Origin of the sequence: Geodermatophilus sp. TF02-6 (assembly GCF_003319115.1) — a bacterium.
Lineage (GTDB): Bacteria > Actinomycetota > Actinomycetes > Mycobacteriales > Geodermatophilaceae > Geodermatophilus.
This window is the reverse complement of the sequence record NZ_QOHF01000005.1, coordinates 111,728-223,587: the sequence shown is the minus strand read 5'-3', so window position 1 is coordinate 223,587 and position 111,860 is coordinate 111,728. Positions and strand designations below refer to the sequence as shown.

Annotated in this window: 92 protein-coding genes, 5 tRNA genes and 2 pseudogenes (1 of these 99 cut by a window edge); 40 read left to right on the top strand and 59 right to left on the bottom strand. The window is 73.5% G+C overall.

Translation table 11 applies throughout. The features are described from left to right. Positions 1 to 93: 93 nt before the first annotated feature. The gene (locus DQ238_RS07075; RefSeq protein WP_233495778.1) at positions 94 to 732 is read right to left on the bottom strand and encodes an IS630 family transposase; all 639 of its coding nucleotides are present in this window, start codon (positions 730 to 732) and stop codon (positions 94 to 96) included. A gap of 81 nt (positions 733 to 813) precedes the next feature. Between DQ238_RS07075 and xerC the strand changes: the two genes are divergently transcribed. The 3 genes from xerC to DQ238_RS07060 all read left to right on the top strand — a co-directional run bounded on the left by xerC (position 814) and on the right by DQ238_RS07060 (position 2,515). After that, a complete protein-coding gene (gene xerC, locus DQ238_RS07070; RefSeq protein ID WP_233495777.1) occupies positions 814 to 1,797 on the top strand; it encodes a tyrosine recombinase XerC in 984 nt (327 codons plus the stop codon). A 126-nt stretch (positions 1,798 to 1,923) separates the two neighbouring features. Then, entirely contained in the window at positions 1,924 to 2,208 is a 285-nt protein-coding gene (locus tag DQ238_RS07065) for a hypothetical protein (RefSeq protein ID WP_113780577.1), read from the top strand. Further along, a complete protein-coding gene (locus tag DQ238_RS07060; RefSeq protein WP_158550726.1) occupies positions 2,198 to 2,515 on the top strand; it encodes a ribbon-helix-helix protein, CopG family in 318 nt (105 codons plus the stop codon). Before DQ238_RS07065 ends, DQ238_RS07060 begins: the two co-directional genes overlap by 11 nt. Positions 2,516 to 2,838: 323 nt before the next feature. On the opposite strand, the gene DQ238_RS07055 is transcribed toward DQ238_RS07060, so the two are convergent. Then, positions 2,839 to 3,291, bottom strand: coding sequence for a hypothetical protein (locus tag DQ238_RS07055; RefSeq protein ID WP_147263023.1), 453 nt, complete (start codon positions 3,289 to 3,291; stop codon positions 2,839 to 2,841). Between the two features lie 642 nt (positions 3,292 to 3,933). On the opposite strand from DQ238_RS07055, the gene DQ238_RS23625 reads away from it, so the two are divergent. After that, positions 3,934 to 4,422 carry a hypothetical protein gene (locus tag DQ238_RS23625; protein WP_233495776.1) on the top strand — a complete coding sequence of 163 codons (489 nt, stop codon included), beginning with the start codon at positions 3,934 to 3,936 and terminating at the stop codon, positions 4,420 to 4,422. 657 nt (positions 4,423 to 5,079) lie between these two features. Here DQ238_RS23625 and DQ238_RS07040 read toward each other — a convergent pair. From DQ238_RS07040 to DQ238_RS07025, 4 genes are all read right to left on the bottom strand, one after another. Further along, positions 5,080 to 5,152 (bottom strand) — tRNA-Lys (locus DQ238_RS07040). A gap of 250 nt (positions 5,153 to 5,402) precedes the next feature. Then, on the bottom strand, positions 5,403 to 6,065 hold the full coding sequence (locus tag DQ238_RS07035; protein ID WP_158550725.1) for a rhomboid family intramembrane serine protease: 663 nt from the start codon (positions 6,063 to 6,065) through the stop codon (positions 5,403 to 5,405). Positions 6,066 to 6,377: 312 nt separating this feature from the next. After that, positions 6,378 to 7,244, bottom strand: a complete 867-nt coding sequence (locus DQ238_RS07030; protein ID WP_147263022.1) for a hypothetical protein — start codon at positions 7,242 to 7,244, stop codon at positions 6,378 to 6,380. 39 nt (positions 7,245 to 7,283) lie between these two features. After that, on the bottom strand, positions 7,284 to 8,165 hold the full coding sequence (locus DQ238_RS07025) for a Rieske (2Fe-2S) protein (protein ID WP_113780572.1): 882 nt from the start codon (positions 8,163 to 8,165) through the stop codon (positions 7,284 to 7,286). A 146-nt stretch (positions 8,166 to 8,311) separates the two neighbouring features. On the opposite strand from DQ238_RS07025, the gene DQ238_RS07020 reads away from it, so the two are divergent. After that, positions 8,312 to 9,772 (top strand): metallophosphoesterase, encoded by a 1,461-nt coding sequence (locus DQ238_RS07020; RefSeq protein ID WP_113780571.1) that lies wholly within the window; start codon positions 8,312 to 8,314, stop codon positions 9,770 to 9,772. A gap of 17 nt (positions 9,773 to 9,789) precedes the next feature. Here the strand turns inward: DQ238_RS07020 and DQ238_RS07015 are convergent, their stop codons facing one another. Genes DQ238_RS07015 through DQ238_RS07000 form a run of 4 tightly spaced genes read right to left on the bottom strand, consistent with a single transcriptional unit; the run spans position 9,790 to position 14,613 of the window. After that, positions 9,790 to 10,944 (bottom strand): acyl-CoA dehydrogenase family protein, encoded by a 1,155-nt coding sequence (locus tag DQ238_RS07015; protein WP_113780570.1) that lies wholly within the window; start codon positions 10,942 to 10,944, stop codon positions 9,790 to 9,792. A gap of 10 nt (positions 10,945 to 10,954) precedes the next feature. Then, positions 10,955 to 11,731 (bottom strand): enoyl-CoA hydratase/isomerase family protein, encoded by a 777-nt coding sequence (locus DQ238_RS07010; RefSeq protein ID WP_113780598.1) that lies wholly within the window; start codon positions 11,729 to 11,731, stop codon positions 10,955 to 10,957. Beyond that, a complete protein-coding gene (locus DQ238_RS07005; RefSeq protein WP_113780569.1) occupies positions 11,724 to 13,412 on the bottom strand; it encodes a long-chain-fatty-acid--CoA ligase in 1,689 nt (562 codons plus the stop codon). The genes DQ238_RS07010 and DQ238_RS07005 overlap by 8 nt, the downstream gene beginning before the upstream one ends. A 25-nt stretch (positions 13,413 to 13,437) precedes the next feature. Then, a complete protein-coding gene (locus DQ238_RS07000; RefSeq protein WP_113780568.1) occupies positions 13,438 to 14,613 on the bottom strand; it encodes a thiolase family protein in 1,176 nt (391 codons plus the stop codon). Positions 14,614 to 14,952: 339 nt separating this feature from the next. On the opposite strand from DQ238_RS07000, the gene DQ238_RS06995 reads away from it, so the two are divergent. Continuing rightward, positions 14,953 to 15,558 (top strand): TetR/AcrR family transcriptional regulator, encoded by a 606-nt coding sequence (locus DQ238_RS06995; RefSeq protein WP_113780567.1) that lies wholly within the window; start codon positions 14,953 to 14,955, stop codon positions 15,556 to 15,558. A 96-nt stretch (positions 15,559 to 15,654) separates the two neighbouring features. On the opposite strand, the gene DQ238_RS06990 is transcribed toward DQ238_RS06995, so the two are convergent. Continuing rightward, positions 15,655 to 16,308, bottom strand: a complete 654-nt coding sequence (locus tag DQ238_RS06990; protein ID WP_113780566.1) for a hypothetical protein — start codon at positions 16,306 to 16,308, stop codon at positions 15,655 to 15,657. A 160-nt stretch (positions 16,309 to 16,468) separates the two neighbouring features. Here DQ238_RS06990 and DQ238_RS06985 point away from each other — a divergent pair. The 5 genes from DQ238_RS06985 to DQ238_RS06965 all read left to right on the top strand — a co-directional run bounded on the left by DQ238_RS06985 (position 16,469) and on the right by DQ238_RS06965 (position 18,013). After that, positions 16,469 to 16,541 (top strand) — tRNA-Glu (locus DQ238_RS06985). 27 nt (positions 16,542 to 16,568) lie between these two features. Beyond that, positions 16,569 to 16,642, top strand: a tRNA-Asp gene (locus tag DQ238_RS06980). A gap of 24 nt (positions 16,643 to 16,666) precedes the next feature. Further along, positions 16,667 to 16,740, top strand: a tRNA-Phe gene (locus DQ238_RS06975). A gap of 89 nt (positions 16,741 to 16,829) precedes the next feature. Beyond that, positions 16,830 to 17,534, top strand: a complete 705-nt coding sequence (locus DQ238_RS06970) for a MerR family transcriptional regulator (RefSeq protein WP_113780565.1) — start codon at positions 16,830 to 16,832, stop codon at positions 17,532 to 17,534. Further along, positions 17,531 to 18,013 carry a GNAT family N-acetyltransferase gene (locus tag DQ238_RS06965; RefSeq protein WP_233495775.1) on the top strand — a complete coding sequence of 161 codons (483 nt, stop codon included), beginning with the start codon at positions 17,531 to 17,533 and terminating at the stop codon, positions 18,011 to 18,013. The genes DQ238_RS06970 and DQ238_RS06965 overlap by 4 nt, the downstream gene beginning before the upstream one ends. 33 nt (positions 18,014 to 18,046) lie before the next feature. Here DQ238_RS06965 and DQ238_RS06960 read toward each other — a convergent pair whose 3' ends face one another. Both DQ238_RS06960 and DQ238_RS06955 read right to left on the bottom strand, forming a co-directional pair. Then, positions 18,047 to 19,738, bottom strand: coding sequence for an FAD-dependent oxidoreductase (locus tag DQ238_RS06960; RefSeq protein WP_113780564.1), 1,692 nt, complete (start codon positions 19,736 to 19,738; stop codon positions 18,047 to 18,049). After that, entirely contained in the window at positions 19,731 to 20,615 is an 885-nt protein-coding gene (locus DQ238_RS06955; protein ID WP_113780563.1) for a hypothetical protein, read from the bottom strand. The genes DQ238_RS06960 and DQ238_RS06955 overlap by 8 nt, the downstream gene beginning before the upstream one ends. 173 nt (positions 20,616 to 20,788) lie before the next feature. Here DQ238_RS06955 and DQ238_RS06950 point away from each other — a divergent pair, with 173 nt between their 5' ends. The 3 genes from DQ238_RS06950 to DQ238_RS06940 all read left to right on the top strand — a co-directional run bounded on the left by DQ238_RS06950 (position 20,789) and on the right by DQ238_RS06940 (position 26,035). Further along, positions 20,789 to 23,374, top strand: a complete 2,586-nt coding sequence (locus DQ238_RS06950) for a DUF4062 domain-containing protein (RefSeq protein ID WP_113780562.1) — start codon at positions 20,789 to 20,791, stop codon at positions 23,372 to 23,374. 292 nt (positions 23,375 to 23,666) lie between these two features. Beyond that, entirely contained in the window at positions 23,667 to 23,861 is a 195-nt protein-coding gene (locus DQ238_RS06945) for a hypothetical protein (protein ID WP_113780561.1), read from the top strand. A 128-nt stretch (positions 23,862 to 23,989) separates the two neighbouring features. Beyond that, entirely contained in the window at positions 23,990 to 26,035 is a 2,046-nt protein-coding gene (locus DQ238_RS06940) for a transglycosylase domain-containing protein (protein WP_113780596.1), read from the top strand. Between the two features lie 2 nt (positions 26,036 to 26,037). Here DQ238_RS06940 and mftG read toward each other — a convergent pair whose 3' ends face one another. From mftG to DQ238_RS06920, 4 genes are all read right to left on the bottom strand, one after another. Next, complete coding sequence (gene mftG / locus DQ238_RS06935; protein WP_113780560.1) at positions 26,038 to 27,633, bottom strand: mycofactocin system GMC family oxidoreductase MftG; 1,596 nt, start codon at positions 27,631 to 27,633, stop codon at positions 26,038 to 26,040. Next, positions 27,626 to 29,011, bottom strand: coding sequence for a class I adenylate-forming enzyme family protein (locus DQ238_RS06930; protein ID WP_113780559.1), 1,386 nt, complete (start codon positions 29,009 to 29,011; stop codon positions 27,626 to 27,628). Before DQ238_RS06930 ends, mftG begins: the two co-directional genes overlap by 8 nt. Continuing rightward, the gene (locus DQ238_RS06925) at positions 29,008 to 29,877 is read right to left on the bottom strand and encodes an MBL fold metallo-hydrolase (protein WP_113780558.1); all 870 of its coding nucleotides are present in this window, start codon (positions 29,875 to 29,877) and stop codon (positions 29,008 to 29,010) included. The genes DQ238_RS06930 and DQ238_RS06925 overlap by 4 nt, the downstream gene beginning before the upstream one ends. Positions 29,878 to 30,082: 205 nt before the next feature. Beyond that, entirely contained in the window at positions 30,083 to 31,465 is a 1,383-nt protein-coding gene (locus tag DQ238_RS06920; RefSeq protein ID WP_113780557.1) for a M23 family metallopeptidase, read from the bottom strand. 255 nt (positions 31,466 to 31,720) lie between these two features. Between DQ238_RS06920 and DQ238_RS06915 the strand changes: the two genes are divergently transcribed. Continuing rightward, entirely contained in the window at positions 31,721 to 32,785 is a 1,065-nt protein-coding gene (locus DQ238_RS06915) for a Glu/Leu/Phe/Val dehydrogenase (protein WP_113780556.1), read from the top strand. Between the two features lie 369 nt (positions 32,786 to 33,154). Continuing rightward, positions 33,155 to 33,376 carry a DUF3073 domain-containing protein gene (locus DQ238_RS06910; protein ID WP_113780555.1) on the top strand — a complete coding sequence of 74 codons (222 nt, stop codon included), beginning with the start codon at positions 33,155 to 33,157 and terminating at the stop codon, positions 33,374 to 33,376. A gap of 147 nt (positions 33,377 to 33,523) precedes the next feature. Here DQ238_RS06910 and purM read toward each other — a convergent pair whose 3' ends face one another. Continuing rightward, a complete protein-coding gene (purM, locus tag DQ238_RS06905) occupies positions 33,524 to 34,582 on the bottom strand; it encodes a phosphoribosylformylglycinamidine cyclo-ligase (RefSeq protein ID WP_113780554.1) in 1,059 nt (352 codons plus the stop codon). Then, the gene (purF, locus tag DQ238_RS06900) at positions 34,579 to 36,129 is read right to left on the bottom strand and encodes an amidophosphoribosyltransferase (protein WP_113780595.1); all 1,551 of its coding nucleotides are present in this window, start codon (positions 36,127 to 36,129) and stop codon (positions 34,579 to 34,581) included. The genes purM and purF overlap by 4 nt, the downstream gene beginning before the upstream one ends. A gap of 150 nt (positions 36,130 to 36,279) precedes the next feature. Between purF and DQ238_RS06895 the strand changes: the two genes are divergently transcribed. After that, entirely contained in the window at positions 36,280 to 36,921 is a 642-nt protein-coding gene (locus tag DQ238_RS06895) for a DUF5701 family protein (protein WP_113780553.1), read from the top strand. A gap of 160 nt (positions 36,922 to 37,081) precedes the next feature. On the opposite strand, the gene DQ238_RS06890 is transcribed toward DQ238_RS06895, so the two are convergent. The 8 genes from DQ238_RS06890 to purB form a co-directional block, all read right to left on the bottom strand. Then, entirely contained in the window at positions 37,082 to 37,702 is a 621-nt protein-coding gene (locus DQ238_RS06890) for an MBL fold metallo-hydrolase (RefSeq protein ID WP_113780552.1), read from the bottom strand. Next, positions 37,699 to 38,790 (bottom strand): S-(hydroxymethyl)mycothiol dehydrogenase, encoded by a 1,092-nt coding sequence (locus DQ238_RS06885; RefSeq protein ID WP_113780551.1) that lies wholly within the window; start codon positions 38,788 to 38,790, stop codon positions 37,699 to 37,701. Before DQ238_RS06885 ends, DQ238_RS06890 begins: the two co-directional genes overlap by 4 nt. A 149-nt stretch (positions 38,791 to 38,939) precedes the next feature. Further along, positions 38,940 to 39,323 carry a sterol carrier family protein gene (locus DQ238_RS06880; RefSeq protein WP_113780550.1) on the bottom strand — a complete coding sequence of 128 codons (384 nt, stop codon included), beginning with the start codon at positions 39,321 to 39,323 and terminating at the stop codon, positions 38,940 to 38,942. A 17-nt stretch (positions 39,324 to 39,340) separates the two neighbouring features. After that, positions 39,341 to 41,641, bottom strand: a complete 2,301-nt coding sequence (gene purL, locus DQ238_RS06875; protein WP_113780549.1) for a phosphoribosylformylglycinamidine synthase subunit PurL — start codon at positions 41,639 to 41,641, stop codon at positions 39,341 to 39,343. A gap of 67 nt (positions 41,642 to 41,708) precedes the next feature. Then, complete coding sequence (purQ, locus tag DQ238_RS06870; RefSeq protein WP_113780594.1) at positions 41,709 to 42,386, bottom strand: phosphoribosylformylglycinamidine synthase subunit PurQ; 678 nt, start codon at positions 42,384 to 42,386, stop codon at positions 41,709 to 41,711. Then, the gene (purS, locus tag DQ238_RS06865) at positions 42,383 to 42,622 is read right to left on the bottom strand and encodes a phosphoribosylformylglycinamidine synthase subunit PurS (protein WP_113780548.1); all 240 of its coding nucleotides are present in this window, start codon (positions 42,620 to 42,622) and stop codon (positions 42,383 to 42,385) included. Before purS ends, purQ begins: the two co-directional genes overlap by 4 nt. Positions 42,623 to 42,796: 174 nt before the next feature. Further along, positions 42,797 to 43,660: a phosphoribosylaminoimidazolesuccinocarboxamide synthase gene (locus tag DQ238_RS06860; protein WP_113780547.1), complete on the bottom strand. Its 864-nt coding sequence runs from the start codon at positions 43,658 to 43,660 to the stop codon at positions 42,797 to 42,799. Then, positions 43,657 to 44,964, bottom strand: a complete 1,308-nt coding sequence (purB, locus tag DQ238_RS06855; RefSeq protein WP_113780546.1) for an adenylosuccinate lyase — start codon at positions 44,962 to 44,964, stop codon at positions 43,657 to 43,659. Before purB ends, DQ238_RS06860 begins: the two co-directional genes overlap by 4 nt. A 99-nt stretch (positions 44,965 to 45,063) precedes the next feature. Here purB and DQ238_RS06850 point away from each other — a divergent pair, with 99 nt between their 5' ends. Then, a complete protein-coding gene (locus DQ238_RS06850) occupies positions 45,064 to 46,458 on the top strand; it encodes an AI-2E family transporter (RefSeq protein WP_113780545.1) in 1,395 nt (464 codons plus the stop codon). Here DQ238_RS06850 and purD read toward each other — a convergent pair. Further along, positions 46,445 to 47,794 carry a phosphoribosylamine--glycine ligase gene (gene purD / locus DQ238_RS06845; RefSeq protein WP_233495773.1) on the bottom strand — a complete coding sequence of 450 codons (1,350 nt, stop codon included), beginning with the start codon at positions 47,792 to 47,794 and terminating at the stop codon, positions 46,445 to 46,447. The two genes, DQ238_RS06850 and purD, sit on opposite strands and share 14 nt — an antisense overlap. A gap of 132 nt (positions 47,795 to 47,926) precedes the next feature. Between purD and DQ238_RS06840 the strand changes: the two genes are divergently transcribed. Next, a complete protein-coding gene (locus DQ238_RS06840; RefSeq protein ID WP_147263021.1) occupies positions 47,927 to 48,616 on the top strand; it encodes a hypothetical protein in 690 nt (229 codons plus the stop codon). A gap of 68 nt (positions 48,617 to 48,684) precedes the next feature. On the opposite strand, the gene rsgA is transcribed toward DQ238_RS06840, so the two are convergent. After that, positions 48,685 to 49,704 carry a ribosome small subunit-dependent GTPase A gene (rsgA, locus tag DQ238_RS06835; RefSeq protein ID WP_113780543.1) on the bottom strand — a complete coding sequence of 340 codons (1,020 nt, stop codon included), beginning with the start codon at positions 49,702 to 49,704 and terminating at the stop codon, positions 48,685 to 48,687. A 103-nt stretch (positions 49,705 to 49,807) separates the two neighbouring features. On the opposite strand from rsgA, the gene DQ238_RS06830 reads away from it, so the two are divergent. Then, positions 49,808 to 50,830, top strand: coding sequence for a glycerophosphodiester phosphodiesterase family protein (locus tag DQ238_RS06830; protein WP_113780542.1), 1,023 nt, complete (start codon positions 49,808 to 49,810; stop codon positions 50,828 to 50,830). Between the two features lie 69 nt (positions 50,831 to 50,899). Here the strand turns inward: DQ238_RS06830 and DQ238_RS06825 are convergent, their stop codons facing one another. Continuing rightward, positions 50,900 to 52,189 carry an adenylosuccinate synthase gene (locus DQ238_RS06825; RefSeq protein ID WP_113780541.1) on the bottom strand — a complete coding sequence of 430 codons (1,290 nt, stop codon included), beginning with the start codon at positions 52,187 to 52,189 and terminating at the stop codon, positions 50,900 to 50,902. Between the two features lie 66 nt (positions 52,190 to 52,255). Between DQ238_RS06825 and DQ238_RS06820 the strand changes: the two genes are divergently transcribed. Next, positions 52,256 to 52,876 carry a hypothetical protein gene (locus DQ238_RS06820; protein ID WP_113780540.1) on the top strand — a complete coding sequence of 207 codons (621 nt, stop codon included), beginning with the start codon at positions 52,256 to 52,258 and terminating at the stop codon, positions 52,874 to 52,876. Positions 52,877 to 52,983: 107 nt separating this feature from the next. On the opposite strand, the gene DQ238_RS23070 is transcribed toward DQ238_RS06820, so the two are convergent. The 9 genes from DQ238_RS23070 to clpB form a co-directional block, all read right to left on the bottom strand. After that, positions 52,984 to 53,127, bottom strand: a complete 144-nt coding sequence (locus DQ238_RS23070) for a GPGG-motif small membrane protein (RefSeq protein WP_199506176.1) — start codon at positions 53,125 to 53,127, stop codon at positions 52,984 to 52,986. 93 nt (positions 53,128 to 53,220) lie between these two features. After that, positions 53,221 to 53,889: a hypothetical protein gene (locus DQ238_RS06815; protein WP_113780539.1), complete on the bottom strand. Its 669-nt coding sequence runs from the start codon at positions 53,887 to 53,889 to the stop codon at positions 53,221 to 53,223. 96 nt (positions 53,890 to 53,985) lie between these two features. Further along, positions 53,986 to 54,408, bottom strand: a complete 423-nt coding sequence (locus DQ238_RS06810) for a DUF3151 domain-containing protein (RefSeq protein ID WP_113780538.1) — start codon at positions 54,406 to 54,408, stop codon at positions 53,986 to 53,988. Next, positions 54,408 to 55,442, bottom strand: coding sequence for a class II fructose-bisphosphate aldolase (fbaA, locus tag DQ238_RS06805; protein WP_113780537.1), 1,035 nt, complete (start codon positions 55,440 to 55,442; stop codon positions 54,408 to 54,410). Before fbaA ends, DQ238_RS06810 begins: the two co-directional genes overlap by 1 nt. Before the next feature lie 179 nt (positions 55,443 to 55,621). Then, positions 55,622 to 56,974 carry an FAD-dependent oxidoreductase gene (locus DQ238_RS06800; RefSeq protein WP_113780536.1) on the bottom strand — a complete coding sequence of 451 codons (1,353 nt, stop codon included), beginning with the start codon at positions 56,972 to 56,974 and terminating at the stop codon, positions 55,622 to 55,624. Between the two features lie 88 nt (positions 56,975 to 57,062). Further along, a complete protein-coding gene (gene pyrE / locus DQ238_RS06795) occupies positions 57,063 to 57,617 on the bottom strand; it encodes an orotate phosphoribosyltransferase (protein WP_199506175.1) in 555 nt (184 codons plus the stop codon). Then, entirely contained in the window at positions 57,614 to 58,300 is a 687-nt protein-coding gene (locus tag DQ238_RS06790) for a fasciclin domain-containing protein (RefSeq protein WP_113780535.1), read from the bottom strand. Before DQ238_RS06790 ends, pyrE begins: the two co-directional genes overlap by 4 nt. 138 nt (positions 58,301 to 58,438) lie before the next feature. Continuing rightward, on the bottom strand, positions 58,439 to 59,071 hold the full coding sequence (locus DQ238_RS06785; protein ID WP_147263020.1) for a hypothetical protein: 633 nt from the start codon (positions 59,069 to 59,071) through the stop codon (positions 58,439 to 58,441). 331 nt (positions 59,072 to 59,402) lie between these two features. Continuing rightward, entirely contained in the window at positions 59,403 to 61,988 is a 2,586-nt protein-coding gene (clpB, locus tag DQ238_RS06780; RefSeq protein WP_113780533.1) for an ATP-dependent chaperone ClpB, read from the bottom strand. A gap of 193 nt (positions 61,989 to 62,181) precedes the next feature. Here clpB and DQ238_RS06775 point away from each other — a divergent pair, with 193 nt between their 5' ends. Together DQ238_RS06775 and DQ238_RS06770 are read left to right on the top strand one after the other, a co-directional pair. Continuing rightward, on the top strand, positions 62,182 to 62,625 hold the full coding sequence (locus DQ238_RS06775; protein ID WP_113780532.1) for a MarR family winged helix-turn-helix transcriptional regulator: 444 nt from the start codon (positions 62,182 to 62,184) through the stop codon (positions 62,623 to 62,625). Positions 62,626 to 62,691: 66 nt separating this feature from the next. Beyond that, a complete protein-coding gene (locus DQ238_RS06770) occupies positions 62,692 to 63,132 on the top strand; it encodes an OsmC family peroxiredoxin (protein ID WP_113780531.1) in 441 nt (146 codons plus the stop codon). Between the two features lie 176 nt (positions 63,133 to 63,308). Here DQ238_RS06770 and DQ238_RS06765 read toward each other — a convergent pair whose 3' ends face one another. The 3 genes from DQ238_RS06765 to DQ238_RS06755 all read right to left on the bottom strand — a co-directional run bounded on the left by DQ238_RS06765 (position 63,309) and on the right by DQ238_RS06755 (position 66,321). Next, positions 63,309 to 64,919: an MDR family MFS transporter gene (locus DQ238_RS06765; RefSeq protein ID WP_233495772.1), complete on the bottom strand. Its 1,611-nt coding sequence runs from the start codon at positions 64,917 to 64,919 to the stop codon at positions 63,309 to 63,311. 38 nt (positions 64,920 to 64,957) lie between these two features. After that, complete coding sequence (locus tag DQ238_RS06760; protein WP_113780530.1) at positions 64,958 to 65,455, bottom strand: MarR family winged helix-turn-helix transcriptional regulator; 498 nt, start codon at positions 65,453 to 65,455, stop codon at positions 64,958 to 64,960. A gap of 89 nt (positions 65,456 to 65,544) precedes the next feature. Further along, positions 65,545 to 66,321 carry an IclR family transcriptional regulator gene (locus tag DQ238_RS06755; RefSeq protein WP_113780591.1) on the bottom strand — a complete coding sequence of 259 codons (777 nt, stop codon included), beginning with the start codon at positions 66,319 to 66,321 and terminating at the stop codon, positions 65,545 to 65,547. Positions 66,322 to 66,509: 188 nt separating this feature from the next. Here DQ238_RS06755 and aceB point away from each other — a divergent pair, with 188 nt between their 5' ends. The 5 genes from aceB to DQ238_RS06730 all read left to right on the top strand — a co-directional run bounded on the left by aceB (position 66,510) and on the right by DQ238_RS06730 (position 74,317). After that, complete coding sequence (gene aceB, locus DQ238_RS06750) at positions 66,510 to 68,120, top strand: malate synthase A (RefSeq protein WP_113780529.1); 1,611 nt, start codon at positions 66,510 to 66,512, stop codon at positions 68,118 to 68,120. Positions 68,121 to 68,190: 70 nt separating this feature from the next. Then, the gene (locus DQ238_RS06745; protein WP_199506174.1) at positions 68,191 to 69,750 is read left to right on the top strand and encodes an FAD-linked oxidase C-terminal domain-containing protein; all 1,560 of its coding nucleotides are present in this window, start codon (positions 68,191 to 68,193) and stop codon (positions 69,748 to 69,750) included. Beyond that, the gene (locus DQ238_RS06740) at positions 69,750 to 71,021 is read left to right on the top strand and encodes an FAD-binding oxidoreductase (RefSeq protein WP_113780528.1); all 1,272 of its coding nucleotides are present in this window, start codon (positions 69,750 to 69,752) and stop codon (positions 71,019 to 71,021) included. The genes DQ238_RS06745 and DQ238_RS06740 overlap by 1 nt, the downstream gene beginning before the upstream one ends. 25 nt (positions 71,022 to 71,046) lie before the next feature. Next, positions 71,047 to 72,387 carry a glycolate oxidase subunit GlcF gene (gene glcF, locus DQ238_RS06735; RefSeq protein ID WP_113780527.1) on the top strand — a complete coding sequence of 447 codons (1,341 nt, stop codon included), beginning with the start codon at positions 71,047 to 71,049 and terminating at the stop codon, positions 72,385 to 72,387. Between the two features lie 148 nt (positions 72,388 to 72,535). Next, on the top strand, positions 72,536 to 74,317 hold the full coding sequence (locus DQ238_RS06730) for an L-lactate permease (protein WP_113780526.1): 1,782 nt from the start codon (positions 72,536 to 72,538) through the stop codon (positions 74,315 to 74,317). A 21-nt stretch (positions 74,318 to 74,338) separates the two neighbouring features. Here the strand turns inward: DQ238_RS06730 and DQ238_RS06725 are convergent, their stop codons facing one another. The 5 genes from DQ238_RS06725 to dnaK all read right to left on the bottom strand — a co-directional run bounded on the left by DQ238_RS06725 (position 74,339) and on the right by dnaK (position 79,180). Beyond that, positions 74,339 to 74,902, bottom strand: a complete 564-nt coding sequence (locus DQ238_RS06725) for a MarR family winged helix-turn-helix transcriptional regulator (protein WP_233495771.1) — start codon at positions 74,900 to 74,902, stop codon at positions 74,339 to 74,341. Then, positions 74,899 to 75,357: a heat shock protein transcriptional repressor HspR gene (locus tag DQ238_RS06720; protein ID WP_113780525.1), complete on the bottom strand. Its 459-nt coding sequence runs from the start codon at positions 75,355 to 75,357 to the stop codon at positions 74,899 to 74,901. The genes DQ238_RS06725 and DQ238_RS06720 overlap by 4 nt, the downstream gene beginning before the upstream one ends. Then, on the bottom strand, positions 75,354 to 76,544 hold the full coding sequence (dnaJ, locus tag DQ238_RS06715) for a molecular chaperone DnaJ (protein ID WP_113780524.1): 1,191 nt from the start codon (positions 76,542 to 76,544) through the stop codon (positions 75,354 to 75,356). The genes DQ238_RS06720 and dnaJ overlap by 4 nt, the downstream gene beginning before the upstream one ends. 19 nt (positions 76,545 to 76,563) lie before the next feature. Beyond that, positions 76,564 to 77,238, bottom strand: a complete 675-nt coding sequence (grpE, locus tag DQ238_RS06710) for a nucleotide exchange factor GrpE (RefSeq protein ID WP_113780523.1) — start codon at positions 77,236 to 77,238, stop codon at positions 76,564 to 76,566. A gap of 73 nt (positions 77,239 to 77,311) precedes the next feature. After that, on the bottom strand, positions 77,312 to 79,180 hold the full coding sequence (dnaK, locus tag DQ238_RS06705) for a molecular chaperone DnaK (protein ID WP_113780522.1): 1,869 nt from the start codon (positions 79,178 to 79,180) through the stop codon (positions 77,312 to 77,314). A 324-nt stretch (positions 79,181 to 79,504) separates the two neighbouring features. Here dnaK and DQ238_RS06700 point away from each other — a divergent pair, with 324 nt between their 5' ends. From DQ238_RS06700 to DQ238_RS06690, 3 genes are all read left to right on the top strand, one after another. Further along, positions 79,505 to 80,503, top strand: coding sequence for a type IV toxin-antitoxin system AbiEi family antitoxin domain-containing protein (locus DQ238_RS06700; protein ID WP_113780521.1), 999 nt, complete (start codon positions 79,505 to 79,507; stop codon positions 80,501 to 80,503). Between the two features lie 306 nt (positions 80,504 to 80,809). Beyond that, the gene (locus DQ238_RS06695; RefSeq protein WP_113780520.1) at positions 80,810 to 83,098 is read left to right on the top strand and encodes a (Fe-S)-binding protein; all 2,289 of its coding nucleotides are present in this window, start codon (positions 80,810 to 80,812) and stop codon (positions 83,096 to 83,098) included. Positions 83,099 to 83,348: 250 nt separating this feature from the next. Continuing rightward, a complete protein-coding gene (locus DQ238_RS06690; protein ID WP_113780519.1) occupies positions 83,349 to 84,617 on the top strand; it encodes an MFS transporter in 1,269 nt (422 codons plus the stop codon). On the opposite strand, the pseudogene dcd (DQ238_RS24335) reads toward DQ238_RS06690, so the two are convergent. From dcd (DQ238_RS24335) to DQ238_RS06665, 5 genes and pseudogenes are all read right to left on the bottom strand, one after another. Further along, a pseudogene (dcd, locus tag DQ238_RS24335) lies at positions 84,583 to 84,870 on the bottom strand (dCTP deaminase); the annotation flags it as partial. The gene DQ238_RS06690 and the pseudogene dcd (DQ238_RS24335) sit on opposite strands and share 35 nt — an antisense overlap. Positions 84,871 to 85,917: 1,047 nt before the next feature. Continuing rightward, positions 85,918 to 86,223: pseudogene (dcd, locus tag DQ238_RS24330) on the bottom strand (dCTP deaminase); the annotation flags it as partial. Between the two features lie 192 nt (positions 86,224 to 86,415). Continuing rightward, positions 86,416 to 88,806, bottom strand: coding sequence for an excinuclease ABC subunit UvrA (locus DQ238_RS06675; protein WP_113780518.1), 2,391 nt, complete (start codon positions 88,804 to 88,806; stop codon positions 86,416 to 86,418). A 333-nt stretch (positions 88,807 to 89,139) separates the two neighbouring features. Then, positions 89,140 to 89,550 (bottom strand): VOC family protein, encoded by a 411-nt coding sequence (locus DQ238_RS06670; protein ID WP_113780588.1) that lies wholly within the window; start codon positions 89,548 to 89,550, stop codon positions 89,140 to 89,142. Positions 89,551 to 89,555: 5 nt separating this feature from the next. After that, positions 89,556 to 90,005: a helix-turn-helix transcriptional regulator gene (locus tag DQ238_RS06665; protein ID WP_113780517.1), complete on the bottom strand. Its 450-nt coding sequence runs from the start codon at positions 90,003 to 90,005 to the stop codon at positions 89,556 to 89,558. Between the two features lie 215 nt (positions 90,006 to 90,220). Between DQ238_RS06665 and DQ238_RS06660 the strand changes: the two genes are divergently transcribed. From DQ238_RS06660 to DQ238_RS22720, 3 genes are all read left to right on the top strand, one after another. After that, positions 90,221 to 90,294 (top strand) — tRNA-Gly (locus DQ238_RS06660). 742 nt (positions 90,295 to 91,036) lie between these two features. After that, positions 91,037 to 92,419, top strand: a complete 1,383-nt coding sequence (locus tag DQ238_RS06655; RefSeq protein ID WP_147263019.1) for a hypothetical protein — start codon at positions 91,037 to 91,039, stop codon at positions 92,417 to 92,419. Beyond that, the gene (locus DQ238_RS22720) at positions 92,412 to 95,054 is read left to right on the top strand and encodes a hypothetical protein (protein WP_158550724.1); all 2,643 of its coding nucleotides are present in this window, start codon (positions 92,412 to 92,414) and stop codon (positions 95,052 to 95,054) included. Before DQ238_RS06655 ends, DQ238_RS22720 begins: the two co-directional genes overlap by 8 nt. A gap of 111 nt (positions 95,055 to 95,165) precedes the next feature. Here the strand turns inward: DQ238_RS22720 and DQ238_RS06635 are convergent, their stop codons facing one another. The 7 genes from DQ238_RS06635 to DQ238_RS06605 form a co-directional block, all read right to left on the bottom strand. Then, positions 95,166 to 95,588: an FxLYD domain-containing protein gene (locus DQ238_RS06635; RefSeq protein ID WP_147263018.1), complete on the bottom strand. Its 423-nt coding sequence runs from the start codon at positions 95,586 to 95,588 to the stop codon at positions 95,166 to 95,168. A gap of 2 nt (positions 95,589 to 95,590) precedes the next feature. Beyond that, positions 95,591 to 96,550 (bottom strand): TIR domain-containing protein, encoded by a 960-nt coding sequence (locus DQ238_RS06630; protein WP_113780512.1) that lies wholly within the window; start codon positions 96,548 to 96,550, stop codon positions 95,591 to 95,593. A 37-nt stretch (positions 96,551 to 96,587) separates the two neighbouring features. After that, a complete protein-coding gene (locus DQ238_RS06625) occupies positions 96,588 to 99,764 on the bottom strand; it encodes a type I restriction endonuclease subunit R (RefSeq protein ID WP_113780511.1) in 3,177 nt (1,058 codons plus the stop codon). Next, positions 99,761 to 101,509: an ATP-binding protein gene (locus DQ238_RS06620; protein ID WP_113780510.1), complete on the bottom strand. Its 1,749-nt coding sequence runs from the start codon at positions 101,507 to 101,509 to the stop codon at positions 99,761 to 99,763. Before DQ238_RS06620 ends, DQ238_RS06625 begins: the two co-directional genes overlap by 4 nt. A 117-nt stretch (positions 101,510 to 101,626) precedes the next feature. Then, positions 101,627 to 102,766: a restriction endonuclease subunit S gene (locus tag DQ238_RS06615; protein WP_233495782.1), complete on the bottom strand. Its 1,140-nt coding sequence runs from the start codon at positions 102,764 to 102,766 to the stop codon at positions 101,627 to 101,629. A 104-nt stretch (positions 102,767 to 102,870) separates the two neighbouring features. Beyond that, positions 102,871 to 104,451 carry a class I SAM-dependent DNA methyltransferase gene (locus DQ238_RS06610; protein WP_233495769.1) on the bottom strand — a complete coding sequence of 527 codons (1,581 nt, stop codon included), beginning with the start codon at positions 104,449 to 104,451 and terminating at the stop codon, positions 102,871 to 102,873. A 49-nt stretch (positions 104,452 to 104,500) separates the two neighbouring features. Then, positions 104,501 to 106,420 (bottom strand): hypothetical protein, encoded by a 1,920-nt coding sequence (locus tag DQ238_RS06605; protein ID WP_147263016.1) that lies wholly within the window; start codon positions 106,418 to 106,420, stop codon positions 104,501 to 104,503. Between the two features lie 211 nt (positions 106,421 to 106,631). Between DQ238_RS06605 and DQ238_RS06600 the strand changes: the two genes are divergently transcribed. From DQ238_RS06600 to DQ238_RS06575, 6 genes are all read left to right on the top strand, one after another. Continuing rightward, positions 106,632 to 107,606: a hypothetical protein gene (locus DQ238_RS06600; RefSeq protein ID WP_147263015.1), complete on the top strand. Its 975-nt coding sequence runs from the start codon at positions 106,632 to 106,634 to the stop codon at positions 107,604 to 107,606. An 86-nt stretch (positions 107,607 to 107,692) separates the two neighbouring features. Continuing rightward, a complete protein-coding gene (locus DQ238_RS06595; protein WP_147263014.1) occupies positions 107,693 to 108,628 on the top strand; it encodes a hypothetical protein in 936 nt (311 codons plus the stop codon). Then, positions 108,625 to 109,656 carry an ImmA/IrrE family metallo-endopeptidase gene (locus DQ238_RS06590; RefSeq protein ID WP_113780504.1) on the top strand — a complete coding sequence of 344 codons (1,032 nt, stop codon included), beginning with the start codon at positions 108,625 to 108,627 and terminating at the stop codon, positions 109,654 to 109,656. The genes DQ238_RS06595 and DQ238_RS06590 overlap by 4 nt, the downstream gene beginning before the upstream one ends. A gap of 79 nt (positions 109,657 to 109,735) precedes the next feature. Further along, positions 109,736 to 110,761 (top strand): hypothetical protein, encoded by a 1,026-nt coding sequence (locus tag DQ238_RS06585; RefSeq protein WP_113780503.1) that lies wholly within the window; start codon positions 109,736 to 109,738, stop codon positions 110,759 to 110,761. After that, positions 110,758 to 111,234, top strand: a complete 477-nt coding sequence (locus DQ238_RS06580; RefSeq protein ID WP_113780502.1) for a hypothetical protein — start codon at positions 110,758 to 110,760, stop codon at positions 111,232 to 111,234. The genes DQ238_RS06585 and DQ238_RS06580 overlap by 4 nt, the downstream gene beginning before the upstream one ends. Next, positions 111,231 to 111,860 carry the 5' portion of a hypothetical protein gene (locus tag DQ238_RS06575; protein WP_113780501.1) on the top strand. The gene runs 60 nt beyond the window's last position, so 630 of the gene's 690 nt are visible here — the first part of the coding sequence; it begins with the start codon at positions 111,231 to 111,233; its stop codon lies off the right edge, out of view. Before DQ238_RS06580 ends, DQ238_RS06575 begins: the two co-directional genes overlap by 4 nt.

Below are 111,860 nucleotides of genomic sequence, written 5' to 3'. Positions count from 1 at the left end.
TAGACAAGCGGTTACGCGCCAAGCTCCGTTACCAGGCACTCCGGAGTCCCGCCGAACTGCCTCCGCCACGACCTGGGTAAACGCGCCGTCCCGTCACCAGGAACCGAGCTCAGCTGCGGAACTCAGGTCGGTCACCTTGCCGGTGGCCACCTCGAGGGCGGCGAACAGCGTGGTGGTGCCGTGCCGGATGTAGTCGAAGCTGGCCGCCGCGGGATGTCCGGGCCGCACCGGCAGGGGTGGCGCGGTGCGCTCCAGCGCCTGGATCTGCGGCTTCTCATCGACGCAGAGCACCACCGCCTTCGCCGGCGGATGCAGGTACAGCCCGACGACGTCGCGGATCTTGGCTTCCAGTTCGGGGTCGGTGGAGAACTTGAACGTCTGCGCCCGCCACGGCTGCACCCCGAAGCGGTGCCAGATCCGGGCCACGGTGGCGTGCGAGATGGGCGTGCCCTCCCCGGCCAGCGCTGCGGCCAGCAGCCGCGAGGACCAGTGCGTGGCCCCGACCTGGTCCGGCGGCTCGGTGAGCGTCAGCTCCAGCACCCGATCCCGCAGGGCCTCGGGCAGCTGCGCCGGTTTGCCCGGCCGGGGCAGGTCCTCCAGCCCCGGCAGGCCGTGTTTGGCGTAGCGGCTCCGCCAGGTCACCACCGTGCCCTCGGCGCAGCCGACGATCGCCGCGATCTGCTTGCCCGGCACCTCGTCGGCGGCGAGCAGCACGATCCGGGCTCGCTCCACCACTCGCGCTGGAGCGCCCTTGTCCCGGGCCCGCCGCTGCAGCTCTCGCCGATTGGCCTCTGAGACTTCGACCGTCCGCACGTGCGCAGGCATACGAACTGGTCGACCTCGCGTCGTGATCACATCAAGGAGAACCGCAACGGACCACTAGCCGACGCCTGGTACACCGGCCTACGGGACCTTTCCCCCACCACGATGGACGCCTACCGGCGGCGGCTTGACCGGCAGATCCTCCCCGGCCTCGGAGAGCTGCGCATCCGCGAGTTGACGGCCGGCGTCCTGGACCGGCACCTCAAGCTGGTCGCCGACACCCACGGCGTTGCCGTCGCCCGCATGTGCCGCTCGGTGCTCTCGGGCATGTGCACCCTGGCCGCTCGCCACGACGCCCTCGTCCACAACCCCGTGCGGTCCGTGGCTCCGCTGGGCGGCAAGGCCAAGAAGGCCCCTCGGGCGTTGACCGTGCCGCAGTTGCGTCAGCTGCGGGCGGCGCTCACCTACGACGATCGCGCGGTCGCGCGGGACCTGCCGGAGCTGGTCGACTTCCTGATGGCCACCGGGTTGCGCATCGGCGAGGCCTGCGGGCTGGCCTGGGACGCCGTCGCCCTGGCCGCCGGCACTGTGGCGGTGCGCGCGACCGCGGTGCGCGTCGGCGGGCAGGGCCTCGTGGTGAAGCAGACCAAGACCGACGCCGGAGCCCGAACGCTGCTCCTGCCCGAGTGGTGCTCCACCATGCTGCGCCAGCGCGCCGCGCGGGTCGCTCCCGATGAGCACGACCGCATCGGGCGCCCGGTGTTCCCCGCTCCGCTGGGCGGCTGGCGGGACCCGTCCAACACCCAGGCCGACCTGCGGGACGCGCTAACTGCCGCCGGCTTCGACTGGGTGACCTCGCACGTGTTTCGCAAGAGCGTGGCCACCCTCATGGACCAGGCCGGGCTGTCCTCCCGCGCTGCGGCCGACCAACTCGGCCACGCCAACACCTCGATGACCACCGACGTCTACTTCGGCCGCAAGGTGGCAGCTACTGGTGCGGCCGCAGTCCTCGAGGCACTGAACCACGACGGCTGACGGCCGACGGCGGCATGCCGGTCTTGCGCCTTCCACCGTGGCGACGAGGTTTGCTCGCCAAGCTGAGGATGCGGATTGCGGCGCCCGAGGAGCCCGCAGGCTCCAGTTGTGTAGTACAGTACCTCGGTGGGGGTGACGTGGGCGCGCAGCGCCGACAAGCACGGCATCGCTCATGAAGACGCACTGCACGCGATCGCCAACGCCGTCTACGTCGAGGAGGAGTTCGACGATCCGCGTCCGCCGAACGACATCCGTCCGCACCTGTACATCGGCCCGCAGCGACGCCCGGGCGCCCCGCTGCTGGAGGTGATGGTCGAGGTGCGCCCGCCGCGCGGGCTGCATGTCTTCCACGTCATGGAAGCCCGCCGCCAGCACCTGGCTCGCATGGAGGCAACAGACGATGGCAACTGAGAAGGACTACCAGGCCGCCGCGGACTGGGCCGAGCACCAGATGCAGCTGCGGCCCGACTCGATCACCGCCCGGCGCGGAGCAGCCGCGGCCCAGCACGGGCGTGAGGCGCTGGCCCGGGCACTGGGCGGTCGCCCCTCGATCGATCCGACGGCCGAGCCGGGCGAGCACGCCCGTGTCCGCCAGGTCCGCCTGCCGGGAGACCTCGACCGACAGCTCGCCGCGGTGGCCGCCGCACAGCACCGCAGCGCCAGCGCCGTGATGCGCGACGCGCTGGCGGACTACCTGCGCGCCCATCCGGCCAGCTGAACGCCGGTTCGGCGCCCCACACCGGCGGGGCGCGAGGCCGCGGAGAGTGCGATCAGCGGGGTGCGATCACCGCGCAGGTGGTTCAAGATCGCGCCGGCAGCCGCAAACGGCCGCTTCCCCGGCAGCGGGTCGCTCACCTGCTGTGCTCCAGCGCACTTCCGACGCCGTCGCGGCCGTGTATCGATGGACCGCCCCCGAGGAGAGATACTGCGCATTGCCGTCCTGCCGGACTTGGCCGCCGGATTACCGCAGTGCGCTCGACCACGCCTCGGCGGCGTCATGACAGGACCGCAGACGACGCCGGCTCGGAGCCGAGCCGCCGATCAACGAACCACGACCACCCTGGTGGCGGGAGAACGCTCGTCCTGGGACAGGTCATGCTCCAGTGCCGATGGATTGGCGAGATGGCGACCCGGGTCGTAGACGAAGGCCAAGATGGCTCGGCAGTCGGGGTGCCGCGGGTAGCGGTTCCAGTCGACGGACAACTCCTCCCCCAGCTTGCGGTCGGTCAGCGTCGGTCGGGTCATCTTCGTCTCGATCACGACACCGGTCTCGCGCAGCAGGAAGTCCACCCGCGATCCGCCGCCGGCGTGTTGTGACACCGGGTCCTCCGGGCGGACGTCGTCGTAGTGCAGCCGCAGCAGCGCGTGGAGGAGCACCTGCAGATCCGCCTCGTGCTCGATGGAGGGGGCGGGCACACGAGGGTTGTTCGAGCGGCGGAGGACGTCGAGGTACTCCGGCAGCCGGCGAAGCACTGCGGTCAGCTCATCCAGCACGTGGGTGGGTCCGAGGACGGCGTGCAGCGAGTGCACGAGCAGCTGCTGTTGGACCGCGAGGTTGTCCCGGAAGGTGCGGTCGTAGGGGTGCTTCCACTTGGGCAGGAGCGGGTTGTCCTGACCGGGTTGGACGAGCGGATTGGGGGGCTCAGCGGGTCGCTCAGGAAGGCGCGGATGCGCGGCGTGAACGGCCCACCTTCGTACATGTCGATGAAGCGTGGACGGTCCTCCTCGGTGACCAGCCGCTGGGCCTCGGAATACCAACCGCTGTACACGCGCTGGGCGGCGCGAACGTCACCGAGGCTCGGCTGTGCGCTGTTCTGCCATGTCACCACCTCGTCCTCGAATTGCTCGGCGCGGGCGAGCAGATCCTCGATCCGCGCCCGCTTCGACGTTCCCCCAGACACGCGCGCCATTCTCCAGGCCAGCTTCGGCGGACGCCCGCCAGGCCGAACAGCGTTGTCAACCCTGCCCCGCCAGCAGCCGACGCAGGGCATCTCCACACCGCGCCGCGCCCGACCGGCGGCGACTCTGCCGGACTGCTGCCCTCCTCAACAAGATCACGAGCCGGCACACCTCATGCACCCAGGGACAGGCAATCCGTTGTGACGAGTCACTGACCGGTCCGGGACACTGACCGGCATGCCGACCAGCGGGACCCCCGAGTACCGGGCCCGACGCCGCGAGCGCGAACGGCAGCGACGTCAACAGGCACAGCAGACGCCGACCAGGATGGCGCGCTCCCAGCCGGCGGCCGCCGAGGCCGACGGCCGCGCACGGCGGGCCGCGGCGACGACCTGCGGCTGGTGCGGCGGGCCGATCACCCCGCGAAGCCGCGGCCCCATCCCGAAGTGGTGCTCGGCCACCTGCCGGCACCGCGCCTGGGAGCAGAGCCGAGCCGCGGCCTGCGACCAGGCCGCCGTCCGCGTGGTGGAACGCCACGTGCAGATCCGCGTGCCACTCCAGCCGACCCGGCGGGACTGGCCGCGACTGCTCACCGAGCTCGCCGACCAGCTCTCCGACGGCCGCGTCTACGACCGCGACCTGCCCGGCCTGGCCCGAGCGCTGCAACCGGTGCTGCAGGCCTACCGGAGCCGAGCCCGCACCACCGGAGCTCCCGACGTGCCCTGAACCCCGCTCTCCAGTACCTTTCCAGTACTTCTCCCGTAGTTCTCCAGTGCCCGCACACCACGCTCGAGGCGGGGGTCCCCGACGCACCGCAGCAGAACAGGAGACTTACAGGAGAACGCCTCGACCGCTGGAGCGGCCGAAGGCAGGCGACCGAAGGACCGCGCGGGCCGACTGGAGAAGTACAGGGGACCGCCCCGGAACCCTCGCCAGCGTGGCACACCCGATGGACACCCGCGCCAGCGACCCACTCCTCACCACCGCCCAGGCCGGCGACTACCTGGGAACCGGGTAACGCTTCATCGCCGGCTGATCGCCCAGCGCCGCATCACCTACGTCAAGCTCGGCAGGCACGTCCGCCTGCAGCGATCGATCCTCGACGCCTTCATCGACGCCGGCCGGGCCACCGACGAGCAGCAGGGCGACACACCCGTAACCCACCCCTGACGCCGACCTTGCCGCGGACGGCCGGCGCAGCCGACTCGGCGGCGCACCGTGTGGTGAGGAGGCGCAGACCCGCCCTGCTCAGGGGCGCAGGCGGGCGAGCATCTCCGACCGAACAGCCCGTTTCGGGCGTCGGCGAAAGATGGGGGTCAAGTGGGGTCTAGCGGGGGCTCGCCCCCGGAGAGGGCAACCACAGCTCGCTGACCTGCAAGCTTGTGGGCCCCGTGGGAATCGAACCCACAACCCGCGGATTAAAAGTCCGCTGCTCTGCCAGTTGAGCTAGAGGCCCGGCAGGTGCACGCAGAGCCCGGGACTGGCTGGCCTGCGGCCCGGTGCGAGGCTACCGCCCTCCGGACCGGACGACGCCGGAAGCCGACCCGGGCACGGTCGTGGCCAGTGGACCGGGCGGATCAGCCGCCGATCGACGCAGGCGGGTCGTCCGGTGCCCCACGGCCCGATCGAGGGGACCGCCGCCGGCCCCCGGGCAGGAACAGCGCCAGGACGGCTCCCGCCACGAACACGCGCCGTCCCCGAGGGGCCTACGGCGTCGTGGGGTCGGACGGGACGCTCCTGCCGCCGGCCGGGTCGCTGGCGGGGACGCGGGTCAGGAGCAGGCCCGCGAGGGCGCCGAGCACGACGGCGCCGCCGTGGACGTCGCCCATGACGAGGAGGGCCAGGCCGGCGAGCAGGCTCGCACTGCCGCACAGCCGCGACACCCCGCGGCCCCGCCGCAGCGCCAGCACCGACACCGATGCGGCCAGCCCGAACGTCGCCACGGAGTTGCCCGCTCCCGTCGGCTGGACGAGCAGCCCCCACAGCTGCGCACCCACCCCCGCGCCGGCCCAGACCACCAGCCAGCGCCGCGGCCCCCACACCTGCTCGGCCGTCGCGCCCACGACCGCCAGCGCCGCCAGGTTGAACACCGCGCCGGGCCAGCCCCCGTCCTGGACCACCAGCGAGGTGACCAGCCGCCACAGCTGCCCGTCCGCGAGCTCGGTCGGCGTCCGCTGCAGGGCGCCCAGCAGGCCCGGCGCGACGGTGAGCTGGAGCAGCGACGGCACCCCGACGACCAGCAGCGCGGCGAGCGTGGCCCAGGGCGGCCGGCCCGCACCCGGCCGGGCGGGCGCGCCCGGCGCCCACGCCGCCGCCCAGCCCGTCCACAGCACCACCGCGTACAGGGCTGCCCAGAACAGAGCGCTCACGGCCGCCATGGTGGCAGCCCGCGGCGGCCGTCGGACCCGTCGCGCGACCGCGGCGGCTCGGACACCGGCCGCCGGTCCGAGCGCCCCGCCGAGCCGACACGGCACCGGGATGTGACTGTCCGTCGCGGCCCCGCGGCGTTTCACCCAGTCAGGGGATGACCGGACCAGCGGCCGTCACGTAGCGTCACAGCTGCCCGATCGAGGCGCCCGCTGCACCGGCACCGGCGTCCTCCCGGGTCGGCGTCCCGGCCAGGGGCGCCCCGCGACCCCGGCCCGGTCGTCCCGTTCCCCCCGGGGCGGCCGGGCCGGATCTCATCGCGGCCCGCAGACCCGCCGCACCAGGTCCCACAGCTGCTGCTGCTGCGCCGCGTCGACCGGCAGGGGCACCGGAACCGGGTCGGCGTCCCCCACCGCGACGCTCAGCGGGAAGAGGAACGGCTGCTTGGTCTCGGCCAGCACGTGCGGCTCGCACGTCGCCGAGGTGAAGGTCGCCGCCGACGACGCCTCCGCCTGTCCCGGCGCGAGCTCGAGCGGCAGCCCGGCGACGGCGAGGTCGAAGACGACGCTGCGCCGGACGTCGGTGACGGTGACCGGCCGGTCGTCGTCCCCCGCGCGGGTCAGGACGACGGTGCCCGTGACCGACTCCCCCGCGGCGGTCACCCCGGTCAGGGCGACACCGGCGACGGCGAGCACCCCGGCGACCGCGCACTCCTCCCGGTGGACGACGTCGAGGTCGTCCCCGGACACCGGCACCCGCAGCTGCTCGACCGCACCACCGGGGCGGGTCACCGTCAGCCGGGCGGCGAGCGGCCGGGGCTGCGCCGTGCAGTCCGGCTCGCCGTAGGGCGTGGGCAGGTCGATCACCCGGCCGGGAGCGAACTCGGCGTGCACCGCGGTGGGCGGCAGCGGTGTGAACCCCGGCGAGTCGAGCGCCACCGCGGTCGCGGTGAACGGCTCCTCCCCGGAGTCGGTCACCCGCACCTGCACCCGCCCGCCGACAGCCACGTCGGTGCGCAGCCGGACCACCTCGGCCGCGATCCCCGGCACGGCCGGGAGGGTCGGCGTCGCGGACGCCGACGCGGACACCGACGTCGTGGCGGGCGCCGACGACGCCCCACCGTCCCCCGGCGAGCAGGCGGCGCACAGCAGGACGACGACCGTCACCGCCGTCCGTCTCATGCCGCCGCAGCGTAGGACGGCGGGCGGCCCGCCGAGGGGCTACAGGTGCCGGACGGGCAGCCGGGCCATGACCCGGCCGGCCTCCATGCGGATCTCCAGCTTCTCCTGCGGGTTGGCCGCCGGGCCGCGCCGGGGGGAGCCGTCCTCCAGGTCGAACGCCGAGCCGTGCCAGGGGCAGACCAGGCACCGCGCGCCGCGCACCTCCTCCACCGAACCCTCGTAGAGCGGGCCGGACAGGTGCGAGCAGGCCCCGATGAAGGCGTCGACCCGCGCTCCCCGGCGGACGACGGCCAGCGGGACGTCGACGCCCGAGCCGTTCCCGGTGCGCAGCGCCGGCCGGCCCTCGGGCAGGTCGTCGAGCGGACCGAGGTCGATCCAGTCGTGCTCCAGCGCGCGGGCGGCCGTGGCCGCGTGCGAGGCGCCGGAGGACTGCGCGTAGGACATGTGGCCGCCGATGGCCGCCGAGCCCCCGGCCACGCCCAGCCCCGCGTAGGCGAGCACCCGGCCGAGGGTGTCCCGGCCGGCGCGCCGGGCGGCGAGCGAACCGGCGTAGAGCCCGAGCGCCACGACGTTGGTCATCGCGTGCACCGCACCCAGCCGGCGGACGCCGACCTCCTGCTCCGACCAGTCGGCGGCCCCCGACAGCGCGGCGGGGACGGCGGCGGCCACCCCGGTCGCGATCAGCACCGTGGCCGCCGGGCGCAGCCGCGGGACGGCGTCGAGCAGCCCCGCGGAGATCCAGGTGCCCACGGGGACCTGGACCAGCACCGGGTGCAGCGGGTGGCCCAACCACGTGCCGTGCAGCAGGTCCTTGACCGCCTGCGGCCGGAGGGTGGCCTGCACGGCCTTGCGGGCCGGTTCGATCGCCTTGTCGAAGGTCGTCACGTCTGCGACCCGGTCGAGGATCCCCATCAGGCTCATGGCGGCGTCCTACCCCCATCGGTCGGCTGCGATGCCGCAACACCCCCTGTCGACATCCGCTGGTTCTCTCCCCCCGGACGAGCGACCCCGACCGACCGGCGACGGCCGCCCGGCCGCCGGAGGAGTCGCTCACTAGGTTGGGGCGGGTGAGCGACCCGAGCTCCGCGCGCCGCCCCTCCGCGGTGCGCGCGGCCGCTCGCTGGGCGGCCCGGGTGGCCGTCGTCCTCACCGGGGCCTACCTCGGCATCCTGCTGCTCGGCCGGGTGCCCGCACCGATCGGGCCGTTCGACGCGACGCTCGCCTTCCGGCCGTTCGGCGGCGGCGCCGCGGTCGACGTCCCGCCCCTGGGCGCGCTGCAGGTCGACGCCTACGACGGGCCGCTGCGGCTGGAGATCGAGCTGAACCGGGTCGACGAGCTGCGGGCGCAGGCGCTGGCCACCGACCCGGCCCGGCTGGACGGCGTCGTCGACCAGGTGAGCGCCGACCTGCGGGACGCCGTCGAGCGGGTGGCCTGGCTGACCGCGCTGGCGGCGGTCGGCGGGGCGACGGCGGCGTCCCTGCTGGTGCTGCGGCGGCGCCGCGAGCCGCTGATCGCCCTCGGCCTGTCCGCGGCGCTGGTGGCGGGTACCGGCGGGCTGGCCGCGGCGACGTGGCGGCCCGAGGCGCTCTCGCAGCCGACCTACACCGGCCTGCTGGTCAACGCGAACAGCCTGATCGGCAGCGCGCAGGACATCATGGCCCGCTTCGACGCCTACCGCGCCTCCCTCGAGGACCTCGTCTCCAACGTGAGCACGCTGTACTCGACGCTGTCCACGCTGCCCCCGCCGGGTGCGGACGGCGAGACGGTGGCCCTGCTGCACGTCTCCGATCTGCACCTCAACCCGGCCGGGTTCGACCTGGTGCGCCAGGTGGTCGCCCGGTTCGACGTGGACGGCGTCCTCGACACCGGCGACGTCACCGACTGGGGCAGCGAGCCGGAGAACGGCCTGATCACCGCCGTCGGCTCCCTCGGCGTGCCCTACGTCTTCGTCCGCGGCAACCACGACTCCGCCGTCACCGCGGCCCTGGTCGCCGCGCAGCCGAACGCGACCGTGCTCGACGACTCCGCGGTCACGGTGGCCGGGATCGAGGTCGTCGGCGCACCGGACCCGCGGTTCACCCCGGACAAGGACGCCTCCGACGCTCCCCAGTCGCTCGAGCAGAGCGGGCAGGCCCTCGCCGAGTTCGCCGAGGGCCTGCCCGAGCGGCCGGCGATCGCGCTGGTCCACGACCCCGAGCAGGCGGCGCCCCTCGACGGCGTCGTCCCCCTCGTGCTCGCCGGCCACACCCACGAGCGGGAGGTCACCCGGCTCGAGGGGGGGACGCGGCTGATGGTGGAGGGCTCGACCGGCGGGGCCGGGCTGCGTGCGCTGCAGGGCGCGTACCCCGAGCCGCTGACCTGCACGGTGCTCTACCTGGACGCGGCCTCCGGTGCCCTCACCGCCTACGACGAGATCACCCTCGGCGGCCTCGGGGAGACCGAGGTGACCATCGCGCGCACCGTCGTCCCCCCGGCCGGCGGGCAGGACGCCGCCGTCCCGCAGGGCACCCCCGCCCCTCCCGGCTGACGGTCAGCGGGATGCCATCACAGCGACCTCGCCACCAGCTCCTTCATGATCTCGTTGGTCCCGCCGTAGATCTTCTGGACGCGAGCGGCCGCGAACATCCGGGCGATCGGGTACTCCATCACGTAGCCGTAGCCGCCGAAGACCTGCAGACACCGGTCGACCACCTTGTTCTGGACGTCGGTGCACCAGAACTTCGCGAGCGACGCGGTGGGCGCGTCGAGCTCACCCGCGACGTGTCGGGTGATGCAGCTGTCGACGAGGGTGCGGGCGGCGAGGGCATCAGCAGCGCACTCCGCCAGGACGAAGCGGGTGTTCTGGAAGGAGAGGAGGTCCTGCCCGAACGCCTCGCGCTCCTTGGCGTAGGCGACCGTCTGCCGGACGGCGGCCTCGGCAGCGGCGGCAGCGGTGACGGCGATGACGAGCCGCTCCTGGGGCAGCTGCGCCATGAGCTGGCCGAACCCGCGGCCCTCGACACCGCCGAGGAGGTTGGCGGCCGGGACCCGCATGTCGACGAACGACAGCTCGCGCGTGTCCTGTCCGTGCATGCCGATCTTCTCGAGGACCCGTCCGCGCTCGAAGCCCGGTAGACCGTCGGTCTCGGCGACGACGAGGGACAGTCCCCTGCCGCCCGGCTCGTCACTCGTGCGCGCCACGATGACGAGCACGTCGCAGTGGGTCCCGTTGGAGATGAAGGTCTTCGAGCCGTTGACGACGTAGTCGTCGCCGTCGCGCCGGGCGCGGGTGCGGACGCGCTGGAGGTCCGATCCCGTCGTCGGCTCGGTCATCGCGATCGCCCCGACGAGGTCGCCCGACGCCATGCCGGGCAGCCAGCGTCGCTTCTGCTCCTCGGTCCCGAAGGCGTTGACGTAGTGGGCGACGATCGTGCTGTGCACGCTGTTGGCCCAGGCGTCGTCGGCAACCCTGGCCTGCTCCTCGGCGATCACGGCCTCGTGCGCGAACGTGCCGCCGCCCCCTCCGTACTCCTCGGGGATGCTGGTGCACAGCAGCCCCGCGTCCCCGGCCTTGCGCCAGAAGTCACGGTCGACCCCGTGCTGCTCGGCCCACCGGGTCTGGTGGGGCACTGCCTCCTTCTCGAGGAAGATGCGGGCGAGATCCCGCAGGTCATCGAGCTCTTCGGTCGCCCACGGCGACCGGTATCCGTCGAGGATCATCTGAGGCTCCTCATCTGCCGGTGAAGGTCGGGTGACGGTGTGCCGTGAACGCGGCCACGCCCTCGTGCGCGTCGGAGGTGCCGAGCGCGAGGAGGAAGTTGCGCCGTTCGTGCGCGAGTCCCTGGTGCAGGGGTAGCTCCTGCGCGTGCCTGGCCGAGTCGGCTGCGAGGATCACGGCGCGGGGCGCGTTGCCGCCGACGTGGTCAGCGATCTCCAGGGCGCGACCGATGACCCCGTCGTCGTCGACGACGTCCGCGACGAGGCCGGCCTCGTGCGCCCACTGCGCGTCCACGGGGCCCCCGGTGAGGAGCATCCGCATCGCCTTGGCCTTGCCGATCGCGTGGACGAGCCGCTGGGTGCCGCCGGCGCCGGGGATCACCCCGAGCTTCACCTCCGGGACGGCGAAGCGCGCCGACCGCCCCGCCACGGCCGTGTCGCATGCGAGGACGAGCTCGCAGCCCCCGCCGAAGGCCAGCCCGCGGACCGCAGCGATCGTCGGGCGGGGCAGGGACGCCACCGTGTCGAAGAGCCGGTCGAACGGCAGCCGGTCGGTCGGGGACGCTCCGGTCATGTGCGGGATCTCGGCGATGTCGGCGCCGGCACAGAACGCCTTCTCCGACCCGGTGAGGACGACGGCCCGGACGGTGGGGTCGGCGGCCACCTCCTCGAGACGGTCGGCGAGCTGGGTCACGAGCTCACGGCTCAGGGCGTTGAGGGCAGCCGGACGGTCGAGCGTCACCAGCGCGGTGGCGTCGTGGTGCTCGACGGCGACGAGGGTCTCAGGCATCGTCCCGCCCATCTCCGTAGGCGCCGGCGTGCTCGGCGCGGATCCGCTTCTTGTCGAACTTGCCGACGCTCGTGCGCGGGATCTCGGGAACGATCTCGACGGCGTCCGGCAGCTGCCACGAGGCGAAGGCGCTGGACAGGTGCTCGCGCACGTCGTCGAGGGTGACCTCCCGGCCCGGTTTGGGGACGACGAGGACGAAGGGTCGTTCCTGCCACTTCGGGTGGACGAGTCCGACGACCGCCGCCTCTGCGATGTCCGGGTGGCCGAGCAGGAGGTTCTCCATGTCGATCGACGAGATCCACTCGCCGCCGCTCTTGATGACGTCCTTGAGCCGGTCGGTGACCTTGAGGTAGCCGTCGGCGTCGATGGTGCCGACGTCGCCGCTGCGCCAGTAGCCGTCGAGGAAGCGGTCCGCGGAGTCCTCGGGGGGCATGTTGTGGTACGTGCTCGTGATCCACGGGCCGCGGACGCAGATCTCGCCCTGCGTGACGCCGTCCCAGGGGACGTCGTTCCCGGTGGCGTCGACGAGCCGGAAGTCGACGCCGGTGACCGGGAGGCCCTGCTTGCGCTTGAGCTCGAACAGCGCGTCCCCGGACAGCCGCTCGCGGACGCTCGGCTTGTAGCGGTTGAGCGTCACGAGCGGGGTCGTCTCGGTGGCACCGTAGGCGTGCACGATCTCGGCGCCGGTCAGCTCCTGGAAGCCGCGCATCATCGTCAGCGGCGGCTCGGTCGCTCCGGACATCATCCGCAGCCGACCGAGATCCGGCTTCTGCTCCAGCGTCTCGATGTAGTGGAGCATCGGCAGGAAGATCGCGGGCGCCCCGTTGGTGACGGTCACGCCCTCGGCGATGATCGCGTCCGTGAGCGGCTTGGTGTCCTCGGCGACGTAGCGGCCGGGCAGGACGACCTTGTTGGCCATCAGGGTGGCGGCCTGGGGCAGCCCCCAGGCCTGGCCGTGGAACATCGGGGTGATGAGCATGGTGCAGTCGTCCAGCGTCATCCCGATGTTCGTGGCCAGCGCGTAGGAGTGCAGGTAGATCGCCCGGTGCGAGTAGTAGACCCCCTTGGGCCGTCCGGTCGTGCCTGTGGTGTAGCAGGCTCCGTAGGCGGAGCGCTCGTCGATCTCGGGCCACGCGATCTGCGGGCTGGCTGCTGCGACGAGGTCCTCGTAGTGGTGCACGTGGGGCAGCGTCGTGTCGATCTCCGAGAGCGGCTTGTCGGTCATCACGACCCAGGCCCGCACGCCCGTGAGGCTCGGGGCGACGGCCTCGGCCACGGGTAGCAGCGTCTCGTCGACGCAGACGACCGACGTGCCGCTGTCCTCGAGGACGAAGCCCAGGTCCGTCGGGCCCAGCCGGAGATTGAGCTGCACCATGACGGCCGCGAGCCCTGGGATGGCCCAGTACAGCTCGTAGTGACGACGGCTGTTCCAGTCGAGGATGCCGACGCGGTCACCGGCCTGCACGTCGAGTCCTCGGAGCGCGTTGGCGCCCCGGACGACCCGCTCGTAGGCGCTCGCGTACGTGTAGCGGTCCCAGCCGCCGTCGGGCGTGCGGTAGACGATCTCGCGCTCGCCGTGCGTGCGTGCGGCGTGCCGGATCAGCGTGGTCGTGTTGAGCTGGACGTCGTCGCCCATCGTCGAGGGGTATCCGGTGACGATGGTCCGAGGCGTCGCGGTCATGGGGTGTCCTCCACGGGTCGAAGCCTCAGGCGATTCGCTCGACGATCGTGGCGTTGGCCATGCCGCCGCCCTCGCAGATGGTGAGCAGGCCGTACCGGGCCTCACGACGCTCGAGCTCGTTGACGAGCTGGGTGAGCAGGCGGGCGCCCGTGGAGCCCAGGGGGTGGCCGACGGCGATGGAACCGCCGTTGACGTTGAGCTGGTCCTCCGGGTAGCCGAACTCCTCGCGCCACAGCAGCGGGACGGGCGCGAAGGCCTCGTTGACCTCGACGAGGTCGATGTCGGCGACGCCGAGGCCGGCCTGGTCGAGAGCCTTCTGGCTCGCGGGCACGATGGCAGTGAACTGGAGGACGGGGTCGTCCGCGGCGACGGCCATGGAGACGATGCGGGCCCGGGGTCGCAGGCCGGCGGCCTCGGCCTTCGAGCGTTCGGCGACGAGCAGGGCACCCGCGCCGTCGCTCATCTGCGAGGCGTTGCCGGCGGTGATGGCGCCGTCCGCGGCGAAGACCGGCTGGAGTGCCGCGACCCGCTCGGGGTCGACGGTGGCGCGGATCCCCTCGTCCCTGGTCATGGGCGCGGTGCTGCCATCGGCGGCGGTGCCGTCGAGCGGCACGAACTGCGAGGCGAAGTACCCGGCGTCGGTCGCGGCCGCGGCTCGCCGGTGGCTCCGGATGCTGAAGGCGTCGAGCTGCTTGCGGGTGAAGCCCCACTTCTCGACGACGAGCTCGGCCGAGGGGCCCTGGGCGGGGAGGTTCCCGTCGAAACGGCCGAGCGCACGCTCGCCGTACCACTCACCACGCGGGCCGCCCGGGACGAAGAGCGGGCCGAGGTCGACGCGAGTCATCGACTCGACGCCGGCGCCGATCGCGAAGTCGTACTCCCCGGACTTGACCGCCTGCGCCGCGAAGTGGACCGCCTGCTGGCCCGAGCCGCACTGGCGGTCGAGGGTCGTCCCGGGCAGGCCGAAGGGCAGACCCGCTCCGAGCAGGGCGTTGCGGGCCACGTTGCCCGCCTGCTCGCCGCGCTGGAGGGCACAGCCGACGACGACGTCGGACAGCCGCTCCGGATCGATGCCGGTCCGCTCTACGAGGGTGGAGAGTGTCTGGGCGAGCAGGTCGACGGGGTGCCAGTCGCGCAGCTGGCCGCCCCGCTTGCCGACGGGCGTCCGGACGGCGTCGACGATGACTGCTTCTCGGGTCATGGTTCGCCTCCTTGCTCATGCTGCTGATGGTGGTGGGGCGAGCTCAGCTGTGAAGGGTCTCGCCAAGTCGGTGCTTGAGGATCTTTCCGGACGGGTTGCGCGGGATGGCTGCGAGAACCAGCTCACGAGGCAGCTTGAAGCTGGCGAGGCGCTCGCGGCCGAAGGTCCGCAGCTCCTCCGGAGCGAGTCGACGCGAGCGTCTAGCTCGGCGTTGGGATCTCTGGCACGAGGGCTCCTCGGGTGCGACGACGACCTGCTGTACAGTTGTACAGTAACCCGTATCATTGTGCAATACTCGGTGGGTAGCATCGGCCCGCGGTGGACCGAAGGGAGTACGGAATGGCGCAACCCGTGCCGACGGGGACCTCGGTCCGCGCAGAGGACCTCACGGCGAAGGCGCGCATCCGCAACGCCGCCCTCGACCTCTTCGCGGAGCGCGGCGAGGAGGCCACGTCCCTGCGGGCCATCGCGTCTGCCGCGGGGGTGACGGTGGGGCTGGTCGTCCACCACTACGGAACCAAGGAAGCGCTGCGGGAGGCCGTCGAGCTGGCCGTCGTCGAGCGCTTCTCCGATGCGATCGCCTCGGCTCCGCCCGAGGGCACGGCGAGCGAGGTCGTCGCTGCTCGGGATCGCGCGGTTGCCGAGATGCTCGAGTCGAGTCCTGCCGTCGTCGACTACCTGCGCCGCGCCATCCTCGATGGTCGCGGCCAGCGCCGCGACCTCGTGACCAAGCTGAGCGAGCTCACGGCCAACCAGGTTCGCGACCTGCGTCGCGCCGGTCTGGCCTCTACGAAGCACAGCCTCGGTGAGCAGGTCGTCACGACCATGGTCCGCCAGCTAGGACGGCTCTTCCTCCAACCTCTCGTCGACCGCATCGCTGACGAGTTCGACGAGAGCCTCGACGGCGCCAGGAGGCCCCAGCTCGTCGTCGGTGTTCGGCGCTGACCCGCGGATCGCACACGCCGGTCCACCCGACAACGCTCTTGGCCGTGTGCCGCTCTGCTCGCGGGCCCCACGACCTCGATGACTGTGCGAGCGGTCTCAGCCGAGGACGTCGACCACGACGCGGGTGGGGTCGTCGAGGGCGGAGACCCGGAAGGGCACCTGCGCCGTCGTCCCGATGAAGGCCACCGAGGTGCCCTCGAAGGTGGCGTCCCAGGCGACCTCGGTGACCACCCGGGTGCCGTTGCCGGGCAGCGGGTCGGGGCCGGTCCACTCCTCCACCCCGGTGTCGTACGGGTAGCCGACGCCGGTGAGCGTCACCTGGAGCACGGCCTCCCCCGCCACCTCGACGAGCTCGCCGCTGCCCTGGGAGCTGGCCCGGTCGACGTAGCGGACGTCCCAGCCGGGGGTCCCGACGCCCTCCACCTCGAGGACCACGCGGTCGAACCCGTCCTGCCGGCCGGTCCGGATCTCGGTGACGGTGACCCGCGCGTCCGCCGACGGCTCCTGGGTGTCCGGTTGCGTGTCCGCCGCGAACGGGGGCGTGCCGGAGGCCGCTCCCTCGCCGTCCTCGACGTCCGGAGTGCTGGCCGCGGGGGCGGTGGTCGCGGTCGCGCCGGAGCTCGGGGACGCGATCGTGCTCGTCGTCCCGGAGGACGACGAGGTGGTGCGGGTGTCGTCGCCGCAGCCGGTGAGCAGGGCGGCGGCGAGCAGGAGCGACGGACCGGTGACGGCGGCGGCACGGCGGGGCACCGGCCGAGGGTGTCAGCCGCAACGCCACCGAGCCGGGAGCCGGGGCCGTGTCGCGCCGGCCGAGACCCCGTGCGAGGCGGATCACCCGGCCGATCCGGCACCCCGTGTCCGAGGCGCTCGACGGAGCATGTATCGTTCTCCGTGCCTCCGGCGGACACGAGCCCCCATCGTCTAGCGGTCCAGGACGCCGCCCTTTCAAGGCGGTAGCACGGGTTCGAACCCCGTTGGGGGCACAGCACCACCAGCAGCAGCAGCAGCAAGGCCCTGTAGCGCAGTTGGTTAGCGCGCCGCCCTGTCACGGCGGAGGTCGCGGGTTCGAGTCCCGTCAGGGTCGCTCTCCGGTGTCGCACACCGGGAGGGGCAGGTAGCTCAGTCGGTACGAGCGCTCGCCTGAAAAGCGAGAGGTCGGCGGTTCGACCCCGCCCCTGCCCACCCACCCCGCTCTGCCGTGGCCGGTCACCGCCTCTTGCGGGTTGACCTTCGAGTGGGGTCGAGGGTCTAGCGTCGCGCCCGTGGACGGGATGCGGATCTCCGAGCTGGCCGCACGCAGCGGTGTGCCGGCCACCACCCTGCGCTTCTACGAGCAGGAGGGGCTGCTCCCCGCCGACCGGAGCCCCGCGGGTCACCGGGTCTACGGTCGCCCGGCCGTCGAGCGCCTGGGGTTCATCGGGGCGGCGAAGTCCCTCGGCCTGCCGCTGGCCCAGGTCCGGGATCTGCTGTCGGTGTGGGAGAGCGGCCCCTGCCGCGACGTCCGCGCCGAGCTGCGCCCCCGGCTGGCGGCACGCCTCGAGCAGGTCCACGGTCGCCGTCGGGAGCTCCTCGACGCCGAGCGTCGCCTGCAGACGGCGGTCGAGCGGCTGGAGCGCCTCCCCGAGCGGGACGAGCGCTGCGACGCCGACTGCTCCGCCCTCGTCGCCCAGACCGAGCAGCAGCCGCAGATCGCGTGCTCGTTGACCGGGGCGGCCCAGGACGCCCGCCGCGACGCCTGGCGCGACCTGCTGCGCGACGCACCCCACCACCCGGTGGAGGGAGGGCAGGCCGCCGACCTGCCCCTGCAGGACGCCGAGGCGGTGATGGCGCTGGTCCGCGAGGAGCAGCGGTGCTGCCCGTTCCTCGCCTTCACGCTGCGGCTCGACCGTCGGGGTCTGCGGCTGGAGGTCACCGCCCCTGCGGAGGGCGCAGAGCTGGTCGACCAGCTCTTCTCCCCGGGCACACTCGCCCGGTGACCTCTCTGCCCGCCACGCTCACCGTGGGTTCCACCACCGTCGAGCTGCGCCGGTCCACGGCCGACGACGTCCCCGCCCTGGTGGCCCTGCTGACCGACGACGTGCTCGGCCGGGACCGCGAGGGCGCGGACCCGGCGCCCTACCGGCGGGCCTTCGCCGCCGTGGACGCCGACCCCGCCCAGCTGCTGCTCACCGTCACCCGCGGTGCGCAGGTCGTCGGCACGATGCAGCTGACCGAGATCCCGGGCCTGTCCTCCCGCGGGGCGACCCGGCTGCAGGTCGAGGCCGTGCGCATCCACCGGGACCTGCGCGGGACCGGGATCGGTACCGCGGTGTTCGGGTGGGTGGTCGACGAGGCCCGGCGGCGCGGCTGCGCCCTCGTGCAGCTGACCACCGACACGCGCCGCACGGACGCCCACCGCTTCTACGAGCGGCTCGGCTTCGTCGCCTCCCACGTGGGGTTCAAGCTGCAGCTCTAGGACACGCGGTCGGCGGCGACCCGCGTGGACGGGTCAGGTGGCGGCCGCCCGCAGGGCCGCGAGGTGGGCGTGCACGTGGGTGATCGCCAGCGCCCCCTCCCCCACCGCGGAGGCCACCCGCTTCACCGACCCCGCACGCACGTCCCCGGCGGCGAAGACGCCGGGCGTGCTGGTCTCCAGCAGCGCGGGCGGGCGCGCCAGCGGCCAGCCCGGGTCCACGCCGTCCTGCTGGAGCGCCGTCCCGGTGAGCACGAAACCCCACCGGTCGAGGGCGAGCGAGCCCTTGAGCCAGTCGGTGCGCGGCTCGCTGCCGATCAGCAGGAACAGCACCCCCTCCTCCCGCGTGTCGACGCCGGTGTCGACATCGCGCAGCACGAAGGACTCCAGGAAGTCGGTGCCGCTGCCGCCGACCACCTGGACCCGCGTGCGGATGTCCACGTTGGGCAGCGCCTCGAGCTCGCGGACCAGGTAGTCCGACATGGTCTCGGCCAGCCCGGGCCGGCGGACCAGCACGGAGACCCGGTCGGCGTAGCGGGCCAGGTGCACCGCGGCCTGGCCGGCGGAGTTGCCGCCGCCGACCACGTGCACGTGCCGGCCGTGCATGGCCGGCGCCTCGGTGACCGCGGCCCCGTAGAAGACGCCGCGCCCGGTCAGCGCCTCCAGCTCCGGGACGCCGATCCGCCGCCAGCTCGCGCCGAGGGACAGGATGACCGTCCGCCCGCACACCGTGGTGCCGTCGCTGAGCGCGATGCGGTGCAGCCCGTCCGCGCTGTCCAGGCCCTGGGCGTAGCGCATGAAGTGGAACGTGGTGCCGAACGCCCAGGCCTGCTGGTAGGAGCTGAAGGCCAGCCGGTTGCCGCTGATGCCGGTCGGGAAGCCCGGGTAGTTGCGGATCAGCGAGCTGCTGCCCGCCTGTCCGCCGGCCGCGTCGGCCTCGAGCGTCAGCGTGGACAGCCCCTCGGAGGCGGCGTACACGCTGGCGCCCAGCCCGGCCGGTCCGGCGCCGACCACGACCACGTCGTACACCGCTGCGGGGTCCAGCCGTTCGAAGAGCCCGAAGGCCTCGGCCAGCTCCAGGTCGGTGGGGTCCTGCAGCACGGTGCGCTCCGGGTGGAAGCGCAGCACCACGACCGGCAGGCGGGGGGAGGGTGCGTCCAGGCCCGCGAGCACCGCCCGGCCCTCGGGGCTGCCCGCCTCGTAGAAGCCCGTCGGGATCCGGTTGCGGTTGAGCTGGTCGCGCAGGTGCTGTGACCGGGGCGCCCAGCGGTCCCCGACGATGCGGACCGCCTCGAAGCCGCCGCCCTGGCGGGTCGACCACTCCTCGAGCACCTCGGTGAACAGCCGGTGGAACTCCTCGTCCCCCGGCTCCTCCGGCGCGATCAGCCAGCGGTCGAGCTGGCCGATGGTGAGGGCCTCGAAGATCGGCCGCGCGGTGTCCCAGGCCCCCCACCGGACCAGCGCGACCGCCATCGCCCCGGGGGAGGCGCCGTGCAGCTCGCGCAGGGTGGCCAGCCCGTCGGGGTCGTCCTGCCCCAGCCCGCCCAGCAGGACGGCGACCGGCGGGTCCCCCTGCGCGGCCAGCCCCGCGGCCACCTCCGCCGGGGCGGCGCGGGAGAGGACGGCGTAGTCGGCCCCGTACCGGCGTTCGAGCTCCCGGGTCACCGCCGTCCGGACGGCGTCGTCGCGGGTGACCACGACCAGCGCCGCCCGGGCGCCCTCAGCCATGCCGGGACCTGCCCGGGGCGGGGGCCAGCCGCCAGCCGGCTGCTCCGGTGCCGATGACGGCGACCACCACGGCGGTGAACACCCAGGCCGCCGGGTCGCCCCACGCCACCGTGCCCGGGAAGCGCAGCACGGACACCGCGACCAGCACGCCGAAGACGGTGTAGGCGATCGCCGCGGTCCGCAGCCGCTCCAGGTCCCCGGTACCCGCCGCCAGCGCCGTCGCCACGCCGAAGGCGACCAGCCAGGCCGCCACGACCCGGGCGGTGAGCGGGGTGAGCGTCCACGGCCACAGGGTGGTCGCCGTCGCCGGCGCGACGAACAGCGCCGCCCCGACGACGGTCAGCACCGCCGACTCCGCGGCCAGCAGGCCGCGCAGCACCCGGGGCACCGGGTGCCGGGCCGGCGGGTCGACGCCGGGCGCCCGCTCCTGCGGCAGCAGCAGCGCCAGCATCCCCACCGGGACGACGACGTAGACGGCGAACCAGAACCAGGCGGCGGCCCGGGCCAGCGCCGGCCGGTCGGCGAACTCCGCGGCGAAGTGGAACCGGTCCAGGTGCAGCAGCGTCGCGGCCAGGGTGATGACGACGAAGACCAGGATGGTCAGCAGCGGCACCCGGGTGCGCGCCCACACCCCGTCGCGCAGGGAGAGCACGACGAGCACGAACCCGGCCGCGTAGCCGGCGCCCATGAACGCCGCGGTGAGCGGCGGGGCGATGGTCCAGGCGAAGCTCCGGTCGGTCTGCCCGGCCAGGACGAACAGGGTGACCACCGCGATCGCGGTGAGCAGGGCGAAGGCGCCCAGCAGGACGCGCATCGCGGGGAGCAGGCGCCGGGCGTCCACGGCCGGCGCCGGGGCGTGCGTGGCTGAGGCGTCCACGACAGACCTCCGGTGCGCCTCGGTCCCCCGTGCTCGGTGGTTGGGACGAGAGGAATCGAACCACCGGTGCCGGAGGGCTGTCACGGGTTTTCGGCGGCACCGCGACGTCCCTAGACTCCCCGGCAGCCGACAGCCGGAGAGCGCCACGGTGGGCACCCGGCGGGGAGGTGTCCGTGGCCGGACCTCGACCGGCGACCGACGGCGTCCCGCCGCCCATCCCGACCCCCGACCAGCGGCTGCGGGTCTTCGTCTCCTCGACCATGGAGGAGCTGGCCGCCGAGCGGCGGGCCGTCCGCGGGGCGGTGACCCGCATGCGGCTGACCCCGGTGCTGTTCGAGCTCGGCGCCCGCGCGCACCCGCCGCGCGACCTCTACCGCGCCTACCTGGCCCAGAGCGACGTGTTCGTCGGCGTCTACGGCGAGCGCTACGGCTGGGTGGGCCCGGGGATGGCGGTCTCCGGGCTCGAGGACGAGTACGACCTGTCGGCGGGCAAGCCGCGGCTGCTGTACGTGCGCCGCAGCGCACCCGGGCGGGACGCGCGGCTGACCGACCTGATCGCCCGGATCCAGGCCGAGAGCGGGGCCTCCACCACGCCGTTCGACGACCCCGCCCAGCTGGGCGAACTGGTGGCCGACGACCTCGCGGTGCTGCTCAGCGAGCGCTTCGCCGACCCCGCCCCGCCACGACCCGGCCTGTCCGCCGGCTGGCTGCCCACCCCCGCCACGCCCCTGGTCGACCGGCAGGCCGAGCGGGCGCAGGTCACCGGCCTGCTCAGCGACCCCGCGGTGCGGCTGGTGACGCTGACCGGTCCGGGCGGCACCGGCAAGACCCGGCTGGCGCTGGCCGCCGCCGAGCGGCTGGTCGGCGAGCGGGACGCCGTCTGGTGGATCGACCTGGCCCCGCTGCGCGACCCCGGCGAGGTGCCGGTCGCGGTCGCCGCCGCGCTCGGGGTCACCGCCGAGGGCCGCCGTCCGCTGCTGGACCTGGTCGCCGAGCGGCTGGCCGGGCTGCGCGCCCTGCTGGTGGTCGACAACGCCGAGCAGGTGGTGGACGCCGCGCCGCTGGCTCCCCCGCTGCTGGCCCGCTGCCCGCACACCCAGCTGCTGGTCACCAGCCGGACGGTGCTGGGGCTGCACGGCGAGTACGACGTGCCGCTGGGCCCGCTCGGCCTCCCGGACGCCGGCGAGACCCGCCTCGACCGCATCCGGACCGCGCCCGCCGTCGAGCTGTTCGCCGCCCGGGCGCAGCGGGCGGACCCGTCGTTCGCGGTCACCGACGCGAACGCGGTCGCGGTCGCCGAGGTGGTCCGGCGGCTCGACGGCCTGCCGCTGGCGGTGGAGCTGGCCGCCGCGCGGGTGCGGACGCTGCCGCCCGCGGTGCTCCTGCGCCGGCTCGGGCGGGCGCTGGACCTGCGCGGCGCCGACGTCGACACCCCCGACCGGCAGCGCACGCTGCGCGACACCATCGCCTGGAGCCACGACCTGCTCGGCGAGCCCGAGCGGCGGCTGCTGGCCCGGCTGTCGGTGTGCGCCGGCGGCTGGACGCTGGAGACCGCCGAGGCGGTCGGCGCCGTCGACGACGACCTCGACGTGCTCGACACCCTCTCCTCCCTGGTCGCGCACAGCCTGGTCACCTCCGGCGACGGCGGCGCCGGCGAGCCGCGGTTCCGGATGCTCGAGCTGGTCCGCGCGTTCGCCGCCGAGCGGCTGCGCGAGCGCGGCGAGGAGGAGGCCACCCGGCAGCGGCTGGCCGAGCACCTGGCCGGGGTGGCTGCCGCGGCCGGCGCCGGGCTGTCCGGGCCGGAGCGCCGGCTGTGGCTGACCCGGCTGGAAGCGGAGGCCGCCGACCTGCAGGCGGCGCTGGGCTGGGCGGTGGCCGCCGACCGCGCCGAGCTCGCCGTCCGGCTGACCGCCCCGATCTCCCGCTGGCTGTGGGCCCGGGGGCTGCTGCCGGACCTGGCCGAGCTCGCCGAGCGGACGGCGCGGCTGCCCTCGGCGGCCCGGCTGCCCCCCGACCTGGCCGGCCAGCTGCTGTGGGCGCGGGCGGCCAGCCGGGTGGCCCTGGGCCGCGTGGCCGAGGCCGTGCCGCTGCTCGAGCAGCTGGTCGCCGACGCCCGCGCCCGCGACGACAGCTGGCTGCTCGGCCACGGGCTCAACGGCCTGGCGATGACGCTGCCCCCGGGCGACCCGCAGCTCGCCCCGACCCTCGACGCGGCCGTGGCGGCCCTGCACGCCAGCGGCGACACCTGGTCGGTCGCCTTCGCCGAGCTGTTCCGCGGCGCGGTGGCGGTCCTGGCCGGCGAGGTGGCAGAGGCCACCCGCATCCACCGCGAGGCCCTCGACCTGGCCCGCGGGCTCGACGACGACCAGCTCGCTGCCACGCTCGGCGACCAGCTGGGGCTCGACGCCCTGCTCGTCGGCGACCTGCCCGAGGCGACCGCCCGGCTCACCGAGGCCGGCGTCCTGCACCGGCGGGTCCACGACCTGGAGGGGCTGGCCTACTGCCTGGACGGGCTGGCCGGCCTGTGCCTGGCCCGGGGCGAGCCGGTCCGGGCGGCGCGGCTGTCCGGTGCCGCCGAGGCCGCCCGGACCGAGCTGCGGGTGGCCGTCTGGCCGCCGCTGCGCCCCCTGGCCCAGCAGTTGTGCGACGCGATCCGGGCGGCGCTGGGCTCCGAGGAGGACCGTCGGCAGCGGGCGGCCGGCGCCGCGGCCGGCCCCTGGGCGGTGCTGGACGAGGCGCTGGCCGCCCTCGGCCCGTAGCCGGCCGCGGCCCTCGGCCCGGGACGACCCGCGCGCCGCGCGGCGGCGCGGGCCGGCTCGCCGAACCGGGCCAGCGCACCCAGCGGAACGGCGACGGCGCGTCCCGCCGTCCGGGGCAGGTCGGGCACGGGCGTCCTCCGATCGACGTCGTCGGCGCTCCCGCACCCCGCCCGTGACGCGTGTGACGCCTGGGACGCCTGGGGTGCGGCCTGGCAGGAGCTGTGCACGGGGGCGCTCCCGTCGGTGCACATCGACCGGTGACACGGACCGGTCCGGTGCCTACGTTCGGTGCATGCTCCTGACGCTCTTGGTGATCGGCGGTGTCCTCGTCGGGCTCGTCGCCCTGCTCGCCCTCATCGTCGCCCTGAGCTCCCGCCCGACCACCCGCCGCGGCGCCGGGTGGGTGGCCGACACCGGCCGGCGCCACCCCGACGCCTGGTCCGAGCCGACGCACACCCCCACCTCGGAGCTGCCGACGACCCGGTGAGCGGGCAGCGCGCCGCCGGGACGCTCCGGTCCCCGTGACCGATCGACTGGTCCCCGTCGTCGCCGTGGGTGATGATCCGGACGGCACCGACCCGCTCACCCGGAGCGGTCCGGCGCGGCGAGGTCGACATGGCACGGAGGGCTCGCGGACGCAGTCGCGACCCGCGGTGGCGCGCCGTCGGGTTGCTGGCCCTGGTCCTCCCGCTGACCGGCGCGCTGCTCGCCGCGCTGCTGACCCCCTGGGTCGTCGGACCCAGCCTGGCCGCCAGCACCACGGCCTCGCTGCTCGCCCCGCTGCCGGTCGAGCTGACCGACGCCACCCCGCCGGGCAACACCGCCGTCCTCGCCACCGACGGGTCGGTGATCACCTACTTCTACCGGCACGACCGGACGCCGGTGCGGGCCGACCAGATGGCCGACGTGGTGCGGCAGGCGCTGGTCGACATCGAGGACGAGCGGTTCTACGAGCACAACGGCCTCGACGTCCAGGGCACGCTGCGGGCGCTGGTGCGCAACCTCGCCTCCGGCGGCGTCCAGGAGGGCGGGTCGACGATCACCCAGCAGTTGGTCAAGCAGACCCTGCTGCAGAGCGCTCCCACCCCCGAGGAGCGGCAGGCGGCCACCGAGCAGAGCCTGACCCGCAAGCTGCGGGAGGCGCGGCTGGCCCTCGCCCTGGAGCGGGAGCACTCCAAGGAGGAGATCCTCACCCGCTACCTCAACCTCGTGTACTTCGGCGAGGGCGCCTACGGCGTCCAGACCGCCGCGCAGACCTACTTCGGCGTCGACGCCGGCGACCTCACCCTCCCACAGGCGGCCGTGCTGGCCGGCCTGGTGCAGACCCCGACCGCCGACGACCCGCTGGTCGACCCCGAGCGCGCCCGGCAGCGGCGCGACGTGGTGCTGCGGCGGATGCACGCCCACGGGCACGTCACCGATCGGCAGCTCGCCGAGGCCACCGCCGAGCCGGTGCGGACCGATCCGGCGCCGGCGCCGCCCAACGGCTGCGTCGGCGCCGGCCTGGCCGGCTTCTTCTGCGACTTCCTGCAGCGCTACCTCACCGACACCCTCGGCATCAGCCGGGAGCGGCTCGAGCAGGGCGGGCTGACCGTCCGGACGACGATGCGCGCGGACCTGCAGCGCTCCGCCGAGGCCGCGGTGCAGGCCAGCCTGCCCCTGGGCGACCCGCTGGCCGCGATGTTCACCGCCGTCGAGCCCGGCACCGGCAACCTGCTGGCGATGGCCGTCAACCGGCGCTACGGCTTCGACGCCGCCGACCCCGCCCAGGAGTCGGTCAACCTCAACGTGGCCGCCAGCCAGGGCGCCGGCTCCACCTACAAGGTCTTCGTCGCCGCCGCGGCGCTGGAACGCGGGATCCCGCCCTGGCACGTCATCACCACCAGCGAGCCCTACGTCTCCCGGGTGTACCGGAACGGCACCGCGCCCTACGTGGTCGACAACGTCGGGGAGAGCTACCCGCCGACCCTCACCATGCAGGAGGCGCTGGTCCGCTCCTCCAACACCTACTTCGTGGCCCTCGAGGACGAGCTGGGCAGCGTGGAGGGCCCGGTCCGGATGGCGCAGCGGATGGGGCTGACCTCCCTCGACCCGGTGGCCGACCAGGTCGTCGCGCAGAACCGCGGCTCGTTCACCCTCGGCCCGGAGGCGACCAGCCCGCTGGCGCTGGCCAGCGCCTACTCGACGCTGGGGGCGAACGGCACCCGCTGCGCGCCGGTCCCGGTGGTCGAGGTGCTCGACCGCCACGGGCGGCCGCTGACCCGCGCCGACGGCGGCCCGCTGGGCAACGGCGCGTCCTGCCAGCCGGACGCCGTCCCGCCGCAGGTGGCCACGACGCTCAACCAGATCCTCGTCGGCGACACCGCGCTGCCCATCGGCACCGGCACCCGCGCGGCCGTCCCCGGCCACCAGATCGCCGGCAAGACCGGCACCAGCCAGGACCGGTTCTCGGTGGCCTTCGTCGGCTACACCCCGCGCTACGCGGCCAGCGTCATGGTGCTCAACCCCAAGCGGAACCAGGACGTCGGCGGCTTCGGCGGCGGCCGCGGCGCGCAGATCTGGCACGACGCGATGCTGCCGGTCCTCTCCGCCGAGGCCCCCACCCCGTTCCCACCCCCGGGGATCCCGCTCGGCCCGGCCCCGCAGGTCCCGCCGTCCTGAGGTCAGCAGCCGGTCATCAGCTCGGCGGCCCGCTCGCCGACCGCCACCGCGGTCGCCGCCGGCCCGCGGGAGGGGACGGTGGGCAGGACCGAGGTGTCCACGACCCGCAACCCCGGGACGCCGCGGACCCGCAGGTGCTGGTCGACCACGGCACCCGGGTCGCCGTCCGGGCCCATCCGGGCGGTGCCGGCCAGGTGCACCGCCGTGGCCAGGTGGCGGCGGACCCACCGGTCCAGCTCCCGGTCGGAGGCCAGGACGTCGTCGGGCAGGCCGGTCCGCTCGGCGACCAGCGGCGCCACGGACGGCGTCCGCAGCAGCTCGGCCGCCAGCCGCACCCCCTCCCGCATCCGCCGCCGGTCGGACTCCGCGGTGAGGTAGCGGTACTCGATCCGCGGCTGCACGGACGGGTCGGTGCTCACCAGCCGCAGCCGACCCCGGCTGTCCTCCCGCTGCAGGGCGACGCCGAGGAACAGGTCGTCCCGGCGCCGGGCGGTGTCGAGCAGCCGGTGCAGCGAGGCACCCCGCAGCGCCCGCAGCGTGGCGCCGGGCCGGCGCAGCGCGCCGGCGACCCCCGCGGCGGTGCGGGCCACCATCACCCGGCTGAACGGCTTGAGCCAGGGCAGCACCTCGAGGTCGTCCGGGGTGTTCAGGACGCTGTGCAGCGGCAGCGCGTCCCGCGGCACGGACAGCCGGCGGGCCGGCCGCCAGGTGACGTAGACGTCGGGGTGGTCGGTGGCGTCGGCCCCCACGCCCGGGACGTCGGCGACCACGTCGACGCCGAGCGCCCGCAGGTCGTCGGCCGGGCCGATGCCGGAGAGCAGCAGCAGCTGCGGCGAGCCGACCGCGCCGGCGGCCAGGACGACCTCGGCGGCGCGGACGACGCCGTCCGCGGTCTGCACACCCACCGCGCGGCCGGACTCGACCACCACCCGGCGCACGTGCGCTCCTCCGCGGACGGTCAGCCGGGAGCAGCCGCGCCGCGGGGAGAGGTAGGCCATGGCGGTGTTGACCCGGACCCCGCCGGCCACGTTGAACGGGACCGGCCCCCAGCCGGGCGGCGCGTCGCCGTTCTTGTCCGGCTCGGCGGGGAAGCCCAGCTCCTCGGTGGCCGCGCCGAGGGCGTCGACCAGCGGGGAGCCGCCCCGGGGACGCCGCACCGGCACCGGGCCGTCCGCGCCGTGGCCCGGCCGGTCGCCGTACTCCCGGTCGGCCTCCAGCCGGACCAGGGCCGGCAGCACCGCGTCGTACGACCACAGGTCGTTGCCGGCGGCGGCCCAGCCGTCGAAGTCGGCCCGGGTGCCGCGGATGAAGTAGCCGCCGTTGAGCGCGCTCGACCCGCCGACCACCCGGCCGCGCGGCACCGGGAAGGTCACCTCCTCGGTGAGCACCCCGGTCAGGTCCCAGTTCGCCGGGTGACCGGGTACCGCGGCCCCCATCCGGGCGGCGTCCCGCAGGACCTCGGGGAAGTCCGCGGGCCGGGCGTGGTCGGCGCCGGCCTCGAGCAGCAGCACCCGGCGCCCGGCGTCGGCCAGCCGCGCGGCCAGCGGGGCGCCCGACGTCCCCGCGCCGACGACGACGACGTCCCACTCCTCAGCCACGGAGCAGCCCGAGCGTCTCCGGGAGGTCCAGCCGGCGCACCTTGCCCGTCGAGGTGCGGGGCAGCTCCCCGACCGGGTGCAGGCTCTTGGGCCGCTTGGCCGGGGAGAGCCGCTCCCGGGCCCAGGCGGCCAGCTCCGCGGGGTCGGCGTCACCGACGTAGGCGGCCACCACCCGCTGCCCCCACTGCTCGTCGGGCACGCCGACGACGGCGCTCTCCACCACCGCCGGGTGCGCGTCGAGCACCGCCTCCACCTCGGCCGGGTAGACGTTCACCCCGCCGGAGATCACCAGGTCCTCGCGGCGGCCGTCCAGCCACACCGTGCCGTCGGCGTCCACCCGGCCCAGGTCGCCCACGGTGACCAGGTCGCCGCGCCAGGCCGCCCGCGTCTTCTCCGGCGCGCGCCAGTACTCGAACCGGGCCCAGCGCGGGACGGCGCACCACAGCTGGCCGCGCTCGTCGGTCTCCAGCCGGCGCCCGGGCCGGGCCCGCCCGACGCTGCCCGGGTGGGCTCGCCAGTCGTCGGGCGAGCAGACGGTGAACTGCGCCTCGGTGGATCCGTAGAACTCCCACACGCTGCCCTCCGGCAGGGCGGCCAGCACCGCCCGCTTGAGCGGCTCCGGGCAGGGCGCCCCCGCGTGCACCAGCCGGTGGAACGAGGACCAGTCGACTCTGCCCGAGGGGCCACCCGAGGGGCCTTCGTGGCCACTTCGGCCGTCCTCGGTGGGGCCTTCGTGGCCACTTCGGCCGCCGTAGGCGAGCAGCCGCTGCAGGTGGGTGGGCACGCAGAACGTCGTCGTGGGCCGCAGCGTGCCGATCGCCGCCGCGGCGCGGGCGGCGTCGAACGGGCCGGGCAGCAGCACCTCCCCGCCGGCCAGCAGGGTGTGCACGGCGAAGCGCAGCGGCGCGGAGTGGTGCAGCGGGGAGAGCACCAGGTGCCGGTCGCCGGGGTCGAAGCCCCACAGCTCGATCTCCTCGGCGGCCAGCGCCCGGGCGTCGTCCTCGGCGAGCACGCCGGACCACACCCCCTTGCGGCGCCCGGTCGTCCCGGAGGTGTAGTGCATCGGCCGGCCCAGCGGGACGTCGGCCAGCTCGGCCTGGGCGCTGCCGGCGAGCAGCCGGGCCGGGTCGGCGCCGACGTCGAGGGCGGGGTCGGCGTCCTCGGCCAGCGCGGCCCGCTCGGCGGCGGGCAGGGCGGGGTCGAGGACGACCGGGACGACGCCGGTGCGCAGCGCGCCCAGGACGACGGCCAGCAGCGCCGGCGAGGAGGCGGCCGAGACCAGCAGCCGGTCGCCGGGTCGCAGCCCCGCGGCCCGCAGCGCGGCCGCGGCGCGCCGCTGGTCGCGCGCGCTCTCGGCGGCCCGGACGACCTCGCTCATGCCCGCCGCACCCGCCCGTCCAGGTCGCCGTCGACGGCCCCCTCGGCGAGCAGCTTGGCCAGCGTCGCCCGGGTCGACTGCGCGGCGGCCCACCACACCTCGCGCGGCACCTCGGCGTAGACGACGGCCACCAGCTCGTCGACCGTGGCCGCGCCCTCGCGCAGCGCCGCCAGCAGCTGCTCCTCCCGCATCGCGCGGTGGGCGAGGTAGAAGTCGAGGACGGCGCCCGGGTCCTCGGTCAGCTCCGGGCCGTGGCCGCAGTACAGCGCGCTGGGGCCCAGGTCGTGCACCCGCCGCAGCGACTCCAGGTAGGCCAGGACGTCGCCCTCCGGGGAGGTCACCACCGAGGTGCCGCGGCCGAGCACGTGGTCGCCGACCAGGACCGCGCCGGACTCCAGCCGGAAGGCCAGGTGGTCGGCGGTGTGCCCGGGCGTGGGGACGACGTCGACCGCCGTCCCGGCCAGGTGCAGCCGCTCCCCCGGCTCGAGCACCCGGCCACCCGGTCCGGCGACCCGGGCGTCGGCGGCGGCCACCGTGGCGCCGAACCGCGCTCCCCACGGCAGCGCGGCCTCGGCGTGGTCGCCGTGGTGGTGGGTGACCAGGACGGCGACGCAGCGGGCGTCCCGCCCGGCCAGCGCCGCCTCGACCGCGGCCAGGTGCGCCGGGTCGTCGGGGCCGGGGTCGACCAGGACCGCCTGGCCGCCGCCGGGGGCGCCGACGACGTAGGTGTTGGTGCCGTCGAGGGTCATCGGCGAGGGGTTGGGGGCGAGCACGCGGGTGACCAGCGGTTCCAGCGCCGCCGTCCGCGGCATCGCCCCGGGGGCCGGGAGGTCCCAGGTGGTGCGCGGGTCGACCGGGGTGCTCACGCCCGGCACGGTAGTTGACGGACCCCTGCCCCCCACGGCTCGCACGCTCGCGGCCCCGTCCGGAGGCTCGCCCGCGAGCCTGCGAGGCGGCCCCTCGCAGAGGCCCGCCGCGAGCTTGTGCGCGGTGGGGGGCGAGGGGTCCTTCGAGGGGTCCTCCGGCTGCAGGAGGGCCGGCGGCGGGGCCCGGCAAGGAGGCCGGGGTCCTTCAGCAGCCGGGGATGCTCACCCCGCGGGCGGCCATCCAGGGCACCGGGTCGACCTGCCCGCCGTACATGACACCGTTCGGGTGGGCCTCGAAGTGCAGGTGCGGTCCGGTCGACTGCCCCTCGTTGCCGACCGCGGCGATCTCCTCGCCGGCGACCACGCGCTCCCCGGCGCGGACGAACATGCGGCTGACGTGGCCGTAGACGGTCACGTAGCCGTCGTCGCCGAGGATGTAGACGGCCTGGCCGAACCCGGTGGCGGGGCCGGCGCGCCGCACGACGCCGGAGTGCGCCGCGTAGACCGGGGTGCCGATGGGGGCGGCGATGTCCACGCCCCCGTGCAGCGCCCCCCAGCGAGTGCCGAAGCAGCTGGAGGTGCGGCCGGAGGTCGGCTTCACGTACGGCCCGGACCCGCCGGAGCTGCCGGAGCCGGACGACGAGCTGCTCGACGAGCCGCGCGCGGGCGCGCTGGCCGCGGCGGAGCGGGCCGCGGCCGAGCGGGCCGCGGCGGCCGCGGCGGCGGCCTCCTCGGCGGCCTGGCGGGCGGCCTCGGCCGCGGCGGCCTCCTCGGCCTCCTTCTGCGCCTGCCACTGCTGGTAGGCGTCGCGGGCCCCCTGCAGCTCCAGCAGCCGGATCTGGGCGGCCTGCAGCTGCTGGTCGTACTCCGCCCTCTGCGCGCTCACCTGATCGTAGGCCGTCTGCTGGGCGGCCAGCTGCTGGTCGGCGGTGGCCTTGGCGGCCTCGGCCTCGGCCTCGGCCCGGGCCATGCGGTCGCGGGCGGCCCGGGCCTCGGAGTCGGCGTTGGCCTGCTGCACCCGGGCGACCTCGAGCTGGTGCAGGACGTCGAGCTGGTTGGCCGAGACGTAGTCGAGCATCGCGGCCCGCTCGACGAGCTCCGCCGGGCCGTCGGCGTCCAGCAGCGCCGCGGCGCCGGCGAGGGTGTTGCCGCTCATGTAGCTGTCGCGGGAGAGGTCGGCGATGCGGGCGGTGGCCGCGGCGACGGCGTCGGCGGCGGCCTGCAGCTGCGCCGCCGTCCGGTCGGCCTCGGCCTGCGCCTGGGTCAGCGCCTCCTCGGCGGCCTCGTAGGCCGCGCCGGCGGCCTCGGCCTGCACCGAGTAGCGCTCCAGCTCCGCCTCGGCCTGCGCGACCAGGCCGGCGATCCGGCCGACCTCGGCCGCGGCGGCGTCCTGCTCCGACTGCGCCTGCCCGAGCTGGGCGTCGCTGGGGTTGGGCGGCGGCGACGGGGCGGCGGCGGCCGGGGCCGCGCCGCCCAGCAGGACCGCGCCGGTCACGGCGCCGGCGAGCAGGGCCCGCAGGGCAGGGGTGCGCCTCGAGCGGTGCGTCGGGGCCGCGGCGGCACGGCGGCGAGCACGGCTGTGCAGCATGTCGCTCCCTGTGGAGGTGGGTCCGTGGGGGGGCTCGGTGCAGCGTGGCAGCGTCACGGGAGTTGCCACACCTCCTCGCGGCACGGCCGTCCCACCGTGCACGCGGGTCCGCCCGTCCCACTCCTGTCCCTCCTGTTGTCGTCACCCCGGAGGGTGACCTTGAGGGATGGCCGGCACTTTCTGCAGATCCGCACGCTCCGGTTCCGCGCCTCCGGGCGCCCGGTCGGGCGGATCCGGGCGATCTAGGCTCGCCACGTGGACGTTCTCGGCTCCGGGCACGAACAGGTCGTCTTCTGCTCCGATCCGGGCTCCGGGCTGCGGGCGGTCATCGCGATCTACTCCACCGCGCTGGGGCCGGCGCTGGGCGGCACCCGCTTCCACCCGTACCCGAGCGAGGAGGCCGCGGTCGCCGACGTCCTCGCGCTGTCCCGGGCCATGGCCTACAAGAACAGCCTCGCCGGCCTGGACCTCGGCGGCGGCAAGGCGGTGGTCATCGGCGACCCGCACACCGACAAGACCGAGGCGCTGCTGCGCGCCTACGGCCGGTTCGTCGAGGCCCTGGGCGGCCGCTACCTGACCGCCTGCGACGTCGGCACCTCCAACGCCGACCTCGACGTGGTGGCGCGGGAGACCCGCTTCGCGCACGGCCGGTCGGAGGCCTACGGCGGCTGCGGGGACTCCTCGGTGCTCACCGCCTACGGCGTCTTCCAGGGCATGCGGGCGGCCGCACAGCACCGCTGGGGCAAGCCGTCGCTGGCCGGGCGCACCGTGGCCGTCGCCGGCGTCGGCAAGGTCGGCAGCTGGCTGGTCGACCGGCTGGTCGAGGACGGCGCCGACGTGGTGGTCACCGACGTCGACGCCGGCGCCGTCGAGCGGGTGCTGGCCCGCCACCCCGCGGTGGACGCCGTGGCCGACACCGCGACGCTGGTGCGCACGCCGAGCGACGTCTACGCCCCCTGCGCGCTGGGCTGGGCGCTGGACGACGAGACGGTGGCGGTCCTGGAGGCCGAGGTCGTCTGCGGCGGGGCCAACAACCAGCTGGCCCACGCGGGGATCGCCGAGGCGCTCATGCGCCGCGGCATCCTCTACGCGCCCGACTACCTGGTCAACGCCGGCGGCGTGATCCAGGTCGAGGACGAGCGCCGCGGCTTCTCGTTCCGTCGCGCCGAGGCCAGGACCGCCGGCATCTTCGACGTCGCGCTGCAGGTGTTCCGCGCCGCCGAGGCCGAGGGCGTCTCCCCCGCTGTGGCCGCCGACCGGACGGCCGAGGAGCGCATGGCCTCCGTCGGCCGGCTGGCCACGATCCGGCTGCCGCGCTGAGGAGCGTCCCCGTCCTCCCCGTGAAGGGCCCCTCGCCCCCCGCCACTCGCAGGCTCGCCGCTGGCCCCGTCCCGGCCCCGTCCGGAGGCTCGCGCCGAGCTTGCGAGGCGTGAGGGGACGGGGTCCTTCCACCGAGCCTGCGAGGGATGAGGGGGGCGGGGTCCTTCTCCTGCGAGGGGGCCATCAGGGCTCGGGGCGGTGCCCTGGACGGGGCCGAGCCCCGGTCGGGGGACGACGAAGGGAGACCCGTGCCGGGCGTCGATCCGTGTCGTAAGCTCGATCCAGACACAGTCACTCAGTCGGGGTCGCCACGCGGGCCGTCCAGCCCGGAGCTGGGCTCCCGTACTCCGTAACGAGGGGGTCGAGCCGATGGGGCGCGGCCGAGCGAAGGCCAAGCAGACGCGCGTGGCCCGTGAGCTCAAGTACAGCTCACCGAACACCGACCTCTCCGCGCTGCAGCGCGAGCTGGCCGGTTCACCGTCTTCGTACCCGTCGTCCCGGGCGAAGACGAACGACGACGAGGACGACGAGTACACCGACCGCTGGGCCACGGACGACGACACGGACGACGACTGGGCCGCCAGCCGCTGAGCCCGCCGCGCCTGACCCGCGCGAACACTGCGGCCCCGCTGCAGTTGAAGGACCCCCCTCCCCACCGGAGAAGGACCCCGTCCTCATTCCTCGCAAGCTCGGGACGAGCCTCCGGACGGGGCCGGCGGGGGGCAGCGGGGTCCTCTTTCAGCGATAGGAGCCCACCAGGCGGGCGCCGGTGTCCCCGGTGCGCGGGCCCACCGCGCCGGCCACCCAGGCGGGCACACCGCGCTCGCGCAGCACCGCCACCGCGTCGTCGGCGACCTCCGCGGCGACCACGGCCACCATGCCGACCCCGCAGTTGAACGCCCGCTCGGACTCCGCCCGCGGCACGCCGTGCTCCTCGAGCAGGCGGACGACGGCCGGCAGCGTCCAGGTGCCGCGGTCGAGCACCGCCGCCAGCCCGTCGGGGACGACGCGGGCGGTGTTGCCGGCCAGCCCGCCGCCGGTGATGTGCGCGTAGGCGTGCACGCCGTCGACACCGAACCGCTCGACCAGGGCCAGGCAGTCGCGGGCGTAGACGCGGGTCGGCTCGAGCAGCTCCTCGCCCAGCGGCCGGTCCAGCCCGGCCGGGGTGGCGGCGAGGTCCAGGCCCGCGGCGGCGACCACCCGGCGCACCAGCGAGTAGCCGTTGGAGTGCAAGCCGCTCGAGGCCATCGCGACCACGACGTCGCCGTTGCGCACCCGCTCGGGGCCCAGCACGGCGTCGGCCTCCACGACGCCGACAGCGGTGGCGGCCAGGTCGTAGTCGCCGGGGGCCATCAGGTCGCCGTGTTCGGCGGTCTCCCCGCCGACCAGCGCCGCGCCGGCCAGCGTGCAGCCGGTCGCGATGCCGGTGACGATCGCCGCGATCCGCTCGGGCACCACTCGCCCGCAGGCCACGTAGTCCTGCAAGAACAGCGGCTCGGCGCCGCAGGCGACCAGGTCGTCGACGACCATGGCCACCAGGTCGATGCCGACGGTGTCGTACCGGTCCAGCGCACGGGCCAGGGCCGTCTTGGTGCCGACGCCGTCGGTGGAGGAGGCCAGCAGCGGCCGGCGGTACCTGGCAGTGTCGAGGGCGAACAGCCCGGCGAACCCGCCGAGCCCGCCCACGACCTCGGGGCGGGTGGTCCGCTGCACCGCCGTCCGCATGAGGGTGACGGCGCGCTCGCCGGCGTCGATGTCCACGCCGGCGGCGGCGTAGGTGTGCTCCGGCTCGCTCACGGGCGGGACAGCGCGTCGTCCGCGCCGCCGGGCACGATGGCGGTGCCGGCCTGCTGACCGGTCCAGCCGCTGACCGCACGGACGTCGTCCACCCGCCGCCCGATGCCCTCGAGCACGTGCTTGCCGAGCACCTCGCTCTCGCCCAGCGGGATCGGGTACTGCCCGGTGAAGCACGCCGTGCACAGCCGGGTGGCCGGCTGCTCGGTGGCGGCGAGGAGCCCCTGCTCGGAGACGTAGCCGAGCGAGTCGGCGTTGATCGAGGCGCGTACGCCGTCGACGTCGAGGCCGTTGGCGATCAGCTCGGCGCGGCTGGCGAAGTCGATGCCGTAGAAGCAGGGCCACTTGACCGGCGGCGAGGAGATGCGCACGTGCACCTCGACCGCGCCGGCCTCGCGCAGCATGCGGATCAGCGCCCGCTGGGTGTTGCCGCGCACGATCGAGTCGTCGACGACGACCAGCCGCTTGCCGCGGATGACGTCGCGCAGCGGGTTGAGCTTGAGCCGGATGCCCAGCTGCCGGATGGTCTGGCTGGGCTGGATGAAGGTGCGGCCCACGTAGGAGTTCTTGACCAGCCCGAGGCCGTAGGGGATGCCGGAGGCCTCGGCGTAGCCGACCGCGGCCGGGGTGCCCGACTCCGGCACCGGGATGACCAGGTCGGCGTCGGCCGGGTGCTCGCGGGCCAGCCGCCGGCCGATCTCGACGCGAGCCGCGTGCACGCTGCGGCCGCCGATCGTGGTGTCCGGTCGGGCGAGGTAGACGTACTCGAACACGCAGCCCTTGGGCTCGCTGTGCGCGAAGTGCTGGCTGCGCAGCCCGTCCTCGTCGATGGCCAGCAGCTCGCCGGGCTCGATCTCCCGGACCACGGAGGCGCCGACGATGTCCAGCGCCGCGGTCTCGCTGGCCACCACCCAGCCGCGCTCCAGCCGGCCGAGCACCAGCGGCCGCACGCCCTGCGGGTCGCGGGCGGCGTACAGCGTGGTCTCGTCCATGAAGGCGAGGCTGAAGGCGCCGCGCAGCTGCGGCAGCACCTCCATCGCGGCGGCCTCGACCGACAGGTCCGGCCGGGCGGCGATGAGCGCGGTCACCAGGTCGGAGTCGGTGGTCGAGGTGGAGCCCGGCACCCCGGCGTCGGCGGCCCGGCCGGCCAGCTCGGCGGTGTTCACCAGGTTGCCGTTGTGGCACAGCGCCAGGCCGGTGCCGGCGCCCGTCGTCCGGAAGGTGGGTTGGGCGTTCTCCCAGGTGGAGGCCCCGGTCGTGGAGTAGCGGGTGTGCCCGACGGCGAGGTGACCGCGCAGGCTGCCCAGGGTGACCTCGTCGAAGACCTGGCTGACCAGCCCGAGGTCCTTGTAGACGACCACCGAGGCGCCGTCGGAGACGGCGATGCCCGCGGCCTCCTGACCCCGGTGCTGCAGGGCGTAGAGACCGAAGTAGGTCAGCTTGGCCACCTCCTCCCCCGGCGCCCAGACGCCGAAGACGCCGCAGGCGTCCTGGGGTCCGGGAGAGGAGGGGTCGAGGTCGTGCGTCAGCCGTCCGTCACCGCGAGGCACACCCCTACGGTACCGGCGGCACCGACGGTCCCCGGCCCCCGCGGGGTGAGCGGGAGCACCGTGCCGGCCGCCGTCGTCGCCCGCGGGGAACCGGGACGGCGGCGGGCGCGTTGAGCTGCGGCCGATCCCCACGTCGCCGGAGGTCCTCCCGTGCCCGCTGCCCTCCTCGACCTGCCCTCGCCCGTGGCCCAGGCCGACCGGCTCGTCGCCCTCGGCGCCCACGAGGTCGCCGGGCTCACCCCGGCGGAGCTGCGCGACGCCGCCGCCGGGGTACACCTGCCCGGGGCGCTGCTCGTGCTGCACCCGGACCGCGCGGCCGCCTCGGCGCTGACCCCGCTGCTCGAGCGCCGCGGCCGGTGCGGCTTCGTGGTGGCCGACATGACCGACGTGGACGCCTTCGCGCCCGTCGACGGGGTCGAGCTGCCCGACGCCCCGGTCTACCTCGCCGTCGACCCCGACCGTGGGGACGCGATGGCCAACTGGAGCCCCGACGAGGCCCTGCCGGCGATCACCGCCGCCGGGCGCACCCCGCTGACCCTCGGCGAGGGGATCTGCTGGCTGCTGCAGCGGCCGGAGGTCCTCGACCGCAACCACTGCTTCATGACGATCGGCTCGCGCGTGCGCAGGCCGGACGGCTCGCTCGACGCCCGGACACCGGCGCTGTGGATCAGCAACGGCACCGGCCGGGACGGCCGTGAGCGTCGTGACGCGCCCAAGGTCGGCTGGTGCTGGGCCGGCAACCGGCACACCTGGCTGGGCTTCGCCTCGGCCGCCGCACGGACCGCCGGCTGACCGCTCCCTCCCCAGGCATGGGAAGCGATACATGCGTGGTGCCGAGCCCATGCACACGTATCGCTTCCCATACCCAGAGACCTCGGTCCTGCTCGGCGGCGAGGACGGCGTCGCAGCGAGGAGCGAACGCGGGCACGGCCGGCCAGAGGGGACGACCGGCTCACCTGATGTTGCGCAGCTCGGCGGTGATCGTGGTGTCCTCGCCGTGGCCGGTCTTGACCACGGTGTCCCCGTGCAGGGTCAGCAGCCGCGACCGGATGGAGTTCAGGATGGTCGGCTTGTCGCTGTAGGAGCGCCCGGTCGCGCCCGGCCCGCCGCGAAACAGCGTGTCCCCGGTGAACACCGTGGCCAGCTCGGGGGCGTGCAGGCAGGTGCTGCCCGGGGAGTGGCCGGGGGTGTGCAACGCGGTCAGCGTGGTGCCGGCCACGGAGAAGCGGGTGCCCTCGCCCAGGTCGCGGTCGGGGACGGCGTCGGGGTGGGCCTGCCCGTAGACCATGTCCCACAGCACCCGGTCGGCCGGGTGCAACCAGATCGGCGCGCCGGTGGCCTCGCGCAGCGCCACGGCAGCGCTGATGTGGTCGTTGTGCCCGTGGGTGAGCACGATGCCGACCACGCGCCGGTCCCCGATCGCCTCGAGGATGGGTTCGGCGTCGTGCGGGGCGTCGATGACGAGCACCTCGGCGTCGTCGCCGACCAGCCAGACGTTGTTGTCCACGTCGAAGTCGGCCCCGTCCAGGGAGAAGACGCCGGAGACGACGGTCTGGTCGATGCGGGCGCTCACGTGTCGAACACCACCACCGAGCGCAGCACGTCGCCGGCGTGCATCTTCTCGAACGCCGACTCGACGTCGTCGATGCCGATCGTCTCGCTGACGAACTCCTCCAGCGGGAAGCGGCCCTGCCGGTAGAGGTCGACCAGCATCGGGAAGTCCCGGGCGGGCAGGCAGTCGCCGTACCAGGAGGACTTGATCGCCCCACCGCGGCCGAAGACCTCGATCAGCGGCAGGGTGATCTGCATGTCCGGGGTGGGCACGCCGACCAGCACCACCCGCCCGGCCAGGTCGCGGGCGTAGAAGGCCTGCTCGAACACCGCCGGGGAGCCGACCGCGTCGATCGCCACGTCCACCCCGAAGCCGTTGGTGAGACCCTTGATCGCCTCGACCGCGTCGGTCTCGCGGGAGTTGACCGTGTGGGTGGCGCCGAACCGCTTCGCCCACTCCAGCTTCCGGTCGTCGATGTCCACGGCGATGATCGTCGTCGCCCCGGCCAGCTTCGCCCCGGCGACCGCGGCATCCCCCACGCCGCCGCAGCCGAACACCGCCACCGACTCGCCGCGGCGGACCCCGCCGGTGTTGATCGCCGCGCCGACGCCGGCCATCACGCCGCAGCCGAGCAGGCCGGCGGCGGTGGCCGGGGCGGCCGGGTCGACCTTGGTGCACTGGCCGGAGTGCACCAGCGTCTTGGCCACGAACGCGCCGATGCCCAGCGCCGGGGACAGCTCGGTGCCGTCGGTGAGGGTCATCTTCTGCGCGGCGTTGTGCGTGTCGAAGCAGTACCAGGGCTCGCCCTTGGCACAGGCCCGGCACTGCCCGCACACGGCGCGCCAGTTGAGGATCACGAAGTCACCGACCGCGACGTTGGTGACGCCCTCGCCGACCGCGGAGACCACGCCTGCGGCCTCGTGGCCGAGCAGGAACGGGTAGTCGTCGTTGATGCCGCCCTCGCGGTAGTGCAGGTCGGTGTGGCACACCCCGCAGGCCTGCACGTCGACGACCGCCTCCCCCGGACCGGGGTCGGGGACGACGACCGTCTCGACGGTGACCGGTGCTCCCTTGCTGCGGGCGACGACGCCCTTCACCTCGTAGGCCATGGGTGGAGCCTATGCCGGGCCGCCGTCCGGGCTCCCGGGCCGTTCCGGGCCGTCGCGGAGGCCGGACCGCGGTGTCGTGTCCCCGTCCCGCCGTGACCATCGGCGGGTGGCTGCCCGCACCGGCGTGTCGGGCAGCCACCTGCCGATGGTCACCGCAGCGGGGACAGCGGGAGGTGGGCGGAGAGGTCGGCGCGGTTGCCGCTGGCGCTGACCCGCCCGTCGGCCACGGCGGTGGACCAGTCCAGAGCGCCGGTGGCCAGCCGCAGCCAGGTGGCGGCGTCGGTCTCGACCACGTTGGGCGGCGTCCCGCGGGTGTGCCGGGGCCCGGGCACGAGCTGGACGGCGACGTGCGGGGGCACCCGCAGCTCGACCGACCGGCCGGGCACCTGCTGGGCCAGCCAGCGGGCCGTCGTCCTCACCGCGGCACCCACCACCGACCGCGGCGGCTGCTCGACCTGCCCGGCCAGCCAGGCGCGGACCGGGTCGACCGCCGCCCGCAGCTCCCCGGCCGGGATGGGCTCGTTCCTCGCCACCCGCCCAGGCCGCCCGCTCAGGAGGTCGGGACGGTCCCCGCAGGGACGGAGCCCACCGTCGCCTCCGGCGTCCCGAACAGCGCCGGCAGCGTCGCGGTCCAGGCCGCGCGCAGCTCAGCGAGCGGCAGTTCCGCGACACCCTCCACCACGAGGGCGTCCCCGCCCGTCGTGCCGAGCTCGGTGACGGCCACGCCGGCCCACTGGGCCGTCGTCCGCACCGCTGTGGGGTCGGACGTCGTGACGACGACGCGGGCGGTCGACTCGCTGAACAGGGCGGTGAACGCCTCCCCCGGCAGGTTCAGCCGGGCGCCCACGCCGTACCGCAGCGCCGACTCGGCCAGCGCCTGTGCCAGGCCGCCGTCGGCCAGGTCGTGCGCGGAGCCGACCAGCCCCTCCCGGCCGAGCGCCGCCAGCAGCTCGGCGAGCTCCCGTTCGGCGTCGAGGTCGACCGCCGGCGGCCGCCCGCCCAGGTGGCCGTGCACGACCGACGCCCACGCCGACCCACCGAACTCGGGCTTGGTCTCGCCGAGCAGCAGCACCGTCTCCCCCGCCGTCCGCCAGCCGGTGGGCACGCGCCGCCGGACGTCCTCGTGCACGCCGAGGACGCCGATGACCGGGGTCGGGTCGATCGCGACGTCGCCGGTCTGGTTGTAGAGGCTGACGTTGCCGCCGGTGACCGGCAGGCCCAGCGCGCGGCAGCCGTCGGCCAGGCCGCGCACGGCCTCGGCGAACTGCCACATGACCTCGGGGTTCTCCGGGGAGCCGAAGTTCAGGCAGTTGGTGACGGCGAGCGGGCGGGCGCCGCTCACCGCCACGTTGCGGTAGGCCTCGGCCAGGTTCAGCTGGGCTCCGGTGTACGGGTCGAGGCGCGTGTAGCGGCCGTTGCCGTCCAGCGCCAGCGCGATGCCGCGGTTGGACTCCTCGTCGATGCGGACCATCCCGGCGTCCTCGGGCTGGGCCAGGACCGTGTTGCCGCGCACGTAGCGGTCGTACTGCTCGGTGACCCAGGTCTTGTCCGCGCCGTCCGGGCTGGCGAGGACGGCCAGCCAGTGCGCCTGCAGCTCCTCCGGCGTCCGCGGGCGGGGCAGCGCGGCCGGGTCGTCGGCCTGTAGGTCGTCGAGGTCGGCCGGGCGCCGCGTCGGCCGTTCGTAGACCGGGCCCTCGTGCGCGACGGTGCGCGGCGGGACGTCGACGATCCGCTCGCCGTGCCAGTCGACGGTGAGCCGGTCGCCGTCGGTGACCTCACCGATGACGGTGGCCAGCACCTCCCACCTGTGGCAGACGGCGAGGAAGGCGTCCACCTTGTCCGGCTCGACGATCGCGCACATGCGCTCCTGCGACTCGCTCATCAGGATCTCGGCCGGGGTGAGCGTGGAGTCGCGCAGCGGGACGGCGTCCAGGTCGACGTGCATGCCGCCGGTGCCGGCGCTGGCCAGCTCGGACGTCGCGCAGGACAGACCCGCGCCGCCGAGGTCCTGGATGCCGGTGACCAGGCCCTGGGCGAAGATCTCCAGGCAGGCCTCGATGAGCAGCTTCTCGGTGAACGGGTCGCCGACCTGCACGCTGGGCCGCTTGGCCGGGCCCCGCTGGCCGTCCGCCGCGCTGTCGAAGGTCTCCGACGCCAGCACGGAGACGCCGCCGATGCCGTCGCCGCCGGTGCGCGCACCGAACAGGACCACTTTGTTGCCGACGCCCTCGGCCTTGGCCAGCCGCACGTCCTCGTGCTTCATGACGCCGACGCACAGCGCGTTGACCAGGGGGTTTCCCGCGTAGCAGGCGTCGAAGAGGACCTCGCCGCCGATGTTGGGCAGGCCCAGGCAGTTGCCGTAGCCACCGACGCCGGCAACCACGCCGGGCAGCACCCGGGCGGTGTCGGGGGCGTCGGCGGGGCCGAAGCGCAGCGAGTCCATGACGGCGACCGGCCGCGCGCCCATGGTGAGGATGTCGCGGACGATGCCACCCACCCCGGTCGCGGCGCCCTGGTAGGGCTCGACGTAGCTGGGGTGGTTGTGCGACTCGACCTTGAAGGTGACCGCGTAGCCGTCGCCCACGTCGACCACGCCGGCGTTCTCGCCGATGCCGACCAGCAGCGACGCGCTCTCCGGGAGGTCGCCGAAGCGGCGCAGGTGCACCTTCGACGACTTGTAGGAGCAGTGCTCGCTCCACATCACCGAGTACATGGCCAGCTCGGCGGTGGTGGGCCGGCGGCCCAGGATGTCGCGGATGCGGGCGTACTCGTCGTCCTCGAGCCCGAGTTCGCGGTGGGGCTGCTCATCGTCGGGTGTCTTCGCCGCCCGCTCGACGGTGTCGACGTTCATGGCTCGACTCCGACCTCGCTCCGCTCCTCGCTCGCTGCGATGCTCACTCGGGCGTCGTCTTCGCGCGTCATGCGCTCACGACCTGCTCCAACACGGAGGTGAAGAAGCCCAGGCCGTCGGTGGACGGGCCGGTGAGCTCCTCGACGGCGTGCTCGGGGTGCGGCATGAGCCCGACCACGCGGCCGTCCGCACTGGTCACCCCGGCGATGTCGCGCATCGAGCCGTTGGGGTTGCCCTCGACGTAGCGGACGACGACCCGCCCTTCCGCCTCGATCCGGTCGAGGTCGGCGGGCGCGGCCACGTAGCGGCCCTCGCCGTTCTTCACCGGGACGACGATCCGCTGGCCGGCCTCGTAGTCGCGCGTCCACGCGCTGTCGGCGCGCTCGATGCGCAGCGCCTGGTCGCGGGTGCGGAAGTGCAGGTGCGCGTTGCGGGTCAGCGCACCGGGCAGCAGGCCGGCTTCGCAGAGCACCTGGAAGCCGTTGCAGATGCCGAGCACCGGCAGGCCTTGGCGCGCCCGCGTGACGATGTCCTGCACCAGTGGCGCGCGGGCGGCGATGGCGCCGGCGCGCAGGTAGTCGCCGTAGGAGAAGCCGCCGGGCAGGACGACGGCGTCGACGTCCTCGAGGTCGTGGTCGCCGTGCCAGAGCGCGACCGGCTCGCCGCCGGCCAGGCGCACCGCCCGCACGGCGTCGACGTCGTCCAGGGAGCCCGGGAAGGTGGTGACACCGATGCGCACGGTCAGCCCTTCGGCAGGTGGAGCTCGACGTCCTCGATGACGGGGTTGGCCAGCAGCGTCTCGGCGATCTGCGTGAGCTCCGCCTCGTCGGGGGTGCCCTCCACGTCGAGGACGAAGTGCTTGCCCTGGCGCACGCCGCGGACGCTGTCGTGGCCGAGCCGGCCCAGCGCTCCCAGCACCGCCTGTCCCTGGGGGTCGGAGATCTCCGGCTTCAGCACGACGTCGACGACCACCCGGGGCACACGGACGAGGGTACCGGGGTGGCGTGTCCCACTCGCGGGCCCCGCGGATCGCCCTCCGCACGGCTCCCGTCCCGCCCCTCCTCCGCCGCCACATCGGCGATGTGGTCGCCAAGGCAGCCGGGTGGCGACCAGATCGCCGATGTGGGTGCGGGAGGGGTCCGTGAGCTCGCCGGGTCAGCGGAAGGTGGTGCCGGTGAGGCGCTCGTAGGCGGTGACGTAGCGCTCTCGGGTCGCCTCGACCACGTGGGGGGGCAGCTCCGGCGGCGGGGAGACCCGGTCCCAGCCGGAGGAGGTCAGCCAGTCGCGCACGTACTGCTTGTCGAACGAGGGCTGGGGCGCACCCGGGGACCAGAGGATGGCCGGCCAGAAGCGGGAGGAGTCGGGGGTGAGCACCTCGTCGCCGAGGGTCAGCCGGCCGTCGGCGTCCAGGCCGAACTCGAACTTGGTGTCGGCCAGGACGATCCCCGCGCCCTCGGCGATCTCCGCGCCCCGGCGGTACAGCGCCAGGGTGAGCTCGCGCAGCTCCTCCGCGCGGTCCGCGCCCACCAGGTCGACGACCGCGGCGAAGTCGATCGCCTCGTCGTGCTCGCCGGCCTCGGCCTTGGTGGACGGCGTGAACACCGGCTCGGGCAGCCGCGAGCCCTCGACCAGCCCGGCCGGCAGCGCGACGTCGCGGATCGAGCCGGTCCGCCGGTACTCGACGGTGCCCGACCCGGACAGGTAGCCGCGCGCCACGCACTCGACCGGCAGCATCGACAGCCGCCGCACCAGCACGGCCCGCCCGGCGACCTCCGCCGGCACGTCGTCGGCGCCGAGCAGGTGGTGGGCGGCGCCGGACGAGGCCAGCACCGGGGTCAGCTGGTCGAACCACCACACCGACAGCTGGGTGAGCACCCGTCCCTTGTCGGGGATCGGCGTCGGCAGCACCCGGTCGTAGGCCGAGATCCGGTCGGAGGCCACCAGCAGGAGGTGGTCGGCGCCGGCGTCGTAGACCTCGCGGACCTTGCCCCGGGCGACGAGCGGGAGGTCCAGGGTCACGTCAGCGCCGCCACGCGGTCGAACAGCGGGCCGAGGTCGGCCACGTACCGCTCGGGCCGGCAGATCTCGTCCAGCCGCGCCTCGTCCAGCTCGACCCCCGCCTCGGCCGCGCGCTTGCGCAGCGTCTCGCGGAACGGCGTCCCGGCGTTCCACGTCTCCATCGCCGCGGACTGCACCAGGGCGTAGGCGTCCTCCCGGGAGAGGCCGCCCTCCACCAGCTCCAGCAGCACCGACGACGTGTAGACCAGCCCGCCGGTCGACTCCAGGTTGGCCCGCATCCGGGCGGTGTCGACCACCAGGTCCGCCACCAGCCCGGTGGTCAGGTGCAGCAGGTAGTCGGCGGTGATCGACGCGTCGGGCAGGAACACCCGCTCGGTCGAGGAGTGCGAGATGTCGCGCTCGTGCCAGAGCGGGATGCCCTCCATCACCGGGACGACGGCGGCGCGCACCACCCGGGCCAGGCCGGCGATGCGCTCGGAGCGGATCGGGTTCTTCTTGTGCGGCATCGCGCTCGAGCCCTTCTGGCCGGAGCCGAACGCCTCGGACAGCTCGCGCACCTCGGTCCGCTGTCCGTGCCGCACCTCCAGCGCGATCGCCTCGCAGACGGTGGCGATGACGGCCAGCGCCGCGACCCACTCGCTGATCGAGTCGCGGATGACCACCTGGGTGGAGGCGTCGGCCGGCCGCAGGCCCAGCGCGGACGCCACGGCGACCTCCACCGACGGGTCGATCAGCGAGTAGGTGCCGACGGCGCCGGAGATCGCCACCACGCCCACGCGGGAGCGCGCCGCACGCAGCCGGTCACGCGAGCGGGCCATCGCGAACGCCAGGTCGGCGACCCGGTGGCCCCACACGTCGGGCTCGGCGTGCACGCCGTGCGTGCGGCCGACCTTGATCGTGTCCCGGTGGGCCAGCGCGTGGTCGCGCAGGACGGCGACCAGCCGGTCGGCCTTGGCCAGCAGGATGTCGGTGGCCTCGGTCAGCTGCACCGCCAGCGCGGTGTCCAGCAGGTCCGACGACGTCATGCCGTGGTGCACGTACGCGGCTGCCGACCGGGGCGTGGTGTTGTCCGCCCACGCGGTGAGGAAGGCGATCACGTCGTGCTGCGTCGTCTCCTCGATCTCGGCGACCCGCTCGGGCGTCGGCGGCGGGGCGTTGCGCACCGGCTCGACCACCTCGGCCGGCACCCGCCCGGCCGCCGCGTGGGCCTCGAGCACGAGGGTCTCGACGGAGGCCCACAGCTCGTACTTGTGCTGGTCGCTCCAGACCCGGCCCATCTCGGGGAGGGTGTAACGCTCGATCATGCGGGTACCGCCTCTGGCCGGTCAGCTGGTCGCGACGCGGACAGTCTCCCGCAGGGCTACCATGATCATGGACAGCCCCCAGACCCGGGGAGGTGCGGGATGCTGCGACGAGCGACCCACCTGGTGGAGCGGGCCCGCGAGCGCATCCGGACCGCGTCCGAACCCGACCCGCACGCCTGGCCTCCCCGTGGTGACACCCGGGCCATCCTCGTCCACGACGACGAGCCGGAGACGCCGGACGCCGCTCCCGACGGCAACGGTGCCGTCCGGCCCCCGCTGGGCAGTCCCGCACCGGGCGCACCGGACGTGGACGTCGCCTCCGGGCCGGTCAGCGGACCACCGCAGGGCGCCCGCCGCGGCACCACCCGCACGACGCGGCGCACCGCCGGGCGGGACGACGGCGACACCGTCCCCTCCGGGCTGCGCGTCGCGGCCGACTGGTCGTGGCGGGTCATCCTCGTCGGGGCACTGCTGTACCTGCTGGTACGGGTCGTGGACCTGCTGTTCGAGGTGTTCGTCCCGCTCCTGGTCGCCCTGCTGCTCGCGGCCCTGCTGCAGCCGGGCGCCGCGGCGCTGATCCGGCGCCGGTGGCCGCGCTCGCTGGCCGCGCTGGTCATGCTGCTGGTCGGGGTCCTGGTGGTCGCCGGGATCATCACCCTCGTCGTCGAGCAGGTGGTCACCGACTGGAGCTCCCTGACCGGTCAGGTCAGCCAGGGCCTCACCCAGATCCAGGACACGATCACCCGGACGTTCCCGATCACGCAGCACCAGCTCAACCAGCTGGTCGGGCAGGTGCAGAACGCGATCGGGGCCAACCAGAGCGCGATCACCTCCGGGGCGATCAGCACCGCCGGCACGGTGACCTCGGTCTTCGCCGGCCTGCTGCTGACCCTGCTCACCCTGTTCTTCTTCCTCAAGGACGGCCGGTCCATCTGGCTGTGGGTCGTCGGCCTCATGCCCCACGAGGCACGGGCCTACGTCGACGAGGCCGCCCGGCGCTCGTGGCGGACCCTGGTCGCCCTGGTGCGAGCCACGGTGGCCGTCGCCCTCATGGACGCCGTCGGCATCGGCGCCGCGCTGCTCGTCCTCGGGGTGCCGCTGGCCCTCCCGCTGGCCGCGCTGGTCTTCATCGGCGCGTTCATCCCGATCGTCGGGTCGTTCCTCGCCGGCACGGTCGCCGTCCTGGTGGCCCTGGTCTCCAACGGGTTGGTCACCGCGCTGCTCACCCTGGGCGCGGTCGTGCTGGTCATGCAGCTGGAGGGGCACGTCTTCTCGCCGCTGCTGCTCGGGCGGGCGGTGCGGATCCACCCGCTGGCGGTCGTGCTCGGCCTGGCCACCGGGGTGATCATCGGCGGCATCTTCGGCGCCCTGATCGCCGTGCCGATCATCGCCTGCCTCAACGTGGGCGGCACCTACCTGGTGCACCGCCACGACGGCCCGCGGCCGCCCGAGCCGCACCCGGAGCGCGCCCGCCCGGCGGTCACCGCGGGCTAGTCGAAGGACCCCCTGCCCGGCCCCCTGCCCCCACGGCTCGCCCGCTCGCGGCGGGACCCTGCAGGGGGCCGGGGCCGGTGATCCGGCCCTCGACCGCCGCCAGCGCGATGTCGGTGCGCCAGTGCGCGTCGGCCAGCCGGACGCCGGCGACCCGCTCGTAGGCCCGCTGCCGGGCCGCGGCCAGGTCGTCCCCGACGGCGGTCACCGCGAGCACCCGCCCGCCGGCGGAGACGACGGTGCCGCCGGCGGTCAGCGCCGTGCCCGCGTGCAGCACGCCCGGACCGTCGGCGCCGGTGACCGGGTCGCCGGTGCGCGGCCGCTCCGGGTAGCCGGAGGCGGCGACGACGACGGTGACGGCGGCGCCGGGCCGCCAGCGCAGCGGCGGGTGGTCGGCGAGCGTGCCGGTGGCCGCGGCGTGCAGCAGCCCGGCCAGCGGGGTCGCCAGCAGCGGCAGCACCACCTGGGTCTCCGGGTCGCCGAAGCGGGCGTTGAACTCCACCACCCGGACGCCGCGGGAGGTCAGCGCCAGGCCGGCGTAGAGCAGCCCGGAGAACGGCTCGCCGCGGCGGCGCATCTCGTCGACGGTCGGCTGCAGCACCGTGGCCAGCACCTCCTCGACCAGCCCCGGCGGCGCCCACGGCAGCGGCGCGTAGGCGCCCATCCCGCCGGTGTTGGGCCCGGCGTCGCCGTCGTCGCGGCGCTTGGCGTCCTGGGCCGGCACCAGCGGCAGCACCGTCGTCCCGTCGGTGACGGCGAACAGCGACACCTCGGGTCCGTCGAGGTACTCCTCGACCAGCACCGCCCCGCCGGCGTCGAGCACGCGGCGTCCGTGCGCGACCGCGGCGTCCCGGTCGGGGGTGACGACGACGCCCTTGCCGGCGGCCAGCCCGTCGTCCTTGACCACGTATGGTCCCCCGCCCACCCCGCCCGCCTCGTCCAGCGCCGTCTCCAGCTCCGCCGGGCCGCCGACCGGCCACGACCGCGCGGTCGGCACACCGGCGGCGGCCATGACGTGCTTGGCGGAGGACTTGCTGGCCTCCAGCTGCGCGGCCTGGGCCGAGGGGCCGAAGCAGGCGATGCCGGCGTCGCGGACGGCGTCGGCGGCACCGGCCACCAGCGGCACCTCGGGGCCGACGACGACCAGGTCCGCACCCCACCCGGCGGCCAGAGCGGCGACCGCCACCGGGTCGGCGACGTCGACGTCGGCCGCCTCGGCGATCGCGCGGGTGCCGGCGTTGCCCGGCGCGCAGGCCAGCGCGGTCACCGCGGGGTCGTCGCGCAGGGCCACGCACAGGGCGTGCTCCCGGGCGCCGGAGCCGATCACGAGCACGCGCACGGAGCGCGACCCTACCGACCGGGCTCGGGCTCGGGTCCGCCGATGCGGGGCGGGAGGACGGTCGTCTGCGGACGTCGCACCCAGTACCTTCCGAGGTCTGCGAGGAACGTGCGCCGAGTCCGGGAGACGGCCATGGGCGATCCGCTGTGGCAACGCATGATGGTGGCTGCGACGGGTCCCACGGTCACAGCCCTGCTCGCGCTCCTGGTCGTCAACCTCGTGGCGGCACGGATCCAGCGGCGCAAGGACGAGAGCGAGCTCCGCGAGGCGCTGGCAGGTGAGTTGACCGAGGTGGCCAACTCGCTGTTCCTGGCACTTCAGGTGTTCGAGAGGACGGCGAGACACGTCCCCCTGGAGAAGAGGAAGGCCTCCGAGGCGATCGCGGAGCAGCGCGGCGACCTCGACCACACGTACTTCAGCACGCGCACCAGGAGCCAGGTGCTCGAGCGGAGGCTGCAGATCCACTACGCCGACAAGCGCCCGGCACAGGCCTGGCACGCCGTCACGGACCTCCTCATGGTCCGGTACTTCCTGCTGTTGGAGGCGGATGCCGGCTTCCGCCGGTGGATACGCCGGCAGGCCGCGGGACCGGATCACTCGGGCCTGTCCGAGGAGCAGCTCGACGATCCCGGCCTGCTCCTCGAGAGCTACCGCAGCGCGCTCGACGACTGCGTCAAGGTCCTGTGGCTGTCCACGCCCGACCGGCGGGGTCGACACCTCAAGCGCGGCGAGGGCACTCCTCTCAGCTGGCACAGGAGCGAGGGGAGCGAGGACCCGGTGAGCGAGGAGGACGGTCGGGTCCCGGACGTCTCCGCAGCCTGAGAAAGGACCCCCTCCTCCCCACCCCTCGCACGCTCGGGGCGGTGCCCTGGAGGGGGCCGCCGGCGCCCTCACCGCACCCGGTTCGGCTGCGTCCGGTGGGCGCGCTGGACCGCCCGCACCCGCGCGTGTTCCGCAGCCCGCGCGCGGGCGTCGGAGCGCAGCGCCTGCCGGCGCGCCTCGGCCTGCAGCTTGCGCCACGCGGTGTAGCGGGCCGGATCCAGCCGGCCGTCGTCGATCGCGGCGGCGACGGCACAGCCCGGTTCGGTGCGGTGGGCGCAGTCGCGGAACCGGCACCCGGCGGCCAGCTCGGCGACGTCGGCGTAGGCGGTGTCGAGGCCGTCGTCGTCGACCAGCCCCAGCTCACGCATCCCGGGGGTGTCGACGAGCAGCCCACCGCCGGGGAGCAGGTGCAGCTCGCGGGCGGTCGTGGTGTGCCGGCCGCGGCCGTCGCCGTCCCGGACCTCCCGGGTGGCCGCCACCGTCGTCCCGGCGAGCGCGTTGGCCAGGCTGGACTTGCCGACGCCGGACGGGCCGACCATCGCCGCCGTCCGCCCCGGCCCGAGCAGCGCCCGCACCGCGTCGAGGCCGGCGCCGGTCACCGAGCTCCCCGGCAGGACGTCGACGCCGAGCGCGTGCTCCGCCACCGCCCGCACCGCGGCGGGGACGTCGGCGCACAGGTCGGCCTTGCTGAGGACGACGACCGGCGTCGCCCCGCTGCCCCACGCGACGGCCAGGTAGCGCTCGACCCGACGCAGCCGCGGCGCCGTGGACAGCGCGTCGACCACCAGCACGAGGTCCAGGTTGGCCGCGACCACCTGCTCGGCCGACGTCCGGCCGGCCGCTCCCCGGGTGAACGCCGTCCGGCGGGGCAGGACCGCGACGGCGAGCTCGCCCCGCAGGGCCACCCAGTCGCCCACCGCCGGGCCGGTGTCCCCGCGCAGCGGCCCCGGGGAGGCGTGCCGTTCACCGTCGGCAGTCAGCACCGTCAGCCGGCCGCGGTCGACCCGTGCGACGCGGCCGGGCCGGCAGCCGGCCGGGAGCTCGGCGTCCCGCTCCGGCGTCCAGCCCAGTGATGTGATGTCGCCCACCCCGGCATGGTGGCGCGCAGGTCGGCGCGGTGTCGTCCGAATTGTCCGGGATCGGACGGCGTGCGTTCAGCAACCCGACACCGTCGTGGGGTGAGGTGGGGGCATGCACGCGATCGAGTCGCTGGCAAGGGGTCCGGCGACCGGGCTGCCCCGTCAGGTGGTCGTCGGCCACCGCGGCGCCTCGGCGTACCGGCCGGAGCACACCGCGGCCGCCTTCGAGCTCGCCATCGACCTCGGCGCCGACCTCGTCGAGCCCGACGTCGTGGTCAGTCGCGACGGCGCGCTCGTCGTCCGGCACGAGGACGAGCTCTCCCGCACCACCGACGTCGCCACCCGGCCGGAGTTCGCCGGCCGGCGGACCACCCGGGTCGTCGGCGGCCGCGAGCAGGCCGGCTGGTTCACCGAGGACTTCACCCTCGCCGAGCTGCGCACCCTGCGGGCCGTTGAGCGGATGCCGGCGCTGCGCCCGCTGAACACCACCTACGACGGCCGGTTCGGCATCCTCACGCTGGCCGAGGTGGTGGCGATCGCCCGCCGCCGCTCGACCGCCGGGCGGGAGGTCCGCGTGCTGGCCGAGCTCAAGGCGCCGACCAGGGCCGGCGAGCGTGCAGACCTGCCCGTGGTGGAGCTGGTGGCCGCCGAGCTGCGCCGCCTGGGGGCGACCGGTCCCGACGGGACGGTGGTGGTGCAGTCCTTCGACGCGCCGGCGCTGCGGCGGCTGCGCGCCGCCCTCGGGGAGGACGGGCCGACGATCCTGCAGCTGGTCGACCACGCCGCCGTCCACGACCCGATGGTCACCCCGGCGGGGTTGCGCGGGATCAGCACCTACGCCCAGGGCATCACGCCCAGCCGGCACCGCATCCTGCTGCGCGACGGCGAGCAGGCACTGACCGGCGTCTCCGACCTCATCGGCCGGGCCCACCGCGCCGGGCTGCTGGTCGTCCCGTGGACGCTGCGCCCGGAGAACGCCTTCCTCCCCCGGCACCTGCGCCGCGGCGGGGACGCGGGCGGCACCGGTGACCTGCGGACCGAGGTCCGGCTGCTGCTGGCCCTCGGCGTCGACGGTGTCATCACCGACGCCCCCGAGGTCGCCGTCCGCGCGCGGGGGCAGCTCGTCGCCGCCTGAAGGACCCCCTCCTCCCCACCCCTCGCACGCTCGGGGCGGTGCCCGGGAGGGGGCCGACGAACCCGCTCCTCAGGTGAGCAGGTCGTGGAGGACGACGTTCTCCTCCCGGCCGGGGCCGACGCCGATGACGCTGACCCGGGCGCCGGAGAGCTCCTCCAGCCGGCGCACGTAGGCCTGCGCGGTGGGCGGCAGCTCGTCGAAGCTGCGGCAGTGCCGGATGTCCTCGAACCAGCCGGGCAGCTCCTCGTAGACCGGCGTGGCGTGGTGGAACTCGGTCTGCGTCATCGGCATCTCGTCGTGCCGGACGCCGTCGACGTCGTAGGCCACGCAGATCGGCACCGTCTCCAGGCCGGAGAGGACGTCGAGCTTGGTGAGGAAGTAGTCGGTGATCCCGTTGACCCGGGCCGCGTAACGGGCGACGACGGCGTCGAACCAGCCGCAGCGCCGGTCGCGGCCGGTGGTCACCCCGACCTCGCCGCCGTGCTTGCGCAGGTACTCGCCGTTGGCGTCGAACAGCTCGGTCGGGAACGGGCCGGAGCCGACCCGGGTGGTGTACGCCTTGAGGATCCCGACGACCCGCTGGATGCGGGTGGGGCCGATCCCCGACCCGGTCGCCGCGCCGCCCGCGGTCGGGTTGGACGACGTGACGAACGGGTACGTGCCGTGATCGACGTCCAGCAGCGTGCCCTGGGACCCCTCCAGCAGCACCCACTCGCCGGCGTCGAGGGCGTCGGCCAGCAGCAGCCGGGTGTCGGCGATCCGCGGCCTGAGCTGCTCGGCGTAGCCGGCGTACTCCTCCACGACCTCGTCGACGTCGATCGCCTTGCGGTTGTAGACCTTGACCAGGACCTGGTTCTTCTCCTGCAGCGTGCCCTCGAGCTTCTGCCGCAGGATCGACAGGTCGAGCAGGTCGGCCACCCGGATGCCGGTGCGGGCGACCTTGTCGCCGTAGGCCGGGCCGATGCCGCGACCGGTGGTGCCGATCCGGCGCTTGCCGAGAAACCGCTCGGTGACCCGGTCCAGCGCCCGGTGGTGCGGCATGATCAGGTGCGCGTCGGCCGAGATGACCAGGCGGGAGGTGTCCACGCCGCGCTCCTCGAGGCCGGCGAGCTCCCCGATGAGCACCTCGGGGTCGACGACGACGCCGTTGCCGATGACCGGTGTGCACCCGGGGGTGAGGATGCCCGAGGGGATCAGGTGCAGCGCGTACCGCTCGCCGTCGGGGGTGATCACGGTGTGGCCGGCGTTGTTGCCGCCCTGGTAGCGCACCACGTAGGGCACGCGGCCCCCGAGCAGGTCGGTGGCCTTCCCCTTGCCCTCGTCACCCCACTGGGCGCCGATCAGCACGACTGCCGGCATCTCGCTTCGATCCCTTCCCGCACCGGTACCGGCGGATGACCGGCTGGCAGGTGGCAGGGTAGCCGCATGTCGCTCGTCGAGTTGGACCTGCGCGGTCTCGGGCCGGGTCAGGCGCCGGCCCGCGAGGCGGTCGCTCCGGCGGTCGACGCCGAGGCGCTGCTGGTCCGCGGGCCGGTCCCGGCGCTGGCGGCGGTGCTGGCCGCGCTGCACCGGGCTGGGAGGACCGCCGTCGCGCCGGTCTCCTGGGAGCCGGCGGACGACGACGCCTCGGTGGGCCTGGCCCGGGCGCTCGGCGTGGGCAGCGGCGGCGAGGAGCGGGAGCTCTCCCTGGTGCGCGACGACCACGGCGGGGTGCTGCTGCACCACGGTCGGGTCGAGGCGGCCGGGGACGACCAGCGCCGCCCGCTGGCACGGCGACTGGGCGCACAGGCCTACAACGACGCGGTGCAGATCGCCGACGGGCTGATCACCCGGATCGACGTCCGCCCCGACTGGCAGGCGGTGGACACCCTCGGCGTGGCGGTCATGACGCTGCCGCTGCGCCCGGCACGGCGCAGCAGGGGGCGCGCCGTGCAGATCGCCTGCGACCCGGCCCGGGTCCTCCGCGACGGCGTCCCCTACCCGCGGCTGGTCAGCCGCTGGACGTGGTACGCCGACGACCGGGTGCGCTGGCGGCTGCGCCCCTGAGCGGCCTCCCTGCCGATGAGAGGACCTCGCCCCCTCAGCCCTCGGAGAAGGACCCCGTCCTCCTCGCCACTCGCAAGCTCGCGGCGAGCCTCTGGACGGGGCCGGGATCAGGTGAAGACGCTCACCCCGCCCGGGCCGACGAGCAGGCCCACGACGATGAGCACGATGCCCCAGAGCAGCTGCCCGCGCACGATCGCGAGGATGCCGGCGATGACGAGGACGACGGCGATGATCCAGAGAAGCGTGGCCATGCAGCACCTCCGGTGACGGGCGCCCGGACTGGGCACCAGGGACGGAGCGTAGCCACCGATCCTGGGAGCTGCCTGTCAAACGGTGACCATGGGTCATGCCGGGCCGGCGGTCGGCGTGCCGGACGCCGCCCGTGGGGGTCGGGCCGCGGGGCGCAGCAGGCGCTGGAACAGGTCGACGTGCCAGTCGACGAGGACCCGGCGGCCGACGTGTCCGCAGGGCCGGACCAGGTCGAGGCGGGTGAGGACGGCGTCGGCGTCGGCCCACAGCAGCGCGAGGTGGCCCGGCGCGGGACGGAACCGGTCGGGGTCGTCGTCCGGGTCCTCGGGGTCGTCGTCCGGGTCGAGGTCGAGCTGCAGCTGCCGGCTGGGGTCCTGGCGGTAGAAGGCGCGCAGGCCGTCGGTGGCCGCGGCGGGCAGCTCGCCGTCGTCGGAGCGCCACACGCGCAGCACGTCGCTGGGGGTGCGCAGGAGCAGTCCGCTCATGGCCAGGCCGAGGTTGTCGGTGCTGGTGTCGGCGAACTCCAGCTGGCGGGTCTGCAGCGGGTCGGACAGCTCGTCGTCCTCGGGGCGGGCACCCCAGGGCTTGAGCCGCTCCATCGCCTCGCGGCGGACCAGCTGGTGGTCGAGGTGGCGGTCCGCGGTGGGGTTCCAGCCGTGCGCGGCGTGGACGGCCGCGCTGACCGCGACGCCGGCCGACAGCGCCTGGTGGACGGCGAGCAGGAGGGGCCGCAGGCGGCCGATGACGGCTCCGGGCGAGTGCACGGTGTCATCGTCGTCCTACCGGACGACACCGCGGCCACGTGCCGTCCCCCGACCTGCGCTGAGCCCCACACTCCCATCCCCGCTCGGTGCTGCGCGTCAGGCGGCCAGCGAGGGGTCGCAGTCACGCAGGAGCTGGGTGCAGCGCTCCTGCTCGTCGGTCTCGCCGATGGCCTCGGCGGCCCGGGCCAGGGCCGTCACGCAGCGCAGGAACCCGCGGTTGGGCGCGTGCGACCACGGCACCGGGCCGTGGCCCTTCCAGCCGTTGCGTCGCAGCGCGTCCAGGCCGCGGTGGTAACCGGTGCGGGCGTAGGCGTAGGCCGCGATGGTGTCGGTCAGCCCACGGTCCGGCCGGTCGAGCGCCTGCTCGGCCAGCTCCGCCCACGCCGCGCTCACCGTCGGGTGGCGTGCCGCGACCTCGGCCGCCGGGATGCCCTGCGCGAGCTCCGCGTCGGCCTCCGGGGTGGGCGGCAGCAGCGTCGACGGCGGCTCACCCAGGAGGTTGGCGTGCGGATGCCCCATCAGGCGCCCTGCGACTGGCCGGCCGACAGCAGGTCCTCGCACGCCTGGACGATGCGCGCGGCCATGCCGGTCTCCGCCAACTTCATGTAGGTGCGCGGGTCGTAGGTCTTCTTGTTGCCGACCTCGCCGTCGACCTTCAGGACGCCGTCGTAGTTCTTGAACACGTGATCGGCGATCGGCCGGGTGAAGGCGTACTGGGTGTCGGTGTCGATGTTCATCTTCACCACGCCGTAGGAGATGGCCTCGCGGATCTCCTCCAGCAGCGAGCCCGAGCCGCCGTGGAAGACCAGGTTGAACGGCTTGGCGCCGTCCCCCAGGTTGAACTCCTTGGCCACGATGGCCTGGCCGCGCTCGAGCACGTCGGGGCGGAGCTTGACGTTGCCGGGCTTGTAGACGCCGTGCACGTTGCCGAACGTCGCGGCGAGCAGGTACACCCCCCGCTCCCCCAGGCCCAGCGTCTGCGCGGTGCGCAGGAAGTCGCCGTCGGCGGTGTAGAGCTTCTCGTTGATCTCGGCGGCGACGCCGTCCTCCTCGCCGCCGACGACGCCGATCTCCACCTCGAGCACCAGCTTCGCGGCGGCGCACTTCTCGAGCAGTTCCTCGGCGATCTGCAGGTTCTCGGTGAGCTCCACGGCCGAGCCGTCCCACATGTGCGACTGGAACAGCGGCTCCTGACCGGCGTCCACGCGGTCCTTGGAGATCGCGATCAGCGGGCGGACGTAGGAGTCCAGCTTGTCTTTGGGGCAGTGGTCGGTGTGCAGGGCGACGGTGACCGGGTACCTCTCGGCGACGACGTGGACGAACTCGGCCAGGGCGACCGCGCCGGTGACCATGTCCTTGACCTTGGTTCCCGAGGCGAACTCCGCGCCACCGGTGGAGAACTGGATGATGCCGTCGCTGCCGGCGTCGGCGAAGCCGCGCAGGGCGGCGTTGACCGTCTCCGAGGAGGTGCAGTTGATCGCCGGGTAGGCGTAACCGCCCTCCTTGGCCCGGCTGATCATGTCGGCGTAGACCTCAGGGGTCGCGATGGGCATGCGGGGCGCTCCTTGCTGGCACGGACACTGCGTCTTGCTTGTACGGACACTGCGTCTTGCTTGTACGGACACTGCGTCGCTGCACGGACACTGCGTCGGGGACGGCGCTTGCTCGGCGGCCAGTATCCCGCCGAGGCCGTGTGCCGCGACACCCACCGGCCGATCGGACCGGTCGGCGCTCAGCCCTGCTCGACCCGGCTGGCGACGCGGGCGGCGACGGCCACGGGGTCGTGGACCGGGGAGAACGGCGGCGCGTAGGAGAGGTCGGAGCCGGCGAACTCCTCGGCGGTCAGCCCGGCCCAGATGGCGGTGGCCAGGACGTCGATCCGCTTGCCGGCGCCGGGTCCACCGACGATCTGGCCGCCCAGCAGCTGGCCGGAGCCCCGGTCGCTGACCAGCTTGACCGTCATCGGCTCGGCGCCCGGGTAGTAGCCGGCGCGCGTCGTCCCCTCGATCGTCTCGGTGCGGACGTCGTGGCCGGCCGCCGCGGCCTGGCTCGCGCACAGGCCGGTCCGGCCGATCTCCAGGCCGCCGACCTTGGTCAGCGCGGTGCCCAGCACCCCGGCGAAGCGGGCCGCCCGCCCGCCGATGACCGAGCCGGCGACCCGGCCCTGCTTGGTGGCGTGCGTGCCGAGGGCGACGTGCACCGCCTCGCCGGTGAGCCGGTGGTACGTCTGCGAGCAGTCGCCGGCGGCGTACACCTCCGGGTGCGAGCGGCTGCGCTGGGTGCGGTCGACCTCGACGGCGCCGGTCTCGCCGATCCGCAGCCCGGCGGCGCGGGCGAGCGCGACCTCCGGGCCCATCCCCAGCCCGAGGACGACGAGGTCGCACTCGTAGCTGCCGGCGTCGGTGCGGACGGCCCGCACCACCCCGTCGGCGTCGGCCTCGACCTCCCGGACCGGCTGGTCGGGCTGGACGTCGATGCCCAGGTCGCCGATCGCCTTGCAGATCCGCTCACCCATGTCGGCGTCGAGCTGGGTCATCGGCAGCGGGTCGGCGAGCACGATCGTCACGGCCAGTCCGCGGGCGTGCAGGACGTCGGCCATCTCCAGGCCGATGTACCCGCCACCCAGGACGACCGCCCTCCGGGCGCCGGCGGCGACCGCGGCGCGGATGTCGGCGCCGTCGGCCAGCCGGTGCACCCCGTGCACGCCCTGCGCGTCGAGCCCGGGCACCGGCGGGCGCATCGGCCGGCCGCCGGTGGCGATCACCAGCCGGTCGTAGCCGAACGTCTCACCGGTGCTGGTCCGCACGGTGCCGGCGTCGAGGTCGACCTCCTCGGCGCGCGTGGCGGTGCGGACGTCGACGTCCTGGGCGGCGAACTCGCGCGGGGTGCGGGCGATGAGCCGGTCGCGGTCGCCCACGACGTCCCCGACCCAGTAGGGGATGCCGCAGGCCGAGTAGGAGACCTCGGGGCCCTGCTCGAGGACGGTGATCGCCAGGTCGGAGGCACCGCGCAGCCGGCGGGCCTGGGCCGCCGCGGACATGCCCGCGGCGTCGCCGCCGACGACGACCAACCGCTCTGCGCTCATGGGGTCAGCGTGTCACCTCGGGCCCGGCGGCACGCTGATCCAGCACGCCCGCGACGGGTGCGTGCGCTCACCGCCCGGGAGCGCGGGGTCACTCCAGGCCGAGGTCGGCGAGGGTGAAGGCGGCGCGGTACTCCAGCCCCGCCTCCTCGACCGCGGCCCGCCCGCCGCGGTCGACGACCACGGCCACGGCGATCGGCTCGGCACCGGCCTCCCGCAGCGCCTCGACGGCGGTCAGCGGGCTGGAGCCGGTGGTGGAGACGTCCTCCACCACGAGCACGCTGCGCCCGGCGACGTCCGGCCCCTCGATCCGCCGCTGCAGGCCGTGTGCCTTGCCGGCCTTGCGGACGACGCAGGCGTCGAGGAACCCCTCCCCGGCGGCCGCCGCGTGCAGCATCGCCGTCGCCACCGGGTCGGCGCCGAGGGTGAGCCCGCCGACGACGTCGTAGCGCAGGTCGCCGGTCAGCTGCCGCATCACCCGGCCGACCAGCGGAGCGCCCTCGTGGTGCAGGGTCAGCCGGCGCAGGTCGATGTACCAGTCGGCCTCCCGCCCCGAGGAGAGCGTGACCCGGCCCTGGACGACGGCCAGGTCGAGAACGAGCTCCAGCAGCCGGTCGCGGTCGGGCAGGATGGCGGGAGCCGTCATGACGCCGACCCTACTGACGCCGGCGCCCCCCTCCTCGGCGTCCGCTGAGCCTGCGAAGGGCTCGAGGGGGACGGCGGGGCGAGCACCTGGTCGAGGACGTAGACGGTCGCGTTCGCCGTCCGCAGGCCGCCGCAGGCCACCGCCGCGTCGGTCGTCCCGACGAGGGTCTGGTCGGCGGTGATGGTGGAGCCCTCGTCCGAGCCGTCCACGGTGACCTGGTCCCCGTTCAGCGTGGGATGCGTCCCGGCCAGCTCGGCGGGGGTCAGCCGGCCGGGGATCACGTGGTGGGTGAGCAGGGCGGTCAGCCGGGGCATGTCGGCCAGCACCGGGTCGAGCGTGTCGGCGGGCACCGCCTCGAACGCCGGGTCGGCCGGGACGAGCACGGTGACGTCCTCGGTGACGTTGAGCGAGTCGACGAGCGTGGCCGCGCGCACGGCAGCCGTGAACCGGGACAGGACCGGGATGCCGGCGGCCGCGGTGACCAGCGGGGTGTCGGGCGCCCCGAGCCGGCCGTCCGTCCCGGCGAGCGGCAGCGCGGAGCAGCCGGCGCCGAACGGCCCGGCCGGGGCGGCCGAGGTGCTGAGCGCGGCGGCGGCCTCCGGGGAGGGCCCGGCAGAGCCGCAGGCGCCCAGCGGGAGCACCAGGGCGACGGCGACGGCCAGAGTGGTGCGGCGGCGCGTCACGAGGGGTGGGGCTCCTCCGTCCGTCCTGGGCGGGCGCCATCATCCCCACCCCGGCCCGGCCGGGGTGGGCGCCACGCCCGGACGACGCCGCGGGCCGCCGTCCGGGAGGACGACGGCCCGCGGGAGCCGGGTCGGCCGTCAGCGCAGCCCGGCCGCCCGCCGCTGTCCCATGATCCGGTACCACTCGTTCGACGGCGGCCGGGTCAGCAGCACGATGCCGACGATCACCAGCAGCATCTGGCACACCGAGAGGGCGGTCATGAAGCCGGTGCTCGGCTGCGTCAGCGCGGACAGCCCGCCGAGGATGGTGAAGGCGCCGAGCACGAACAGGACGATCCGTGCCCAGTTGCGGCCGTTCCAGGCGAACCAGATGAACAGCGCCTCCAGGGCGACGAAGAACAGCCCGATGACCGCGCTGACGATGAGCACCGCCCGGATCGCGTCCTGCGACACGGTGACCCCGGACTGGGCGAGCTCGGCGTCGATGAGGCCGTCGATGCTGCTGAACGTGACCACCGACCCCACCAGGCCGAGGACCAGGTTGGCCACGAACGCGCCGACGCCGAAGCGGACCGCGTCCGGCCGCGGCGGCGCGGGCGGCGCGTACCCGGGCGCCGACGGAGCCGGCCCGTAGCCGTAGCCGTAGGGCGGCTGCGCGGGCGGCGCCTGCCAGCCCTCCTGCGCGGGCGGCGCCTGCCAGCCCTGCTGCTGTGGGAGCGGTGGCTGCTGCCACCCCTGCTGCGGGTCGTGGCCGCCCTGCCCTGATGTCATCGCGTGCTCCCTGGTCGGTCCCATGGTGTCTGCGGCGATGATCACCCACCGTCCCGGCCCCGGGCCAGGGTCGCAGGTCGATCGAGACCAAGTCACAACATCGGCCTCCAGGGACCCTCCGGGCCCACTGCGACCACCCGCGGCGGGACACGGCGAGGGCCCGCCGCCCCGGGTGGGACGGCGGGCCCGGCGGCGGGCCCCCCTACAGAGTGCCGCCGCGGCCCCGTCCCGGGCCCCGCCCTGAGCCTGGGAAGGGTTGGAGAGGACGGGCGGCCTCCCTGCAGGGGCCCGCCGCGAGCCTGCGAGCGGTGGGGGGCAGGGAGGTCCTTCGTCAGCCGCGGCGGACGGTCAGCCCCTCGACGGCGAGGTCGTCCGGGGCGTCGACGACGACCTCGTCGCCGTCCCGGATGTCGCCGGCCAGCAGCGCCTTGGCCAGCTGGTCGCCGATCGCCGACTGCACCAGCCGGCGCAGCGGGCGGGCGCCGTAGACCGGGTCGAACCCGTTGAGCGCCAGCCACTCGCGCGCGGCGTCGGTGACCCGCAGGGTGAGCCGGCGGGCGGCCAGCCGGCGGGCGAGCACGCCGACCTGGATGTCGACGATGCCGGCCAGCTCCTCGCTGCCCAGGGCGCGGAACACCACGACGTCGTCGAGCCGGTTGAGGAACTCCGGCTTGAAGTGCTGCCGGACCACCTCGAGCACCGCCTCGCGGCGCCGCTCCTCCGGGACCGACTGGTCGGCGATCAGGTACGAGCCGAGGTTCGACGTCAGGATCAGGATGGTGTTGCGGAAGTCGACCGTGCGGCCCTGGCCGTCGGTGAGCCGGCCGTCGTCGAGCACCTGCAGCAGCACGTCGAAGACGTCCGGGTGGGCCTTCTCCACCTCGTCCAGCAGGACGACGGTGTACGGACGCCGCCGCACCGCCTCGGTCAGCTGGCCGCCGGCCTCGTAGCCCACGTAGCCGGGGGGCGCACCCACCAGCCGGGCCACCGAGTGCTTCTCGGAGTACTCGCTCATGTCGATGCGGACCATCGCCCGCTCGTCGTCGAACAGGAACTCCGCCAGCGCCTTGGCCAGCTCGGTCTTGCCGACGCCGGTCGGGCCGAGGAACAGGAACGACCCGGTGGGCCGGTCGGGGTCGGCCACGCCGGAGCGCGCCCGCCGGACGGCGTCGGAGACGGCACGGACGGCGTCGGGCTGGCCGACGACCCGCTTGCCGAGCTCGTCCTCCATCCGCAGCAGCTTCTGCGTCTCGCCCTCGAGCAGCCGGCCGGCGGGGATGCCGGTCCAGGCCTGCACGACCTCGGCGATGTCGTCGGGGCCGACCTCCTCCTTGAGCATGGAGTCGCCGGTCTCCACCGACGCCTCGGCCTCGGTCAGCGCCTTGTCCAGCTGCGGGATGCGCCCGTAGCGCAGCTCGGCCACGTGTGCGAGGTCGCCGTCCCGCTCGGCGCGCTCGGCGTCGGTGCGGGCCCGCTCCAGCTCCTCCTTGATCTGCTGGATGCGGACGATCGCGCCCTTGTCCTGCTGCCAGCGGGCGGTCAGCTCGTCGAGCTGCTGCCGCCGGTCGGCCAGGTCGGCGCGCAGCGCGGCCAGCCGCTCGACCGACGACGGGTCGTCCTCCTTGGCCAGCGCCATCTCCTCGATCTCCAGCCGGCGGACGGCGCGCTCGACCTCGTCGACCTCGACCGGCCGGCTGTCGATCTCCATGCGCAGCCGGCTGGCGGCCTCGTCGACCAGGTCGATCGCCTTGTCCGGCAGGAAGCGGGCGGTGACGTAGCGGTCGGACAGGGTGGCGGCGGCGACGATCGCGGCGTCGGTGATCCGGACGCCGTGGTGCACCTCGTAGCGCTCCTTCAAGCCGCGCAGGATGCCGATGGTGTCCTCCACCGAGGGCTCGCCGACGAAGACCTGCTGGAAGCGGCGCTCGAGCGCGGGGTCCTTCTCGATGTGCTCGCGGTACTCGTCGAGGGTGGTCGCGCCGACCATGCGCAGCTCGCCGCGGGCCAGCATGGGCTTGATCATGTTGCCGGCGTCCATGGCCGAGTCACCGGTCGCACCGGCGCCGACGATGGTGTGCAGCTCGTCGATGAAGGTGACGACCTGCCCCTCGGACTCGGCGATCTCCTGCAGCACCGCCTTGAGCCGCTCTTCGAACTCGCCGCGGTACTTGGCGCCGGCGACCATGCTGGCCAGGTCGAGCGCCATGAGCCGCTTGCCCTTGAGGCTCTCCGGGACGTCCCCGGCGACGATCCGCTGGGCCAGGCCCTCGACGATCGCGGTCTTGCCGACGCCGGGCTCGCCGATCAGCACCGGGTTGTTCTTGGTGCGGCGGGAGAGCACCTGTACGACGCGGCGGATCTCGGTGTCGCGGCCGACGACCGGGTCGATCTTGCCCTCGCGGGCCCGCTCGGTGAGGTCGACGGCGTACTTCTCCAGGGCCTGGAAGGTGTTCTCGGGGTCGGGCGTGGTGACCTTGCGGTTGCCGCGCACGGTGCGGAAGGCGGCCAGGAGCGCGTCGCGGGTGGCGCCCGAGCTCTTCAGCACCGCGCCGGCCTCGCCCGCGGAGTCGGCCAGGCCGACCAGCAGGTGCTCGGTGGAGACGTACTCGTCGCCCAGCGCGCTGGCCTGCTCACCCGCGGCGTTGAGCACTCGGAGCAGCTCGCGCGACGGCGACGGCGCAGGCACGGTCGTACCGCTCACGCTGGGCATCCGCCGCAGCGCGGCGTCGGTCTTGGCGCGGACGTCGGCGACGTCCGCGCCGACCGCCTTCAGCAGCGGTCCGGCGATGCCGTCGGTCTGCTCGAGCAGCGCGGCGAGCAGGTGCAGGGGCTCCAGCGCGGCCTGGCCGCGGTCGACCGCCAGCCGCTGGGCGGCCGCGATCGCCTCCTGCGAACGGGTGGTCAGCTTGCTCTGCATGGTCTCTGCGGGGAGTCCTCTCCGGGAGGGGCCGGGAGACCCGGCCGGGGTTGTCGAGGGGTCCAACGCGGTCAGGGTTGAGTCTGTTCCGCTCAACCTCGCGCGTTCACCTGGTGCAGGACCCGTCCTGCACCGGGAGACCCCCGGACGGAAGGATCCGGTCCGGCTGGACCGGCCCCCTAGACTTCGGAAGATGACCGGTCTGCCCGCACCGAGCGCGGTCCTCGAGGACCAGCTGTGCTTCGCGCTCTACGCCGCCTCACGGGCGCTGACGGCGCGCTACCGCCCCCTGCTCGACGCGATCGGCCTCACCTATCCGCAGTACCTGGTGATGATGCTGCTGTGGGAGGCCGACAACCAGACCGTCGGCCAGCTCGGCGCCCGCCTCGCGCTCGACAGTGGCACGCTCTCCCCGTTGCTCAAGCGGCTCACCACCGCCGGCCTGGTCACCCGGCACCGCCGGGTGGAGGACGAGCGCTCTGTCTCCATCGCCCTGACCGACGCCGGGCGGGCGCTGCAGGACAGGGCCGACGCGATCTCCGCGGAGATCATCTGCGCCCTCGACCTGGACCGCGAGGAGTTCGCCGACCTCAAGGCCAAGCTCAACCTGGTCGCCGAGCGGGTCAGCCGCCGTTGATCAGGATGGTCGTGCACGACCGATCGGGGTAGCCGAGAGCGACGCCCCGTCCGAGGAGGAGGACCCATGCCCACCCGTACCGCCCGCACCGCCTGGAACGGCACCTTGCAGGAGGGGTCCGGCCAGGTCGAGCTGTCCAGCTCGAAGGTCGGCACCTACGAGGTCTCGTTCCCCAAGCGCACGGCCGAGGAGGCCAACGGGACGACCAGCCCGGAGGAGCTCATCGCGGCCGCCCACTCGTCGTGCTTCGCGATGGCCCTGTCCAACGAGATCGCCAAGGCCGGAGGCACCCCCCAGGCGCTGGAGATCTCGGCCGACGTCACGCTCGGCCAGAAGGACGGCGCGCCGACGATCACGAAGATCGAGCTCACCGTCCGCGGTGAGGTCGACGGCCTCGACGCCGCGGGGTTCGAGAAGGCCGCCCAGGCGGCCAAGGTCGGCTGCCCGGTCAGCCGGGCGCTGGCCGGCGTCGACGACATCAGTCTGGACGCCGCCCTGGAGAAGTAGAAGTAGAAGTAGAAGGACCCTCCTGCCCCCCGCCACTCGCAAGCTCGCGGCGGGCTCCTGCAGGAGGGCCGATCGAGGCTCGCGGCGGGATTCTCGAGGGGGCCGCCAGGGCCTGAGGAGGCCTGACAACGGCGGCCCGTCCCCGTCGGGATGGGCCGCCGTGGGCGTCTGCGGGCTCAGCGACCGGCGCGCAGCCGCTCGTCGCCGCTCTCGGTCCGCAGCGCCACCTCACGGATGAACCCGATGGCGGCCACCGCGACCACCGCCACGATGGCGGAGACGAGGAAGATCCGGCCGGTCGCGTCGCCGTAGGAGACCTGGATCAGCGTCCGGACCGCCGGCGGGGCGTCGGCCAGGTCGGCCAGTCCCACCGAGCCGGAGCCCTGGGCGGCCGCCGCGGCGCCGGGCGTGCTGGCCAGGCCCTGCGCGATCAGGTCACCGACGCGGGTGGAGAGCACCGCGCCGAGGACCGAGACGCCGATCGTGCCGCCCAGGCTGCGGAAGAAGGCGACCGCCGAGCTGGCCGCGCCGAGGTCCCGGGCGGCGACGGTGTTCTGCACGGCCAGCACCAGGTTCTGCATGGTCATGCCGATGCCGACACCGAGCACGAACAGGAACACCCCGAGCACGACCATGTCGGTCTCGTGGTCGATGGTGGCCAGCAGGCCGAAGCCGACGACCACGAGCAGCGACCCGGCGACCAGGTAGCGCTTCCACCTGCCGGTGCGGGTGATGAGGATGCCGGAGACGGTCGAGGACAGCAGCAGTCCGCCGACCATCGGGACGGTGAGCAGACCGGCCGCCGTGGGCGAGTAGCCGCGGGAGATCTGCAGGTACTGCCCGAGGAACACCGACGAGCCGAACATCGCCACGCCGATGGCCACGCTGGCCATGATGGCCAGCGTCGTCGTCCGGTCGCGGAACAGCCGCAGCGGCACGATCGGCTCGGCGGCGCGCAGCTCGGTGACCACGAAGGCGGCGATGGCCAGCAGCCCGCCGGCGAGGAACAGCGCCGTCTCCACCGACCACCACGGGAAGGTGCCGCCGGCCAGGGTGACCCAGATGAGCAGCGCCGAGACGCCGGCGGTGAGGAAGGCCGCGCCCAGGTAGTCGATGCGGACGTCGCGCCGGGTGACCGGCAGGTGCAGGGTGCGCTGCAGCAGGACCAGCGCCACGGCGGCGAAGGGGACACCGACGTAGAACACCGATCGCCAGCCCAGCCAGCTGGTGTCGACCAGGAGCCCGCCGATGAGCGGGCCGCCGACGGTGGCCACCGCGATCACCGCACCGATGAGGCCGGAGTACCGGCCGCGCTCGCGGGGGCTGATCATCGCGGCCATGGCGATCTGCACCAGGGCCTGGACGCCACCGAGGCCGAGGCCCTGCAGCGCCCGCCAGGCGATGAGCGTGTCCACCGACTGCGCCAGGCCGGCCAGCATCGAGCCCGCGATGAAGACGACGATCGAGATCTGCAGGAGCAGCTTCTTGCTGAACAGGTCGGCGAGCTTGCCCCAGATCGGCGTGGAGGCGGTCGAGGCCAGCAGCGTCGCGGTGACCACCCAGGTGTACTGGCCCTGGGTGCCGCGCAGCTCGGTGATGATCGTGGGCAGGGCGTTGGAGACGACCGTCGAGGACAGGAACGCCACGAACATCGCCAGCAACATCCCCGACAGCGCCTCGAGGACCTGCCGGTGGGTCATCCGGCCCTGCTGCTCGGCCGGTGGCCCGGTCTCCCCGGCGGGGGCGGCCGCCGGCCCGGCGGGCCGACCGAGGGTACTGCTGCTCACGGGTTCTCCTGATCTCGAGGGAGTCGGGTCGAGGGGCCTCAGCGCGGCGCGGCGTCCGCGGGGCGGCGGGGTGGGGGCGCGGCGGCGGGCCGCCCGGCCGCCTCGAGGTCGGCGATCAGCCGCTCGAGCAGCTCGGACAGCCGCCGGCCGTCCTCGTCGTCCCAGCCGGCCAGCGCCGAGGCGGCCCAGCTGGCGCGGACGGCCCGGGTCGCGGCCATGGCCTTCACCCCGGCCGGGCTCAGCCCGATCAGGCTGGCCCGGCCGTCCTCGGGATCGGGCCGCCGCTCGACGTAGCCGCCCCTCTCCAGCGTCGCGACCTGCCGGCTGACGACGGAGACGTCCACCCCCGCCTGCACGGCCAGTGCGCTGCACCGCTGCTCGCCGTCGCGCTCCAGCGACACGAGCAGCGCCCAGCCCGAGGAGGGCAGGTCACCGTAGAGCTCGGTCGCCACGCGGGAGCCCAGGTGGCGGCCGGTGCGCAGCAGGGCGGCCACACCGGAGCCGAGCCGGTCGATGGTGGTGGGGGTGATGGGCACGACGTCGTCCTCGACGCAGGGGGTTGCTTGCAGACACCAACCATACATCTATTTGGTTGCAGAAGGCAACTCACCGCTGGGGGGTCGGGTCATCCGGACGACCGCACGCCGCCCTCGCGCAGCTCCGCGGCCAGCGCGGCGGCCGCCGACTGCAGCAGCGGTACCACCCGGGGCACCGCGTCCATGCCCAGCCGGCCGGCCGGGCCCGACACCGAGATGGCGCCGGCCGAGGAGCCGCCGGGCACCGGGACGGCGACGCAGCGGACGCCGGCCTCCTGCTCGCCGTCGTCGACCGCGTAGCCCTGCTCGACGATCCCCGGCAGCTGCGCGAGCAGCTCGTCGGGGTCGGTCACCGTGCGTTCCGTGCGCACCGGCATGCCCGCCCGCGCGAGCAGCGTGCGGGCACCGGCGGCGGCCAGCTGGGCGAGCAGCACCTTGCCCACGCCGGTGCAGTGCAGGTGCACCCGCCGTCCCACCTCGGTGAACATCCGCATCGAGTGCCGGGAGGGCACCTGGGCGACGTAGACGACCCGGTCGCCGTCGAGCATGGCCAGGTTCGCCGTCTCCCCGATCGCGTCGACCAGCCAGGACAGGTGCGGCTGGGCCCAGGTGGCCAGCGACCGCGACGAGCACTCGCCCAGGTGGACCAGCCGCGGACCCAGGACGTAGCGGCGCGACGGCAGCTGGCGCACGTAACCGCGGGTTCCGAGCGTGCGCAGCAGCCGGTGGATCGTGGAGACCGGCAGACCGCTGTCGGCGGCGAGCCGACTGATCGCGACCTCCCCCCCGGCGTCGGCCATGAGCTCGAGCAGCAGGAAGGCCCGCTCCAGCGACTGCACACCGTCCGACGAGCGCTCTGCTGCCATCGCCGCCTCCACACCCGGACGCCCGACGTGCCGCGTCCTCCCCGCCCGCCACCCTCCTTGACCCCGGGTGATCCGGGCCACTAACGTCCAGAACGGCTGTTTTCCGAGAAGCAGACCCGGTTTTCCACGAAGTGGAACGACCCTACCGCGCCGGCCGGCGTCCGGCGCGATGACCTCCAGGGAGAACCATGAGCAGCAGCGCGGGCGTGGACGGCCTCGAGGTCACCGGCCCGAGGGGAGACCGGTACGACGAGGTCCTCACACCGCAGGCGCTCGAGCTCGTCGCCCTCCTCCACCGCGAGCTGAACGGGCGCCGGCTGGAGCTGCTCGCCGCCCGCCGGGAGCGGGTGCGCGCGCTCGCCGACGGCGGCACCCTCGGCTTCCTCCCCGAGACGGCGGGCATCCGGGACGACGACTCCTGGCAGGTCGCCGACCCCGCCCCCGGCCTGGTCGACCGCCGCGTGGAGATCACCGGCCCGACCGACCGCAAGATGACGATCAACGCCCTCAACTCCGGCGCCAAGGTGTGGCTGGCCGACCACGAGGACGCCAACACCCCGCTGTGGGACAACGTCATCGGCGGCCAGCTCAACCTCAAGGACGCCCTCGACCGCACCATCGACTTCACCTCCCCGGAGGGCAAGAGCTACACCCTCGCCCCCGACGAGGAGCTGCCGACGATCGTCGTCCGCCCGCGGGGCTGGCACCTGCCGGAGAAGCACGTCACCGTCGACGGCGAGCAGACCTCCGGCAGCCTGGTCGACTTCGCCCTCTACCTGGCCAACTGCGGGCAGAAGCAGATCGACAAGGGCCGCGGCCCCTACTTCTACCTGCCCAAGATGGAGAGCCACCTCGAGGCGCGGCTCTGGAACGACGCGTTCAACCTGGCACAGGACCACCTGGGCATCCCCCGCGGCACCATCCGCGCGACGGTGCTCATCGAGACCTACCCCGCGGCGTTCGAGATGGAGGAGATCCTCCACGAGCTGCGCGAGCACTCCTCGGGCCTCAACGCCGGCCGCTGGGACTACATGTTCAGCGTCATCAAGAGCTTCCGGACCCGCGGCGAGGAGTTCCTCCTGCCCGACCGCAACTCGGTGACGATGACCGTGCCGTTCATGCGCGCCTACACCGAGCTGCTGGTGCGCACCTGCCACAAGCGCGGCGCGCACGCCATCGGCGGCATGGCGGCGTTCATCCCGTCGAAGGACCCCGAGGTCAACGAGCAGGCCTTCGCCCGCGTCCGCGCCGACAAGGAGCGGGAGGCGGCCGACGGCTTCGACGGCTCCTGGGTGGCCCACCCGGGCATGGTGGAGGTGTGCAAGGAGGCGTTCACCGCCGTCCTCGGCGACCGGCCGAACCAGATCGACAAGAAGCGCGAGGACGTGCACGTGACGCCTGCGCAGCTGCTCGACGTGAGCTCCACCCCCGGCGAGGTCACCGAGGCGGGGCTGCGCAGCAACGTCAGCGTCGGCATCCAGTACCTGGAGTCGTGGCTGCGCGGGTCGGGCGCGGTCGGCATCAACAACCTCATGGAGGACGCCGCCACCGCGGAGATCTCCCGCAGCCAGGTGTGGCAGTGGCTGCACAACGGCGTCCGGCTCGCCGACGGCGAGACGGTCACCCGGGAGCTGGTGGAGCGGATCGTCGACGAGGAGGTGGAGGCGATCGCCGACGCCCTGGGCGACGCGTTCTCCTCCGGCCGCTGGGACGACGCCCGCGCGCTGTTCCTGGAGATGGCGCTGGCCGACGAGTACCCGGACTTCCTGACCCTGCCCGCCTACGAGCGGATGCCCTGATCCCGAACCTGTCCGCCTGCGAGCGGATGCCCTGACCGACGACGGCGTCGGCTGACCGGAGGCCTGAGCCATGGGCGGCACGCACGGAACGGAGACGACGGCGGGGCCGGTGCTCGGTCCCGTGTCCCCGGAGGAGACCGGCGCCACCGGCGAGGCGGGCGGCAACCCCGAGGCGATGGCCGCGGTGACCCGGGCGGTCCGGGCGGTGCTGCCCGCGAACGCGGTCGTCAGCGACCGGATCGAGCTGCGCACCTACGAGTGCGACGGGCTGGCCCACTACCGCGTCACCCCCGCCCTTGTGGTGCTGCCGCAGACCACCGAACAGCTGGCGGCCGTCGTCCGCGCCTGCGCCGAGCACGGCGTGCCGTTCGTCGCCCGGGGGTCGGGCACCGGCCTGTCCGGCGGCGCCCTCCCCCGGGCCGACGGCGTCCTGGTGGTGACCTCGCGGATGCGCACCATCCACGAGATCCGCCCGGCCGACCAGCGCGCCGTCGTCGACCCCGGCGTCCTCAACCTCGACGTCACGCACGCGGCCACCCCGACGGGCTACTACTACGCACCGGACCCGAGCAGCCAGCAGATCTGCTCGATCGGCGGCAACCTGGCCGAGAACTCCGGCGGCGCGCACTGCCTGAAGTACGGCTTCACCACCAACCACGTCCTCGGCGCCGAGTTCGTGACACCCCAGGGGGAAGTGGTGCAGCTCGGCGGGCTCGCCCCGGACGCCCCCGGCTACGACCTGCTCGGCGCGGTCGTCGGCTCGGAGGGCACCCTGGGCATCGCGACGCGGGCGGTCGTGAAGCTGACCCGCCTCCCCCAGGAGGTGCGCACGCTGCTGGCCGGCTTCGCCTCCACCGACGACGCCGGCGCGGCCACCTCGGCGATCATCGGCGCCGGGATCGTGCCGGCGGCGATCGAGATGATGGACGCCCTCGCCATCGAGGCCGCCGAGGCCGCCACCCACTGCGACTACCCGGCCGGCGCCGGGGCGGTGCTCGTCGTCGAGCTCGACGGCCCCGCGGTCGAGGTCGAGCACGAGTTCGCCCAGGTGGAGCGGACCTGCCGCGAGCACGGCGCCTTCGCCCTGCGGGTGGCCACCGACGCCACCGAGCGGGCGCTGATCTGGAAGGGCCGCAAGTCCGCCTTCGCCGCGGTGGGCCGGATCAGCCCGGACTACATCGTCCAGGACGGCGTCATCCCGCGGACCGCGCTGCCCGGGGTGCTGCGCGCGATCGCCGAGCTGTCGGCCTCCTCCGGCGTCCGCGTGGCCAACGTGTTCCACGCCGGCGACGGCAACCTGCACCCGCTGGTCCTCTTCGACGACGCGGTCGAGGGCGCGGGCAAGGCCGCCGAGGAGGTCAGCGGCGCCATCCTCGACCTGTGCATCGGCTCCGGCGGGTCGATCACCGGCGAGCACGGCGTCGGCATCGACAAGGCCGCCTACATGCCCAAGATGTTCAGCGACGAGGACCTGGACACCATGCAGCTGGTCCGCTGCGCCTTCGACCCCGACGGAATCGCCAACCCCGGCAAGGTCTTCCCCACCCCGCGGCTGTGCGGGGAGGTACCCGGCAAGAAGAGGGGCGCGCCGCACCCGCTGGTCGCGGCCGGCAAGGCGGAGGCGTTCTGATGACCGCCCTCGGCACCGACCTGGGAGCCGCCCGCAGCGCGCTGACCTCGGCCTGCGGGGACGTCGCCGACGCCACCGAGGCCGACGCCGTCGACGGCGTGCAGCCCGCCCTCGTCGCCCGGCCGGCGTCCACGCCCGAGGTCGCCGAGGTGCTGCGGGCCGCGGCCGCGCACGGCCTGGCCGTCGTCCCCCGCGGTCGGGGCACCAAGCTCACCTGGGGCCGGCCGCCGGAGCGGGCCGACCTGGTCGTCGACCTGTCCCGGCTGGCCGCCGTCCTCGACCACGCCGCCGGCGACCTGATCGTCGAGGCCCAGGCCGGGACGCCGCTGGCCGACGTGCAGCGCACGGTCGCCGCAGCCGGGCAGCGCCTCGCCCTCGACGGGACCGTCGAGGGCGCCACCGTGGGCGGCACGCTGGCCACCAACGCCAGCGGCCCGTCGCGGGTCGGTGTCGGCACCGCCCGCGACCTGCTCATCGGCGTCACCGTCGTCCGCGCCGACGGCGTCGTGGCCAGGGCCGGCGGCCGGGTGGTGAAGAACGTGGCCGGCTACGACCTGGGCAAGCTGGTCATCGGCTCGTTCGGCACGCTCGCCGTCGTCACCGAGGCGGTGTTCCGGCTGCACCCGCTGCCGGCGGCCCGCCGGGTCGTCACCGCGCCGTTCGACCGGCCGGAGGAGGCCCAGCGGCTGGTCCAGCAGGTGGTGCAGGCGCAGGTCGTCCCGTCCGCGGTCGAGGTCGACTGGCCCGCCGGCGGCCCCGGCTCGGTGTCGGTGCTGCTGGAGGGGATCGAGGCCGGCGTCGAGGGGCGGACGGCGACGACCCGGCAGCTGCTCGGCCCCGACGCCGCCGCGAGCCCCGACCCGCCGGCCGGCTGGGCCCGGTACCCGTGGGCCGACGGACCGGGGCGCCCGACCGCGCTCAAGGCCACGTTCGCCCTCTCCGGCCTGGCCCGGGTGCTCGCCACCGCCCGGTCGGCGGCGGCCGACGCCGGGACGGCGATCGACCTGCGCGGGTCCGGTGGCGCCGGCGTGCTGTACGGCGCGCTCCCCGCGGACGCCGACGCCGCCGCCGTCGCCGCGGTGGTCGAGCGGCTGCGCGCGGTGTGCACCCGGGCCGGCGGGGCGCTGGTCGTCCTCGACGCCCCACCGCAGGTGGAGGCGGCGGTGGACACCTGGGGGCCGGTCCCCGCGCTGGACCTGATGCGCCGGGTGAAGGAGCGGTTCGACCCGGAGCGCCGGCTCGCGCCCGGGCGGTTCGTGGGCGGGCTGTGAACAGCCGGTTCGGAGGAGGGATCTGATGACGACGACGCCCGAGCGCAGCGGACCCGTGCCGCTGGGCGTGCCCGCGCCCGGCGCCTTCGACGCGCACCACCCGCCCTCGGCCGAGCTGGTCAGCGACTGCGTGCACTGCGGCTTCTGCCTGACCACCTGCCCCACCTACACCCTGTGGGGCGAGGAGATGGACTCCCCCCGCGGCCGGATCTACCTCATGAAGTCCGGGCTCGAGGGCGAGCCGATGACCGATTCGATGGTGCAGCACTTCGACGCGTGCCTGGGCTGCATGGCCTGCGTGACCGCCTGCCCGTCGGGGGTGCAGTACGACAAGCTGATCGAGGCCACCCGGGCACAGGTCGAGCGCAACCACACCCGCACGCCCAAGGACCGGGCGCTGCGGACGGCGATCTTCGCGCTGTTCCCGCACAAGCGGCGGCTGCGGGCGCTGCGGGCCTACCAGCGCACCGGCATGCCGGCGCTGGTGCGCCGCACCGGCCTGCTCGAGCGGTTCGCGCCCAAGCTGGCCATGATGGCGAGCCTGGCGCCGCCGCCGCCGGACAAGCGCGAACCCATCCCGGCCCGCACCCCCGCGGTCGGCCGGCGGCGGGCCGTCGTCGGGCTGCTCACCGGCTGCGTGCAGGGCGAGTTCTTCCCCGGTGTCAACGCCGCCACCGTGCGCGTGCTGGCGGCCGAGGGCTGCGACGTCATCGTGCCGCAGGCCCAGGGCTGCTGCGGCGCGCTGTCGGTGCACAACGGCCGGGACGAGGAGGCGAAGCGGTTCGCCCGGCGGACCGTCGACGCCTTCGAGGCCGCCGGCGTGGACGCCGTGGTGGTCAACGCCGCCGGCTGCGGGTCGAGCATGAAGGAGTACGCGCTGCTGCTGGCCGACGACCCCGCCTACGCCCAGCGCGTCGAGGCGTTCGCGGCGCGGGTGCGCGACGTCTCCGAGATCCTCGCCGAGCTCGGCTCGGTCGCCCCCCGTCACCCGCTCGAGGTGAGCGTGGCCTACCACGACGCCTGCCACCTGGCCCACGCCCAGGGCGTGCGCGCCCAGCCCCGGGCGCTGCTGCGGGAGATCCCCGGCCTCGAGCTGCGGGAGATCGCCGAGTCGGCCATCTGCTGCGGCTCGGCCGGCATCTGGAACGTGCTCAACCCCGAGCCGGCCCGCGAGCTGGGCGACCGCAAAGCGGCCAACATCGCGGCCACCGGGGCGTCCCTGCTGGTGACGGCGAACCCCGGCTGCCTCATGCAGGTCGCCGCGTCCCTGCAGCGCCGGGGCGCCCGCATCGGGATGGCGCACACCGTCGAGGTCCTCGACGCCTCCATCCGGGGGCTGCCGCCCTCGGCGCTCGGCGTTCCCTGAGGAGGAAGGACCCTCCTGCCCCCACTGCTCGCAGGCTCGGCAGCCAGGCCCCCTCCCGGGTCCCCCTCCGAGCGGAGCGAGGGGTGGGGAGGAGGGGGTCCTTCTCCCTGCACGGGGGCCGTTCCAGCTCGTCACCAGGAGGAGCACCGTGTTCGAGCAGGTCGTCGACCCGGTCGGCGGGTCACTCGCACTGAGCGCGCTGGTGGCGGCGATCCCGCTGCTCGCGCTGTTCCTGCTGCTCGGCGCGCTGAGGGTCAAGGCCTGGCTGGCCGGGTTGATCTCCCTCGCCGTCGCGCTGGTCCTCGCCGTCGCGGCGTTCCGGATGCCGGTGGGCCAGGCCCTGCTCTCGGCGTCGGAGGGGGCGGCCTTCGGGTTCTTCCCGATCCTGTGGATCGTCATCAACGCGATCTGGGTCTACAACCTCACGGTCGCCACCGGCCACTTCGACGTCCTGCGGCGCTCGTTCGAGAAGGTCAGCCCCGACCAGCGGATCCAGGCGATCATCATCGCCTTCTGCTTCGGCGCCCTGCTCGAGGCGCTGGCCGGCTTCGGGACGCCGGTCGCGATCAGCGTCGTCATGCTGATGGCGCTGGGCTTCGCACCGATCAAGGCCGCGGCGGTGGCGCTGATCGCGAACACGGCGCCGGTCGCGTTCGGGGCGCTGGCCACGCCGATCGTCACGCTGGCCACGGTGACCTCCGGTGTGAGCGACGACGCGCGGCTCACCGTCGACACCCTGGGCGCCATGGCCGGGCGGCAGACGCCGATCGTCGCCGCGTTCGTGCCGCTGGTGCTGGTGCTGGTCGTCGACGGCCGGCGCGGGCTCAAGGACACGTGGCTGGAGGCGGTCGTGGCCGGCGTCTCCTTCGGCCTCGCCCAGTTCGTCGCCGCCAACTACATCTCGGTGCCGCTGACCGACATCATCGCCTCGCTGGTGGCCGCGGCTGCGGTCGTCGCCGTCGTCCGGGTGCGCCCGGCCGCGTACCAGCCGGTGACCGCGACCGCCGGGACCGCCGCGGCGGGGTCCGGCGGGCACGGTGCCACGACCCGGACGGCGGCCGGCGGAGCCGGGGTCACCGCCGGCGAGGAGCTCGGCGACGCCCCGGGGCGGCAGGGCCCGCGCGACCCGCACGCCCCGCGCACCGGCGCCGACGCCACCCCGGCGGTGCCCGACAGCCGGGACGAGGTGGTCAAGGCCTACGCCCCGTACGGGATCGTCATCGTGATCTTCGCGCTGGCCAACCTGGGCCCGGTCAAGGCGGCGCTGGCCGAGCAGCCGTGGACGTTCACCTTCCCGTGGCCGGGGCTGGACGTGTTCGCGGCCGGGTCGAACACCGAGCTGGCGTCGACGACCTTCACCGTCAACTGGCTGCCCGCGGCCGGCACCCTGATGATCCTCGCCGGCATCCTCACCATGCTGGTGCTGCGGATCTCCCCCGGGCGGGCGCTGCGGGCCTACGTCGACACCTACCGGGAGCTGAAGTGGGCCATCGTCACCGTCATGGCGGTGCTGGCGCTGGCCTACGTGCTCAACCAGTCGGGGATGACCGGCCACCTCGGCCGGGCGCTGGCCGGGACCGGCGCCTTCTTCGCGTTCCTCTCACCGATCCTCGGCTGGATCGGGGTGGCGGTGACCGGGTCGGACACCTCGGCCAACGCGCTGTTCGGCGCGCTGCAGGTGCAGACCGCGGTCGGCGCCGGCCTCGACCCGGTGCTGCTGGCTGCGGCCAACTCCTCCGGCGGGGTCATGGGCAAGATGGTCAGCCCGCAGAACCTGGCCATCGCGGCCTCCGCCGTCGGCATGGCCGGCCGGGAGGGGGAGCTGTTCCGCAAGGTGTTCGGCTGGAGCATGCTGCTCCTGCTGGCCATGTGCCTGATCGTGGTGCTGCAGGCCACGCCGGTGCTGGGCTGGATGGTCCCCGGCCCCTGAGGCCCCGCCGTCCCGGGGGCTTCAGCGGCCGCCGGCGGCCTCGCGGCGGTCGGCGGCCTCGGCCTCGCGGGCCTCGCCCAGCCGGTTGAGCCGGCCCAGCAGCTGGCCGAGCGTGGCGACGTCCTCGGCGGGCCAGTCGGCCAGGTCGGTCTCCCAGCGGGCTCGGCGGGCCTCCCGGATGCGGGCGAGCCGCGCCGCTCCGTCCGCGGAGGTGCGCAGCACCTGCGCGCGCCCGTCGGCCGGGTCGGCCTCCCGGGTGACCAGGCCCAGGTCGACCAGCGAGGCGACCTGGCGGCTCACCGTGCTCTTGTCCAGCCCGAGCCGGGCCACCAGGTCGCTGGCCCGCAGCGGGCCGGCGTCCTCCAGCAGGGCGAGCAGCCCGTAGGCCGCGCCGTCGAGGTCGGGGTGCAGCTCCCGGGAGAGCCGGGCCGAGATCGCCCGGGAGCGCCGCAGCAGCAGGCCGATCTCGCGCTCCACCCGGACGAACGCGGCGCGCGGGTCGGCCAGGGCACCTGCTCGCCGGCGCTCGTCGCCACCGCGACCGGGCGGTGCCGCGGCCACCGGTGAGCTCGCCCGCTCGATCACCGGTCGTCCCGGGGACGCCAGACCACCAGCGCGGAGGTCGCGGGCCGCATCGGCGCCAGGTCGCCTCCGTAGCCGGCCCGCAGCGCCGACTCCGCGGCGATCCGCCGGCCCTCGGCGACCTCCAGCTCGGCGAGCAGCTCCTGCACCCGCTGCCGCAGCGCCTCGACCTGCGACTCCAGGTCGATGATCCGCTTGATCCCGGCCAGGTTGACGCCGTCCTCCTGGGACAGCCGCTGCACCTCGCGCAGCAGCGCGACGTCGCGCGGGCTGTACCGCCGGCCACCGCCGGGGGTGCGGCCCGGGCTGACCAGCCCCAGCCGGTCGTACTGGCGCAGCGTCTGGGCGTGCATGCCGGCCAGTTCGGCGGCGACGGAGATGACGAAGACCGGCGCGTCGTCGGCGACGCCGCGGCCGGCGTCCTCCCGGGTGCGGCCGCCGGCGGCGGGGGCCGTCACCGCGCACCTCCCTGCACCGCGGCGGTGATCTGCGGCCGCGGGTCACCGAGCTCGGCGTCGAGCACCTTGACCGCTTCCTCGGCGGCCGGCGAGAGCCGCTTGGGCACCGCGACCTCCACGGTGACCAGCAGGTCACCGGCCCGGCCCTTGCCCGGGACCCCGCGTCCGCGGACCCGCAGCGTCTGGCCGCTGGCCGTCCCCGCCGGGACCTTGAGCGTGACGTTGCCGTCGAGGGCGGGCACGGTCAGCGTGGTGCCGAGGGTGGCCTCGGGGAAGGTGACCGGCACGGTGAGCGTGAGGTCGCTGCCCCGGCGGCCGAACAGCGGGTGCTCGGAGACGTGGACGACGACGAACAGGTCGCCGGCCGGCCCGCCGCGCCGCCCGGGCGCGCCCTTGCCCGCCAGCCGGATGCGCTGGCCGTCCTTGACCCCGGCCGGGATCCGCACGGTGATGGTGCGGGTCTGGTTGGTGACGCCGTTGCCGCCGCAGGTCGGGCAGGGGTCGTCGACCACCTGGCCGGTGCCGCGGCAGTTGCGGCACGGCTCGGAGAAGGCGAACGCGCCCTGGCTGCGGCTGGTCACGCCGGCGCCCTGGCACACCGGGCAGGTGTGCGGGCTCGTGCCCGGCTTCGCGCCGCTGCCGGCGCAGGTCGGGCAGGTGCCCGGGCTCTGCATGCGCAGCGGCACCGTCACCCCGAGGACGGCCTCCTCGAAGGAGAGGGTCGCCTCGGTCTCCACGTCCTGGCCGCGGGCCGGGCCGGACGCCGCCTGGCTGCGGGCCCGGGCCGAGCCGCCCCCGCCGAACAGGCCGCCGAACAGGTCGCCGAGCCCGCCGGTGCCGGAGCGACCGCCGCCCGCGGTGCCGAAGAGGTCGCCGAGGTCGAACGACTGGTCGCCGCTGCCGCCGGGGAACCCACCGGGGAACCCGGCCCGCGCGCCGGCGCCGCCCGCCCCGAACAGGCGGCGGGCCTCGTCGTACTCGGCCCGCCGCTTGCTGTCGGAGAGGACGTCGTAGGCCTCGGAGACCTCCTTGAACCGCGCCTCGGCCTCCGTGTTGCCCGGGTTCTTGTCCGGGTGCAGATCACGGGCCAGCTGGCGGTAGGCCTTCTTGATCGTCGCCGCGTCGGCGTCCTGGGAGACACCCAGTGCGGCGTAGTAGTCCTTCTCGATGAAGTCCCGGGTGCTCATCGGGCGCCCCCTCTCCCGCTCAGTCGGACGCCGGGCCGGTCGCCGGGTCGCCCTCGGCCACCGTGTCCTCGGACGCGGCGGCGGGGGTCTGCGGGTCGGTGACCGCGACCATCGCCGTCCGCAGCACCCGGTCGCCGCGGCGGAAGCCCTGCCGCAGCACGGTCGTGGCGGTCGGGACGGCGACCTGGGTCGAGGTCTCGTGCATGACCGCCTCGTGCAGCGCCGGGTCGAACGGGTCGCCGGCCGTGCCGAACGCCGTCACGTCCAGCCCGTCGAGCAGGCCGAGGACGCGGTCGGCGACCACCTTGAAGGCGCCGGTCAGGTCGCCGTGGTCGCGGGCCCGCTCGATGTCGTCGACGATCGGGAACAGCTGCACGGCGAACCGCTCGGCCGCCTGGTCGGCGACCAGCTGACGGTCCCGGTCCACCCGGCGGCGGTAGTTGGCGTACTCGGCGGTGACCCGCTGGAGGTCCTCGGTCCGCTCGGCCAGTTGACGGGCCGTGTCGTCGTCCACCGTCGTCGTCTGCCCGACGGCGGTTCCCTGCTCGCTCATCTGCTCCCCTGCTGCGTCCGCGCCCGGGCGGGCGCCGGCCGGCTGCTCACCGGCCGGCACCCGCACGGTGCCGCTGGTCGGGTCGATGCGCCGCTTGTCGCGGATGACGACCCGCGGCTCCTCTTCCCTGGGCTGTGTCATCGGTGACCTCCGCCAGGGTGACCTCCGCCAGCTCCGGTCACGGGATCGGCGGAGGTCACCTCGACTCCCGTCCTCATGCCCGCTTGTCGCTGTCCTCGTCGACGATCTCGGCGTCGACCACGTCGTCGTCGGACGACGTCGTGGTGCTGGAGGCACCGGTGTCACCCGGGGCGCCCGCACCGCCCGTGCCCTGGGCCTCGGCCTGCTGGGCGTACAGCGCCCCGCCGACCTCCTGGGACACCCGGGCGACCTTCTCCTGCGCGGCCTTGATCGCGGCGATGTCCGAGCCACCCAGCGCCGAGCGCAGCTCGGTGAGGGCCTCGCCGAGCTCCTCCTTCTTGTCGGCCGGGATCTTCTCGCCGTTCTCCGCGAGGAACTTCTCGGTCTGGTACTGCAGCGACTCGGCCAGGTTGCGGGTCTCGGCCTCCTCGCGGCGGCGCTTGTCCTCCTCGGCGTGGGCCTCGGCGTCGCGCATCATCCGCTCGATGTCCTCCTTGGGGAGGGCCGAGCCGCCGGTGATGGTCATCGACTGCTCCTTGCCCGTGCCGAGGTCCTTGGCGGTGACGTGCACGATGCCGTTGGCGTCGATGTCGAAGCCCACGTCGATCTGCGGGACGCCGCGCGGCGCCGGCGGCAGACCGGTCAGCTCGAACATGCCGAGCTTCTTGTTGTAGGCCGCCATCTCGCGCTCGCCCTGGAAGACCTGGATCTGCACGGACGGCTGGTTGTCGTCGGCCGTCGTGAAGATCTCGCTGCGCTTGGTCGGGATCGTGGTGTTGCGCTCGATGAGCTTGGTCATGATCCCGCCCTTGGTCTCGATGCCCAGGGACAGCGGGGTGACGTCGAGCAGCAGGACGTCCTTGACCTCGCCCTTGAGGACGCCGGCCTGCAGGGCGGCGCCGACGGCGACGACCTCGTCGGGGTTGACGCCCTTGTTGGGCTCCTTGCCGCCGGTCAGCTCGCGGACCAGGTCGGTCACGGCCGGCATGCGGGTCGAGCCACCGACCAGGACGACGTGGTGGATCTGGCCGAGGGAGACGCCGGCGTCCCGGATCACCTGGTTGAACGGCGCGCGGGTGCGGTCGAGCAGGTCCTGGGTCATGCGCTGGAACTCGGCACGGCTGATCGTGACGTCCAGGTGCAGCGGGCCCTCGGCGCCGGCGGTGATGTAGGGCAGGTTGACGTTGGTCGACTGCGCGCCGGACAGCTCGATCTTGGCCTTTTCCGCCGCTTCGCGGAGCCGCTGCATGGCCAGCTTGTCCTTGGACAGGTCGATGCCGTTGGCGACGTTGAAGGTCTTGACCAGGTGGTCGACGATCCGCTGGTCCCAGTCGTCACCGCCGAGGTGGTTGTCACCGGCGGTGGCCTTCACCTCGATGACGCCCTCGCCGATCTCCAGGAGGGAGACGTCGAAGGTGCCACCACCGAGGTCGAAGACGAGGATCGTCTGCTCGGTCTCGCCCTTGTCCAGGCCGTAGGCGAGCGCGGCCGCCGTCGGCTCGTTGACGATGCGCAGGACGTTGAGGCCCGCGATCTCCCCGGCCTCCTTGGTGGCCTGCCGCTGGGCGTCCTCGAAGTAGGCGGGGACGGTGATGACCGCGTCGGTCACCGGCTCGCCCAGGTAGGTCTCGGCGTCCCGCTTGAGCTTCTGCAGGATGCGGGCGCTGATCTCCTGGGGGGTGTAGCGCTTGCCGTCGATCTCCGGGGTCTTCCAGTCGGTGCCCATGTGCCGCTTGACGCTGCGGATGGTGCGGTCGACGTTGGTGACCGCCTGGTTCTTGGCCGACTGGCCGACGAGGACCTCGCCGTTCTTCGCGAACGCGACGACCGACGGGGTGGTGCGGGAGCCCTCGGAGTTGGCGATGACCGTCGGCTCGCCGCCCTCGAGGACGGTGACGACGGAGTTGGTGGTGCCGAGGTCGATACCGACCGCACGAGCCATGGAGCTGGCCTCACTTTCCGTGTGTACCGGGGTGGTTCCGTCTCAGGAGTCGGGGACCCGCCTTGCGTGGAGTCCACTCAACTTTCCTGCCCACCCTAACGGCACGTCGCGCCGGGGTGTTCCCGAGGTCGGCGATCTCCGTGTGGTCGTCGTCACGTCACACCCCCGCCGTCGTCGCCTCGCTCGTCGCCGGAGCCGTCGCACCACCGCCGGAGCCACCCTGCAGCACGGCTCTCGCGGATGCGGGGCGGCTCTCGCGGGCGCCGTCCACAGCGCCGTCGGCCGAGTCCACGTCGACGCCCACGACCCGGCGAGACTGCGCGGGTGCATCCCAGCCTGCGCGCCCGAGCCGAGCGTCGGTACGGCGTCTTCACCACGGCGGAGGCGGTGGCCACTGGCTACACGCACTCGGAGATCAGGGACCTGGTCGCCTCCGGCCGCTGGACCAGGCTGCGGCGCGGCGTCCTCATCGCGACTGCCGACCTCGAGCGCGCTCGGGGGCAGGGGCGCGGATACCGGGTGGACTGCCTGTCGGTGCTGCTCGCGCTGGGTCGACCAGGCGCGCTCGTCAGCCACACGTCGGCGGCGCGGCTCTGGGAGCTACCGCGCCCACCGGACGGCGACGACCTCGTGCGCCTGACGGACCCGGACCGGTGGCGCCGCGGTGAGGGGTTCTCGATGACCCGGGCCCCGATCCAGCCGGTCGAGAGATGGCGAGCCGGTCCGGTCCACGTCACCTCCGCGGTGCGCACGCTGGTCGACTGTGCTCGGGAGTGGTCACTGGAGGACGCCGTCATCGCCATGGACGCGGCACTGCTGGCTGAGCGCACCACACGCGAGGACCTGCGCGCCGCAGCGGTGGCGGTCCACCACTGGCCCGGCGCCTCCCGCGTGGTGCGCGCTGCATCCTTCGCCGACGGCCGCGCCGAGTCGCCGCTGGAGACCCGCGGCCGGTTGCGCATCGTCGGCGCCGGCCTGCCGACGCCCGAGCTCCAGGTGGAGATCCGCACCGGTTCGCGGCTCGTGGCCGTCGTCGACGCCTGGTTCGACGAGGCCGCCGTCGCGGTGGAGTTCGACGGGCAGGTGAAGTACAGCAACCCGTGGCGCGGGTGGACCCCCGCGCGGGTGCTGTGGGAGGAGAAGCGGCGCGAGGACGAGCTGCGCGCGCTCGACATCGGGGTCGTGCGGATCGCCGACGCAGATCTCGGTGACCCCTGGCCCCGCACGGAGGCACGACTGCGGGAGCTGCTCGCCACGGCCGGTCCGGCGCGGCGACGGTTCGTCGCAGCGCCACGCGAGCGAGGGCGGCGGCAGGCCGGCTGACCAGAGCCGCCCTGCATCCGCCGGAGCCACCCTGCACAGCGGCTCCGGCGGATGCGGGGCGGCTCTCGCGGCGGAGGAGGACCACACCGCGGCTCCGATTCGCAGGGGTGGGCAGGCGGAGGGCGCCGCCACGGCCCGCCCCACCAGGGGTTACCGGCGAGTAGCCTGCACATCGGACAGCTATCGTCCGACACGCACGGGCGCCGGTGCCCGCGCACGGTCCGCTCGACGGCGGCGAGCCTCCTCGCGCCGTCCCCGCGGGCGGGGGATCGACCGACGCCTCGCAGGCGTCCGGGAGGGAATTCGATGGGCCCCTTGCAGATCGTCCTCGGGACGATCAGCGTGCTCTTCCTCGTCGTGGCCGTGGTGTTCGCCTACCGGGCGGTCCGCGCCATGGTCCGGATCATCCGGACGGGCCAGCCGGACGGCACCCGCAGCGGCCCGGTGGGCCCGCGGCTGAAGACGCTGGTCGCCGAGTCGCTCGGGCACACGCGGATGCTGAAGTGGTCGACGATCGGCGTCGCCCACTGGTTCGTCTTCGTCGGCTTCTACGGCCTGTTCCTCACCCTGGTCGAGGCCTTCGGGGAGGTGTGGAACCCGGCCTTCCACCTGCCGCTGATCGGCGAGTGGAGCCTGTGGAACCTCTTCGCCGACGTCATCGGCACCGGCACGATCCTCGGCATCCTGTACCTGATCTACCGGCGCCAGAAGGACCACCCGCGCCGGCAGGGCCGCAGCAGCCGCTTCGCCGGCTCGAACGAGGGCCGCGGCTACTTCGTCGAGGCCGTCGTCCTGGTCATCGGCGTGTGCATCCTGCTGATCCGGGCGCTGAAGATCTCCTCGGGCCTGACCGACGCCCCGGCCTGGTCGCACCCGGTCTCCGGCCTGCTGGCCACCGTGCTGCCGGACAGCCCGGACCTGCTCTCGGTCGTCGCGTTCGTGAAGATCGTCGTCTCGCTGACCTGGCTGGTCGTCATCAGCCGGCTGCTCAACATGGGCGTCGCCTGGCACCGGTTCAGCGCCTTCTTCAACATCTACTTCAAGCGTGAGGACGACGGCAGCGTCGCGCTCGGCCCGCTGCAGCCGATGACCTCCGGCGGCAAGCCCATCGACTTCGAGGACCCCGACGAGGACGCGACCTTCGGCCGCGGCAAGATCGAGGACTTCACCTGGAAGGGCATGCTGGACTTCACCACCTGCACCGAGTGCGGGCGGTGCCAGAGCCAGTGCCCGGCGTGGAACACGGGCAAGCCGCTCTCCCCCAAGATGGTCGTGATGGACCTGCGGGACCACCTGTACGCCAAGGCCCCGTACCTGCTGGGTGCGAAGACCGCCAGCGAGACCGCGCCGGACTACGACGTCCTCGAGCCCAGCGACGAGCAGGTGTGGGCCTCGGGCTACGCCCGCATCGAGGGCACCAACGACGCGCAGGCCCACCGGCCGCTGGTCGGCACCCTCGCCGACGGCGGGGTCATCGACCCCGACGTGCTGTGGAGCTGCACCAACTGCGGCGCCTGCGTCGAGCAGTGCCCGGTCGACATCGAGCACGTCGACCACATCGAGGACATGCGCCGCTACCAGGTGCTCATCGAGTCCAGCTTCCCCTCCGAGGCCGGCGTGATGCTGCGCAACCTGGAGAACCGCGGCAACCCGTGGGGCGTCCAGGCCAGCACCCGTGAGGACTGGATGAAGGAGCTCGACTTCGAGGTCCGGCAGGCCGACGGCCCGCTCCCCCACGAGGTCGAGTACCTGTTCTGGGTCGGCTGCGCCGGCGCCATCGACGACCGCGCCAAGAAGGTCACCAAGGCCGTCGCGGAGCTGCTGCACACCGCCGGGGTGGAGTTCGCCGTCCTGGGCTCGGGGGAGACCTGCTCCGGCGACCCGGCCCGGCGCATGGGCAACGAGTTCGTCTTCCAGATGCTGGCCCAGGAGAACGTCGAGACGCTCAACGGCGTGTTCGAGGGCCGGGTGCCGGGGATGCGCAAGATCGTCACCACCTGCCCGCACTGCTTCAACTCGCTGGGCCGGGAGTACCCGCAGGTCGGCGGGCACTACGAGGTCGTGCACCACACGCAGTTGCTCGGTCAGCTCGTGGCCGACGGCCGGCTGGCACCGGTCACCCCGGTCGACCGCAAGGTCACCTACCACGACCCGTGCTTCCTCGGCCGGCACAACAAGGTCTACACGCCGCCGCGGGAGATCCTCGACTCCGTCGCGGGCCTGTCCACCCAGGAGATGCACCGCTGCAAGGAGCGCGGCTTCTGCTGCGGCGCCGGTGGGGCGCGCATGTGGATGGAGGAGAAGATCGGCAAGCGGATCAACGTGGAGCGCACCGAGGAGGCGCTCGACCTCGATCCCGACGTCATCTCCACCGCGTGCCCGTTCTGCATCACGATGCTGTCCGACGCGCTGACCGCCAAGAAGCAGAACGGCGAGGCCGGCGAGCACGTCGAGGTGCTCGACGTCAGCCAGATCCTGCTGCGCTCGCTGGCCCCGGTCGGCGCGCCGGGCACCGAGTCCGGCCCGGACGTCGGCACGCAGGCCGACGACGTGGCCGGCACCGGCTCGGCGGCCACGGAGCACGGCGCGCCGTAGGAGTAGAAGGGCTCCTCTGCCCCCCCACTGCTCGCAGGCTCGCAGCGGGACCCTGCAGAGGGGCCGCCGGTACCCGGGAGGGGGCCTCGGGACGGGGCCGGGCACCGGGAGCGGGCCGAACCTCCCGCACCCGACGGCGCGCCCTCCGCGGCCGAGCGGTCGGAGACCGGGGCATCCTCGCGGCGGCCTGAGCGAGGCGGTGGTCGCCCCCGGGCGCGAGCGACCCGACCGGTCGGAGGACCATCGTCCGGTGACCCGCACCGCCGCCAACCCCGCCCTGCGCACCTCCACCCGCCGCGGCCTGGTGCTCATCGGGACGGCCATCGTCCTCACCGGCCTGAACCTGCGGACGGCGGTCAACAGCGTCGGCCCGGTGCTGGAGGAGATCGAGCACGGCCTGGGCATCTCCAGCGGCCTGGCCGGGCTGGTCACCAGCATGCCGCTGCTCTGCTTCGCCCTGATCGGGTTCGCCGGCCCACCGCTGGCCGCCCGCTACCGCGACGGGCACGTGCTCGCCGGCGCGATGCTGACCATGGCGGCCGGCCTGGTCGTGCGCGCCGTGGCCGGGGCGTTCTGGCTCTTCCTCGTCGGCACCGTGCTGGCGATGGTCGGCGGCGCCCTGGGCAACGTCCTGCTGCCGAGCCTGGTCAAGCGCTACTTCCCCGAGCGCACGGGGCTGTTGGTCGGCGCCTACGGCACGGCCATGGCCGTCGGGGGCGCGGTCGCCTCCATCTCGGCCGCGCCGCTGGCCGCCGCCGCCGGCGCCGAGGGCTGGCGGTGGTCGCTCGGGGTGTGGGCGGTGTTCGCGGTGGCCGCCGCGCTGCCGTGGCTCGCGGTCCCGGCCCGGCCCGGCGCCTCACCCGAGACGCACGTCCACGTGCGGATGCGGCCGCTCGTGCGCAGTCCGATGGCGCTCGCGCTGGCGGCCTTCTTCGGCCTCCAGTCGATGGAGGCCTACGTCATCGTCGGCTGGACGCCGCAGTACCTGCGCGACGCGGGCCTGTCCGCGGCGACCGCCGGCCTGCTGCTGGGGGTCAACACCGTCGTGGTGATCCCGCTCAACGCCGTCGTCCCGGTGCTCTCGGTCCGCCCGCACCTGCAGCGGCCGCTGCTGGCGGCCTTCGGCGTCTGCTACACCGGCGGCTGGCTGGGCCTGCTCCTGGCACCGCGCAGCGTCCCGTGGCTGTGGATGAGCCTGCTCGCCCTGGGCATGGGGACCTTCGCGATGGTCCTCACCCTCATCGGGTTGCGCGCCCGCACGCCGGAGACGACCGCCGCGCTGTCCACCGCCGTCCAGGGCTGGGGGTACCTGTGCGCCGGCGCCGGGCCGCTGCTGGTCGGCGTGCTGCGCGGCAGCACCGGCAGCTACGCCGGCATGTTCGTCGTCGTCCTCACCGGGGTCGTGCTGCTCATGGCCACCGGCTGGTCGGTGACCCGCCAGCGCTACGTCGACGACGAGGTACCCGGCTGGGCGGTCCCCGCGGTCAGGGAGCCGGACGCCGTGTCTCGGCGCGGGTGAAGTTGCGGAACGAGCGGGACGGCGTGGGGCCGCGCTGGTCCTGGTAGCGGGAGCCGTACACCGCCGACCCGTACGGGTGCTCGGCCGGGCTGGTCAGCCGGAACAGGCACAGCTGGCCGATCTTCATGCCCGGCCACAGCGTGATCGGCAGGTTGGCCACGTTCGACAGCTCGAGCGTGATGTGCCCGGAGAACCCCGGGTCGACGAAGCCCGCGGTGGAGTGGGTGAGCAGGCCCAGCCGCCCCAGGGACGAGTTGTGGGTGGGCACGTAGCCCTCCCCGATGAGGAACACCCCGCTGGGCGAGGAGACCTGGATGCAGCGGACCGGCACGGTCGGCACCGGGCGGACGGCGCGGACGGCGCGGAACTCGTGGCCGCGGTCGTCGGTCCGGAGCCGCGCCAGCTTGCGGGCCAGCCGGAACACCGGGACCCGCGGCGTGAACTGCACCTGGAAGACCGGTCCGCGCTCGATGCCGTCGCGCACCGCCGGCTCCTTGCGCCGCGTGGGACGCAGCCCGAGGCTGGCCGCCACCTCGTGCACCGCCCGGGAGACGGCCTCCCGCGGATCGAGGAACTCGCAGCGGCCGTGCTCGTCGACGTGGCCGCCGGCGTCCATCAGCCCCTGGAGGAGGGCCAGGCGCTGGTCGACGTCGGCGGTCAGGTAGGCGGCCGGCACGCGTTCGTCGCCGAGCAGGCCGAGCGCTCGCAGGTGACTGGACAGCGACCCGCTCCCGCCGGAGCGTCCACCCGCTGTCCGCCGGTGTCCGTGGCGGTCGTCGCCCGCCGCTGCACCCAGCCGGTACGTCGACGGGCTGGTCGCCGGCCGGACCTGGTAGCCGGCGGCCGCGACGTGCGCCAGGACCTCCTCGTCCCCCCGACCGACGGTGATCTCGCCGGTGGTGCTGGCGCCGCCGCCGAGCCAGTAGCCCAGCACGTAGGGGTCGACGGGCAGGTGGGCCGCGGGGTACCGGGCGGCCCCGGCCAGCGCGATCTGGTGGTTGGACTCCTCGCCGTACCGCAGGGTGGCGGCGATCTCGTCGGTCGTCTTGGCCGACGCCGTCCGCGGACGGCCGGGCCGACGCTCCTGCTCGCTCGTGGTCACCCACAGGTGCGAGGCGTCGGCGGTGAACAGCGAGCCGTCGCTGAGCTCGACCTCGCGGCAGGGCCGGCCGAGCATCACCCCCGTGGCGGCGACCACCCGGCACGGGACACCGGTGTCGTCGAAGACCTCGTCGCCCACGGCGAGCTCGCCCATCGTCGTCCACCCGGCCGGGGTGGGGACCGGGGTCTGCAGCGCCAGGGCCTTGCCCTCCAGCCTCGCGGCCAGGTCGTCGGGGACGGTGACGACCTCGAGGGTGGAGCCGAGCACGAACTCGCCGGGGTGCAGGACGAACGGCTCGTCACCGTCCGGCTCGACCAGGGTGGTCAGGTCGTCCTGCTGCTGCGCCGGGTCGATGTGCGTGTACCGGGCGTTGTTGAAGACCCGGAAGAAGCGGTCCAACCGGACGTCGATGCTCGACGGCTGCAGGAGCGCCTCGTCGTAGGGCTCGATGCCGAGCCGCCCCTGGGCGATGGCAACCGTGATGTCACGGTCGGACAGCAGCATGCGCCGGAGTCTAGGGAGACGCCCGTCCCGGCCGACCCGGGCACGTCGGCCCGGGCGCCGCACGATCGAACAGGACCGATCCGGCTGGACACGCAGGTCGGCGTGCCGGTGCGACCGGCACGAGGTCGTCCGGACACCCGGGCGGAGAACTCCTCTCCCGGTGTCTGATCCCGGTGTCTGCGAGGGCCTCGGTCACCTGCCGACGTAGGCCGCGAGGTGCTCGCCGGTGAGGGTGGAGCGGGCGGCGACGAGGTCGGCGGGTGTGCCCTCGAAGACGACCCGGCCGCCGTCGTGGCCGGCTCCGGGGCCGAGGTCGACGATCCAGTCGGCGTGCGCCATGACCGCCTGGTGGTGCTCGATGACGATGACCGACGAGCCTGCGTCGACGAGCCGGTCGAGCAGGCCGAGCAGCTGCTCGACGTCGGCGAGGTGGAGGCCGCTGGTCGGCTCGTCGAGGACGTAGACGCGGCCCTTCTCGGCCATGCGGGTGGCCAACTTCAGCCGCTGCCGCTCGCCACCGGACAGCGTGGTGAGCGGCTGGCCGATGGTGAGGTAGCCCAGCCCGACGTCGGCGAGCCGGTCGAGGACGGCGTGCGCCGCCGGCGTCTTCGCCTCGCCCGCGCCGAAGAACTCCTCCGCCTCGGTCACCGACATCGCCAGCACCTCGGCGATGTCGCGCCCACCGAAGGTGTACTCCAGCACCGACGCCTGGAACCGCTTGCCCTCGCACTCCTCGCAGGTGATGGCGACGCCGGCCATCATCGCCAGGTCGGTGTAGACGACGCCGGCGCCGTTGCAGGTGGGGCAGGCGCCCTCGGAGTTGGCGCTGAACAGCGCCGGCTTCACGCCGTTGGCCTTCGCGAACGCCTTGCGGATCGGGTCGAGCAGGCCGGTGTACGTCGCCGGGTTGCTCCGCCGCGAGCCACGGATCGGGGCCTGGTCGACCGACACCACCCCGTCCCGCCCGGACACCGAGCCCTCGATCAGCGAGCTCTTGCCCGAGCCGGCGACGCCCGTGACCACGCACAGCACGCCGAGCGGGATGTCCACGTCGACGTCCTGCAGGTTGTGCGCCGTCGCGCCGCGCACCTCCAGCACCCCCGACGGCGTCCGCACCGTCTCCGTGAGCGCGGCCCGGTCGTCGAGATGACGGCCCGTGGCGGTGCCGCTGGCCCGCAGCCCCTCGACGGTGCCCTCGAAGCAGACGGTGCCGCCCGCCGCCCCGGCGCCGGGGCCGAGGTCGACGACGTGGTCGGCGATCGCGATCGTCTCGGGCTCGTGCTCCACGACGAGCACCGTGTTGCCCTTGTCCCGCAGCCGCAGCAGCAGGTCGTTCATCCGCTGGACGTCGTGGGGGTGCAGGCCCGCGGTGGGCTCGTCGAAGACGTAGGTGACGTCGGTGAGCGAGGACCCGAGGTGGCGGATCATCGTGACCCGCTGGGCCTCGCCGCCCGAGAGCGTGCCCGACGGCCGGTCGAGCGAGAGGTAACCGAGCCCGATCCCCACGAACGAGTCGAGGGTCTCCCCCAGCGCCGCCAGCAGCGGCGCCACCGCTGGTTCCTGCAGGCCCCGCACCCACTCGGCGAGGTCGCTGATCTGCATCGCGCAGGCGTCGGCGATGTTGATGCCCTCGATCTTCGACGACCGGGCCTCCTCGCTGAGCCGGGTGCCGCCGCACTCGGGACAGGTGGTGAAGGTGACCGCCCGCTCCACGAAGGCGCGGACGTGCGGCTGCAGCGCGTCGACGTCCTTGGACAGCATCGACTTCTGGATCCGCGGGATCAGGCCCTCGTAGGTCAGGTTGACGCCGTCGACCTTGATCTTGGTCGGCTCCTTGTGGAGCAGGTCCTGGAGTTCTCTCCTGGTGAACTCCTTGATGGGCTTGTCCGGGTCGAAGAAGCCGCAGCCGCTGAAGATCCGGCCGTACCAGCCGTCCGTGCTGTAGCCGGGGATCGTGAGCGCACCCTCGTTGAGCGACCTGCTGTCGTCGTACAGCTGCGACAGGTCGATGTCGGTGACCGCGCCCCGGCCCTCGCAGCGCGGACACATGCCGCCGATGACGCTGAAGTCGCGGCGCTCCTTCACGGTCCGTCCGGCGCGCTCCAGGGTGACCGCACCCGCGCCACTGATCGAGGCGACGTTGAAGGAGAACGCCTGGGGGGAGCCGATGTGCGGCTCGCCCAGCCGACTGAAGAGGATGCGCAGCATCGCGCCCGTGTCGGTGGCGGTGCCGACCGTCGAGCGGGGGTCGGCGCCCATCCGCTGCTGGTCGACGATGATCGCGGTCGTCAGCCCGTCGAGCACGTCGACCTCGGGCCGTGCCAGCGTCGGCATGAAGCCCTGCACGAAGGCGCTGTAGGTCTCGTTGATCAACCGCTGCGACTCCGCGGCGATCGTGTCGAACACCAGCGAGCTCTTGCCCGAGCCGGAGACGCCGGTGAACACCGTCAGCCGGCGCTTCGGGATCTCGATGCTGACGTCCTTGAGGTTGTTCTCGCGCGCGCCGAGCACGCGGATCAGGTCGTGGCCGTCGGCGACGTGCAGGGCGGGCGACGGGGTGTCCGTCCTCGGAGCTGTGCGCATCGGATCTCCCTCTGTCGGGCGGGGTCGCCGACGCGGTCCGTCGTCGGCGTCGCCTGTGTCGACCTGACCAGCGGCGAGTGGTGCGTCCGGTTCTCCCCCGGTCGGCGCGGCCGCGGCAACCGTCGGCTGTCTACCGGATCGGCGGTGTCACCGGGGTGTGCGACGCCCGTCCGGCTGACGCCGGCCCGGGACGCGCTCGGTGCGAGGACCCGGGAGTACGCGCCGCGTGCGGCCCGTGCGGCCTCTGTGCCCCGGCTCCGCGGCGCGTCCAGCCGGGGTGTCGGACCGACCAGCCGCCGTCCGTGCCGGTGCCGTCCGGAACGACCGGGCGGCTCAGCGCAGCTCCTGGATGCGGACCGTGTTGCCGGCAGGGTCGCGGAAGGCGCAGTCGCGGACGCCGTAGTCCTGCTGGGTCGGCTCCTGCATGACCTCGGCGCCGCTGGCCTGGACCCGCTCGAACGTGCCCTCGAGGTCCTCGGTGGCCAGGACGATGGAGGCGTAGGTGCCCTTGGCCATCATCTCCGCGATGGTGCGGCGCTCGTCGTCGGTGATGCCGGGGTCGGCGGCCGGGGGGTGCAGGACGACGGACGTACCGGGCTGGCCGGGAGGGCCGACCGTGATCCAGCGCATCCCGCCGTACCCGACGTCGTTGCGGACCTCGAAGCCGAGGGTGTCGCGGTAGAAGGCCAGGGCCGCGTCCGGGTCGTCGTGCGGGAGGAAAGTGTAGTGGATGGTGAGGTCCATGGCGGTCACGCTAGGGACGGCGCGGTGACCGGCGCTTCTCGATTCCTGACCGGTCGGGTGACCCGTTTCGCCACGCACGACGGGATGCCTCCCGTCGCCTGCGCGGCGAGGCGCCGGTAGGTGCTGGGCGGCATGCCGACCAGCTCGGTGAAGCGGGTGCTGAAGGTGCCCAGCGACGAGCAGCCGACCGCGAAGCAGACCTCGGTGACGCTGAGGTCGCCCCGACGCAGCAGCGCCATGGCGCGCTCGATGCGGCGCGTCATCAGGTAGGAGTACGGCGACTCGCCGTAGGCGCGTCGGAACTCCCGGCTCAGGTGCCCGGCCGACACGTGCGCGCCGCGGGCGAGCGCCTCGACGTCCAGCGGCTGGGCGTACTCCCGGTCGATCCGGTCGCGGACGCGACGCAGCCGCGCGAGGTCGCGCAGGTGCTGTCCCTCGGCGGATCCGCTGGTCATCTGCGAGATCGTGCCACGGCGCGCCGGAGTTCACCGACCGTTCCCGGTCGCCGCGGGGTCGGCGGCGGCCATGCCGTCGGGCCTCCACCGGGATCTGTCCGAGCGGCCCGACACAGGGCCTCCCGGACGCCGCCCCGACGTACGTCCCGTGTACGCTCTCCGGAGATGCTCGGTCCGCGGGGGTGGTCGCCGCCCTTGCAGGTCGGAGCACCACTGCGGGTGTAGTTCAATGGCAGAACATCAGCTTCCCAAGCTGACAGTGGGGGTTCGATTCCCCTCACCCGCTCCAGGCAAAACCGCAGGTCAGGTCTGCTATTCGGAGGTCGGACGGAGCTCCGGAGAAGCCCCTCGACACGCCGTTCATGACCCCTGTGACCCCCTGTTTTCCGTCCCGTAGGTCATGGATAGGTCACGCCGGACGATGCGTCCGCGCAGGTCACGACCCGCATCCGGGGAGACGTGACCCCGCACCGACCACTCTGGAAGCCCACGCCTCGCAAGACTGGGTCAGACGGGCTGGCAGGCGGAGGCTCGAGATGCCATCGATGACCTCGGCGGCGTCGCCGAGGGTTGTGCAGAGGGCGGCTCCACACTGCCAGGCCGACTTGATCTCGTTCGTAGCGGTTCGCTGCGGTTCCATAAGCGGCTTGAGCTGCCGTTTCGGACGACGGCGGATCTTGACGCACGACCGCGAACGGGCCCAACTGCGACCACAACTGCAACCACGGAGCGGGGAGAGGGGCGCGCCGGCGAGAGCGCCGACGAGGCCCTGCGGCATGCAAGAGCAGTGATGATCGCCGCCGCCCCGCCAAGCCCGGGATGAGCGCCATGTCTCCGTCCCAGCCCTGCATGAAGGCTCCGAGTCGAACACGCCGAAGTCGTTGAGCTCCGGCACGATGACAATCGACGAAGACCACGGGAAGCGGGGGCACGTCACGGTGACCACGTTGCAGGGGCCGGCCTGGAGCGTCCAAGGGCTCGACATCGCCGCCGGCCGATACCCCCTCGCGGTTGAGCGGCATGTGATGCGCATGGCCGACCTACTCGTCCCCGGGGTGACCACCGTGACCCCGCACGCGCGGTACTACGCGCTCCACACGCTCATCGCGGACGAGGCGGCGAGTCACGAACTTGAGGAGGACCAGACCCGCCAGCTGCTGCGCCGCGCCGAGGTGGCCCTGGCTGCGGTGTCATGGGCACACGACCACGGTGACGTCGGCCTGCCACGGGCCCACGGGGTCGATGCGCTGTCCTCCCGGCTGCGGAGCGGAGGTGTAGACGTCGCGACGGCCGCCCAACCGGGTAAGGACGGCTACGTCCGCAACTCCTGGGGCTTCTGGTTCCCCTACTTCGCCTCCGAGGTCGCCCTCGGCATCCTCGACGCCAAGGGGATGCCGACGCCGGGCGAGGCCTGCGACGGCGCGGCTGTCCGGGACGGGCTGGGCGATCTGCTGGAGCTGGCCGGCCGCGCGGAGCTGATCGTCGACGACCTGCAGTCGTACGCGCACTTGTGCGTCTGCGCCGGCGGCGGCGCCGCCGACGGCCGGTGGCTCGCCCGACTGTTCTGCGGCACCGCCGACGCCGACCCCCGCTCGCCGGGCGGAGCCCGGCGGGAAACGATCCGGCTGATCACCCGGGTCATGCAGACCCACCCGATCAGCAATCCCACCGCCGACGTCGGACCGGTCGTCGCCTTCGGCGACTTCATCACCGCCGACGAGATCGCGGGCAGCCTGGCCGTCACGGCGGCCTGGCGTGGGGTGGTCCTGCGCAATTACAGCGTCGGCGCCTGGCGGCGGCTGTGGTCGTGGCTAGTCGGGCAGGTCACCGGGCTCACTCCCGCAGCCACGGTCGCCGACCTTTTCGCCGACGCCCTGCCCGACACCACCGTGCAGGCGTTCCTCGACGGCCTCCCCCCGACCCAGGCGGCACCCGGCGCCCTGGCGCCAGCCGAACTCCAACTGCGGCACAGCGACCTGCCGCTCCCGCTGCGGGAGCTGTCCGTGCTCGCCGTGAACTCCCACCGCGCGCACGAACTCGACGGCCATGTGCTCGACGCCTTCCTCGGAGACCGCCGCGGCGTCGACCTCGCGCCCGAATGGACCGCCCGCCGCCTCGCCGACGCAGCCTCCGGGTCACTGCGGGACTTCGCCCGCCGGCTAACAGTCGACCTGCTTGCCCGCGCGCAGCGCGTCGCTCTGGGCAAGGCCCGGCGACGACCCGACGGAAGCCTGTGGCTGCCGACCCGGCTGCACGAACGCGGTGAGCTGCTGTACAAGACCAGCGACGAGGGCCGCGGCGATGTCGGTCTGCGGCTGGACCAGCTCACCACCGTCCTCGCCGGCGCCGGGGTCCTCACCCGCGTCGACGACCAGTGGAAGGTGACCGCCGCCGGGGAGGCACTCCTTGGCTGAATCCATTCCCGCCCACGCCCAACCGCTGCTCGCATCACCGCTCAGCCTCCTGCTGGAAGAAGAGGGGCGCGGCGACCGGCAGGCCGAAGAAGTCCTGCTGCTGACCTACACCAGCGACCTGGGGTTCTTCGAGGCGTTCGGCCTTGGGGCGGCGCAGGCCTGCGGCGCCCGCGTCAGCATCGTCAGCGACGCGCGGATGAGCGCACCCGACCCGCGTGCGGCTCGCCGAGCCGGGCGCACCTACCTGCCCGGTCAGGTGATCTGCGACGGGGCCTTCCACCCAAAGCTCGTCCTGATCGCCGGGCCCAGGCGGGTCACCGGGGCCATCGGCTCCGGCAACACCACGATCGCCGGCTGGCAGGCCAACGCGGAGCTGTGGACGGTGCTGCGCGGCGACGAGACGTCCTGCCCCTCCGCGCTGGCCGACCTTGCGACGTGGCTGCGGCGGCTCCCGGACTTCGTGCGCTGCTCTCGCGGTGTGCCGGAGGCGCTCGCTCGCGCCGCGGCGCACCTCGAGGCGCTGGTCGCCGGCACAGCTGCCGTCAGCGATGACGGCATCAGACTGGTGTCCACCAGCCCTGGAGCCATCTTCGACCAGCTGCCCAGTGGCCCGGTAGAAGAACTGTGCCTGTGCGCGCCGTTCCACGACCCGGGTGCCGTGGCGCTGCGCGCGCTGATCGAACGCCTGCGGCCCGGCACCGTCCGAATCTGCTACCAGCCCGAGCTCACCCAACTCGACGGCCCGGCCATCGCGGCCCTCGCCGCCAACATCGACATCGAGCTCCGAATCGACGCCGAGCAGCGATACCGGCACGGCAAGCTCATCGAGTGGGCTACGGAAGGGACCCGATGGGCGCTGACCGGTAGCCCCAACCTATCCGGCGCGGCACTGCTGCGCGGCCTCAGCACGGGCGGCAACTGCGAGCTTGGCGTCATCACACCCATCGCCGAAACATTGCTGCCCGCCGGCGGCAGGGTGCCGCTCGCAACGGTGCACGAGCAGCGTTTCGTCATCCGCAGCCGAGGCGGCGGGCCGCCGCTGCTGCTAGGCGCAACGCGGGTCGAGCAGGGCCTGCATGTGCTGTTCGCCCGCCCGCTGCCTCGCGGCGCTCACCTTGAGTTGTCGCACGCCGCTAGCCCCCCGGAGTCATGGGAACGCGCTGGTGATGTGCCCGCCGGCGTTCTTGAGATCACCCTGACCGTCCCCGCGGACGGCGGAAGCCGAATTCGGCTGGTCACCGTGGCCGGCGAGGGGATGGTCAGCCACAGCAACATCGTGTTCGTTGTCGACCCGATCCGGGTTCTCCAGCGGGCAGGCGCGAACACGGCGCGTCCCCCCGACACCCGAGCCGATGACTTGTTCGCCAACAACCCTCGGCTCGCCGAACGCGTCCTGGCCGACCTCGCCGCCCTCGCTGAAGAACTCCCACCCGCACCGCTACGGGTCCCGGCCGCCACGGCCGCCGACGATGGACGCGTCACCACACGGGCAGACAGCGCCGACGGCTGGGAGGCCTATCTGGACAAGTGCGCAGGGCGGATCGGGCACCCGCTGCTGCGGTTCGCGCTCGGGCTTCCCGTGCTGCCCGGCGGCGCGGACGCCGCGTTCGAGCCAATGCTGCGGGTCTCGTGGGCCGACGAGACCGTTTCCGACGCCGAGGCGGGGCTGGCCGACGAGAACATCGACGAGGTCGCCGCCGAGCAGGAGCTCGACCAGACCGCTCTGCCGCCGCTCGTCCCGGACCTCACCGGCGCCGCTGCAACGGTCCACCGCCGGTACCGCCGCTGGGCGCAGCGACTCACCGAGCTCGCCCCCCAGCTTGGCGCGCCCGGCCGGATGCTCGTCACCCGCCTCCTGCTGTGGACCGTCGCCGCCGGCGCATGGGACCGCGAGGATCACGCGTGGGTGCGGCTGCTCTCCTCGGCACTGCAGTCGCTCGGCGGCGCCAATCTCCCAGCGCAGGCCGAGCCGCAGGTGGCCAGCCTCGCCGCCGTCGGGTTAAGCGTGCTGAGGGCCGAAGCCCCGCGCCGCGCGCACACCGAGGAAACGATTGCCTTCGACAAGGCGGCCCAAGCCGTGGCGCATCTGCTCCCGGCCGCCGAGCCTGACTACGTCGAGGAGTACGCCCGGGTGCTGGGGTCGGCCTTCGGCGCCGCCGTCGCACCTGAGTCGATCGAGACGCTCGCCTCTGACGTCGTGCAGAACGATCCCGTTGACGACGCGCTATGGGCACTCGTCGAGCTGAACCGCGACGCGCACCGACACGGGCAACGGCTGCTGCACGTCGTCGGGTCGTCCGGCAACCCGCTGTGGAGAGCCCTTGAGGCAGTCGGGCACGCCCAAGACGCTGGACTGGTTGGCGCGTGGGCGAGCTCGACCCGCGGCCGGTGGATGCTGTGCCTCTGGCGGCGGCCCGACCTGTACACGGTCGAGGGCGGCGAGGACCGGCCGCTGTGGCGGCACTACCGCCTCACCGGACTGGCTACCCCGCTCAGCCTCGCCCATGAGCGAAGCCTTGACGGCGCGACGGAGCTGCGAAACGTGCCGCTCATCGATCCCATTCCAGAGGCCCGAACCGCCCTTGAGCAGCTCGGCCTTAAGGCGCCGCAGCCGCCGGCGAATTGCATTCCATGACGACATCCAGCCTCGCCGCCTACGAGAGAGGATCGTGCAGCAAATTGCGAACGGCTCTCGAACTGCAGCAGGCGCCGGATACCGCGACCTGGAGCCTAACTCGCTGCAGGCTCACATCTGCCCGTTCGACTGGACCTTGAAGCTTGTCGCGTCCTGGACCATGCCCACGCTTGTGAGGCGGAAGGACTTCGTCGCGCCACCTGGCAATCCGTTCACGGCACCGTCCGCTGTGCCAACAATGCGCCCGGCCCCGTCGAGGAAGGTGGCGCCCAGGAGAACAAGGTTCAGCGCGATGCTGGACTCGTTGGTCAGCTCTCCCACCACGTCCGTACTGAAGGGCGTGTCCAGACGACGGAGCCTCGAGGCCACGAGAGTGCCCGTGAGACGGATCGTCTCGAGTTGCTGCTCGGTCGGATCTGCCGCCTGACCTGCACGGTCGCGAGGGAGGGCTGGCTCTACCGCCAAGTCGCTGGCAGTGAGGGTCGGCCGATCAAAGGTGCCCACGGTCCGCCACTGCTCGTGCTCGGTGTCCACGGTCAGTCCGGCATCACGGAGCCGGGCGGCGAAGTCCCTCCGGGACTCCACGTCGTCCCGCAACCGGATCGTGTGGATCCCTGCGGTGTCGCTGAGGCCACGGTCAGCAGAACGACCACGGCATCGGCCATGCTCATGCCGGCCCTCACAATGTCCCCGGTGTAGGGCGTTCCACCCCCACCGGCCTGGCTGGCCGCTTCCCGCCACGTGACCACTCGCAGGTCGAAGGCGCGCAGCAGCTGGATGAGCGCGTCGCGAGCCTCATGGTCACGGCCGTGCACCAGGAAGATGATTCGGTTGCTCACGCTGCTCCTCGAGTCGGGCTGTCCTGTGGCGCGCGCGGCCACGACGGAGAGCGGCGGCGCATCCGCGCCGCCGAGCGTCTGGGACGGGGGATGGGCCCGGGTCCAGAAATCTTCCACGTCGGCCGCTCCGCGGAAGCGGCGGACACGGCGATCGATACTGAACGACCATGCATCCGGCGCCACACCGTGGCTGGCGGCCTTCCAACCCCAGTTCTCCATCCGAAGCAAAGCGCCTACCCGGGCCAGCAGCAACGCACGATCCGCGACGGGCAGCTGCACCTGTCGGGCTAGGTCGGACGCGGTGAAGAGGAGTTCGGCGTCTCGATCGTCCGCCGGTGGCTCCCAGGCTCGCCGCACTCGGGCGGCCAAGGCAACCGCGATAACAACCAGTCGCAGGTCCTCCGCGGAGCCCTCTGCCGCCGCAGCCCCGGCGAGGGTCAAGCCGACGGTCTCCTCATCGGAGGTCACCCGCCCCGGATGAACGCCGTAGAGCAGCGGAGCTGGCACGTCGGGCAAGGCATCCTCAAAGGCGAGGTCATGAAGACGATCCAGCCGATCGGCGACCTGTCCCACCGTCGGCCAGTTGCCCAGCTTCTCGAACAAGTCCCAGACGCCCTGAACCAGCCGTCTGCCGTCGTCAGATGCTGGTTTCGGCATCGCTGGCACTCAGCGATTCTGGCGGACCACGGCGTCGTCATGCGGCGAAGCGGGGTGCCATCGCCTCCATCTGCTCGATGACCAAGCGAATCGCTTCGGGCTGCTGATCCGGGGGGTAGTTGTGGCTTACCAGGAGCCGCTTGATGGACGAGCGCAGCTTGGCCCGGACGTCGTCGCGTACGGTCCAGTCGGTCTTGACGTCGCGTCGCATGACGGCGACCAGGTCGCGGGCGATGTTCGCGAGGACGTCGGAGCCCTGCAGGTCCACAGCTGACTCGTTGCTGCTCACCGCGTCGTAGAACGCCAGCTCGTCCACCGAGAGCGGGGGGTCGAACGAAGCCCCCCGGTCCGCCTCGGCGGCGACGTCGTGCGCCATCTCGATCATTGCGGCGATGATCTCGGCCGAGGTCAGCTGCTGGTTGGTGTACTTGTTCATCAGCTCCTGCAGCCGCTGTGAGAACGCTCGTTGGCGCACCAGGTTGTGCTGCGTCGCGGCGTCGGACTCGGAGACCAGCAGGTCTCGCAGCGCTTCGATCGCCAGGTGGGGGTTGGCGGCCTCCTGGACCGAGGCGGTGTACTCGGGGGTCAGGTCGGTCAGTTTCGGCCGCTCCATGCCTGCGGCCTCGTAGATGTCGAGGATCTCCCCGGTGGCGGTCGACGAGGCCACCAGGCCGGCGAGCATCAGCTCGATCTCGGCGGGCACCGGGCGTCCCTCGGCCATGCGGGCCGCGGCGTCGAACTTGCCCATCCACACGCGCACCTCCTCGTAGAACTGCGCGGCGGCGCGCAGCTCGGGGAGGGTGGTGCCGCCGGCAGCCAGCGCCCAGGCGCGGGACAGCGAGTTGGCCAGTTCCCGGAAGCGGTCGACCAGTGGCTTCTGGTCCTCGCCGACCTGGTTGCCCGGTGTGGCCGGCGAGCGGACGTAGTTCGTCAGCCCGAGCAGGGCATCGCGGTAGCTGCGCTTATCGCCGGTCAGCTTGGACCGCCACGGATAGCCGGCAGACAGCGCGTCGAGTTCACCGACCAGCCGCCGGGTGAGTTCGACGGACTCCTCGACGTCGCGCCCCACCGGTCGGTCGGTATGGTCCCGCACGGTGTACTCGGCGAGCGCCGCGGCGAGGTTCTCGGTGATCGGTGCGTAGGCGACCAGTAGTCCGGCGTCCTTGGCCCGGAACGTGCGGTTGACCCGGGCCAGCGTCTGCATGAGCAGCGCTCCCCGCAGCGGGCGGTCGAGGTAGAGCGTGTGCAAAGGGGGCGCGTCGAACCCGGTGAGCATCATGTTCTGCACGATCACGAGCTCCAGCGGGTCTTCGCCGGCTTCTTCCTTGAGCCGCGCCTGGATGACCTTGTTCTGCGACCCGCGGCGCACGTGCGCGGAGACCGGCGGCTGGTCCGTCGCATTTCCGGAGTAGACGACTTTGATCACGCCGCTATCAAGGGCATCGGAGTGCCAGTCGGGGCGTAGCGCGACGATCTCGTCGTAGAGCCGAGCGCAGATCTCTCGGGTGGCGCCCACGATCATCGCCCGGCCCGACCGGCCGAGGAACGGCCGGACGGCGGCGCGGCGACGCTCCCAGTGCTTGACGATGTCGGCCGCCAGGGTCTTCAGCCGCGCCGGGGCCCCGTAGACGGCGTTGAGGGCGGTGACGGCGGCTTCGACCCGGGCGCGTTCGACATCGTCCAGACCCGTGGTCGCCTCGTCGGCTGCGGCGTCGAGGTCCTCGGCGGTGACGTCCGCGGTGCGTTCGACGGTGATGAGCCGGGGCTCGAACACGACCGGGACGGTGGCGCCGTCGGTAACGGCACGGGTGAGGTCGTAGGTGTCGATGACCGGGCCGAACACCTCGGCGGTGTTGCGATCGGCCTGCGCGATGGGGGTGCCCGTGAAGGCGATGAAGGTCGCGTGCGGCAGGGCGTCGCGGATGTGCCGAGCGAACCCGTCCAGGTCGTCGTAGTGGCTGCGGTGTGCTTCGTCGACGATCACGATGACGTTCCGCCGGTCGGACAGCAGCGGATGGGCCTGGCCGGTTTGGCGTTCGGCGTCGGTGCGACCGAACTTCTGCAGGGTGGTGAAGTAGATGCCGCCGGTGTTGCGGTCAGCCAGTGCGCTGCGTAGCTCCTCGCGGGTGCCGACCTGCACCGGGCTCTCACGCAACAGCCGCGACACGGTGAAACCGGTGTAGAGCTGATCGTCGAGCTCGGTGCGGTCGGTGACGACGATGAGGGTGGGATTGCCCAGTTGCGGATGCTCGGCGACCGCGTGAGCGTAGAGCTCCATCTCCATCGACTTGCCGGAGCCCTGGGTGTGCCAGACGACGCCGGCCCGACCGTCGCTGCGAACGGCGTCCACGGTGCTGCCAACGGCCTTGGTGACGGCGAAGTACTGGTGCGGCTTGGCGACTCGCTTGAGCCAGCCGTCGCCGACTTCGTCGAAGGCGACGAAGTTGCGCAGCAGCTGGCCGAAGCGTTCCTGGTTGGCGAGGCCGTCGATGAGCACGTCGAGAGCGACCTGAGCGTCCTGGTCGGTGGGGTCGTCCCCGGTGGCGACGACGATGCCGTCGTCGTCGACGTTCCAGGGGGCGTAGTGGTTGAGCGGGGTGAACGGGGTGCCGTACCTGGCGGCGATGCCATCAGTGATGACGGTGAGCACGCAGCCGCGGAAGGCCAGCGGGAACTCGCGCAGGTAGGTGACCAGCTGAGCGTGGGCAGAGGAGAGATCGGCGTGCTCAGCGCCGGCCCGCTTGAGCTCCACGATGAGCACGGGGATGCCGTTGAGGTACAGGACGACGTCGAAGCGCCGCTCGACGTCGTGATCGCGGATGGTCACCTGCCCGGCGGCGAGGTACTCGTTCTCCTCGATTCGGTGGCTGATGACCCGGATGGTGGGGTTCTGCTCGACGCCGTCGGCGTCGGTGTAGGTGAGGCCGCGGAAGCCGCCGACCATGATCTGGTGCAACTGGAAGTTCTCGGCGAGCGAATCCGCCGACTGCGGCGCGAGGATGTCCGCGACGGCCTGCTCGCGGAACTCCAACGGGACCTGCGGGTTGAGCCGGTGGACGGCGGCGAGCAGCCGGCCACGGCAGAACAGGTCGCTCCAGCTGGTGCGGCCGTTGTCGGTGCCCGGCGCGATGGCCTTGCCCTCGACGTGCTGCCAACCGTGCTCGGCGAACTGGTCAAGCGCGATGGCCTCCCAGTCGGCCTCAGTGAAGGTCATCGTGCGTCCCCCATGTCCTCGACGATGCGGTAACTCTGGTTCTTGGCGTTGCGGTCCCGGGTCTGCTCCACCTCGCCCCGTTCGCGCAGGGCGCGCAGCCTGCGGTGGACGGCGTCGTAGCTCATCCCCAGCGCCGCCTGGAGCCCACGAGCGGTTGTGTGCCCGGCACGGATGGCCTGCTTAATCGCGTCGAAGTCGGCCTCGATGCCGCGCCCGGCCTCGGGCTCGGCCTGAACGGTGGCGACGGGAAGTTCCACGTCGTCGACCAGCTCGTAGCTGGCGTACCGCTTGCCGCCGCTGCTCGTGGCGAGGCCCCGGTCGACCAGGTCGCGAAGCGCCGAACCGGCAGCGATGCGGTCGACGCCCCAGGCTTGGAGCATTCCGTTGGTGACCCGACCGCTGCTACGCATCATCGCCAGCGCGAGGTGCTGGGCGTCGGTGAGTCTGTCCTGCTTCAGGGAGCCGATCCACTCGACGACGTCCACGTCGAGCAGGGCGTGTCGAGGAACCCGCACCCCGACATCCGCCGGGGTGACGTGGAAGTCCGGCGGGCTCATCCCCGCCTGGCGCAGCTGCCGGACGACCGAGGGCAGGCCGGATCCGCGGTTCTCGCACAGCACCCGCCCAGGCTCGCCGGGCAGCTCGACATCGGCGAGCAGGCGGGCGAGGGTGGCGTTGCGGGACGTCGACACCTGGTCAGCAGTGCCCAGGGTGTGTGCACGGTTCGACCCGAACAAGCCTCCCGGACTCCGTACGACGAGGCGGTCGGGATAGAGCTCCACCTGGACGCGCATGCCTCGGGCAGCGGGGCTGTAGTCGCGATGCATGACCGCGTTGACCAGCAGTTCGCGGAACACCTCGAGTGGGTAGTCGTAGCGGTCGACCCGCCCGAGGTCGGTCACCACCGACGCCGAGCGCATGTTGCGGCGCAGGGCCTCGCCCGCCTCCGAGACGATGAGCGGGAGGGGGCCGACGAGGCTCAGGTTGTCGAGGAATCGTTTGCCGTCGGGGCTCTTGTCGCCCATGGCGAGCCCGGGCAACGCGACGAAGGCCACGAACAGCTGCGGGAAGAACTGCTGTGGGTACACGCCGAGGGCCAGCAGGCCGGCCATGGTCGGATGGACGTCATCCTTGACCCGGGTCAGCGCGCCGAGACGGATGAGGGCCTCGACGTCGTCGATCCCGGCGATCGATCGAGGCGAGCGCTCCCGCACACGTCGCAGGAGCGCCGCGACGAGATCAGGGTCCAAGTCGTCGACCGAGGCGCCGGTGACAGGTTCGGTGTCGTGTGTGGGTTGACCGCGGTTGGACAGGAACTGCGTGATCTCGTAGTGGGTCAGGCGGAGATCGCCGTCCCCGGTGCGGATGAACGAACCCTGGTACTCCCCGCGAGCCTTGACGAAGCAGGGCTTCTCGACCGGATCAAGTTCGGGTACGTCAGCACGCACGAGAAGGCCGCCGTCAATCTCTTCGATGTCCACCGGCACCCGTAGTGGTGGCTCCATAAGGTTGGCGCAGGCGTGGACGAGGGCGTCCCTGATGCGATCCGCGGCGAATCCGGGCGCCGGGGCGAAACCGGCGCGTTCGTCCAGCCCGAGGAGGATGGTGCCGCCGTCGCCGTTGGAGAAGGCGCTGAGTGTCTCGACCAGGTCCTTGGGCAGGCCGCCCGCGGCTGCCTTGACCTCGACGTCGGCGAGGTCGGTTCCGACCCGTCGCAGCCGTACGATGATCGCGGACGTCTCCACTTGGCTCCTCTAGTTGTCGCGACAGCTGGCTCCGACCTGCCGATCCGCGCTGACTCTTGCGTCGACTCTTGCGCATGGTCTTGCGATGTCGCAAGTGCGCAAGAGTCGGCGCAGGACTTACAGGGTGTCGCCCACTCGGCGCTGCGCGTCACGGACGCGGACCTTGCCCGACATCAGCAGCGGCAGCAGCTCGTCCCGCGTCACCGCCAACCGCTCTCGCTCGAGCTCAGCGGCCAAGGCGGCGTCCCACAGACCGGTCATCATGCCGTCGATGCGCTCGACGACCTCGGGTGACGGGATGGCGACTGGCTGATCGAGGTGTCGCCGCTGGATGTGGCCCATCGTCGTTGCCTTGTCCGCGGCGATGGCCTTGAACTCGGCCAGCTTGCTGCGGACGGCCTGGTTGACCAGCCACAGCGGCCAGCCACGGTCCGCGACAACCTTGAAGATGTGCTGATTGATGATCGCCTCGGCCCGAAACCAGCGCGCTGCCGTCAGCGAACCCGACCAGGCGAACAACAGGTCGCCCGGCCTCGCCACGTGGTCGTCAGTGACCTCGATGTCGTTGTACACCGTGGACTCACCCAGGCCCGAATTTAGCTCCGCGATGCGGATGACGACTCGACCCTTGCCGCTGGCACCCTTCGTGAAAGCTTTCCCGTTGACGAAGCGCGCAAGGGAGGACAGTGTCGCGGTCTCGGTCGCCGCTGACGCATATGCGGCGGCTGCGAGCGCGTCCGCCTTTTCAGCGACAATCGAATTGGCGACGATCTTGTCGTCGAGGCAACCGAGGATTTCGGTGATCGCCTTTTGCGTTCGCCGACAGGGCAGCAGGGCGTGAAGCGCCTTGGCTTCCGGATAGTACATTGTCTGATGTGTAGTGCCATGGGCGAAGCGTCGAATACTGTCCTGTTCCAGCATGAGGACGTAACGGAGGTACGCACTTGACACCTGGGGTCCGCACACCCAGTTGACAAAGTCCTGACTTGTAGCCATAGGACGAGTTGTCTCGACGACGAACCCCACTGACGCCGTTCTAGAAAGGCAAACGGTACCTGCTGGCAACAGCCGGGCGGAGGAGTTGTCCAGGCCGGCTTGGCTAATAGTCTCCCGCGTGCTTGAGATTCGCCTGCCATGGTTTGCGGTAGCGTCACGGATACCGATCCACGGGATGTCGCCGTCCCAGTACTCGGGATGCGAACGACTGGGTGTATGCCCGCTTTCAAGTTGAGCTACATCGGTCAAGTTGGTCCACACGAACCCTTCGGGCTCGGGGATTAGTGGGCGCCCGACGCTCAATGCGATACGTCCTGGAATGACCGCTTGCGTTGCGTCGCGCCCGCCGGTCCGCGTCGGAGTGCTCACGTGAGGCGCTCCAACTGGGTGCGGACGAGCTGTTCGAGGCGCTGGCTTTCGTCGAAGGCAGCCAGCAACTCGGTGCGCAGCCGCTCAATCTTCGCGTCCAGCGGCTCGCCGTCTTCCTCAATTGCAGCCAAGCCGACGTACCGGCCGGGCGTCAGCGCGTAGTCGGCTTCCTTGATTTCGGCCAAGGTGGCGCTTCGACAAAAGCCGGGCACGTCCTCGTACGTCTGCCCCTTCGCGGTCGCCGACGGTGAACCCCGCCAGGCGTGGAAGGTGTCGCCGATGCGCACGATCTCCTCGTCCGACAAGGCACGTTCGGCCCGGTCAACCAGATAGCCGAGCTCCCGGGCGTCGATGAACAGCACCTCGCCGCGCCGATCCACCGATCCGTGCGCGCCCGCAGCCTTGTCGCGGGCGAAGAACCAGAGGCACACCGGGATGCCGGTCGAGCGGAACAGCTGCGTCGGCAGCGCCACCATGCACGAGACCAGGTCGGCCTCGACGATCGCCGATCGGATGTCGCCCTCCCCATTGCTCTGCGACGACATCGAGCCGTTCGCCATCACCACGCCGGCTTGCCCACCCGGCGCCAGCTTGGAGATCACATGCTGGATCCACGCGTAGTTCGCGTTGTTCGCCGGTGGCACCCCGTACACCCAGCGCGGGTCGTCGGGATTGCGCGTCCAGTCCTTGACGTTGAATGGCGGGTTGGCCAGCACGTAGTCCATGCGCAGGTCGCCGTGCTGGTCGCGGGCGAACGTGTCGCCCCACCGCGCGCCCAGCCCCTTGTTTTCGATGCCGTGGATGGCGAGGTTCATTTTCGCCATTCGCCACGTCTCCTCGATCGACTCCTGACCGAAGATCGCGATGTCCTTCGGGTCGCCATCGTGCTCGCGAAGGAACCTGTCCGTCTGCACGAACATCCCGCCCGACCCGCAGCACGGGTCATACACCCGCCCCTTGCTCGGCTCCAGCACCTCGACCAGCACCCGCACCACCGACGGCGGCGTGAAGAACTCCCCACCCCGCCGCCCTTCGGCCCGGGCGAAGGTCCCCAGGAAGTACTCGTACACCTCGCCCATCAGATCGCGGGCCCGGTGCTCACCCTGCCGACTGAACCGCGCGCTATTGAACAGGTCCACCAGCTCACCGAGCCGCCGCTGGTCGATGTTGTCGTTGTTGTAGAGCCGCGGCAAGGTGCCCCGCAGGCTCTCGTTCGCCACCATGAGCGCGTCCATCGCGGCCACGATCAGCTCGCCGATTGTTCGGTCGGGCTCGAATCCCTCGGCCGGCTTGCCCTTGGCGTACTGCGCCAGGTATGTCCACCGGGCGACGGGGGGCACCACGAAGACGCCGTAGCCCTGGTACTCCTCGCGGTCATCGATGATCGAGGCGATCTGCGCCTCGCTCCACCCGTCGGCCAGCGCGTCTATGCGGATCTGCTCACGCCGCTCGTCGTAGGCGTCGGAGACGTACTTAAGGAAGACCAGCCCCAGGATCACGTCCTTGTACTGATGGGCCGACAGCGAGCCGCGCAGCTTGTCGGCGGCCTTCCAGAGGGTGTCCTTGAGCTCCTTCACAGTCGACGGCTCTGCCGGAGTCTGATTCTGGGCGCGTGGAGGCACTTATTCACCTGTTCTCTGCGGGTGCGGTCTGCTGATCGGTCGGAGGGACGGCGAGCGAGCCAGCTGCCACCCCGGCGACCGCGGCGGCAGCCCACGTGTCGAGGGCCCGCTCGTGCCGGTGCAGCTCGTAGCGGTACGAGGCGACCTCAGCCAGGCGGGCATCCAGGGCCTCCGCCTCGGCGCGAGAGAGAGCGGGCACGTCCCACGTGCGCCACTCGCTGCCCGGCACCGACCGGTTGATCCGCTCGGCCAGCACGTGCGGACCCACCGGGGCGTTGTCGGCCAGCCGCAGGATGCGGCTCGGGGTGGCCACCAGGCTGCCGCCCCGGGTGTCGACGATGGCCCGCGGCCGAGGCTTTTCGATGAAGACCACGTCACCGGGCTCGGTCCAAGTGGCCCGGGCGTACCGGTCGCGCGCGTAGAAGGGGTCGAGCCGCACGTCTGCGTCGGCGCCGTCCGCGGAGAGCACGTGCACCGTACCGCGGGGGTCTGCACCGGCCGGGTCGATCCGACTGCCCTGGCGCAGGACGAGCCGCTTGTCGTTCACCAGTTCGCCCAACGACAGCCAGCGGACCACCGGTCGGGCATGGCAAGCAGCCACCGAGGTATCGAGGGGCGGCAGCGGCCGTTCCAGTTCCCGGGCGGCGGAGTGCGTCGTCTCCAGGTGGTCGTCGCCTGTGTGCAGGCGCACTGCCCGCGTGCCGCGTGGCACCAGCGGCCCGCCGGCCAGTACCCGATCGAGTGCACGTGGGCGCAGGTAGCGATAGGTGCGGGCCTCCGTCGGCAACGGCCCGCTGGTCGTCAGCGGTGCCATGGCCTGTGCGACGTCGGCGGCGAGATCGTCGAGGTCAAGATCGACGCCGTCCAGGTCGGCCAGCCGGGCCTCAGTGCGACCGGTGCCTTGGGTCAGCACCCACACGGCAGGGCTCTGCCGGTGCGCCGCCTTCCACAGGCCGCGCGGCAGCCGGAGGGCAGTCGCCAGCGGTCCCGGCCGGAGCGTCTCTGCCCGCGCCCGCTCGACGGACCCCACCAGGGCGTCGGTCAACGCGGTCGCCGGGCCCAGTACCACGGCGACATCCCCCGGACCGAGGCTGACCACCACGTCGTCAGCGGAATGCAGGACGTCGTCGGTCGCCATGCCGAGCAGTGACCGGACGCGGACGATGGGCACGCTGCCCGGCTCCGGGAGGACCGGCCATTGCAGCGCGGCGGCGCGACGGCGCAGACGGCGGGCCGCGACACCGGCAGAGTCTTCGATCAGCACGGCCGGGAAGTGCGGGGCCAGGACTTGATCGAACTGCAGGTCACCACTGGCGTCGAGCACCGCGCCGGTGCCTGCGTGATCGCGGCAGGCAGCGGTCACGCAGGCGACGAGCGACACCAACTCGGGAGCGCAGCCGCGGTGCCCGGCGCCGCGAGCGAGCCGACCGCCGTCCAGCCGGGCGAAGGCGTCCTCGGCGCCGAACGACGCGGCCATCAGCTCGTCGACGTGCCCGGGCAGGTCCGGGTGCCAGCTCTGCTCCCTCGCCTCGCGCAGCAGGAAATGGTCGTCCTGATCGACTTCCCCGGCGAGCGTGACCAGCTCGGCGGGGCCCAGACTTGCGAGGTCCGCGCCGGTCAGCACGGCGAGTGTAAGCAGTAGCTCGGCGGACTCGTGGCCAGCCGCGACCGGGGCAGCCAAGGTGGCCGCGTCCACGGCTGCCTCCGGATTCTTGCCGCGGCCGGTCGCCGCGAGATATGCGACGACGTCATCGAGGGCGAAGTGCTCGACCGTGTCCACCACGGCGACCGCGGCCGGGAAGGGGACCACGGCACCGCGCACGGAGGTGCGGCGCCGCCACATGGAGACGACGGCGCGTTGGACACCGGCCAGGGCAGCGATGTCCGGCAAGGTGAGCAGACGCGGCGGCGCGGTCTCCGTCATCATCCGTCACCTCCCGCGGCCTTGAGATGACCATACTCGGACGCACCTCAGCGTCGATCTGAGGCGCTGATAAGCGGCCCTATCGGTGAGCAGCAATAGTTTGACCAAGAAGGATGACAAGCTTCTCGTGGGCTACCGGCCGGGGGCCCTCGCCGTCTGGAGCCACGCCATGAACCAGCCTCAGTTTCCCCAGCAGCACTCGGTCCACGGAGTGAGGCGCAAAGTCGCCGACGATGCGGGCGGAGGACCGATCATCGACGCGTACCGCGAGCTGCAGGAGCTCGGACACTTCGGGACGCACGGGCTTCGGCTGCTCCTCGAGCTGGTGGGCCAGGAGGTGCACCGGTTCCCGGTCCTCCTCGCCCCCGGGGCGACCTGGAACTCGGACACGGTGGCCGACTGCGCCCAGGAGTTCTTCGCCGCCAAGGGGCCAGCGGTGACCGCCGCCCTACTCGCCCAGGTGACCGACGTCGCGTCGATGGCCCGCTACCTCCGCCGGTCGGTCCGGCACTTCCTGGTGGACTGCGCGCGCGACACCGACCTCGGAGCGATCCGCCGCAAGATCGAAGATCTCCTCTCGGCGACGGAGGCGTTCGCCCGGGTCCCGCCGGGCGCTCTGGGCGCCGGGTGGTGGCAGCTCGCCGGTGACCCGCTGCCGCCCTACGGCGGAGACCTGCAGCCCCTCGTCGCCGCGGCGTACGCGGTGCCCGACGTGCAGGCCGTCCGCTGGTCGGGGCCCCGGCGGAGCCCGCTGGCCAGCGACGCCTCCCTGGTGGAGATCCTCCGGGCCGTCCTGAGCGCGGCCACCGGCTCGCTGGAGGTGGCCCAGCTGACCGCGGTGCTGGTGCGGCGCTTCCCCGCCGCGGTCGAGTACACCGACGCCAGCCTCGAGGAGCAGACGTTCGAGGCGGCCGCCGCGCCGCTCGAGGACCGCCCCGACGTGTTGCTCGAGGTCAGCGACAGAGCCCAGGAGGTCTACGCCCAACTGTCGCCGGCGCAGCGCGCGCTGCTGCCGCATCTCGACAAGCCGAACGGCGAGCAGGCGCAGATTCTTGGCCTGGGCCGCAGCCAGACCTACGCCGCGAGCGGCAAGCTGAAGGCGGTGCTGGTCGAGCTGGTGCCCGACGACGGTCTGCGCGCCGAGGTGACGCTGGAGCTGTACCGGCTCTGCGTGGTGAACCCGTGACCGGCCGCCCGGACGATCGGCGCGGGTTCGGCGTCAACCGAGATGCGGCCTCCCGGCCGCGCGTATCGGAAGAGGAGGCCGCCGTGATGCCCGCCGAGAGCGGCGCTGTGCCGCAGGAGCTGCTGGCGCTGGCCGAGAAGGCCGCCGCGCCACAGTTGAGGGAGACAGCGCTGGACCGGCGCTTCGGGCCACGGTCCAGCTGGGTTCCGGCCGCAGGTCAGCTGTGGCGAGCCGTCCGCGAGGACGTCACCGCGCTGGTGGTGCTCATCGCCGTCGACGTCGAGTCGGTGACCGTGGTGCCCGCGTCGGTCGACAGCGGAGGCGCGGCAGCCGACACCGACACGGTGGTTCTGGACGGCACGGTGCTGGGCGTGCCGGTCACCGTCTGGGCCGGGCTGCGCCGCGCCCTGCCGGCGAGCGTGCTGGACCGGCCGGTGGACGACCTGGGTGCCGCCGTGCTGAGCCGTATCGCCGATCGGGCCCCCGCGGCCGAACCCGCGAGCACCGCCCCACTCGTCGACGACGTTCGGGCGGAGCTCGCCGACGACCTCGATCTGCTGGCCGAGCCAGCGGTCGAGGCCGTTCCTGTCCCGGCCGACGCCGGCGACGCCCCCGCCGGTGCCCCGGCCGCGATCGACCTCGACGCCGTCGACCCCGCAGATCTCGACGAGGCCGCCGCGCGCCTCGGGGTGCCGCTGCCCGTCGTCCTGGACCTCATCGACGGCAAGCGGCCTCCGACACCGGCCGAGGCTGACGTGCTCCGTCAGGTGCTGGGCGCCGCACCGAAAGCCGCACCGCCACCCCTGGCCCTGGTCGTCGAGCTGGCTCAACCAAGGTGGCGGAGCCTGGTTCGCCAACATCGCCGCCGCCGCGGGCTCACCGAGGCCGCGGCGCGCACGGCCCTCGCCTTCGACATCGGCGCGATGGCGGCCCGCCAGACGGGCGAACGAGAACCCTCCTGGTCCGACCGCATCCGCCTCTGGGCCCAGGGCGAGCAGCTGAACCCGGACGCCGACGCATGAACGTGATCCGGGTCGACGTCGTCAAGCAGGCGCGGCTGACGCTGGAGCGACTCAAGGCCGCCCACCCGGGCGCCGCCCAGCGGCTGCACACCGACGCGCTCAGCGAGCTGGAGAGCTGGACCGAGGTGCAGGTGCGCCGGGTGCCCGACGCCGAAGCGCAGGCGCGCTGCTCGGTGGCCGGCGGCTACGTTCACTCCACCGTCCCGCCGACCCTGACGGTCACCGAGTCGCTGAGCCCCCGCCGGCGGCAGTTCACCGCCCTGCATGAGTTGGGCCATCACCTACAGAAGCACGACTCCCGGCTCGCGATCGCCGTCCGTCGTCAGCCGGCGGACAAGGAGGCGTTCGAGGACGCCGCCTGCGACATGTTTGCTTCCCTCGTTCTCCTCCCCGACGAGGTGCTTGCCCTCCGGGCCGATGGCCGTTCCCCGAGCGCCGCCGACGTCGTGGACCTCTTCGAGCGGACCCAGGCCTCCCGCGCCGCCTGCTGCGTCCGGATCGCCGAGCAGCTGGGCACCCACGGCGTCGTCACCGTGCTCGACTCCACCGGCACGGTCTCCTTCGCGGCCGCCCACGGCGACGAGGTCTTCCCGCCGGCTCGAGGCACCAGCCAAGCCCACACCCCGTTGGTCGGCGCCGCGCTCTGCCAGGGACGAAGCGCCCGAGTGAACGACACGTACCTGCAGTATCGCGGCGGCCACAGGAGCGAACTGCTCTACGGCGACGCCGCCTGGGCCGGCGAGCACCTGATCACCGTCACCGTCCTCGACCGGGCCGGGTGGAAGGCCTTCGCGCCGCCGCGCACCGGTACCCGGCAGTTCGTGCCGCGCACCTGGACGTGCGAGGTGTGCGAGGAGGAATTCACGCCGGACGGGTCCTGCGCCAAGTGCGGCACCCCGCGCTGCAGCAGCGGCCACTGCGCCTGCACCTCGGCCGCCGAGCGCACGTGCCAGCGGTGCTGGTCGGTCCTGGCCCCCAGCCGGTTCCCCAGCCGAACCGCGACGATCTGCCGGGACTGCGCCGGCTGACCGGACGGCTCGGTGAGGTTCGGCGTCATACCGGTGTGAGAGGGCGACCACCGCCCGCAACACACCTGGAGGACCGGCCATGGGCCACACCGACGACTACCTGAACACCATCCGCGGCCAGATCGCCGCCGACGACACGGTGCTGGCCGAGGCCCGCGACCGGCTCGCGCTCGTCCGCGAGATCGCCATGGACTTCCCCGGGGCGCTGCGCACCTACTCCTCCGGCTCCCTCGCCCAGTTCACCGTGAACCACCCGGTGACCGACGGCGACGGCGGTCTGGTCCTCAACCGGGTTCACTACCCCGACCTCGGCCCCGAGGGCGGCGGGAAGACGCCCAACGACATCGTCGACGAGCTGTGCGCCCTGCTCGGCCCTGAGATCCGCTTGAGCTACCCCAACGCGCGCTGCGGGAAGTCCAAGCGCGGCCCCAAGATCACCTTCGGTGAGCCGATCAACGGCCAGGACCCCTCGGTGGACCTCGTCGTCGCGCTCACGCGGCGCGACGGCAGCGGCCTGTGGATCCCGAACCTGGACATGCGCCGCTGGGAAGCCTCCGACCCGGAGAAGCACGTGGCGCTGCTCAACGGCGGCACGGAGTCGCTGCGGCGCACCCGGCGGCGGGCCATCCGCCTGCTGAAGGCCTGGAACAAGCAGTGGTCGAGCCCGGCGTTCTCCAGCTTCCACCTCTCGGCCATGGCGCTGGAGTACATCCAGGCCGGCATGGGCCTCGCCGCCGCCCTGCACGCCGTCTTCGACGACGGAGCGACGTTCCTCGCCACTGGCTGCAACACCCCCGACCCGGCCGGGGTCTCCAAGGCGCTGAAGCTGGTCAACGGCATCTCCCGCGACGTGGCCGTCCAGCGGCTGCGCGCCGCGGCCACCGCCATGGCCGACGCGATCAAGCACGACGACGAGACCAAGGTGCAGTCGGCCCTCCACCGCGTGTTCCGCGACTACGTCGACGCGCCCCTGGAGGACAAGCTCGCCTCCGCGGTCGCCGCGCTGCGCACCAGCCGGCCGGTCACCACGATCGCACTCGGCCTGGGCGGGACCGCGGCCACGATCCCGCCGACGCGGGCCTACGGCGGCCCCCGGCCGCAGTGACCCGCCGCCCCGTACACCGGCACCCCGCCTGGTTCGACCGCCCCGCCCACCGCCTGCGGCTCATCGCCGAGCTGCGGGCGGTCGGCGCGGACGTCGCCGTCGTCCCGCCGGGACGTCGGCGCCGCGGCGGCTTCGCTGTCCGGGTCGTCCTCACCCCAGCCGGCCTGGAGCCGCAGCGCGTGACCATCGAGTTCGGTCCGAACACACCGGACACCCCGGCCATCTACGTGCCTGGCCCCGGCTCCAAGCACCGCTATGACGACGGCAGCTTGTGCATCTGGTACCCCTACGACCCGCCGGAGCGGCGGTGGACCTGGCGCGACGGCGGCGCCGTCCTCGCCGGGCACATCTGCGCCCACCTCATCCGCGAGGCCTGGTGGCGCCAGACCGGCGAGTGGCCCGGTGAGGAAGCCCCGCACGACCCGCCCCACCCGCCCGCCGTCCCCCGAGCCGCCCGAAGGACGTCCCCGTGACCAGCCCCACGCCGACGCCGGCCGCCCCGCCCACGCCGACGGACCCGATCCCCTCGCTGATCCCGCCGGCGGCGACAACGACCACCAGCACCACACCGACCCCGGCGCCGGCGCCCAACAACGCACCGGCGACCTCGGGTGGCGGGCTCACCGGTGCGGTGCTGTCCGCGGCGGTCGTCGCCGCCATCGTCAGCGGCTCGATCACCACCGCCCTGGCCCGACGCGCCACCCGCCTCGAGGAGCGGGCCCGCGTCCGCACCACCCTCGCCGAGGCCTACCAGGCCTACGCCGACTACAAGGAGTTCCCTTACGCCATCCGGCGGCGTCGCCACGACCAGGACGGCAAAGAGAGAATTCGCCTGTCCGAGGAGGTACGCCGGGTGCAGTCCCGCCTGTCCTACTACCAAGCATGGACCCGCGCCGAAGACCCGACGACCGGCGACGCCTACAACGACCTCGTCGGGCAGCTCCGCAGGGTCACCGGCGCCTCGATGCGCGCAGCCTGGCTCGAGCCGGCCCTGGACAACGACGCCGGCATGAACATCGGCCCGGACCGCGTCGACCTGAGCGAGCTCCGGACGGCCGAGGAGACGTTCCTCAAGGCCGCCGAGAACCATGTCAAGGCC

What these genes read in the sequence shown, in the direction of transcription:
- DQ238_RS07060 (WP_158550726.1), top strand. Translation starts at nt 2,198, where the DNA reads ATGGCAACTGAGAAGGACTACCAGGCCGCCGCGGACTGGGCCGAGCAC.
- DQ238_RS23625 (WP_233495776.1), top strand. Translation starts at nt 3,934, where the DNA reads ATGCCGACCAGCGGGACCCCCGAGTACCGGGCCCGACGCCGCGAGCGC.
- DQ238_RS07030 (WP_147263022.1), bottom strand. Translation starts at nt 7,244, where the DNA reads ATGAGACGGACGGCGGTGACGGTCGTCGTCCTGCTGTGCGCCGCCTGC.
- DQ238_RS07025 (WP_113780572.1), bottom strand. Translation starts at nt 8,165, where the DNA reads ATGAGCCTGATGGGGATCCTCGACCGGGTCGCAGACGTGACGACCTTC.
- DQ238_RS07015 (WP_113780570.1), bottom strand. Translation starts at nt 10,944, where the DNA reads ATGATCCTCGACGGATACCGGTCGCCGTGGGCGACCGAAGAGCTCGAT.
- DQ238_RS07010 (WP_113780598.1), bottom strand. Translation starts at nt 11,731, where the DNA reads ATGCCTGAGACCCTCGTCGCCGTCGAGCACCACGACGCCACCGCGCTG.
- DQ238_RS07005 (WP_113780569.1), bottom strand. Translation starts at nt 13,412, where the DNA reads ATGACCGCGACGCCTCGGACCATCGTCACCGGATACCCCTCGACGATG.
- DQ238_RS07000 (WP_113780568.1), bottom strand. Translation starts at nt 14,613, where the DNA reads ATGACCCGAGAAGCAGTCATCGTCGACGCCGTCCGGACGCCCGTCGGC.
- DQ238_RS06995 (WP_113780567.1), top strand. Translation starts at nt 14,953, where the DNA reads ATGGCGCAACCCGTGCCGACGGGGACCTCGGTCCGCGCAGAGGACCTC.
- DQ238_RS06970 (WP_113780565.1), top strand. Translation starts at nt 16,830, where the DNA reads ATGCGGATCTCCGAGCTGGCCGCACGCAGCGGTGTGCCGGCCACCACC.
- DQ238_RS06960 (WP_113780564.1), bottom strand. Translation starts at nt 19,738, where the DNA reads ATGGCTGAGGGCGCCCGGGCGGCGCTGGTCGTGGTCACCCGCGACGAC.
- DQ238_RS06945 (WP_113780561.1), top strand. Translation starts at nt 23,667, where the DNA reads ATGCTCCTGACGCTCTTGGTGATCGGCGGTGTCCTCGTCGGGCTCGTC.
- DQ238_RS06940 (WP_113780596.1), top strand. Translation starts at nt 23,990, where the DNA reads ATGGCACGGAGGGCTCGCGGACGCAGTCGCGACCCGCGGTGGCGCGCC.
- DQ238_RS06930 (WP_113780559.1), bottom strand. Translation starts at nt 29,011, where the DNA reads ATGAGCGAGGTCGTCCGGGCCGCCGAGAGCGCGCGCGACCAGCGGCGC.
- DQ238_RS06920 (WP_113780557.1), bottom strand. Translation starts at nt 31,465, where the DNA reads ATGCTGCACAGCCGTGCTCGCCGCCGTGCCGCCGCGGCCCCGACGCAC.
- DQ238_RS06910 (WP_113780555.1), top strand. Translation starts at nt 33,155, where the DNA reads ATGGGGCGCGGCCGAGCGAAGGCCAAGCAGACGCGCGTGGCCCGTGAG.
- DQ238_RS06885 (WP_113780551.1), bottom strand. Translation starts at nt 38,790, where the DNA reads ATGGCCTACGAGGTGAAGGGCGTCGTCGCCCGCAGCAAGGGAGCACCG.
- purL (WP_113780549.1), bottom strand. Translation starts at nt 41,641, where the DNA reads ATGAACGTCGACACCGTCGAGCGGGCGGCGAAGACACCCGACGATGAG.
- purB (WP_113780546.1), bottom strand. Translation starts at nt 44,964, where the DNA reads ATGATCGAGCGTTACACCCTCCCCGAGATGGGCCGGGTCTGGAGCGAC.
- DQ238_RS06850 (WP_113780545.1), top strand. Translation starts at nt 45,064, where the DNA reads ATGCTGCGACGAGCGACCCACCTGGTGGAGCGGGCCCGCGAGCGCATC.
- DQ238_RS06840 (WP_147263021.1), top strand. Translation starts at nt 47,927, where the DNA reads ATGGGCGATCCGCTGTGGCAACGCATGATGGTGGCTGCGACGGGTCCC.
- DQ238_RS06830 (WP_113780542.1), top strand. Translation starts at nt 49,808, where the DNA reads ATGCACGCGATCGAGTCGCTGGCAAGGGGTCCGGCGACCGGGCTGCCC.
- DQ238_RS06825 (WP_113780541.1), bottom strand. Translation starts at nt 52,189, where the DNA reads ATGCCGGCAGTCGTGCTGATCGGCGCCCAGTGGGGTGACGAGGGCAAG.
- DQ238_RS06820 (WP_113780540.1), top strand. Translation starts at nt 52,256, where the DNA reads ATGTCGCTCGTCGAGTTGGACCTGCGCGGTCTCGGGCCGGGTCAGGCG.
- DQ238_RS23070 (WP_199506176.1), bottom strand. Translation starts at nt 53,127, where the DNA reads ATGGCCACGCTTCTCTGGATCATCGCCGTCGTCCTCGTCATCGCCGGC.
- DQ238_RS06810 (WP_113780538.1), bottom strand. Translation starts at nt 54,408, where the DNA reads ATGGGGCATCCGCACGCCAACCTCCTGGGTGAGCCGCCGTCGACGCTG.
- fbaA (WP_113780537.1), bottom strand. Translation starts at nt 55,442, where the DNA reads ATGCCCATCGCGACCCCTGAGGTCTACGCCGACATGATCAGCCGGGCC.
- DQ238_RS06800 (WP_113780536.1), bottom strand. Translation starts at nt 56,974, where the DNA reads ATGAGCGCAGAGCGGTTGGTCGTCGTCGGCGGCGACGCCGCGGGCATG.
- pyrE (WP_199506175.1), bottom strand. Translation starts at nt 57,617, where the DNA reads ATGACGGCTCCCGCCATCCTGCCCGACCGCGACCGGCTGCTGGAGCTC.
- DQ238_RS06785 (WP_147263020.1), bottom strand. Translation starts at nt 59,071, where the DNA reads ATGACATCAGGGCAGGGCGGCCACGACCCGCAGCAGGGGTGGCAGCAG.
- clpB (WP_113780533.1), bottom strand. Translation starts at nt 61,988, where the DNA reads ATGCAGAGCAAGCTGACCACCCGTTCGCAGGAGGCGATCGCGGCCGCC.
- DQ238_RS06775 (WP_113780532.1), top strand. Translation starts at nt 62,182, where the DNA reads ATGACCGGTCTGCCCGCACCGAGCGCGGTCCTCGAGGACCAGCTGTGC.
- DQ238_RS06770 (WP_113780531.1), top strand. Translation starts at nt 62,692, where the DNA reads ATGCCCACCCGTACCGCCCGCACCGCCTGGAACGGCACCTTGCAGGAG.
- DQ238_RS06755 (WP_113780591.1), bottom strand. Translation starts at nt 66,321, where the DNA reads ATGGCAGCAGAGCGCTCGTCGGACGGTGTGCAGTCGCTGGAGCGGGCC.
- aceB (WP_113780529.1), top strand. Translation starts at nt 66,510, where the DNA reads ATGAGCAGCAGCGCGGGCGTGGACGGCCTCGAGGTCACCGGCCCGAGG.
- DQ238_RS06745 (WP_199506174.1), top strand. Translation starts at nt 68,191, where the DNA reads ATGGGCGGCACGCACGGAACGGAGACGACGGCGGGGCCGGTGCTCGGT.
- DQ238_RS06740 (WP_113780528.1), top strand. Translation starts at nt 69,750, where the DNA reads ATGACCGCCCTCGGCACCGACCTGGGAGCCGCCCGCAGCGCGCTGACC.
- glcF (WP_113780527.1), top strand. Translation starts at nt 71,047, where the DNA reads ATGACGACGACGCCCGAGCGCAGCGGACCCGTGCCGCTGGGCGTGCCC.
- dnaJ (WP_113780524.1), bottom strand. Translation starts at nt 76,544, where the DNA reads ATGAGCACCCGGGACTTCATCGAGAAGGACTACTACGCCGCACTGGGT.
- grpE (WP_113780523.1), bottom strand. Translation starts at nt 77,238, where the DNA reads ATGACACAGCCCAGGGAAGAGGAGCCGCGGGTCGTCATCCGCGACAAG.
- dnaK (WP_113780522.1), bottom strand. Translation starts at nt 79,180, where the DNA reads ATGGCTCGTGCGGTCGGTATCGACCTCGGCACCACCAACTCCGTCGTC.
- DQ238_RS06695 (WP_113780520.1), top strand. Translation starts at nt 80,810, where the DNA reads ATGGGCCCCTTGCAGATCGTCCTCGGGACGATCAGCGTGCTCTTCCTC.
- DQ238_RS06675 (WP_113780518.1), bottom strand. Translation starts at nt 88,806, where the DNA reads ATGCGCACAGCTCCGAGGACGGACACCCCGTCGCCCGCCCTGCACGTC.
- DQ238_RS06670 (WP_113780588.1), bottom strand. Translation starts at nt 89,550, where the DNA reads ATGGACCTCACCATCCACTACACTTTCCTCCCGCACGACGACCCGGAC.
- DQ238_RS06665 (WP_113780517.1), bottom strand. Translation starts at nt 90,005, where the DNA reads ATGACCAGCGGATCCGCCGAGGGACAGCACCTGCGCGACCTCGCGCGG.
- DQ238_RS06655 (WP_147263019.1), top strand. Translation starts at nt 91,037, where the DNA reads ATGGCCGACCTACTCGTCCCCGGGGTGACCACCGTGACCCCGCACGCG.
- DQ238_RS06630 (WP_113780512.1), bottom strand. Translation starts at nt 96,550, where the DNA reads ATGCCGAAACCAGCATCTGACGACGGCAGACGGCTGGTTCAGGGCGTC.
- DQ238_RS06625 (WP_113780511.1), bottom strand. Translation starts at nt 99,764, where the DNA reads ATGACCTTCACTGAGGCCGACTGGGAGGCCATCGCGCTTGACCAGTTC.
- DQ238_RS06605 (WP_147263016.1), bottom strand. Translation starts at nt 106,420, where the DNA reads ATGACGGAGACCGCGCCGCCGCGTCTGCTCACCTTGCCGGACATCGCT.
- DQ238_RS06595 (WP_147263014.1), top strand. Translation starts at nt 107,693, where the DNA reads ATGCCCGCCGAGAGCGGCGCTGTGCCGCAGGAGCTGCTGGCGCTGGCC.
- DQ238_RS06590 (WP_113780504.1), top strand. Translation starts at nt 108,625, where the DNA reads ATGAACGTGATCCGGGTCGACGTCGTCAAGCAGGCGCGGCTGACGCTG.
- DQ238_RS06585 (WP_113780503.1), top strand. Translation starts at nt 109,736, where the DNA reads ATGGGCCACACCGACGACTACCTGAACACCATCCGCGGCCAGATCGCC.